This window comes from Mucilaginibacter sp. SJ (assembly GCF_028993635.1).
Classification (GTDB): domain Bacteria; phylum Bacteroidota; class Bacteroidia; order Sphingobacteriales; family Sphingobacteriaceae; genus Mucilaginibacter.
Map to the genome: position 1 here is coordinate 804,485 of NZ_CP118631.1, position 115,343 is coordinate 919,827.

General features: G+C 41.9%; 106 protein-coding genes, 1 tRNA gene and 1 riboswitch (1 of these 108 cut by a window edge). Of the genes, 51 read left to right on the forward strand and 56 right to left on the reverse strand.

Going from position 1 to position 115,343, the window contains the following annotated elements:
- Window positions 1-66 precede the first annotated feature (66 nt).
- The 7 genes from MusilaSJ_RS03130 to MusilaSJ_RS03160 all read left to right on the forward strand — a co-directional run bounded on the left by MusilaSJ_RS03130 (window position 67) and on the right by MusilaSJ_RS03160 (window position 11,990).
- Window positions 67-648, forward strand: coding sequence for an RNA polymerase sigma factor (locus MusilaSJ_RS03130; protein ID WP_274988623.1), 582 nt, complete (start codon window positions 67-69; stop codon window positions 646-648).
- A 78-nt stretch (window positions 649-726) separates the two neighbouring features.
- Window positions 727-1,878, forward strand: coding sequence for a FecR family protein (locus MusilaSJ_RS03135; RefSeq protein ID WP_274988624.1), 1,152 nt, complete (start codon window positions 727-729; stop codon window positions 1,876-1,878).
- 224 nt (window positions 1,879-2,102) lie between these two features.
- Complete coding sequence (locus MusilaSJ_RS03140; protein WP_274988625.1) at window positions 2,103-5,501, forward strand: TonB-dependent receptor; 3,399 nt, start codon at window positions 2,103-2,105, stop codon at window positions 5,499-5,501.
- A gap of 21 nt (window positions 5,502-5,522) precedes the next feature.
- Complete coding sequence (locus MusilaSJ_RS03145; protein WP_274988626.1) at window positions 5,523-7,286, forward strand: RagB/SusD family nutrient uptake outer membrane protein; 1,764 nt, start codon at window positions 5,523-5,525, stop codon at window positions 7,284-7,286.
- A 43-nt stretch (window positions 7,287-7,329) separates the two neighbouring features.
- On the forward strand, window positions 7,330-8,298 hold the full coding sequence (locus MusilaSJ_RS03150) for a BT_3987 domain-containing protein (protein ID WP_274988627.1): 969 nt from the start codon (window positions 7,330-7,332) through the stop codon (window positions 8,296-8,298).
- Between the two features lie 109 nt (window positions 8,299-8,407).
- Window positions 8,408-10,408 (forward strand): galactocerebrosidase, encoded by a 2,001-nt coding sequence (locus MusilaSJ_RS03155; RefSeq protein ID WP_274988628.1) that lies wholly within the window; start codon window positions 8,408-8,410, stop codon window positions 10,406-10,408.
- 112 nt (window positions 10,409-10,520) lie between these two features.
- Window positions 10,521-11,990, forward strand: a complete 1,470-nt coding sequence (locus MusilaSJ_RS03160; RefSeq protein WP_274988629.1) for an alpha-L-fucosidase — start codon at window positions 10,521-10,523, stop codon at window positions 11,988-11,990.
- Window positions 11,991-12,071: 81 nt separating this feature from the next.
- On the opposite strand, the gene MusilaSJ_RS03165 is transcribed toward MusilaSJ_RS03160, so the two are convergent.
- Window positions 12,072-12,144 (reverse strand) — tRNA-Lys (locus MusilaSJ_RS03165).
- Between the two features lie 267 nt (window positions 12,145-12,411).
- Between MusilaSJ_RS03165 and MusilaSJ_RS03170 the strand changes: the two genes are divergently transcribed.
- Window positions 12,412-12,591: a hypothetical protein gene (locus MusilaSJ_RS03170; RefSeq protein WP_274988630.1), complete on the forward strand. Its 180-nt coding sequence runs from the start codon at window positions 12,412-12,414 to the stop codon at window positions 12,589-12,591.
- A gap of 65 nt (window positions 12,592-12,656) precedes the next feature.
- Here the strand turns inward: MusilaSJ_RS03170 and MusilaSJ_RS03175 are convergent, their stop codons facing one another.
- The 3 genes from MusilaSJ_RS03175 to pyrE form a co-directional block, all read right to left on the reverse strand.
- The gene (locus MusilaSJ_RS03175; RefSeq protein WP_274988631.1) at window positions 12,657-14,285 is read right to left on the reverse strand and encodes an ABC-F family ATP-binding cassette domain-containing protein; all 1,629 of its coding nucleotides are present in this window, start codon (window positions 14,283-14,285) and stop codon (window positions 12,657-12,659) included.
- A gap of 391 nt (window positions 14,286-14,676) precedes the next feature.
- Window positions 14,677-15,072 carry an SRPBCC family protein gene (locus tag MusilaSJ_RS03180; RefSeq protein ID WP_188832305.1) on the reverse strand — a complete coding sequence of 132 codons (396 nt, stop codon included), beginning with the start codon at window positions 15,070-15,072 and terminating at the stop codon, window positions 14,677-14,679.
- 97 nt (window positions 15,073-15,169) lie between these two features.
- On the reverse strand, window positions 15,170-15,829 hold the full coding sequence (gene pyrE / locus MusilaSJ_RS03185; protein ID WP_091164523.1) for an orotate phosphoribosyltransferase: 660 nt from the start codon (window positions 15,827-15,829) through the stop codon (window positions 15,170-15,172).
- Between pyrE and MusilaSJ_RS03190 the strand changes: the two genes are divergently transcribed.
- Window positions 15,828-16,466 carry an NUDIX hydrolase gene (locus tag MusilaSJ_RS03190; RefSeq protein ID WP_274988632.1) on the forward strand — a complete coding sequence of 213 codons (639 nt, stop codon included), beginning with the start codon at window positions 15,828-15,830 and terminating at the stop codon, window positions 16,464-16,466. The genes pyrE and MusilaSJ_RS03190 overlap by 2 nt on opposite strands.
- Here MusilaSJ_RS03190 and coaD read toward each other — a convergent pair.
- Both coaD and nudK read right to left on the reverse strand, forming a co-directional pair.
- The gene (gene coaD, locus MusilaSJ_RS03195) at window positions 16,435-16,896 is read right to left on the reverse strand and encodes a pantetheine-phosphate adenylyltransferase (RefSeq protein WP_274988633.1); all 462 of its coding nucleotides are present in this window, start codon (window positions 16,894-16,896) and stop codon (window positions 16,435-16,437) included. The genes MusilaSJ_RS03190 and coaD overlap by 32 nt on opposite strands.
- 132 nt (window positions 16,897-17,028) lie before the next feature.
- Window positions 17,029-17,604: a GDP-mannose pyrophosphatase NudK gene (gene nudK / locus MusilaSJ_RS03200; protein ID WP_274988634.1), complete on the reverse strand. Its 576-nt coding sequence runs from the start codon at window positions 17,602-17,604 to the stop codon at window positions 17,029-17,031.
- Between the two features lie 59 nt (window positions 17,605-17,663).
- Here nudK and MusilaSJ_RS03205 point away from each other — a divergent pair, with 59 nt between their 5' ends.
- Window positions 17,664-18,416: a DeoR/GlpR family DNA-binding transcription regulator gene (locus MusilaSJ_RS03205; RefSeq protein WP_274988635.1), complete on the forward strand. Its 753-nt coding sequence runs from the start codon at window positions 17,664-17,666 to the stop codon at window positions 18,414-18,416.
- On the opposite strand, the gene rsmD is transcribed toward MusilaSJ_RS03205, so the two are convergent.
- The 3 genes from rsmD to MusilaSJ_RS03220 form a co-directional block, all read right to left on the reverse strand.
- Complete coding sequence (gene rsmD, locus MusilaSJ_RS03210) at window positions 18,413-18,949, reverse strand: 16S rRNA (guanine(966)-N(2))-methyltransferase RsmD (protein WP_274988636.1); 537 nt, start codon at window positions 18,947-18,949, stop codon at window positions 18,413-18,415. The genes MusilaSJ_RS03205 and rsmD overlap by 4 nt on opposite strands.
- The gene (locus MusilaSJ_RS03215; protein ID WP_274988637.1) at window positions 18,925-19,737 is read right to left on the reverse strand and encodes a DUF3822 family protein; all 813 of its coding nucleotides are present in this window, start codon (window positions 19,735-19,737) and stop codon (window positions 18,925-18,927) included. The genes rsmD and MusilaSJ_RS03215 overlap by 25 nt, the downstream gene beginning before the upstream one ends.
- A 68-nt stretch (window positions 19,738-19,805) precedes the next feature.
- Window positions 19,806-20,279 (reverse strand): hypothetical protein, encoded by a 474-nt coding sequence (locus MusilaSJ_RS03220; RefSeq protein WP_274988638.1) that lies wholly within the window; start codon window positions 20,277-20,279, stop codon window positions 19,806-19,808.
- Window positions 20,280-20,336: 57 nt separating this feature from the next.
- Here MusilaSJ_RS03220 and MusilaSJ_RS03225 point away from each other — a divergent pair, with 57 nt between their 5' ends.
- Together MusilaSJ_RS03225 and MusilaSJ_RS03230 are read left to right on the forward strand one after the other, a co-directional pair.
- Window positions 20,337-21,758 (forward strand): ATP-dependent DNA helicase, encoded by a 1,422-nt coding sequence (locus tag MusilaSJ_RS03225; protein ID WP_274988639.1) that lies wholly within the window; start codon window positions 20,337-20,339, stop codon window positions 21,756-21,758.
- An 89-nt stretch (window positions 21,759-21,847) separates the two neighbouring features.
- The gene (locus MusilaSJ_RS03230) at window positions 21,848-22,285 is read left to right on the forward strand and encodes a DUF5675 family protein (protein ID WP_274988640.1); all 438 of its coding nucleotides are present in this window, start codon (window positions 21,848-21,850) and stop codon (window positions 22,283-22,285) included.
- A 236-nt stretch (window positions 22,286-22,521) separates the two neighbouring features.
- Here the strand turns inward: MusilaSJ_RS03230 and MusilaSJ_RS03235 are convergent, their stop codons facing one another.
- A complete protein-coding gene (locus tag MusilaSJ_RS03235) occupies window positions 22,522-23,862 on the reverse strand; it encodes a sensor histidine kinase (RefSeq protein WP_274988641.1) in 1,341 nt (446 codons plus the stop codon).
- A 192-nt stretch (window positions 23,863-24,054) separates the two neighbouring features.
- Between MusilaSJ_RS03235 and MusilaSJ_RS03240 the strand changes: the two genes are divergently transcribed.
- Window positions 24,055-24,486, forward strand: coding sequence for a DUF4488 domain-containing protein (locus MusilaSJ_RS03240; protein ID WP_274988642.1), 432 nt, complete (start codon window positions 24,055-24,057; stop codon window positions 24,484-24,486).
- Window positions 24,487-24,852: 366 nt separating this feature from the next.
- Window positions 24,853-27,471: an ATP-dependent chaperone ClpB gene (gene clpB, locus MusilaSJ_RS03245; protein ID WP_274988643.1), complete on the forward strand. Its 2,619-nt coding sequence runs from the start codon at window positions 24,853-24,855 to the stop codon at window positions 27,469-27,471.
- 111 nt (window positions 27,472-27,582) lie between these two features.
- On the opposite strand, the gene MusilaSJ_RS03250 is transcribed toward clpB, so the two are convergent.
- The 3 genes from MusilaSJ_RS03250 to MusilaSJ_RS03260 all read right to left on the reverse strand — a co-directional run bounded on the left by MusilaSJ_RS03250 (window position 27,583) and on the right by MusilaSJ_RS03260 (window position 29,234).
- A complete protein-coding gene (locus tag MusilaSJ_RS03250; protein WP_274990434.1) occupies window positions 27,583-28,422 on the reverse strand; it encodes an IS3 family transposase in 840 nt (279 codons plus the stop codon).
- Window positions 28,423-28,424: 2 nt separating this feature from the next.
- Window positions 28,425-28,931: a helix-turn-helix domain-containing protein gene (locus tag MusilaSJ_RS03255; protein WP_274988644.1), complete on the reverse strand. Its 507-nt coding sequence runs from the start codon at window positions 28,929-28,931 to the stop codon at window positions 28,425-28,427.
- A gap of 63 nt (window positions 28,932-28,994) precedes the next feature.
- A complete protein-coding gene (locus MusilaSJ_RS03260; protein WP_274988645.1) occupies window positions 28,995-29,234 on the reverse strand; it encodes a hypothetical protein in 240 nt (79 codons plus the stop codon).
- 164 nt (window positions 29,235-29,398) lie between these two features.
- Between MusilaSJ_RS03260 and MusilaSJ_RS03265 the strand changes: the two genes are divergently transcribed.
- Together MusilaSJ_RS03265 and MusilaSJ_RS03270 are read left to right on the forward strand one after the other, a co-directional pair.
- Window positions 29,399-30,334 (forward strand): MBL fold metallo-hydrolase, encoded by a 936-nt coding sequence (locus tag MusilaSJ_RS03265; RefSeq protein WP_274988646.1) that lies wholly within the window; start codon window positions 29,399-29,401, stop codon window positions 30,332-30,334.
- 37 nt (window positions 30,335-30,371) lie between these two features.
- Entirely contained in the window at window positions 30,372-30,635 is a 264-nt protein-coding gene (locus tag MusilaSJ_RS03270) for a DUF3820 family protein (protein ID WP_274988647.1), read from the forward strand.
- Between the two features lie 94 nt (window positions 30,636-30,729).
- Here the strand turns inward: MusilaSJ_RS03270 and corA are convergent, their stop codons facing one another.
- The gene (corA, locus tag MusilaSJ_RS03275) at window positions 30,730-31,854 is read right to left on the reverse strand and encodes a magnesium/cobalt transporter CorA (RefSeq protein WP_274988648.1); all 1,125 of its coding nucleotides are present in this window, start codon (window positions 31,852-31,854) and stop codon (window positions 30,730-30,732) included.
- Complete coding sequence (locus MusilaSJ_RS03280) at window positions 31,855-32,466, reverse strand: WbqC family protein (RefSeq protein WP_274988649.1); 612 nt, start codon at window positions 32,464-32,466, stop codon at window positions 31,855-31,857.
- Window positions 32,467-32,501: 35 nt separating this feature from the next.
- On the opposite strand from MusilaSJ_RS03280, the gene MusilaSJ_RS03285 reads away from it, so the two are divergent.
- Window positions 32,502-33,386 carry a lysophospholipid acyltransferase family protein gene (locus MusilaSJ_RS03285; protein ID WP_274988650.1) on the forward strand — a complete coding sequence of 295 codons (885 nt, stop codon included), beginning with the start codon at window positions 32,502-32,504 and terminating at the stop codon, window positions 33,384-33,386.
- Complete coding sequence (locus MusilaSJ_RS03290; protein WP_274988651.1) at window positions 33,383-34,420, forward strand: glycosyltransferase family 2 protein; 1,038 nt, start codon at window positions 33,383-33,385, stop codon at window positions 34,418-34,420. Before MusilaSJ_RS03285 ends, MusilaSJ_RS03290 begins: the two co-directional genes overlap by 4 nt.
- On the opposite strand, the gene MusilaSJ_RS03295 is transcribed toward MusilaSJ_RS03290, so the two are convergent.
- Complete coding sequence (locus tag MusilaSJ_RS03295) at window positions 34,392-36,935, reverse strand: mechanosensitive ion channel family protein (protein WP_274988652.1); 2,544 nt, start codon at window positions 36,933-36,935, stop codon at window positions 34,392-34,394. The two genes, MusilaSJ_RS03290 and MusilaSJ_RS03295, sit on opposite strands and share 29 nt — an antisense overlap.
- A gap of 245 nt (window positions 36,936-37,180) precedes the next feature.
- Entirely contained in the window at window positions 37,181-37,600 is a 420-nt protein-coding gene (gene aroQ, locus MusilaSJ_RS03300) for a type II 3-dehydroquinate dehydratase (RefSeq protein ID WP_274988653.1), read from the reverse strand.
- A 40-nt stretch (window positions 37,601-37,640) separates the two neighbouring features.
- Between aroQ and xerD the strand changes: the two genes are divergently transcribed.
- The gene (gene xerD / locus MusilaSJ_RS03305) at window positions 37,641-38,540 is read left to right on the forward strand and encodes a site-specific tyrosine recombinase XerD (protein WP_274988654.1); all 900 of its coding nucleotides are present in this window, start codon (window positions 37,641-37,643) and stop codon (window positions 38,538-38,540) included.
- 14 nt (window positions 38,541-38,554) lie between these two features.
- Here the strand turns inward: xerD and MusilaSJ_RS03310 are convergent, their stop codons facing one another.
- From MusilaSJ_RS03310 to MusilaSJ_RS03330, 5 genes are all read right to left on the reverse strand, one after another.
- On the reverse strand, window positions 38,555-38,977 hold the full coding sequence (locus MusilaSJ_RS03310) for an acyl-CoA thioesterase (protein WP_274988655.1): 423 nt from the start codon (window positions 38,975-38,977) through the stop codon (window positions 38,555-38,557).
- Window positions 38,978-38,995: 18 nt separating this feature from the next.
- Window positions 38,996-40,153 (reverse strand): serine hydrolase domain-containing protein, encoded by a 1,158-nt coding sequence (locus tag MusilaSJ_RS03315; protein ID WP_274988656.1) that lies wholly within the window; start codon window positions 40,151-40,153, stop codon window positions 38,996-38,998.
- Window positions 40,154-40,325: 172 nt separating this feature from the next.
- Window positions 40,326-41,102, reverse strand: coding sequence for an HAD-IIA family hydrolase (locus tag MusilaSJ_RS03320; protein ID WP_090525692.1), 777 nt, complete (start codon window positions 41,100-41,102; stop codon window positions 40,326-40,328).
- Between the two features lie 58 nt (window positions 41,103-41,160).
- Entirely contained in the window at window positions 41,161-41,544 is a 384-nt protein-coding gene (locus MusilaSJ_RS03325; RefSeq protein WP_274988657.1) for an SRPBCC domain-containing protein, read from the reverse strand.
- Between the two features lie 23 nt (window positions 41,545-41,567).
- Complete coding sequence (locus tag MusilaSJ_RS03330; protein WP_274988658.1) at window positions 41,568-42,158, reverse strand: acetate uptake transporter; 591 nt, start codon at window positions 42,156-42,158, stop codon at window positions 41,568-41,570.
- 199 nt (window positions 42,159-42,357) lie between these two features.
- Here MusilaSJ_RS03330 and gpmA point away from each other — a divergent pair, with 199 nt between their 5' ends.
- From gpmA to MusilaSJ_RS03350, 4 genes are all read left to right on the forward strand, one after another.
- On the forward strand, window positions 42,358-43,047 hold the full coding sequence (gpmA, locus tag MusilaSJ_RS03335; protein WP_274988659.1) for a 2,3-diphosphoglycerate-dependent phosphoglycerate mutase: 690 nt from the start codon (window positions 42,358-42,360) through the stop codon (window positions 43,045-43,047).
- A gap of 89 nt (window positions 43,048-43,136) precedes the next feature.
- The gene (locus MusilaSJ_RS03340) at window positions 43,137-43,622 is read left to right on the forward strand and encodes a hypothetical protein (RefSeq protein WP_274988660.1); all 486 of its coding nucleotides are present in this window, start codon (window positions 43,137-43,139) and stop codon (window positions 43,620-43,622) included.
- Between the two features lie 593 nt (window positions 43,623-44,215).
- On the forward strand, window positions 44,216-45,826 hold the full coding sequence (locus MusilaSJ_RS03345) for a hypothetical protein (protein ID WP_274988661.1): 1,611 nt from the start codon (window positions 44,216-44,218) through the stop codon (window positions 45,824-45,826).
- Between the two features lie 181 nt (window positions 45,827-46,007).
- Complete coding sequence (locus MusilaSJ_RS03350) at window positions 46,008-46,352, forward strand: phosphoribosylpyrophosphate synthetase (protein ID WP_090525677.1); 345 nt, start codon at window positions 46,008-46,010, stop codon at window positions 46,350-46,352.
- A 124-nt stretch (window positions 46,353-46,476) separates the two neighbouring features.
- Here MusilaSJ_RS03350 and MusilaSJ_RS03355 read toward each other — a convergent pair whose 3' ends face one another.
- Complete coding sequence (locus MusilaSJ_RS03355; protein ID WP_274988662.1) at window positions 46,477-47,040, reverse strand: HEAT-like fold family protein; 564 nt, start codon at window positions 47,038-47,040, stop codon at window positions 46,477-46,479.
- 122 nt (window positions 47,041-47,162) lie between these two features.
- On the opposite strand from MusilaSJ_RS03355, the gene MusilaSJ_RS03360 reads away from it, so the two are divergent.
- The 5 genes from MusilaSJ_RS03360 to MusilaSJ_RS03380 all read left to right on the forward strand — a co-directional run bounded on the left by MusilaSJ_RS03360 (window position 47,163) and on the right by MusilaSJ_RS03380 (window position 54,071).
- Window positions 47,163-48,401, forward strand: coding sequence for a M16 family metallopeptidase (locus MusilaSJ_RS03360; RefSeq protein ID WP_274988663.1), 1,239 nt, complete (start codon window positions 47,163-47,165; stop codon window positions 48,399-48,401).
- A gap of 107 nt (window positions 48,402-48,508) precedes the next feature.
- Window positions 48,509-49,786 carry a M16 family metallopeptidase gene (locus MusilaSJ_RS03365; protein ID WP_274988664.1) on the forward strand — a complete coding sequence of 426 codons (1,278 nt, stop codon included), beginning with the start codon at window positions 48,509-48,511 and terminating at the stop codon, window positions 49,784-49,786.
- Between the two features lie 304 nt (window positions 49,787-50,090).
- Window positions 50,091-51,563 (forward strand): IMP dehydrogenase, encoded by a 1,473-nt coding sequence (gene guaB, locus MusilaSJ_RS03370; RefSeq protein WP_112652312.1) that lies wholly within the window; start codon window positions 50,091-50,093, stop codon window positions 51,561-51,563.
- Between the two features lie 107 nt (window positions 51,564-51,670).
- The gene (locus MusilaSJ_RS03375; RefSeq protein ID WP_274988665.1) at window positions 51,671-52,255 is read left to right on the forward strand and encodes an LOG family protein; all 585 of its coding nucleotides are present in this window, start codon (window positions 51,671-51,673) and stop codon (window positions 52,253-52,255) included.
- 187 nt (window positions 52,256-52,442) lie between these two features.
- Window positions 52,443-54,071, forward strand: a complete 1,629-nt coding sequence (locus MusilaSJ_RS03380) for an acyl-CoA carboxylase subunit beta (protein ID WP_274988666.1) — start codon at window positions 52,443-52,445, stop codon at window positions 54,069-54,071.
- 142 nt (window positions 54,072-54,213) lie between these two features.
- Here MusilaSJ_RS03380 and MusilaSJ_RS03385 read toward each other — a convergent pair whose 3' ends face one another.
- The 5 genes from MusilaSJ_RS03385 to MusilaSJ_RS03405 form a co-directional block, all read right to left on the reverse strand.
- On the reverse strand, window positions 54,214-54,957 hold the full coding sequence (locus MusilaSJ_RS03385; RefSeq protein ID WP_274988667.1) for a hypothetical protein: 744 nt from the start codon (window positions 54,955-54,957) through the stop codon (window positions 54,214-54,216).
- A 20-nt stretch (window positions 54,958-54,977) separates the two neighbouring features.
- Entirely contained in the window at window positions 54,978-57,281 is a 2,304-nt protein-coding gene (locus MusilaSJ_RS03390; RefSeq protein WP_274988668.1) for a family 20 glycosylhydrolase, read from the reverse strand.
- Window positions 57,282-57,624: 343 nt separating this feature from the next.
- A complete protein-coding gene (gene trxB, locus MusilaSJ_RS03395) occupies window positions 57,625-58,581 on the reverse strand; it encodes a thioredoxin-disulfide reductase (protein ID WP_090526227.1) in 957 nt (318 codons plus the stop codon).
- A gap of 73 nt (window positions 58,582-58,654) precedes the next feature.
- Entirely contained in the window at window positions 58,655-59,830 is a 1,176-nt protein-coding gene (locus MusilaSJ_RS03400; RefSeq protein WP_274988669.1) for a dipeptidase, read from the reverse strand.
- A 26-nt stretch (window positions 59,831-59,856) separates the two neighbouring features.
- Window positions 59,857-60,852, reverse strand: a complete 996-nt coding sequence (locus MusilaSJ_RS03405) for an aldo/keto reductase (RefSeq protein WP_274988670.1) — start codon at window positions 60,850-60,852, stop codon at window positions 59,857-59,859.
- 176 nt (window positions 60,853-61,028) lie between these two features.
- Between MusilaSJ_RS03405 and MusilaSJ_RS03410 the strand changes: the two genes are divergently transcribed.
- The 5 genes from MusilaSJ_RS03410 to MusilaSJ_RS03430 all read left to right on the forward strand — a co-directional run bounded on the left by MusilaSJ_RS03410 (window position 61,029) and on the right by MusilaSJ_RS03430 (window position 66,683).
- Window positions 61,029-63,077 carry a vWA domain-containing protein gene (locus MusilaSJ_RS03410; RefSeq protein ID WP_274988671.1) on the forward strand — a complete coding sequence of 683 codons (2,049 nt, stop codon included), beginning with the start codon at window positions 61,029-61,031 and terminating at the stop codon, window positions 63,075-63,077.
- 32 nt (window positions 63,078-63,109) lie between these two features.
- Complete coding sequence (locus MusilaSJ_RS03415; RefSeq protein ID WP_274988672.1) at window positions 63,110-64,360, forward strand: dihydroorotase; 1,251 nt, start codon at window positions 63,110-63,112, stop codon at window positions 64,358-64,360.
- A gap of 7 nt (window positions 64,361-64,367) precedes the next feature.
- Window positions 64,368-65,036, forward strand: coding sequence for a hypothetical protein (locus MusilaSJ_RS03420; RefSeq protein ID WP_274988673.1), 669 nt, complete (start codon window positions 64,368-64,370; stop codon window positions 65,034-65,036).
- Between the two features lie 37 nt (window positions 65,037-65,073).
- Window positions 65,074-65,655 carry a DUF4199 domain-containing protein gene (locus MusilaSJ_RS03425; protein ID WP_274988674.1) on the forward strand — a complete coding sequence of 194 codons (582 nt, stop codon included), beginning with the start codon at window positions 65,074-65,076 and terminating at the stop codon, window positions 65,653-65,655.
- A 461-nt stretch (window positions 65,656-66,116) separates the two neighbouring features.
- The gene (locus MusilaSJ_RS03430; RefSeq protein WP_274988675.1) at window positions 66,117-66,683 is read left to right on the forward strand and encodes a DUF4199 domain-containing protein; all 567 of its coding nucleotides are present in this window, start codon (window positions 66,117-66,119) and stop codon (window positions 66,681-66,683) included.
- 174 nt (window positions 66,684-66,857) lie between these two features.
- Here MusilaSJ_RS03430 and rseP read toward each other — a convergent pair whose 3' ends face one another.
- From rseP to MusilaSJ_RS03460, 6 genes are all read right to left on the reverse strand, one after another.
- On the reverse strand, window positions 66,858-68,192 hold the full coding sequence (gene rseP / locus MusilaSJ_RS03435) for an RIP metalloprotease RseP (protein ID WP_274988676.1): 1,335 nt from the start codon (window positions 68,190-68,192) through the stop codon (window positions 66,858-66,860).
- Window positions 68,193-68,211: 19 nt separating this feature from the next.
- Window positions 68,212-69,399 carry a 1-deoxy-D-xylulose-5-phosphate reductoisomerase gene (locus tag MusilaSJ_RS03440; protein WP_274988677.1) on the reverse strand — a complete coding sequence of 396 codons (1,188 nt, stop codon included), beginning with the start codon at window positions 69,397-69,399 and terminating at the stop codon, window positions 68,212-68,214.
- Window positions 69,400-69,405: 6 nt separating this feature from the next.
- Window positions 69,406-70,905 carry a GH3 auxin-responsive promoter family protein gene (locus tag MusilaSJ_RS03445; RefSeq protein ID WP_274988678.1) on the reverse strand — a complete coding sequence of 500 codons (1,500 nt, stop codon included), beginning with the start codon at window positions 70,903-70,905 and terminating at the stop codon, window positions 69,406-69,408.
- Window positions 70,906-70,907: 2 nt separating this feature from the next.
- A complete protein-coding gene (locus MusilaSJ_RS03450) occupies window positions 70,908-71,609 on the reverse strand; it encodes a hypothetical protein (RefSeq protein ID WP_274988679.1) in 702 nt (233 codons plus the stop codon).
- Window positions 71,610-71,614: 5 nt separating this feature from the next.
- Window positions 71,615-72,583 carry a glycosyltransferase family 2 protein gene (locus MusilaSJ_RS03455; RefSeq protein ID WP_274988680.1) on the reverse strand — a complete coding sequence of 323 codons (969 nt, stop codon included), beginning with the start codon at window positions 72,581-72,583 and terminating at the stop codon, window positions 71,615-71,617.
- 96 nt (window positions 72,584-72,679) lie between these two features.
- Window positions 72,680-73,630 carry a glycosyltransferase family 2 protein gene (locus tag MusilaSJ_RS03460; RefSeq protein WP_274988681.1) on the reverse strand — a complete coding sequence of 317 codons (951 nt, stop codon included), beginning with the start codon at window positions 73,628-73,630 and terminating at the stop codon, window positions 72,680-72,682.
- Window positions 73,631-73,901: 271 nt separating this feature from the next.
- On the opposite strand from MusilaSJ_RS03460, the gene MusilaSJ_RS03465 reads away from it, so the two are divergent.
- The 6 genes from MusilaSJ_RS03465 to MusilaSJ_RS28055 all read left to right on the forward strand — a co-directional run bounded on the left by MusilaSJ_RS03465 (window position 73,902) and on the right by MusilaSJ_RS28055 (window position 81,102).
- Window positions 73,902-76,505 carry a M1 family metallopeptidase gene (locus MusilaSJ_RS03465; protein WP_274988682.1) on the forward strand — a complete coding sequence of 868 codons (2,604 nt, stop codon included), beginning with the start codon at window positions 73,902-73,904 and terminating at the stop codon, window positions 76,503-76,505.
- Window positions 76,506-76,746: 241 nt separating this feature from the next.
- A complete protein-coding gene (thrS, locus tag MusilaSJ_RS03470; protein WP_274988683.1) occupies window positions 76,747-78,672 on the forward strand; it encodes a threonine--tRNA ligase in 1,926 nt (641 codons plus the stop codon).
- A gap of 1 nt (window position 78,673) precedes the next feature.
- A complete protein-coding gene (infC, locus tag MusilaSJ_RS03475; protein ID WP_091207084.1) occupies window positions 78,674-79,240 on the forward strand; it encodes a translation initiation factor IF-3 in 567 nt (188 codons plus the stop codon).
- A gap of 81 nt (window positions 79,241-79,321) precedes the next feature.
- Window positions 79,322-79,522 carry a 50S ribosomal protein L35 gene (gene rpmI, locus MusilaSJ_RS03480; protein ID WP_090525627.1) on the forward strand — a complete coding sequence of 67 codons (201 nt, stop codon included), beginning with the start codon at window positions 79,322-79,324 and terminating at the stop codon, window positions 79,520-79,522.
- Between the two features lie 81 nt (window positions 79,523-79,603).
- Window positions 79,604-79,948, forward strand: coding sequence for a 50S ribosomal protein L20 (gene rplT / locus MusilaSJ_RS03485; RefSeq protein ID WP_022829871.1), 345 nt, complete (start codon window positions 79,604-79,606; stop codon window positions 79,946-79,948).
- 80 nt (window positions 79,949-80,028) lie between these two features.
- On the forward strand, window positions 80,029-81,102 hold the full coding sequence (locus MusilaSJ_RS28055) for an acyltransferase family protein (RefSeq protein ID WP_446725128.1): 1,074 nt from the start codon (window positions 80,029-80,031) through the stop codon (window positions 81,100-81,102).
- Between the two features lie 67 nt (window positions 81,103-81,169).
- Here MusilaSJ_RS28055 and MusilaSJ_RS03490 read toward each other — a convergent pair whose 3' ends face one another.
- Window positions 81,170-81,904, reverse strand: coding sequence for an SRPBCC family protein (locus MusilaSJ_RS03490; RefSeq protein WP_090525622.1), 735 nt, complete (start codon window positions 81,902-81,904; stop codon window positions 81,170-81,172).
- Window positions 81,905-81,969: 65 nt separating this feature from the next.
- Window positions 81,970-83,226 carry a serine hydrolase gene (locus MusilaSJ_RS03495; RefSeq protein WP_274988684.1) on the reverse strand — a complete coding sequence of 419 codons (1,257 nt, stop codon included), beginning with the start codon at window positions 83,224-83,226 and terminating at the stop codon, window positions 81,970-81,972.
- A gap of 46 nt (window positions 83,227-83,272) precedes the next feature.
- Window positions 83,273-83,467: riboswitch (cobalamin riboswitch) on the forward strand.
- Window positions 83,468-83,587: 120 nt separating this feature from the next.
- On the opposite strand from MusilaSJ_RS03495, the gene MusilaSJ_RS03500 reads away from it, so the two are divergent.
- From MusilaSJ_RS03500 to MusilaSJ_RS03515, 4 genes are all read left to right on the forward strand, one after another.
- Window positions 83,588-85,537, forward strand: coding sequence for a TonB-dependent receptor plug domain-containing protein (locus tag MusilaSJ_RS03500; RefSeq protein WP_274988685.1), 1,950 nt, complete (start codon window positions 83,588-83,590; stop codon window positions 85,535-85,537).
- A gap of 51 nt (window positions 85,538-85,588) precedes the next feature.
- A complete protein-coding gene (locus tag MusilaSJ_RS03505) occupies window positions 85,589-86,161 on the forward strand; it encodes a DUF6580 family putative transport protein (RefSeq protein WP_274988686.1) in 573 nt (190 codons plus the stop codon).
- Window positions 86,162-86,245: 84 nt separating this feature from the next.
- Window positions 86,246-86,932 (forward strand): SIR2 family NAD-dependent protein deacylase, encoded by a 687-nt coding sequence (locus MusilaSJ_RS03510; protein ID WP_274988687.1) that lies wholly within the window; start codon window positions 86,246-86,248, stop codon window positions 86,930-86,932.
- Between the two features lie 38 nt (window positions 86,933-86,970).
- On the forward strand, window positions 86,971-87,684 hold the full coding sequence (locus MusilaSJ_RS03515) for a Dph6-related ATP pyrophosphatase (protein WP_274988688.1): 714 nt from the start codon (window positions 86,971-86,973) through the stop codon (window positions 87,682-87,684).
- A 227-nt stretch (window positions 87,685-87,911) separates the two neighbouring features.
- On the opposite strand, the gene MusilaSJ_RS03520 is transcribed toward MusilaSJ_RS03515, so the two are convergent.
- Together MusilaSJ_RS03520 and MusilaSJ_RS03525 are read right to left on the reverse strand one after the other, a co-directional pair.
- Window positions 87,912-88,160, reverse strand: a complete 249-nt coding sequence (locus tag MusilaSJ_RS03520) for a hypothetical protein (RefSeq protein ID WP_274988689.1) — start codon at window positions 88,158-88,160, stop codon at window positions 87,912-87,914.
- Entirely contained in the window at window positions 88,157-88,870 is a 714-nt protein-coding gene (locus MusilaSJ_RS03525; protein ID WP_274988690.1) for a DUF3291 domain-containing protein, read from the reverse strand. Before MusilaSJ_RS03525 ends, MusilaSJ_RS03520 begins: the two co-directional genes overlap by 4 nt.
- A 74-nt stretch (window positions 88,871-88,944) precedes the next feature.
- On the opposite strand from MusilaSJ_RS03525, the gene MusilaSJ_RS03530 reads away from it, so the two are divergent.
- The 6 genes from MusilaSJ_RS03530 to MusilaSJ_RS03555 are packed head-to-tail and all read left to right on the forward strand — an operon-like array spanning window position 88,945 to window position 93,757.
- Window positions 88,945-89,421 (forward strand): free L-methionine (R)-S-oxide reductase MsrC, encoded by a 477-nt coding sequence (locus MusilaSJ_RS03530; RefSeq protein ID WP_274988691.1) that lies wholly within the window; start codon window positions 88,945-88,947, stop codon window positions 89,419-89,421.
- Complete coding sequence (locus MusilaSJ_RS03535; protein ID WP_274988692.1) at window positions 89,421-90,071, forward strand: alpha/beta hydrolase; 651 nt, start codon at window positions 89,421-89,423, stop codon at window positions 90,069-90,071. The genes MusilaSJ_RS03530 and MusilaSJ_RS03535 overlap by 1 nt, the downstream gene beginning before the upstream one ends.
- A complete protein-coding gene (locus MusilaSJ_RS03540; RefSeq protein WP_274988693.1) occupies window positions 90,068-90,670 on the forward strand; it encodes a DNA-3-methyladenine glycosylase in 603 nt (200 codons plus the stop codon). The genes MusilaSJ_RS03535 and MusilaSJ_RS03540 overlap by 4 nt, the downstream gene beginning before the upstream one ends.
- Before the next feature lie 25 nt (window positions 90,671-90,695).
- Window positions 90,696-91,979 carry a kynureninase gene (gene kynU / locus MusilaSJ_RS03545; RefSeq protein WP_274988694.1) on the forward strand — a complete coding sequence of 428 codons (1,284 nt, stop codon included), beginning with the start codon at window positions 90,696-90,698 and terminating at the stop codon, window positions 91,977-91,979.
- A gap of 15 nt (window positions 91,980-91,994) precedes the next feature.
- Window positions 91,995-92,849 carry a bestrophin family protein gene (locus tag MusilaSJ_RS03550; protein WP_274988695.1) on the forward strand — a complete coding sequence of 285 codons (855 nt, stop codon included), beginning with the start codon at window positions 91,995-91,997 and terminating at the stop codon, window positions 92,847-92,849.
- Between the two features lie 5 nt (window positions 92,850-92,854).
- Complete coding sequence (locus MusilaSJ_RS03555) at window positions 92,855-93,757, forward strand: histone deacetylase family protein (protein ID WP_274988696.1); 903 nt, start codon at window positions 92,855-92,857, stop codon at window positions 93,755-93,757.
- Here the strand turns inward: MusilaSJ_RS03555 and MusilaSJ_RS03560 are convergent.
- The 4 genes from MusilaSJ_RS03560 to MusilaSJ_RS03575 are packed head-to-tail and all read right to left on the reverse strand — an operon-like array spanning window position 93,754 to window position 96,779.
- The gene (locus tag MusilaSJ_RS03560; protein WP_274988697.1) at window positions 93,754-95,136 is read right to left on the reverse strand and encodes an MATE family efflux transporter; all 1,383 of its coding nucleotides are present in this window, start codon (window positions 95,134-95,136) and stop codon (window positions 93,754-93,756) included. The two genes, MusilaSJ_RS03555 and MusilaSJ_RS03560, sit on opposite strands and share 4 nt — an antisense overlap.
- Before the next feature lie 52 nt (window positions 95,137-95,188).
- Window positions 95,189-95,821 (reverse strand): AlbA family DNA-binding domain-containing protein, encoded by a 633-nt coding sequence (locus tag MusilaSJ_RS03565; RefSeq protein WP_274988698.1) that lies wholly within the window; start codon window positions 95,819-95,821, stop codon window positions 95,189-95,191.
- A 13-nt stretch (window positions 95,822-95,834) separates the two neighbouring features.
- Complete coding sequence (locus MusilaSJ_RS03570; protein WP_274988699.1) at window positions 95,835-96,293, reverse strand: GNAT family N-acetyltransferase; 459 nt, start codon at window positions 96,291-96,293, stop codon at window positions 95,835-95,837.
- Between the two features lie 9 nt (window positions 96,294-96,302).
- Window positions 96,303-96,779: a DUF4442 domain-containing protein gene (locus tag MusilaSJ_RS03575; protein ID WP_274988700.1), complete on the reverse strand. Its 477-nt coding sequence runs from the start codon at window positions 96,777-96,779 to the stop codon at window positions 96,303-96,305.
- Window positions 96,780-96,952: 173 nt separating this feature from the next.
- On the opposite strand from MusilaSJ_RS03575, the gene MusilaSJ_RS03580 reads away from it, so the two are divergent.
- Complete coding sequence (locus MusilaSJ_RS03580; protein ID WP_274988701.1) at window positions 96,953-97,147, forward strand: hypothetical protein; 195 nt, start codon at window positions 96,953-96,955, stop codon at window positions 97,145-97,147.
- A gap of 75 nt (window positions 97,148-97,222) precedes the next feature.
- Here MusilaSJ_RS03580 and MusilaSJ_RS03585 read toward each other — a convergent pair whose 3' ends face one another.
- From MusilaSJ_RS03585 to MusilaSJ_RS03640, 12 genes are all read right to left on the reverse strand, one after another.
- Entirely contained in the window at window positions 97,223-98,017 is a 795-nt protein-coding gene (locus tag MusilaSJ_RS03585) for an SDR family NAD(P)-dependent oxidoreductase (protein WP_274988702.1), read from the reverse strand.
- 108 nt (window positions 98,018-98,125) lie between these two features.
- Window positions 98,126-98,929, reverse strand: a complete 804-nt coding sequence (locus tag MusilaSJ_RS03590) for a phytanoyl-CoA dioxygenase family protein (RefSeq protein WP_274988703.1) — start codon at window positions 98,927-98,929, stop codon at window positions 98,126-98,128.
- Between the two features lie 8 nt (window positions 98,930-98,937).
- Complete coding sequence (locus tag MusilaSJ_RS03595; protein WP_274988704.1) at window positions 98,938-100,026, reverse strand: GNAT family N-acetyltransferase; 1,089 nt, start codon at window positions 100,024-100,026, stop codon at window positions 98,938-98,940.
- Window positions 100,027-100,197: 171 nt separating this feature from the next.
- A complete protein-coding gene (locus MusilaSJ_RS03600; RefSeq protein WP_274988705.1) occupies window positions 100,198-101,058 on the reverse strand; it encodes a glycosyltransferase family 2 protein in 861 nt (286 codons plus the stop codon).
- 492 nt (window positions 101,059-101,550) lie between these two features.
- Window positions 101,551-102,813, reverse strand: a complete 1,263-nt coding sequence (locus MusilaSJ_RS03605; RefSeq protein ID WP_274988706.1) for a tetratricopeptide repeat protein — start codon at window positions 102,811-102,813, stop codon at window positions 101,551-101,553.
- Window positions 102,814-102,818: 5 nt separating this feature from the next.
- Window positions 102,819-103,937 carry a tetratricopeptide repeat protein gene (locus tag MusilaSJ_RS03610; protein WP_274988707.1) on the reverse strand — a complete coding sequence of 373 codons (1,119 nt, stop codon included), beginning with the start codon at window positions 103,935-103,937 and terminating at the stop codon, window positions 102,819-102,821.
- 5 nt (window positions 103,938-103,942) lie between these two features.
- A complete protein-coding gene (gyrA, locus tag MusilaSJ_RS03615; protein ID WP_274988708.1) occupies window positions 103,943-106,534 on the reverse strand; it encodes a DNA gyrase subunit A in 2,592 nt (863 codons plus the stop codon).
- Between the two features lie 162 nt (window positions 106,535-106,696).
- Window positions 106,697-107,095, reverse strand: a complete 399-nt coding sequence (locus MusilaSJ_RS03620; protein WP_274988709.1) for a hypothetical protein — start codon at window positions 107,093-107,095, stop codon at window positions 106,697-106,699.
- A 91-nt stretch (window positions 107,096-107,186) separates the two neighbouring features.
- Complete coding sequence (hemF, locus tag MusilaSJ_RS03625; protein ID WP_274988710.1) at window positions 107,187-108,101, reverse strand: oxygen-dependent coproporphyrinogen oxidase; 915 nt, start codon at window positions 108,099-108,101, stop codon at window positions 107,187-107,189.
- Between the two features lie 284 nt (window positions 108,102-108,385).
- Window positions 108,386-109,618 carry an MFS transporter gene (locus MusilaSJ_RS03630; RefSeq protein ID WP_274988711.1) on the reverse strand — a complete coding sequence of 411 codons (1,233 nt, stop codon included), beginning with the start codon at window positions 109,616-109,618 and terminating at the stop codon, window positions 108,386-108,388.
- A gap of 126 nt (window positions 109,619-109,744) precedes the next feature.
- Window positions 109,745-109,942, reverse strand: a complete 198-nt coding sequence (locus MusilaSJ_RS03635) for a cold-shock protein (RefSeq protein WP_090525558.1) — start codon at window positions 109,940-109,942, stop codon at window positions 109,745-109,747.
- 138 nt (window positions 109,943-110,080) lie between these two features.
- Entirely contained in the window at window positions 110,081-110,716 is a 636-nt protein-coding gene (locus MusilaSJ_RS03640; protein WP_091207009.1) for a peroxiredoxin, read from the reverse strand.
- A 145-nt stretch (window positions 110,717-110,861) separates the two neighbouring features.
- Between MusilaSJ_RS03640 and MusilaSJ_RS03645 the strand changes: the two genes are divergently transcribed.
- Window positions 110,862-112,646, forward strand: a complete 1,785-nt coding sequence (locus MusilaSJ_RS03645) for a glycoside hydrolase family 15 protein (RefSeq protein ID WP_274988712.1) — start codon at window positions 110,862-110,864, stop codon at window positions 112,644-112,646.
- Between the two features lie 99 nt (window positions 112,647-112,745).
- Here MusilaSJ_RS03645 and MusilaSJ_RS03650 read toward each other — a convergent pair whose 3' ends face one another.
- The gene (locus MusilaSJ_RS03650; protein WP_274988713.1) at window positions 112,746-113,594 is read right to left on the reverse strand and encodes an N-acyl homoserine lactonase family protein; all 849 of its coding nucleotides are present in this window, start codon (window positions 113,592-113,594) and stop codon (window positions 112,746-112,748) included.
- Window positions 113,595-113,682: 88 nt separating this feature from the next.
- Window positions 113,683-115,343 carry the 3' portion of a bifunctional alpha,alpha-trehalose-phosphate synthase (UDP-forming)/trehalose-phosphatase gene (locus MusilaSJ_RS03655; protein ID WP_274988714.1) on the reverse strand. Its footprint extends 547 nt past the window's final position, so only the last 1,661 of its 2,208 coding nucleotides appear in the window; its start codon lies beyond the right edge, outside the window — the gene reads right to left on this strand; its stop codon occupies window positions 113,683-113,685.

The window sequence follows — 115,343 nt, forward strand, 5'->3', positions numbered from 1 at the left end:
TCTACCGAAGTAACATATTTTGCAGTTTTTGTTAAATTTACGTTACATTCGTTATTTAAACCAATTATGTCCTCCACACGGATGCTTATTGACCTGGAGTTAATCGCGTTGTTAAAAAACGATGACAGGGACGCTTTTGCCGAAATTTATAAACGGTACTGGACAGTAATGTACATGCATGCGCTAAAAATGATCAGAGATGAAGATGATGCCAGAGATATTGTTCAGGAGGTGTTTACTGCATTATGGATCAAAAGACAATCAATAAGCCCTGATACCAATTTAGCCGGTTTTCTTTTCATCTCAACAAAAAATAAGGTATTAGACCTGATAGCCCGAAATCGGGTAAAATTTGAATACCTCGATTCGCTGGCTGCGTTTGCCGGAGCCCACAACAATCAAACATTGGGACGTATAGAGGAAAAGGAAATCATGGCGGCTCTGGATAGAGAAATAGTATTACTGCCCCCCAAAATGAAGCAGGTATTTGAAATGCGGATCTATCAGCATTGTACTTATAAAGAAATAGCTGATGAGTTGAACTTATCCGACAAAACCGTGAAAAAACAGATCAGTAACGCAATTAAGATAATTCGGCCCAGGCTCCAGCATCTTTCAGCAATCGTATTGATTTTATCGGGTCTATAAAATTTCTTCATTTTTTTTCATTTCTTCTACTACTTCGCTCCAGGCTGGCCGTTTCATTAGATAACAGCTCCAATAGCCATGACCAGGGAACAAGCACAGGAATTATTAAACAAATATCAACTCGGCAACTGCACACCAGAAGAACAACAACTTCTTGATCATTGGTATTTAACCGAAGCAGCTAAGCAACCTGTAGCGGATGAGCCTTCCGATCCGCTGGCAGATGAGAAACTAATATGGGACAGGATTGCTAAAGAAATTCCTGAAGCAACGCAAATGAGGCGCTTTAAAAAATGGTATTCAATTGCCGCGGCGGCAGCTATCCTTATTTTTATCTCGTTTGGAGCCTGGTTTTTTACAAAATCGCATCAAACTGCTAAGCAGCTGGCCCAACAATCTCCTATTCAAAATGATGTTTTACCGGGCGGCAACAAAGCTGTTCTTACGCTTGCTAATGGCAGGCAAATTATATTAACCGGCGCCCGTAACGGTGCCCTTGCTGTGCAGGGCACTGTGGCGATAAACAAAACAGCCGATGGCCGGATTGTTTACAATTCGTCGAAGAGTTCGGCATCAGACAACGCCGAAAAGCCTGTTTATAACACAATGACCACTCCCCGTGGCGGTCAGTACTGGGTTGTTTTGCCTGATGGTAGCAAAGCGCTGCTAAATGCAGCTTCTTCATTAACCTATCCAACAAACTTCAGTGGTACAGAGCGTAAGGTAGAGCTTACAGGCGAGGCTTATTTTGAGGTGGCGCATAATCCTGACAAACCATTCAGGGTTTACAGCAAGTCGCAGGTAGTAGAGGTGTTGGGCACACACTTTAATATTAATACTTATGATGATGAACCTGACATTAGAACAACCCTGCTTGAAGGGAAGGTAAAAGTAACGTCAGTTGTCAAAAATCAGGTCAGAGTTTTAAAACCAGGTCAGCAGGCTGTTCTAAATACTTATTCATTTAATGTAAATGATGTTGATGTGGAGGATGCAACAGCCTGGAAAAACGGCACTTTTACATTTGAAAACAATGATATACAACAGATCATGCGCATGGTTTCAAGGTGGTATGATGTGGATGTAGTATATAAAGGCACCCTGCCTGCCGATAAATTTACCGGTTTTGTATCCAGGTTCAGCAACGTTTCTGAGGTGTTACGCATGCTGCAGCTTACCCATAAAGTAAAGTTTAAAATCGACGGAAAACAAATAACAGTATCAGAATAAACTTACCCGGTCAAACTAACCAGAATAATTACCTAAAAACCAAAAAAGTATGAGCAGAACATTACAAACTTAACCCTCACAGTTGGGTGCTCAAAAAAAACGTGAAAGTGTACCACCACTTTCACGTCAAGAGTTTGAGTTAACCCATTAATCTGTCCGCCGGTTTGGCGCATAGAAAAAATACTGGTCAATAAATCTTGTTTTAACCCAAACTATTCAAAAGTATGAAAATATCTGCTTTTAACATAGGTATGCCCAAACTACGCATACCCCAAAAGTTATTATTGGTTGTGAAAATAACTACACTTGTCCTTTTAGTTGCGATAATGCAGGTCAGCGCTTCGTCATATGCGCAAAGGATAAATCTTTCTGAAAATAATGTGTCATTAAAAAAGCTTTTTAAAGAGATTAGAAAGCAAAGCGGATACAATTTTATTTTTACCGAAGGTATGATTAAGGATACCAGACCTGTTGACATACATGTTAACAATGCCTCCATCGGCGACGTTCTTGATAAGGTATTTCATGATCAGCCTCTTTCATATACGATAAGTAATAATACCATAGTAATTAAAGAAAAGGAAGAGCCCTTTATTCCGATAACCATTACTGGTACTGTTAAAGACGAAAAAGGGCAGCCTTTGCCCGGTGTTACTGTAACTGTAGACGGATCAGTTAACGCTACCTCTACCGATAATAATGGTAAATACAATATTAAGGCTGATGGTAAGCAAACACTGGTATTCTCTTTTATTGGTTATAAAACGGTAAAACGAATTATCAATAATGAACAGCTGATTGATATCTCGTTAGAGCCTCTCTCAAAAGATTTGACAGAGGTGGTTGTAGTAGGATACGGTACTCAAAAAAGGGAAAATATTACGGCTGCCATTTCAACCCTCAAAGGGCAGGATATTGCACAAAAACCGGTGGCCAGCTTAAGCAACAGTTTAACAGGCCGGGTTGCCGGTGTTATTATTACCCAGGGTAATGGCGAGCCCGGACAGGATGCTGCAAGTATTCATATAAGAGGCATCGGTACTACGGGTAACAATGCGCCATTAATTGTGGTTGATGGCGTTTACCGCAGCTTTGAATCGCTTGATCCGAATAGTATCGAGTCGTTTACTGTTTTGAAAGATGCCGCGGCTGTTGCTCCCTATGGTTTGGCCGGAGCTAATGGAGTAATACTTATTACAACTAAAAAAGGCAAATCGGGAAAGCCGACATTGTCCTATAACAGTTATCTGGGCTTCCAAAATCCCACCCGGATTACCTCCATGGTAAACTCTTACCAATACGCGCTAATGCAAAACGAGGCTGCACAGAATGAAAACAGTGCTAACATACCTTATTCACAGGCCGATTTAGCAGGTTATTTAAAAACGGTGAACAAAGAGAACGGTGCCGACATTGATAAATATCCGAGCAGTAATGGTTTAAAAGATCTTATTTTAAAAAACAGGATTCTAACATCACACAACATTCAACTTTCGGGCGGTACCGATAAAGTGCATTATTATGCAGGTTTCGGTTATATTTATCAGCAGGGACAATGGTCGTCAACAGCCATGAACAGGTACAATCTAATAGCTAAAATGGATGCCCAGGCTACTAATACTACCAACGTTTCGCTAAGTATCAACAGCTATGTAAAAGACTTAAATTATCCGGGGACTTCGGCAGGGAACATCATGTACCAGGCATTCCGTAATCCGCCAACCTTTGCCGTTAAATATTCAAACGGGTTATATGGTGGTTATCAGAACCGGAGCTTGCTTGGAGAAGTTTATGATACCGGTTATGACAGAGAAGAGTCGACCCAGTCATATACCACTTTAACTATTGATCAGAAATTACCTTTAAAAGGCTTAAGTATTAAAGGATCAGTAAGCTACGATCCCTATTCCGATTATGAAAAAAACTGGCAAAAGCCGGCTACTTATTACTCGGTAAATACAGGCACAACACCATATACATTCTCTAAGGCGCAGGACGGACAATCAAACCCCTTGTTAACTATTTATAATAATTTTAGTTCCTCTTTAACCTACCAGGGGTATCTTAATTATCACAATAAGTTTGGGAAAAATGATGTAGCCTTTCAGGGCGTAGCAGAATACAGGACTGTTAATAGTCGCACACAACGAGACGAGAGGGATAACTATAACCTGGACATTGATGAACTTGATGCGGGTAGCGCAATCAGCACAGATGCTAAAAACAGCGGATCGTCAAGTGAGCAAAAACAGGTAGGGTACGTTTACCACGCAACTTATAATTATGATGGAAAATATGTTGCAGAAGCCATCGGCCGCTATGACGGGCATTATTATTTTGCCCCTGGGCACCGCTATGGCTTTTTCCCAACTTTTGGCCTGTCATGGAACCTTTCCGAAGAAAATTTTATCAAGAACCGCTACAACTGGGTTGATTTCCTGAAACTGCGCGCGTCCTACGGCCAGTCGGGTAACCTGGCAGGAGGCCCCTTTCAATATTTAAGTGCTTATCAGTTAGGCCAGGGGGCTGTTTTTACTTCATCAGGCACACCAAAGGCAACGCAGGGAGTTTATGAAAGCGGACAGCCTAATCCTAACATTACCTGGGAGCGGCAAAAGCAGCTGGATATCGGTATTGAAGGAGCGCTATGGCAGGGTAAGCTAACTTTTGATATTGATTATTTTCATCAGAAGCGAAATAATATGCTGGTAACAAGGCAGATAACCGCCCCTTCAGAGTACGGTATCAGCTTATCACAGGAAAATTACGGCATTATGAGCAATCAGGGGATCGATTTAACCCTGGGCTCGTCGCAAACGCTTTCAAACGGGATGCGTATCGGCGTTAAAGCTATATTGAGTTATGCGAAAAATAAACTGCTGCGTGTTGACGAATTGGCAACATCTTATAATAACTTAAATACCCGCCAGACAGGCAGGGCATTAGGTACGCCATTTGGTTATGTTGCGCTCGGTTATTTTACCGCTGATGATTTTAATGCCAACGGAACGCTGAAAGCTGGTATCCCGACACAGCCCTGGGGCGTAGTACATCCCGGAGACATCAGGTATGCCGATTTAAATAACGATGGTAAGATAACCACAGATAACAGCGACCAAAAGGTCATCGGTAACCCCTCAACACCCGAAGTGCAGTTTAGCCTGGCGCCGAATTTTTCATGGAAAGGATTTGATATCGACCTGTTGTTTCAGGGAGCTACCAAAAGCAGTATCCAAATAGGTGGCACCATAGCTTATCCTTTTGATATCGCTTCTTCGGCAACAACACTACAGTTTAACGATCACTGGACACCGGCTAATACCAACGCGCTTTATCCCCGTTTAACCAGTGCCCCTGTGCCTAATAATCAACAGTATTCATCGTGGTTTATGCGCAATGATACCTATGTGAGGCTTAAAAGCGCGGAGATAGGGTATACTATTCCTGTGAAAATACTACAAAAAATTAAGATCCAGTCTGTAAGGTTTTATGTAGCAGGACAGAATTTGTGGACCTGGACACCTTATATGAAGGAAGTGATGGACCCTGAAGCCCAATCAACCAACGGACAGTATTATTTCCAGCAACAGGTGATATCGTTTGGAACCAACATAACCTTTTAATTAACCACTAATCGTAAAGAAATGAATCATATAAAGAAATTTTATGGCTTAGCTTTAATAGCTTTGCTCCTGAGCGCTTTGGCGGGATGTAAAAAGGATCTGCTTAGCGTTACGCCAAAAAATCAGTTGTCGGACGCGACGGTTTTTGGTACCGAAAGTAACGCCGATATATTTTTAAATAATGTTTATACCGATCTGCCGCATCTGAACAATGAAACTGAATTGCTCGATCAGTTCAGCGATAATTCATATGTAGGCGCAGAGTGGTTTGATGCCCGGCAAATGATTTATACAGGTGCAATAGCACCTAATAATATGCCCGTAGGCCCATGGGGTATGTGGCGATGGGCAAGGGGGACAAACTCCAATAATGATGGTGCCGGCAATTATGAATTTATAAGAGCCTGCAACCTGTTTATTCAAAAAGTCACCGCGTCAAATTTTTCAGCTGATTTTAAAAGGCAGAAATTGGCCGAGGCACGTTTTTTAAGAGCATTCTTTTATCAGTACTTATATATAGCCTACGGAGGGGTACCTATTATTACCGATGTGCTTAATAACACCACTCAGGGCAACGAAATTTACCGGCCCCGTAATACATCTGCCGAAACCGTTAAATTTATTACCGATGAATTAACCGCCGCAGCGGCAGACCTGCCGCTTACCACCAGCGAGTATGGCAGGGCCACAAAGGGAGCCGCGCTTACATTGAAGGCATGGGTACAACTTTATGATGCCAGCCCTTTGCACAATTCGGGTACCGCCGATGCCGTTGGTGATGCCGGCAAATGGGCACAGGCTGCAGCCACTTATAAGCAGGTGATAGATTTAGGCGTTTACAGTTTACTTAACGATTTTGGCGCGGTTTGGCTACCCGCCAGCAATAATAGCCCTGAATCAATTTTCGCTATGCAGATGACCGGGGCACAAAATGGAGGCGGAAGGCGCGAAGGCCTTTACGGGCCCGTGGTTGTGCACGGCGCAGTTGAAACCTGGGGTAACTTTGAGCCTACCCAGGAATTGGTTGACGAGTTTTCGATGGATAATGGTAAAGCCATAAATGAACCTGGTTCGGGCTATAACCCCCAAAATCCATATGTGAAACGCGAAAAACGCTTTTATCAAAGTATCGTTTATGATGGCGCACCCTGGCAGGGCGATACCATTTATACCAGGGCAGGTATCGGCAGTCCGAACGAGATAGACCTCAACTCAACCCGCGGAGATATCAGCAATACCGGCTATTATGCCCGTAAAACACTTGATGAAAGTATAAAAGGTAACGATAACCTGAACTGCAGCTGCGGGTTAGAAAACTATATGTTTTTCCGTTATGCTGAAGTGCTGCTTGGCTATGCTGAAGCACAAAATGAGGCTGTAGGTCCAGATGCATCAGTATTGGATGCTGTTAACAAAGTACGTACCCGTGGTGGCAACCTCCCAACAGTACAGGCCACATATGGCAATGTAAGCCAACAGCAAATGAGGCAGATCATCCATCGCGAGCGCAGGGTTGAATTTGCTTTTGAAGATAAACGCTGGTGGGATGTCTTGCGCTGGAAAATAGCATCAAAAGTTTTAAACGGGCCTACACATGGTATGCTGATTACTAAGAAAAATGGCGTCTGGAACTATGATCCTACCGCAGTTGTGGTTACAAAACAGTGGAACGATAAGATGTACTTTATGCCGGTACCACAGGTTGCTATTGATAAAAATCCCAAAATGAAAGCTCAGAATGGAGGCCCGGATAACTGGGTCAACGGGCAAAATCCGGGTTATTAAACAATGATTTGTCGAAAATTTTAAAAATCTTAAGACGTAGATTATGAAAAGATTAATCAAATACCATATTTACTTTGGGCTGGTTTTAATAATATTTGTTTCCGCCTGTAAAAAAGAAAAAGCATTGTCCACAACGGTTTACATGCCTGCCGGTAAGGCAATAGTCAGTCAAACATTTGATATAACCGATACGATTCCGTATTCGGCAAGTTTGGTAGGGGCTGATTACCCAACACTAACAACATCTGCCGCTAATAATATCAATGTGACCTTTAAGGCCGATCTTTCATTGATAGCTGCTTTTAATGCAGCTAACCATACTAATTACAGCGCTTTGCCGGCCGACAATTTTAGCTTTGACGCTACAGCAACTATTGCCAAGGGCCAGTCCGCAACCGGCCCCTTAAAGCTTATCATTAAAAATGGTGATAAGTTGGGTGCTTTTTCAAGTTTTCTTTTACCTATCCGTATCGATCAGGCAAATGGCGGCAGTATAAGTAATGTACAAAAGGTAACTTACTTTGTGGTTACCCGCTCGCCATCACTGGCAAACCTGGTACCATTTGACAGATCAAAATGGAGTATTGCCGGCTTCTCAACCCAGGAACCCGCTGAAGGCAGTGGAAATGGGCTTGGTATAGATGCGATTGACGGCGATTTGGGTTCTTACTGGCAATCCAAATGGTCGGGTGGCGAGCCAGGACCACCGCATTATATCTCCGTAGATATGGGGGAGATGAAAAATGTACACGCCATTTCTATGGTCGACAGGGATTTCAGCGGCGATTGGGCCGTTAATGGTCATGGCCAGCCCAAGGCAATGACCGTGTCTGTAAGTACTGATGGTACCAACTGGACAGATAACGGAACTTTCCAGGTACCCATTGTTGAGCCACAGGCTGAGATCCGTTTTTTCCTGCCGCAATTTCTTCAGGCACGATATTTCAGGATAACAGTTACCGATGTTTGGGGGAGTAACAGCACCAACATAGCCGAAATATATGCCTTGTAATAATTAATGCTGTCAAATGTACTTGTCCGTTATCACAAACGGACAAGTACTGCCTGTTGCACAGTTAACATCCAGATAGTTGTACTGGCTGGATTACAAAAAAATAAATATGATCACTAATAACATGAAAAAGCTGGCATACGCCAGACTATGGATAGCTATTGTTCTGTGTTTTACCTTGAGCACAAGGCTGGTAGCCCAGACAGCCGAAACAATAATTAATATTAACGGAAATGATAAAGGCCGCGTCTTTGACGGTATAGGCGGAGTTAGCGGCGGAGGCGGAACATCACGTCTGTTAATAGACTATCCCTTACAGCAGCAAAATCAGATCCTCGATTTTCTATTCAAACCTAATTTTGGAGCATCCTTACATATTTTAAAAGTTGAGATAGGCGGCGATGTAAATACAACTAATGGTGCCGAGGCCAGCCATATGCGTACGCCCGGTGACCAGAATTATAACAGGGGATATGAATGGTGGTTGATGAAACAGGCAAAACTGCGTAACCCTCAAATAAAACTGTATGCCCTTGAATGGGGGGCACCGGGTTGGTTTAAAGGAGGGTTTTGGTCTGATGATAACATAAGCTATATTATTAATTGGCTTAAACATGCCAAAATTGATCACGGACTTACCATCGACTATTTAGGTGGATGGAATGAACGTGGCTATAATAAAGAATGGTACCGGAAGCTAAAAGCGGCGCTGGATAAAAACGGATTGCAAACAATGATAGTGGCCGACGACGGTGGCGGCTGGAGCGTTGCAAAGGATTTGGCAACTGATTCTGCATTCAGTTCTGCAGTATCCATTGTCGGTCAGCATTATCCCTGTAGTGATAATGGAAAAGGTACAGGGTGTGCCAGTAGCACCGAAGCCCAAAACCTGAATAAACCACTCTGGGCCAGCGAACACGGGACAAATAATTATAATGAAGGCGCTACCGCCATTACCAGGAGCTACAACCGGGGATATATAGAAGGTAAAATGACCGCTTATATTAACTGGGCTGTTATTGCTGCATGGTATTCGACCTTACCTCATGCCGGTGAAGGATTGATGCTGGCCGACGAGCCCTGGAGCGGCCGTTTTACAATTGGTAAAAGCATCTGGGCTGTAGCCCATACAGCACAGTTTGCTAAGCCCGGATGGCAGTATATTGATAACGCCTGCGGCTATTTAAAAGACAACGGTACCTATGTAACGCTGAAAAACGGGGCTGATTACAGCATTATCGCCGAAACGATGGATGCTAATTACAGTCAGACCATTACCTTTAAACCTGTTGGTGGCCTGTTTAACGGAACAATACATGTATGGCATACCCACTTTAATTCAACAGATGAAAAGGACTATTTCGTTAAACAACAGGACATAAACCCGTTGAACGGGGTATTTACGATAACGCTTGAACCCGGTAACATTTATACATTTACTACTACTACAGGGCAGCATAAGGGCGTCGTTATGCAACGGCCGGAGGCCGTGTTTAAGCTCCCTTATGCTGATAATTTTAATGAGTATGCCAATGACGCTATACCCAAATACTTTTCAACACTTAACGGTGCCTTTGAAATAGCTGATGCTGGCGGTGGTCGAAAAGGGAAATGTTTGCAGCAACAGGCTATACAAGCACCAATCCCCTGGCTTAATAAACCTATGGAACCCTTTACTGTTATGGGGGACCCGAAGTGGGAAAATTACAAAGTATCTATTGATGTATTGATAGGAAAATCCGGTTCGGTCGAATTATTAGGTCGTATCAATCAACAACCGATGAATTGGCAGTATATTAGTGCACGGGGCTATCACCTCAAAGTTCAGAGCTCTGGCACGTGGGTGTTTTATTATCAAAAATCTGATCCCAAGGATTCGGCAGTTAATATGCCACCGGTTAATAAAATACTGGCATCCGGCTCCCTGAACTTCAGGGGTAATAAATGGCACAACCTGGCATTAAGCTTCAGGGATAATCATATTGAAGTGTTTGTTGATAAAAAACGACTGGCATCGCTAAATGACAATCAATCAAGCGGGGGCCAGATCGGCCTTTATGTAAGCTCATGGCGCAAGGCGCAGTTTGATAACTTATTAATTAAACCATAAACATTCCATGCAATTTATACAGTTGCAAAATCAGCTTTCAAAGCTCATTGATAAAGCAGGAAATATCATTTGTCGACATATAATAAACACAAGCTTATTTAACCTCATTTGTATGGATTTTAAACAATTAGTTACTCAAATAAGAAGGCCTTTTAGCTTAATTGCTATGGCCTTTGTTTTAATCCCCCCGGCGGTTAATGCACAAACAGCCCCGCTTCCCATAGGCCCTGTACCCAATGCCCGGCAAATTGAATGGTACCATCGCGAAATAATAGCTTTTTTTCATTTTGGCATGAATACGTTTGCCAATGTTAATGAAGGCGATGGTACCGCAAATCCTCAGCTATTTAATCCTACGGCATTAAACTGTAACCAATGGACAAGCGTGCTTAAAGGAGCCGGGATTACAACAGCTATTTTTGTTGCCAAGCATGCCGATGGCTTTTGCAACTGGCCAACCGCGCATACCAATTATTCAGTAAAAAACAGCCCGTGGAAAGATGGTAAAGGAGATGTTGTAAGAGAATTTACCGATGCCTGTAAAGCTGCGGAGATAAAAGCGGCAATCTATCTGGGGCCACATGACAGGCACGATTCAAGATACGGAACACCTGATTACAGCGATTATTATGCGAATCAGTTATCGGAGCTTTTAAGAAACTACGGCCCCATCTGGGAAATATGGTGGGATGGAGCAGGTGCCGATCAAATTACGTCAGTTTTTTATGATCGCTGGGCTGATACCGTGCGCAAATTGCAGCCCAATTGCGTGGTTTTTGGCACCAAAAATTCATATCGCTATGCGGACTGCCGCTGGATAGGCAATGAATCGGGATTATCGGGTGATCCGTGTTGGTCAACTATCAACCCGGTTTCTATTCGGGATGAAGCAGCGTATATTACGCAGTTAAACCATGGGGAAGTTGACGGCACGGCGTATATACCAGCCGAAGCAGATGTCTCTATTCGTCCAAGCTGGTTTTACCACAAGGAGGAAGATGCTCACGTTAAAAGCGTTGCCGCTTTGTGGGATCTTTATTTCAATTCCGTTGGTCATAACAGTGTGCTGTTATTAAATTTTCCACCTGATAAGCGGGGGCTGATCCCTGCAATTGATTCGGTAAGGGCGGATAGCTTGCACCGTTTAATCAATGGCACATTTAAAAACAACCTTGCAGCAGGCGCTACTATCAAATCGTTACATCCGCGCGGCGGTAACTATAAAGCAGCCAGTATGGGCGATAATAGCGAAAGTACTTATTATGCAACGACTGATAATGCATTTACGGATACCATAACTTTTAACCTTGGTAAAAAGAAAACATTTGACGTATTGATGTTACAGGAGGTTATTGAACTGGGGCAGCGTACAACAGGTTGGTCTGTAGATTACTCATCTGACGGAAAAAACTGGACACCTATTCCGGAAGCAACCGAAAAACAAGCCATAGGCTATAAATGGCTTGTCAAATTTAAGCCGGTAACAGCGTCAAAAGTACGATTGAGGATAACATCCGGAAAAGCCTGTGTGGCAATTCATGCTTTTGGAATTTATAAGGAGCAAATGGCGACACCTGACTAAAAGCTGATCAGCGATAATGGTGAAAAATCGACGAATTAAAAAAAGCACAGTAATATGAAGTATTACTGTGCTTTCGTTTTGTGACCCCGGAGAGATTCGAACTCTCGACCCAATGATTAAGAGTCATTTGCTCTACCAGCTGAGCTACGGAGTCATATGTGCCAGCTTTTGCCGGGTTGCAAATATGCAAATTATTTTCTTTTTCAGCAGGCGGAATTACTCATAGTTATTAATTATTTTAATCTGCTTATTGTAAAATTAAAGGTTGGAGTAATAACCCCCTTTCATCTTCCTGGTGTTCATTTTATCCACGGCTCGGCCAAAAAAAGTTAATTATAGCAACTTCATAACAAAATGTTAATTTTTTTGTTGGAATTTTAACAAAAGCTGCTTAAATTGTAAAACTTAATACCTGTCTCTTATGAAAAAAAGAAAATTACTCAAAATTAACAAACTGCAGTATGAAAGCGTTGTTAAAGATTTTATCTCCCAAAATGGTTTAAATGTCCAATATTCTTATACCAAAGATCATTTTTACCTTTATAGCGACGAATCGACAATCAATCAGCTCGAAAAACAGGCTATTGGCGCAAACTTATAAATAAGTGAAAAATAGAAAAGTCCGGTAGTGTGATACTATCGGACCTTTTCAATATTTACTTTTTATTAAACAGCAGCGTACAAATCTTCCTGCTGTTTTTGTACAACAGGGCTATTGATGTATTCGTCATAAGTCATCAACTTGTCTATGTAGCCGCCCGGTGTTAATTCAATAATACGATTAGCTACTGTTTCAACCAATTCATGATCCCGTGAGGTGAACAGGATTGTGCCGCGGAAATCTTTCATGCCATTATTAAGCGCTGTGATCGATTCCAGGTCGAGGTGGTTGGTTGGTTCATCAAACATTAGCAGGTTGGCTTGCTGCAGCATCATACGGCTAAACATGCAGCGCATTTTTTCGCCACCAGATAGGACACTGCATTTTTTCATAACTTCCTCACCTGAGAACAGCATCCGGCCTAAAAATCCGCGGATAAACTGATCGTCTTTTTCGCCCGGTGAATATTCACGCAGCCAATCAATCAGGTTGTCGTTTTTGCCGTCGAAGTATTCACTGCTGTCGTTAGGGATATCAGCCGCGTTAATGGTTACACCCCATTTAAAGGTGCCTGTAAAATCTTTATCACGGCCTGTTAAAATATTATAGAAGGCAGTAGTTGCCAAACTGTTTTGCGACAGGATAGAAATTTTATCGCCTTTGTTTACAGTGAAGGTGATATTGTTAAACAGCACTTCGCCATTAAGGGTTTTGCCCAGGTTTTCAACAGTCAGGATCTGATCGCCGGCTTCACGGCCCAGGTTGTTGAATATAATACCCGGATATTTACGGTTTGATGGCTGAATTTCATCCAGGTTGATTTTATCCAATGCTTTTTTACGGCTGGTTGCCTGTTTTGATTTAGACGCGTTAGCACTAAACCTGCGGATAAACTCCTGGAGCTCTTTAACTTTATCTTCGGCTTTCTTGTTTTGTTCGGCACGTTGTTTAAGGGCCAACTGGCTCGATTCATACCAAAAGGTGTAGTTACCGGTATAAATGGTCATTTTACCAAAATCAATATCTACTACGTGGGTACATACAGTATCCAGGAAGTGCCTGTCGTGCGATACTACCAGTACGATAGCTTCATATGACGCAAGGAAATCTTCCAGCCAGCTAATGGTGTGGATGTCCAAATCGTTGGTAGGCTCATCCAGCAGCAGGATATCTGGTTTGCCAAAAAGTGCCTGGGCTAATAAAACACGTACTTTTTGGGTGTTATCAAGGTCTTTAACCAGTTGATAGTGAAATTCTTCTTTAATGCCAAGGTTGCTTAGCAGGGTAGCGGCATTGCTTTCGGCATTCCAGCCGTCCATTTCGGCAAAAAGGTTTTCCAGTTCACCGGCACGTTCGCCGTCGGCATCGCTAAAATCTTCTTTAAGATAAATGGCATCTTTCTCCTTCATTACGGAGTACATTTCCTTATGGCCCATCATCACTGTTTCGATAACTGTGAATTCGTCAAAAGCATAATGGTTTTGGCTCAAAACAGCCATACGTTCGCCGGGAGTAAAGCTCACCGAGCCGCTGGTTGGGTCAATATCGCCCGAAAGAATTTTCAGGAATGTGGACTTACCCGCGCCATTGGCGCCAATAATACCATAACAGTTGCCCTGTGTAAATTTCAGGTTTACGTCTTCAAACAAAGTACGCTTACCGTAACGTAAAGAAAGATTGGATACCGTGATCATGCTGCACCTCTAATTTGGCGCAAAAGTACGGTAAAATCTTCATTTTAACGATATATGGTGCTGATATTATGGATGGGGATTTTTTGAGCAGCAATTTTTCCCCACAAACTAAATTTCATGGGTATACAATTACACAGAAATGATAATGGAATGTAAACTAAAAGTATATTTAATACGTTTAATCGCTATATCTAACCAGTTATAATATAATGGTACAGCCTTTGACTAACATACAGTATAACAATTTATTTAAATTATTTAACAATGGTCATGGGAGCATTAATTATAGGTTTAATTATCATCAATGTGGTAATAGCCATCAACAATACACAAAAACGCAAAGTATATTAAAAATATATTAATATATAAACTTTAAAGCAACGCTTTAAGCTTAGTTTAAAATATTAAATAAGCTTTGTGTTTCATGGTCGGCCAATTTTTGAAGCGGACCTGATGCCAGCATTTTCATCATCATGCTAAGCTCTGCGCCAATGGTGAATAAAATATCAGTATGGTCGTTATTGAAAGATAACGACCATTTTAGTTCCAGGTTAAACGGTGGTTTCTCGGCAGGTATGATCCTTATCAGCTGACCGGGCACACGCTCCTCAATTTTCAAAGCAAGTTTGGCCATATTCTGGATACTGAAACGGGCTTCATCCCGGGTGGATGTCCATTCCTGGATATTATCGGGCATCAGTTGCCGGTGATTGTTGAAATCGGCCAGGAAGTCGTAAACCTCTGTTAGAGGCTTGTTAATGCTTATCGTACTGGTGAATGTATTCATGGATAGATTTGATATTAGATTTGAGATTTGAAACAAATTACGCTAACGAACAATCTAAAAATCAGTGCAATCATCGAAATCAAAAAAATCAACGGTCTTAACTTGCAGCCATTTCGCCCCAGGTTGATGGGTTTTCGCGCCACTGCCTGAGCAGGTTTACATCTTTTTCGTTAATGAACTGATGTTCTTCCGCGTATTTAATGAGCGCGTTGTAATTTGACAGGGTTACGTATGGGCAGTTGGCCTGTTTAAAGTTTTCGTCGGCAATATCAAAGCCATAAGTAAATATCGCCGCCAGGCCCGCAACGTCATAACCTGCGGCACGCAGTGCTTCAACGGCCTGCAAGCTGCTTTTACCGGTGGAGAGCAAATCTTCAATAACTACAACCCGCTTGCCTGATGTAGTAGCGGCATCGCCCTCAATCATGCTGCCTGTACCATGCTCTTTAGGTTTTGAACGTACATAGATAAATGGAAGGCCTAATTCCTGGGCTACTAATGCACCTTGCGGTATACCTGCAGTTGCCACACCTGCAATGCAGCCAACCGACCCGAATTTATCCTGTATGGCTGCCACTAATTGCTGCCTGATGTAAGTGCGGATAGTTGGATGAGAAAGTGTAACGCGGTTATCGCAGTAAATTGGAGATTTCCAGCCCGATGCCCATGTAAAAGGATTATTGGGTTGTAATTTAATTGCTTTAATTTGCAGCAGGAATTCGGCTACTTGTTGTTCGATCTCATTATTAGTAAACATGGCTCAAAAATACAGAATTTATATTAACGAAAAGGTTATCCTGCTCACAGAATCTGAACCAAAGCATGCAGATAATTTTGAAAGGCTTGATGCAGAGACCTTTGACCTTAAAATTATATATACCTGGATCCTCGCTAATCCTAACAAACTGTTCTATATAAAAACAGCCAACGCTAAGGTGTATCTTAAAGCTGTTAAAAAGAATATTACACTTATTGAAGCGGCAGGGGGCCTGGTTATGAACACTAAGGGGCAATATTTATTCATTTATCGTAATGATAAATGGGACCTGCCCAAAGGCAAAATAGAAAAAGACGAAAAGGTAAAAGAAGCGGCGGTGCGCGAAGTAGAGGAGGAGTGCGGTATAAAAGTAAGCGAACTGGGAGAAAAAATTTGTAAAACATACCATGTATATGTTAACCGCGGCGAGGTAGTGCTTAAGAAAACGCATTGGTTTGCCATGACAAGTAGGGGTAAAGAAAAGCTAAAACCTCAAAAAGAAGAGGGTATTACCGATGTGCGCTGGTTTGAGCACCATCATATTGAACCGATAATTGAAAATACATTTCCATCCATAATGGATGTGTTGCACAAAGAAAAGCTGGTTACAAATAAGGTAATGCCTCTTTCGGAATAAACTGGCTCACATCGCCTTTATAGCGGATGATTTCGCGCACAATGGTTGAACTGATGGATGAATAGCCTGGCTTGCTTACAATAAATATGCTTTCGATGTCGGGTGCCAGCGAATGGTTCATCTGGGCAATCGCTTTTTCATACTCAAAGTCTGATACGGTACGGATCCCCCTGATCATGTAAGCGGCGCCTATGCTTTTGCAAAAATCGACAGTAAGGCCTTCATAGGCTATCACGTGGATCCGTTCATCATGCTCAAAAACCGCCCTGATCATTTGTTCGCGCTGCTCAACACTCAACAGCCCCTTTTTGCTGCTGTTTACGCCGATGCCTATGTAAAGCCTGTCAAAAAGCTCGACAGATCGTTTCACAATATCAACATGAGCTTTAGTAAGCGGATCAAATGAACCTGGAAAAAGGGCTATCTTCATGGAGTAAAATTAGCGATTAGTTGATTGGATTGCTTAAGTAAAAGGCTATTTTTTTGCCTTTTATCAGCATTATTTAATGGGCGACAGTAAATCTGACAAGATAAGCCATTTACCTGACCAACAAAACCTACATTAAACCAGCGAAGCCAACTGAGCATACTGTAAAAGCATAATTGTTTTGCCATCTTTTATTTCGCCGGTTTTTACCATTTGAAGGGCTTCGCTGAATGGCAGCTCTAAAACTTCAATATTTTCATTTTCGTAGGCGAGCCCCCCGCCGTCGCTAACTTTCATTTCTTTGGCATATTCAGCAACAAAAAAGTAAAGGATTTCGGTAACAGAGCCCGGCGACATATAAGCTTCAAAAACCTTTTTAACATCCGTTATTTTATAACCAGTCTCTTCCTCAGTTTCCTTACGGATGCAATCTTCCGGATTATCCTTATCAAGCAAGCCTGCACAACATTCAATTAGCATTCCATCGGGGTTGCCGTTGATATAGGTTGGCAGCCTGAATTGCCTGGTTAATATTACAGATGACTGTGTTTTATTATAAAGCAAAATGGTTGCGCCGTTGCCACGGTCGTAAGCTTCACGGCTTTGCACAGCGGTATTACCATCTTTTTCCGTAACCTCGTAAGTCACTTTTTTAAGGACGTACCAGTTATCTGATAAAATATCGGTATTAAGAATTTTGATCTTATTCATTTTATTTGATCGTTTATGATTAATATTGATTATTTTTGAACGAAAATAAGGTTAATAAAATGAACTTTCCAAAAAGAAAACAAAAAATAATTGAGCAGCTTAGTCAAAGCGGAGAGGTTGATATAAAGCAATTGGCTGCAGAACTGAATATTTCAGAAATTACAGCACGGCGCGACCTGAACCAATTAGCAGCCGATGGATTGCTTTACCGTACTCATGGAGGAGCAACAAAAGTTAATCCCCACGAAAAGCCACATAGCTTTGTGAATAAAAGCGCTCAAAACGCAGCTGTTAAAGATGCCATTTGCCGCAGGGCCGCATCGCAGATCACTGACGGGGATGTTATTTTTATGGATTGCGGGAGTACTGTTTTTAGGTTATGCCAGTTCATTAAAAACAAGAAGATAAAGGTAATAACAAATTCATTACCTGTAGTATATGAGTTGCAGGATTGTGCCGTGAGTGTTAACATAATAGGAGGGGAGCTGGATAAGGAGCGACAGGCTGTACATGGAACTACAGCTATTGAGCATATTCAAAAGTACAGGGCAACCAAAGCTTTTTTGGGCGTTGACGGTATCTCGGAAGCAGGATTGTTTGCCAATAGTGAACATGAAGCATCCATTACAACAGCTTTCGCCGCAAACAGTGCGTTTGCCTATATTCTGTGTGATGCCAGCAAAATAAGCAAGGAAACCTACCTTAATTTTGCAGGCTTAGATATCATCAACGCGATCATTACCGATGCAGATCCTGAGCGGTTAAAGGGCTTTAAAGAAAGCGGGATAGTTATTTTAGAGACGGATATCTAAACCGGTCTGAAAAACGAAAATGACGAATGCCCGTATTTTCTTTGTTCAACAAAAGCGGGATGATTACTCAAATTTTGCAGGGACTGGTGTTCAACAATCAACAGGCCATCAGGTTTAAGCAGGTTCTTTTCAAAAATAACTTTTGGCAAATCGGGAATCCTGTTCAGGTCATATGGCGGGTCGGCAAATATCAGGTCGTATTGTTCCGTTTCAATATTCAGGTATTTGAATACATCTTCGCGGTAAGTTTTTATTTGTGTAAGGTTATGCTGCCGCGAGGTTTCTTTAAGATAATTAACGCAATGAATACTTCTGTCGACAGATATAACTTCCGAAGCTCCGCGTGAAGCAAATTCAAGCGAGATGTTGCCGGTGCCACTAAACAGGTCAAGTACTTTAATGCCTTCAAATTCTATTTGGTTAAGCAGGATATTAAATAAAGCTTCTTTTGCCAAATCGGTTGTAGGACGAACAGGAAGATTTTTTGGCGGATTAAGCCTTAAGCCTTTTAAACTGCCTCCGATAATGCGCATAATGAAAGAGCCGCTATTGATAACACCCTGTGAGGTACAACCTCCGCGGGTAATTGTAATACCTGTAAATTATTGACTTCGGCCGCTTTGAAAAATTCGGCCAGGCGGCTTAGTCCTTTACTGTCGGCATCAATGTTACCGCTTACATATAAGCTGGTATATTTAGCTTCGAGGTTAAGTTCATTGGCAACCAGCACAGTAAAGTAAACCATTTCATCATCGCCGTTAAAATCAAATGAGTTATAGAAACGCAGTTTGCCGGATGCAAAATGAGCTATCTCCACCTTTTCTTTTTCAATATTGAGGTAAAGGCAATCGGTGCCGGGATTGTTTTGGGCAATGGCGGTTAACCAGCCTTTTGATGTAAAAACGGTATTACGGATGCCAAATTCTTCTGCGGTACTCACAATAGCTTCGCTGGTATTGTATACGATGATATTTTCCTTATCTAATACCTGGGCTATAACTTTGCTGTCGGCTTTCACATCCAGGAAACGGGCCAGGTTTGGCAGGCGCTCACCGCTAAACAATTCTGCAGGCACCAGTGTAAAGCTATGAGCAGGTAAACCGATAATCATTTGCCCGTATTTGGCCGACAGCAGGTCAAGCAATTCCTGCGGATCGCTTAGCTCATCAAATGGGTAATTTTCGGCCCAGGCTATTAGCTTGCCATTATTACTTATGGCGTACGAAAACGATTTGTCTTCAACCTGTATTAATAAAGTATAGTCCTCAGTTTTATCTAAACTGAAGTTATCATCGTGGTAAGTATAATTGTGTTCGTTCATACCGGTTTTAACAAAAGTAATATTTTTTGGCAGATACAGTAATTACCGCGGTACAAATTGGTATGCTGTTATAAAATACGGGTTAATATCATCAGGACGATAAATATCAAAATCGGCAACCCTACAGGCTTAGGATAATAATCGTTATCCGGAAAATATCTCCTGAAAAAAAACTGGCTTAGAATCAAAGCACCAATCAGCCCAAAACCTATGTTAAGGCCTGCTACCGAAAGCATTGCTGTAACCTGCGCTGGTGTTGGCTGGCCGCCTTTGGCCGTTACATTCATAGCATCAACAACCTGTTGCAGATTGACGCCCGAATGCATGATAACAAAGTAGGAGAGATAGGAAAAAAATAATACAAAGGCCAGCACCGCCGGAACTGCCTTTCTGTAACCTGCATTGTATAAATTGATAACCAGCAGCACCCCGCCAAATATCAGGTTAAAAAACGAAAACCAAAATATCGCCCTTTTGGAGTAAATATCTACATAATCGTCTTCGCTGTATTTTTCGTCCTCTTTGTTTTCGTCAAATTCCATGGCTCAAATGTAAAACTAATCTTACTGAATTAAATTACTTATCATCATTTTTGCAGGGTGTCAAGTCCCGATCATATCCGCCAGTCATTTCCGCATGAGCCAACAGGCCAGCAAACAGAGCTTTTTAGCAAACTGCATGCTTTTTTAAAAAGTACCGAAGGCGACGAATGCTTTATTCTGAAAGGCTATGCCGGCACCGGGAAAACAACTATAGTAGGCGCACTGGTAAAGGCACTGAGGCATTATAACTATAAAGCCGTGCTGCTGGCCCCAACCGGACGTGCCGCTAAAGTCATTACCAATTACTCCGGTCGCAAAGCTTTTACAATTCATAAGCGCATCTACCGTAAAAAATCGGCTTTAACAATCGATGATGGTTTTGCCCTTGCCGATAACCTGGCCAATGATACCCTTTTTATTGTTGATGAAGCCTCCATGATTTCGGATGAAGCAATGGGCAGCAATCACGTTTCTTTATTATTTGACTTACTTAGATACGTTTATAACGATAAAAACTGCAAGCTGATATTGGTAGGTGATACGGCACAGCTGCCTCCAGTTGGTGCTGACGATAGCCCTGCGCTTGACGTGCAGCTTATGGGCGATAAATTTGGCCTGTCGATATTCAGCTATGAGCTTACAGAAGTTTTGCGCCAGCAAAAGAATTCGGGTATTTTATTTAATGCCACCAATATCCGCGATCTGATCCGCGAGGAGATCATCGAGATTCCTAAAATTGTAACCAAGGGGTTTAAAGATGTTTTCAGGATGACCGGCGAACGATTGCCCGAAGGTTTGGAATATGCCTATCGCAAATACGGCTATGACCGTACGCTCATCATTTGCCGCTCAAACAAAAATGCCAATTTGTACAACGGGCAAATTCGAAACCGCATTTTATACCGGGAGGAGGAACTTACCGGCGGCGACCAGATCATGATAGTAAAGAACAATTACTTTTGGCTGCAGGATAAAGATGAAAATAGTACCGCGTTTATTGCCAACGGCGATATTGCCCGTATAGTAAAAGTACGCCGCACCGAAGAGATGTATGGTTTTCGTTTTGCCGATGTGCAGCTGGAATTTATTGACTATGCCGAAGATCCAACCCTCGATTGTAAGGTTTTGCTTGATACGCTCTATGCCGATTCGCCCGCGTTAAGCCAGGATGTTCAGAAACGGTTTTACCAGGAAGTAATGAAGGATTATGAACATTTACCTAATAAAAGGGCCATGCACAATGAGCTGAAGCTTAATCCTTATTACAATGCCTTGCAAATAAAATTTGCCTATGCAATTACCTGCCATAAAGCACAGGGTGGCCAATGGGATGCAGTTTTTGTTGATCAGGGGTATGTAACCGATGAGATGATCAATATGGATTTTTTGCGATGGTTTTATACCGCGCTCACCCGAGCTACCACCGAATTATTTTTGGTTAATTTCGATAACAGGTTTTATAAATTAAAGGAAGAATAACCTTCAAAGATAAATTTACTTTTATCAATATAATCTATTGATAATTAGATTTTTAATTACTAATATTAGCAATTAAAAATCTAATTATCATGAACCTAAACTTAAAACTCGAAAGAAAAATCAAAACCAAACAATCAACCATTGGCGAACTATCAATAAATGGTGTATTTGAATGTTTTATCCTGGAGGATGTTGACAGAGGGCTGAATAGCAAAATGACACTTGCTCAAATTGCATCAATAAAAATTAAAACGCAAACAGCCATTCCTACAGGAACTTATAATGTAGTCAAATTTTTCAGCCCCAAACACAACGAAAACCTGCCATTATTAGAGAATGTACCCGGTTTTGCAGGGATTGAAATTCATGTCGGCAATTTTGCAAAAGATACCGACGGCTGCCTTCTCCCTGGTGAAGATAAAGGCGCTGATGCTGTTCTGCATAGTACAATGGCTACAGCTAAACTCAACACAAAGATTTTTGAGGCCCTTAAGGCAGGAGGTACTGTGACCATTGAGGTTGTTTAATATAGCAAATTATAAATGCTTGAAGGTGAAATGACGCGTCTACGCCGTCATGCTGAGTGATTAAAATCCATGGACTATGAAGGTTAGATGACAAAGAGGGACTGTCAGTCTGAGCCTGTCGAAGACTCGTGTGCAGAGCCCAGCCCGCCATACTTCGACGGGCTCGTTATGACACCCATTTTTTAAGTGGTCATTTGAGAAGATTACCTTGGATAAACAAAGATTTATTTAATATCCTAAAACGAATTAACCACCGGCAAGGTGATCCTGAACGTTGAACCCTGTCCCTCGGTGCTGGTAACGCTGATAGTGCCTTTATGCTTTTCAATGATCTGGCGTACAATACTCAATCCAAGCCCGGTCGACTTTTCGCCGCGTAAACCGGCTCGGCCGGCTTTTGAAAATTGGTTAAAGATCTCCGGCAGCATACCGGCAGGGATGCCCATGCCGTAATCCTGAACTTCAATAACTACGGTATCATTTTGCTTAAGCAGGCGTACGTCTACATTATCCCGGTCTTTTGAAAATTTCACCGCATTGCTGATCAGGTTATCAATAACCCGGTGAAATTTTTCGTTATTTATGAGCGCATGGACAACACTTACCGAGCTACTGAACAGTACATTAACTTTATTGCCCAGCTGTAATTTCCATTCGCCCACTATGTTGTTAAGCCATTGGTTAAGCTCGATATCTTGAGTTTCAATAACCGCTATGTTCTCGTTTCGGGCTGCCTCCAGTAAATCATCAATAATACTCCGCGCTTTTACGCAGGATGCCTTCATCATATTGATGTTGTCTTGTGTCTCCTCATCTACCTCATCAAGTTCCATCATCATGGCAATTGATTCAACAGCAGCTATCGGGTTACGCAGGTCATGGGCAACCATACCCAACACCTGGTTTTTAAACTCGCTTGCTTTTTCAATTTCCGAGTTTTTTTCGCGGATCTCAATCACCTGAAAATAATAGTTGGCCTTGTAGGAAAAAAAGTACCTTGAGATAAAATAAAAGCCGGAAAGTAAGATAGCTGAGATCAACTGGTTATACAACATATCCGTAGCCGGCGTTTCACTGTAAAATAGCAGGGAAGTAAAAAAAAGCTCGATGGCAATAAGCAGCAATACGGTTTCATAGTATTCAAAAACAATTATCACGCTGATTAAGCTTAATGCAACAAGATATAAGGTGAGGGCATTACTCGGATTGGATGTGGCTATGAAGCTGGAATACATGCCGCAAACAATAATATAAAGCGCAAACAAAAATATAAGCAATGACATGCCTGTTGTAGCTTTTTTAAGGCTTTTGAAACTAACGATAAAAAGGTTACTGGCTATCAGGAAAACGGGAGTTATAATAATGAAAACCCAGTTGCTGAAATTAAACTCGGGAAAGTTTTGAGCTTTGGTTAAGCTAATGGGGAATATAAGATAAAGGATCCTGATAATTACATTAAGCAATAAAAATACTATACTGGCACCCCTTATGGCCACCAGGTTTTGGTAAGTATAATGCAAACGGTATTGCGACCGGTATTTTACCGGGAGACTGTTAAAAAAGAAATGGGTGTTCAATTAAATTTTATGGATTAAACAAAATTATAAAAATATTTTCAAATAATGTAACAGAAATGTGACAAGGTATAATTAACCCTTTTACTAAATATTCGGTCAATGAAAATATAAGCCTATTTTGATGAACCTTGATTGTTTTTTAAAAAAGGGACAAGTATAATTTACACATCATAAAACCAAAATCACATGTTAATGAAATCTCTTAAATCTATCGCAATTCTCATTACTGTATTAACAACTTTTTCCTGCAGAACTGTTGAAAGGGCTAATCAGAAAGAAATTAAACCGTTTGTTGGCTTCTGGAAGGATACAACCAATCCGGGATCTCAAGTCGTATTCAGGTCGGACGGCAGCTTTTATAACATTGCAAAAGAAAATAATGTGCAGATCATTACACACAGCGGTACTTTTAAAGTCTTGTCCGACAGTATTTATGTATTAACGATTACAGACGCGAGGCCCAACGCGACATATGATCTCAAAGGAAGGCAGTATGCCAATTATTACACGTTAAGCAGCGATAGAAAAACGATGAAGACAAGTGGCGTGGTTGACGGAAGAAATGGCGGAAAAGGGCTTGCCTGGACCTGCAATTTAGTTAGAGTTGATAAATTGGAGAATTAAACCCGCCGCCAGCTGGCTGACTAAACCTCATCACATTATAGCCCTCCATTTATAGACAACAAGAATTGCAAACTCGCAATTGTTTTATCCGTTACACAGTATTTCACTAACAGACAAGCCCACGCCTGTCTGTTAGTGAGGTGTTTGTTAAGCTCATCTGATCTATTTAGCGTCCTTAAACATCGCCATTTGACGCATACTTTTGTTATTGTTTTAACGTATTAAACGACAAATTGCCTCGTACTATTGTTAATAGTAATGCCTAAATTGCTAATAATTATGGCAAAGTGTCATTGTGGTTTAATTTTAAATGACAATTTTTCACTATGGATACTATGGCCGATAAATTGATCAACAATGAGTACTATGAATTTTAACAACTTTACCATAAAAGCTCAGGAAGCCGTGCAGAAGGCTTCTGAAATTGCTGTTGGTAACCAACAGCAGGCAATTGAGACCGCACATCTGCTTAAAGGCTTGTTGCTGGTTGATGAAAACGTAATTACCTACTTACTAAAAAAACTAAATGTTAACCTGAACAGGTTAAACGATACGTTAGATGCGCAGATTGCATCGTTCCCCAAGGTAAGCGGCAGCAACGTATACCTTTCGTCCGAAGCAAATTCTGCTTTGCAAAAAGCGTCGGGATATTTAAAGGAATTTAAAGACGAATTTGTATCTGTTGAGCATGTGCTGTTAGGCATTTTAGCCGCCGGTGGTGCGGTAAGCAGCATCCTGAAAGATTCGGGTGTTAATGAAAAAGACCTAAAAAAAGCCATTGTTGAACTCCGCGGCGATAGCAAAGTAACTGATCAAAACGCCGAAGCTACCTATAACGCCCTTAACAAATATGCCCGCAATTTGAACGAATATGCAGGTTCGGGCAAGCTGGATCCGGTTATCGGCCGCGACGATGAAATTCGCCGGGTTATCCAGATTCTGTCACGCCGTACCAAAAACAACCCGATTTTGGTTGGCGAGCCCGGCGTTGGTAAAACTGCCATTGCCGAAGGAATAGCTTTCAGGATCATCAAAGGTGATGTACCTGAGAGCCTGAAAACCAAAGTGGTATACTCGTTGGATATGGGTGCACTCATTGCAGGCGCCAAATATAAGGGAGAGTTTGAAGAACGGTTAAAAGCAGTTGTAAAAGAGGTTACCCAAAGCGACGGGGAGATCATCCTTTTTATTGATGAGATCCATACGCTGGTAGGTGCAGGCGGGGGAGAAGGCGCTATGGATGCGGCAAATATCCTGAAACCGGCCCTGGCCCGTGGCGAGCTTCGTTCAATTGGTGCTACTACCCTTAATGAATATCAGAAGTACCTTGAAAAAGATAAAGCTTTGGAACGCCGTTTCCAGAAAGTAATGGTAGAAGAACCTGATGCTGCTGATGCCATATCTATTTTACGTGGACTGAAAGAACGCTATGAAACCCACCACAAAGTGAGGATCAAAGACGAAGCGATCATCGCCTCTGTAGAAATGTCACAACGCTATATTTCCGACAGGTTTTTACCGGATAAAGCTATCGACCTGATGGACGAGGCTGCATCAAAACTTCGCCTGGAAATGGATTCGGTACCGGAAGTGGTTGATGAACTGGAACGCCGCATTATGCAGCTTGAAATTGAGCGGGAAGCCATCAAACGTGAAAAAGACGACCGCAAGGTTGCCGAACTAAGTGAGGAAATAGCCAATCTGTCACAACAGCGTGATTCATTACGTGCCAAATGGAAAGGCGAAAAAGACCTTGTTGACGGCATTAATACTAAGGTTGAGCTGATTGAAAACTATAAACTGGAAGCCGAACAGGCCGAACGAGCGGGCGATTATGGTAAGGTAGCCGAATTACGCTACGGTACTATAGTTGAAGCCCAGGCCGAAGTTGAAAAGCTGAAAGCTGCTCTGCTTGAAAACCAAAGCGACAGCCGCATGCTGAAGGAGGAGGTTACCGCCGATGATATTGCCGGTGTAGTAAGCCGCTGGACAGGCATCCCGGTAAGCAAGATGATCCAGAGCGAGCGCGAGAAATTGCTCAACCTTGAAGATGAATTGCACAAACGTGTGGCAGGACAAGAAGAAGCTATTGAAGCAATAAGTGACGCTATCCGCCGCAGCCGTGCAGGTTTGCAGGATAAGCGCAGGCCAATAGGGTCGTTCATATTTTTAGGTACAACCGGTGTAGGTAAAACCGAGCTGGCTAAGGCCCTGGCCGAATACCTGTTTAATGATGAAGGCGCGCTTGTGAGGATAGATATGAGTGAGTACCAGGAACGCCACGCTGTTTCAAGGCTGATAGGAGCGCCTCCGGGCTATGTCGGGTATGATGAAGGCGGACAGTTAACTGAGGCCGTTCGTCGCAAGCCTTACAGCGTGGTACTGTTGGATGAAATTGAAAAAGCTCATCCTGATGTATTTAACATCCTGTTACAGGTATTGGATGACGGCCGATTGACCGATAATAAAGGCCGTGTGGTGAATTTTAAGAATACTATCATCATCATGACCTCCAACATTGGTTCAAACATCATCCAGGAAAACTTCCAGAACCTGGAGGACGAAAACCGCGATGAACTGGTGGCAAAAACCAAAAACGAGTTGTTTAACCTGCTAAGGGTTACCATTCGTCCGGAGTTTTTGAACAGGATAGATGAGATCATCATGTTTACCCCGCTTAACCGCGATGAAATTCATGATATAGTTAAGCTACAGTTTAAACAGGTACAGCAAACCCTTGCCGAAATGGGTGTAACTATTGAGGCATCCGACGAGGCTTTGGATTGGCTGGCGCAATTAGGTTATGATCCGCAATTTGGTGCACGTCCGTTAAAACGTGTTATCCAGAAAAAGATCCTGAACGAGTTGAGTAAACAGATCCTGGCGGGTACAGTTGATAAAGACAGCGTTATTAAAATAGATATGTTTGATAACCAGTTCGTGTTCCTGAACTCGGCCAAAGAAGCTACGGAACCGGCTAAATGAGCTGTAAGACTTATGAAAGCTAAAAGCAAAACGCATAAGGCTTAAAGCTAAGTATTGGTATAATAGAAAAAGGCGGGATAATTTGAAGTGCCCCCGAAAAGTTAGACGAATTTAATTATTATTAATATGATGAGCTCGATATTTTATCGGGCTCATCCCTTTTAGATTCAGTTTGATTCTGTCGTTGTTGTAGTAGGTGATATACTCCTCTATCTCTTGTTTAAGTTCATCGATGTTATTGTATTTTTTCAGATAAAACAGTTCTGACTTAATGATGCCAAAGAAGTTTTCTATAATAGCGTTATCAAGGCAATTCCCCTTTCTTGACATGCTTTGTTTAATTCCATGCTGCTTAAGTCTAAACTGATATTTTTTCATTTGATATTGCCACCCCTGATCTGAATGCAGGATAAGTTGAGAGCCGGCGCCCACTTTCTTAAAAGCTTCATCCAGCATATTTGATACTTGTTTGAAGTCAGGTGACTCAGATAAGCTATAACTGATGATCTCTCCATTAAACAATTTAATAACGGGCGACAAGTAAAGCTTTTTGTCCTTAACTTTGAATTCAGTAATGTCGGTAGCCCACTTGAGGCAAGGGCGATCTGATGTAAAATTCCTTTGCAAAAGATTAGGCACTATAGTACCTGTCTCACCTTTGTATGAGCGGTACTTCTTACATCGGATCAGTGACTTAAGTCCAACTGAGGCCATGATCTTCAAAACAGTTTTATGATTAACGACTACTCCCTGGTTCCTCATTTGTATGGTTATCCTACGATATCCGTATCTCCCTTTATGCTGGTGATAGATCTTTTTGATCTGCTCGCGAGCATCATCATGCTTATTTAATACCGACTTGGTCTTAAGATGATAATAGTAACTACTTCTGGCCATCTTCAAGATATCCAATAATATATCTAATGGATATTTGTGCCTTAACTCCTCAATGGCTAACGCTTTTTCTTTTGCGTTTCTTTTGCTTGAGCTAAGGCTTCGAGCTTTTTTAGCAACTCATTCTCGGCTTTTAGATACAGGTTTTCTTTCTCAAGTTCTTCCAGCCTGGTAAGCGGTGGTGTTTTCTTAGATAGGTTATCTTTCTTCATTAGCTTCGGTCGTCCTCGTTGTTCCCTTAGGCCATGTACTCCCAACAGTTCGTACTTCTTTACCCAAGACAGTACAATACTCTCGGTAGCGATACCATACACGGAACAGCAATCTCTCAAAGATAAGCCTCCTGACTGATAACTTTCAACTACTTTTAGCTTAAACTCAGCAGGTTGGTATAACCTTGCTTTAGGCAGCAATCCCTCTTCTCCGTAGGTTTGGTACCGGTCTACCCATCTTGTCAATAAGGATCTCGACAAACCCCATCTCAAAGCTACTGCTGTAAGTGAACATCCACTTAAATGTTCTTTAACTACTTTGTCTTTAAAAATCGAATCGTACCTCTTATTCATAAAAATGTCCCCAAAATAGTGTCTAACTTTTTGGGGGCAGTGTAAGATGATTAGCCTTTTTTGTTATAAAGAGTGGCTTACCGCCTGGTCGGCCAGCTCATCAATCCAGCTCGAAAGGTAGGGCTCCGTACCATCAATCCTGATCCATTCACCGTCCCCATCTTTGGCAATCACTAAATGTAACGTGCCATCTATTGATGTAAACTCATAAGCGTTTATGTGTCCCGGGTGGATTACCTGTTGCGCTGTGCCTTCAATCATGCTATCGGTGCCCGTAAGTATGGCATCAAATTGTTGTTTCATGGTGTTATAGTTTATTAACCTAACATAGTTTGGGCAATTTCTGTTTGCGCCGGTGTTAAGCCGGCGGCCATGTTATTTGTTTTTAGACTGATAAAATTGTGTTTAAATTTAAGGCAGTTAAAACTTTTAATACACGAGTTACGTTTTGTTAACAATTATAAACCATGAATAGAAGGCTCAGTACAAAATATTTCCAGGTATCGCAAAGGGTATGGGGAACTAAACTATTATTTGTTAACGTTTACATGATCGCTAACCGTCCCGGTGCTGCCAAAGGCTGGGTTTTGGTGGATACGGGGTTAAAAGGTTCGGCCAAAAAAATCATTGCTATGGCCGAGGAACTTTTTGGCCCGGGAACCAGACCTGCGGCTATTGTGCTTACACACGGGCATGCCGACCACGCAGGAGGCCTGGCGGAGCTTTTGGAAACCTGGAATGTACCAGTTTATGCCCATGCACTTGAATTGCCTTACCTAACAGGCCTGTCATCATACCCGCCGGCCGATCCATCACTAACCGATGGGCTGATGAGCCTTTTGTCGGTATTTTTCCCTACATCCCCCATAAACCTCGGTACTAAAGTAAAAACCATCGATATGGAGGAAGGGATCCCCGAACTGCCCGAATGGAAGATCATTCACACCCCGGGACATACGCCGGGGCATATTTCACTGTTTTTGCCAATAAATTCGACCCTAATAGCCGGGGATGCGTTTTCAACTACAAAGGCCGAATCAGCTTTATATTCTTTTAGCTCACTTAAAAAGTTAACCGGACCGCCGAGGTATTTCACTACCGACTGGGAAGCCGCCGCTCAATCGGTACGCCGGCTTGCCGCGCTTGAACCACGCACGGTGGCAGCGGGCCATGGCCCTATAATGCGCGGCCGTGAGCTGCATGATCAACTACATGAACTGGCCGATAACTTTGAGCAGGTTGCAATACCTGCAAAAGGCCGTTATGTAGGGCACCCGGCTGTTGCCGATGAAATGGGCGTAACATATATCCCACCTTATGTAAGCAGCGGCATTTTAAAAGCAACTGTTGGCATCGCAGCTGCACTCGCTACATTTTTTATTATAAAAGGATTGCAAGAATAGAAGCAGAATCCCATCGGTTTGTGCTTACTTTTACCGCATGGAAAATTTAAAACCGGATCCTAAAATTCTCATCGATATTGTACAGACCAAAATGCCTTACGGTAAATATAAAGGCACTATTATAGCTGATATCCCGGTATCATACCTGGAATGGATGGCGGGTAAGGGTTTTAGTAAAGATAAAATGGGCATGTTGCTTTCAACCACATTTGAGATCAAAACAAATGGGCTGGGCGAGATCTTGTATATGGTGAAGAAACAAGTTCAAGCCCCCCGGCCCCCTAAAGGGGGAGGATTCTGATCAAGTTTCTCACACGTCTCCATTAAAAAAAAGAAGCATTACTCGTAACGTTTCTTTTTTATGCCGATAACTCCCCCTTTAGGGGGTCGGGAGGCTACAACCGGTTAAACCAACCCTTCTTCCAAAATACAAACACCTGTATTATGGCTATCAAAAACATAAATACGATAGCGTAAATGTATCCATGATGCCAATACAGCTCGGGCATGTTATCCGGTAAAAGGTGGCCTTTATCGTCCTGGCGGGAAAAATTCATCCCATATATACCGGCTATAAAAGTAAGCGGTATAAAGATCACGGAAATGATAGTGAGCACTTTCATGATCTCGTTCATGCGGTTACTTACCATGGATAAGTATAGATCAATAATACTTGATGTTACTTCCTTATAGTTTTCAATAAGGTCCATGGCCTGGATGCAATGGTCGTAAGCGTCGCGTAAAAACAATTTAACTTCAGACGTTATTAACGGACTTTCAGACCTGATCATGTCATTGATCTTATCCCGCTCGGGCCAGCTGGCACGGCGTACAACAATGAGCGTACGTTTTAGCTGCTGAGCATTAAACATGATGGTTTTATCGGCGCTGAGGTAAAGCTTATCTTCAAGGGCATCCAAATGATCGCCAATCTCGGCAAGCAGCACAAAGTAGGTATCAATTATAGTGTCAGTAAGTGCATAACACATATAACCGGGCCCGGCGGTACGGATGGCGCCCTTCCCGGCTTTTAATCGGGCTTTTACAGCATCAAAACGTTCGGTATGATCTTCTTCAAAGCTAATGATGATATTATCTTTTATAATAGCCGAAAACTGGCAGTTAATGATCTCGTTATCCTTATTGAATTGAACGATGCGGCTGGTACAAAAGGCATAATCCTCGTATTCATCAAATTTGGGGCGCTGGTGGGTATTGGCAATATCTTCCAATACCAGCGAATTGATATTGCAATGCTCCCCAATTTGCTCAATCAGCGAAGCATCGCCCAAACCATTAATCTTGATCCAATGCGTATGATTATCACATTTATTTAGCTGTTTTAAGGCTGTTTTTATATCCTTGCCCTCGCAGGTTACTAACTCATCCTTATTGTATGAGTAAACTGATATAATGGGTTTCAGTGCATCCTCGGCTACCCTGATAGTACCCGGTCTGTCACCTACATTTCCTGCGTGTTTGTGTTTTTTAAGACGCAGGCGTTTAAAGTTGCCATTCATCTACAAATAGTTTATGGTTTGCGGGCCCTGGTTAAACAGCAGATCAATGATACTCAGGTTTTTCATAAAGCCCCTGCGGTCTTCAAATACCTGGAAATAGGGTTTCTGCTGCATTTCGCTTTCTTTTTTAGGATGGATAGAAAACCGAAAATCGTGCAGGTTAGGATATTCGGGCTGGTATTCATCCGTGTAATTTAATTCTGTTTTTATTTTGGTGAGTTTAAGCAGCAGGTTCAAAAGCTCCTGATTATAATCAAACAAGTAGGTGATTTGTTTTTCATAAAAAGGCGCAAAATCATCTTCATAAAACTCAAAATAAGCCGAACGGCGATAGCAGGCCTGCAGGCTTTGCCAGTGCAGGCGCTGCCACATAAAATCATAACTTATTTTTACGTCTTTAACTTTAGTGTGATTTTTTGAACCTTTAATTACCGGCACCACCAACGCCAGCACACCATCGGGCGAGTAGATATTAGCCCGGTTGCGATAAGTTTGTTTGGGGAAATGTTCTTCTCTTTCTATCAGTATATCAGGTTTGTACGTATTTAACTGTACAAAATAATCTACCGGCGGAAGATAAAACATGGGTAACACAGCGCCTTTTTCAATCATATATTTTATGTTTGTGCTCAAAATTGGCTAAAATAATGATAAAAAAGGGTTTTACTAAGTTAGGGATATTAATTTTATACCTTATATCGCTGCTTCCCTTTTGGTTTTTATACATTTTATCCGATATCGCTTTCATTATTATTTACTACATTATTCACTATCGCCGTGATGTAGTGCAGCAAAATCTGCGCAATGCCTTTCCCGAAAAAACAGACCGGGAGCGCTATGATATTGAACGAAAATACTATCGCTACCTGGCCGATCTGATTGTGGAGACTATTAAAATGATCACCGTATCAGAAAAACAGATCCAGAAAAGGGTAGTGGCTACCAACTCCGACCTGGTGTTTGAATACTTTGCTAAAGGTAAGAGTATTATTGCAGTTGCCGGCCATTATTGCAACTGGGAAATGGCGGCCCTCAATTTTAACTTTGTTACCGATAAAAGGTTCATGATCATTTACAAAAACCTGTCTAACAAAACGTTTGATAATTTTTTCATTAAGATCCGTTCAAGGTTTGGTGGACAGCCGGTTGCCATGAAGCAAACATTGCGTAAAATGATTGAATACCGTAAGGAACTTACCGTTAGTGTGCTTGTTGGCGATCAAACCCCTGTGATGCATGAGGTAAACTATTTTACCAATTTTTTAAATCAGCCAACCGCAGTATTTTTGGGTATTGAAAAGATTGCCAAAACAATTGACGCCGCTGTTGTTTTTTACGACATGAAACGGATAAAACGTGGATATTATGAATATACCCTAATCCCGCTTACCGAAACACCAAAAGAAACTGCCGAACACGAAATAACAGATATGCACGTGAAATACCTTGAGGGGATGATCAGGAGAGAACCGCAATACTGGTTATGGTCGCACCGGAGATGGAAGTTTAAGCCGGAGGATTTACATAGATGACCCATACCCCTAAAGTTGCTGTAGTTATTTTAAACTGGAACGGCATAAAGTACCTTAAACAATTTCTTCCTTCGGTATTATCCTCAACGTGGCCCAACTTGGAGATCGTAATGGGTGATAACGCCTCTTCTGATGATTCGGTGGAATTTATGCTTGAGCATTATCCATCGGTAAAGATCATCCAAAATGATAAAAACTACGGTTTTACAGGAGGTTACAACCGGGTGCTGGCCCAGGTTGATGCTGATTATTATATCCTGCTTAATTCGGATGTGGAGGTAATCCCCGGCTGGATTGAACCCGTTATCGAATTAATGGAAAGCGATAGCTTAATTGCTGCTGCTGCTCCAAAGATCCGGTCGTATGCTCAAAAAGATTCTTTTGAGCATGCCGGTGCTGCCGGTGGCTTTATTGATAAGCACGGCTATCCTTTTTGCCGCGGCAGGATCTTTTACGAGCTGGAAGAGGATAACTGCCAATATGAGCAATCGGGTGAAGTGTTTTGGGCATCGGGGGCATCGTTGTTCATCAAAAAAAGCATCTGGGATGAAGCCGGTGGCTTTGATGAAAGCTTTTTTGCCCACATGGAAGAGATTGACCTTTGCTGGCGCTTAAAAAACATGGGCTATAAAGTAATGTACTGCGCGCAATCAACCATATATCACGTTGGCGGCGGTACATTAAATGCCGAAAATCCGTTTAAGACCTATCTCAATTTCAGGAACAACCTATTGCTTATAAAAAAGAACCTTCCATTTTGGCGGGCGTTTTGGGTGATCAGCATCCGCTTTATAATGGATCTCCTGGCTTTGTTCAGGTTTTTGATGGAAGGTAAACGCAAAGATGCCTGGGCAGTAAGCAGGGCCCATCAAAGCTTTGTGTTAAGCCTGTTTAAGAAGGTTAAAGGCGAAAGGCGAAAGGCGAAAGGTAACGCGGTACAAAACACAAAAGGCATATACAGGGGCAGTATTGTTTGGGATTTCTTTGTGAAAAAGAAAACCCATTTTACTGATCTTGATCCTTCGGAGTTTTAACATCATCTGTACCCCGTTTCGGTTCTGCCGCGTCGCCTATTCCCGGCGCTTCTACTTTAATAGGAGGCAAGCCTTTTGGCCATATTACACGCACATCCTGCTGGCGGAATGGTATGTCGATACCGGCTTTATTGAAGGCATCATAGATATCGGCTAATACACGGCTTTTAAGCCCAAGCCAGGTATTGATATCAGCCGCCCAGAAAAACACCCTGAAATCAACCGAGCTTTCATTTAAGTTATGCAGAAATACTGAAGGCGAAGGCTCTGTCATGATGTCTTCATGATCACGGAGCAAGCTGATCAGAACCTCTTTTACCTGTTCAATATTTGATCCATATGCTACCCCAATAATCAGTTCAACCCGGCGGTTATTATTGCTTAATGTCCAGTTAATTACGTGGTGGGATATTAAATCGCCGTTAGGGATAATTACCTCCGCGCCATCGGCAGTAGCAATCTTGCTGGCGCGAATGCCGATATCCATAATGGTGCCCGAACGGCTGTCTACCTCAATAATATCCCCAACCTGGATAGGTTTCTCGAAAGCCAGTATCAAACCCGATACGAGATTGTTAACGATATTCTGTAAGCCAAAACCAATACCAATACCAAAGGCACTGATTATGATGGTAATCTTATCAATAGGCACACCTGAAGCAGCAACGGCCAGGAAAAAGCCTAAAGCTATCACCCCGATGCGGATAAGCAGGGTAGAGGTGCGGTTCTTTTTCTTGGCAACGTCAATATCATTGGCATGCTTGGCCGCAATGTCATAAAGATAGCTGATGATCTTTGACGCGATAGATGACAGCCAGATCACGGCCACAAATATGATCACACTTTGAAACGTAAATTGGGTATTGGTACCACCGATGCTACGGTTTTTGGTCAGAAAATCGCCCAGGTAATCAAATACGGTATCTTCAACGTTCAGGTTTTGGGTAAGCATTACCAGCCACAACAAAGTAGCCAATATGCTCAGCACACTCCTGAACTTATTTTGCATTAATTTATAATCTATAAAAGAGGTAAGATTATTGCTCTTTTTACCGGCTTCCAATTGCAGGAACAAGGCCTCCATAATGATATGCACTATATAATACATAGCCAGGGCAAGCCACAGGTTATATACCACGCTAACACCGATGATCTTGGCTAAACTCACCCTGCCAAAAACATTGCATAAAAAAGATGAGGCCTGCAGAAATATGAAAACCTTCAATATAAAGCCGGTATAAGGCAGGTAATCAGCCCTGGCTTTGCGCACTTCTGATAAAAACCTGAAACTTATTACCGATGCAGCCAGGCCTAAAATCAAAATAACTACCCTGTCGATATTGGTTATCTGGATATAAAGATTGCTCAGGCTGTAAATAATAGTGATGCCAAATAGCTGCAGCATGTAACGGAACATGGTTGCAGGGCATGCCTTTTTTACGAGGTAAAGCAGGGCGATCATCAGCACCAATAAAAACATCTCCAATACAATTACCGGTGGGTGATCATAAACGTTAGGCAGCAACGTAAAAGTTAAAACAATTGAGGATACAAACGGATAATTCACAACGTAATTGGCTTGGCTAAACACACTTTCGGGCGTATCGTTATCACGTATGATCCTGCGGCGACTGGCACGAACCCAGGCGAAAAATACTAATAACACCACTAAACCCGCGAGGTGGATCAGAATACCCCTGCCAATGAAAAAGTTAAAAAGCTTGGCGTTCATATTGGCAGTAGCTTTTGTGGCCATACCAAAATCGTTGCCTTCATCGGCGTCCATGCTCCAGATGTTGTTATATTCCTGCGACATGGCCCTGATACTGAAATCCCTGATCTTGGTATCAATCTGATCTTTAAGGTCGAGTATCGTAATGTAAACAGCCGAGGTGCGGTTTTGCAGCAGGCCTACCTTCACCATTACCTTTTTGTTGGTAGTGTCCAGGCGGTGATATTTGCTGTCGATAGCTATTTTTTGGATAAGGTAGGTTGTAGCCAAAGAACTATCGGCAGGCAGGATCTTTAAAACACTGTCGCGCGATATGGCATCCAGATCGTTTTGATTTTGAACAAGTTTACTGTTGATATCGGCAAGCTGCTCCTGCCAAAGGTCAAGCTGGTCATCACTGCGGGTAAGCACATCCCTGATAGTATACAGGTACCTTAACGTACTTGATTTATCATTATCAATAAGCGATTTGATGAGCGTAATCCGCCTTTCGAATGATGGCAGCTTAGTGCTGATCTCTGCCGTATCTAACTTTTTTGACAGGTTGCTTTTGATCTGATTAAAGGCAGAGGTATAATATTCAACCTTTTGCAGCAGGTTATTGACCGATGTATCCGAGCGTTTGAGCGCCCGCATCATCGAATCGCGCGAAAGGATGGAGGCGCGAAGCGAGTCTCTTACCGATCTTGGCTTCTTCTTTTTGGTTTGGGCAAAAGTATTAACACTGCTTAACAGTGTAACAAAAAGCAAACTTAGCGCGGCAACTCTGAATATTTTAAGCATCTGGAACAATAAGCTGAAAGCAATGTTTAAACGCTTTTACACCAAAAGCGTTTTATTTTTTTTAAGATTATGCTGATTACGTATGGTTTCACCGATTTAGTTAGTTAAAGCTTTAAATCACCATTTAAAATCGCTGAGGATTTCGGTGAACCTGCGTCAGTCAGCACTAAATCGATAAAATCCTTTCATCTGCGAAATCGCAAAAAATCGGTGGAATCTGATATAATCATTTAAATCTCAAAAGTTTATTTAAGCAACAGGTTTTCAATGGCCAGGCGATAGCTATCCATCCCGAAACCCGCAATTACACCACGGCAACTGGCCGCTATCATTGATTTATGCCTGAACTCCTCGCGCTTGTGAACGTTGGAGATATGCACTTCAATAACCGGCGTGTTAATTGCAGCGATAGCATCGGCAATGGCAATGGAAGTATGGGTGTACGCTCCGGCATTCATCACAATACCATCATAACTAAACCCAATTTCATGCAGTTTATTTATAATTTCGCCCTCAATGTTGCTTTGATAATAATCAATAGTGATGTTTGCATAGCGTTGGCGCAAAGTTTCAAGGTAGGTTTGAAAACTGGCATCGCCATAAATTGATTTTTCGCGAACGCCTAACAGGTTCAAATTGGGGCCGTTTATAATTTGTATCTTCATCAGTTCAAACTTAGCTATAAATCATCAAAACTAAAATCAATTGGATTGGCGTTCGGCAATAAAAGGCTTCCAGGCTTATTTAAAATTAGAGAAGTCGCTGTCCGATAACTCTATCGAAGCTTACAGCAGGGATATAGAAAAGCTATATCAATATTCGGATTCACAGGTAGTTAAGTTAAAGCCAGAATTAATTACTTTAATTGATCTACGCGGGTTCATCAACTGGATAAACGAGTTGGGGATGATCCCTTCATCCCAGGCCAGGATCCTTTCGGGGATCAAAGCGTTTTATAAATACCTGTTGATGGAGGATATTATTAGATCCGATCCGTCAGAACTGCTCGAATCGCCCAAGATCAGGCGTAAACTGCCGGATACATTGAGCTATGAAGAGATCAACAAAATTATAGCTGCCTTAGACTTATCCAAACCCGAAGGCATGCGTAACAAAGCCATCCTGGAAACCCTGTACGGATCAGGCCTGCGTGTATCCGAGCTTACTGAACTGAGGCTCTCCAACCTGTACCTTGATATTGAATTTATAAAAGTTACAGGTAAGGGCAACAAAGAGCGATTGGTGCCGATAGGCAGCGAAGCTATAAAAGCGCTGAAGGTCTGGATAGAAAATGTAAGGGTGCATAACCCCATAAAAAGAGGTGAGGAGGACTATGTTTTCCTAAACCGGCGCGGTACGAGGTTAAGCCGGCAGATCATTTTTTTAACCATCAAGGGCCTCGCGGAAACCATTGGGCTTAAGAAAAAGATAAGCCCGCATACTTTTCGGCATTCCTTTGCCACACACCTGGTTGAAGGGGGAGCCGATTTGCGGGCAGTGCAGGAAATGCTGGGCCATGAAAGCATTACCACAACGGAAATTTATACTCATTTAGACAGGGAATACTTGAAAAGTACTATAAGCCAGTTCCATCCGCGCAGTTAAGCCGGAACAGGCTATCAGATCAGGTATTGATCAATTACATCCTGCGGGATCTTTGCCCCACGGCCGGTGGCCATATCTATCATTACATAATCAAACCAACCATCACAACTTATCTTTTTGGTGGCTTTATTGGTGATCGTGAATTTTACGCGGCAGCCCTTGTCGTCGATGCTTTCTATACCGGTTTTCACAATAAAATAATCGCCCATGGTTAAGGCACGTTTATAGTCCACATGAGCGGTACGCACCACCCAGCCAAAGCCGCGTTCCATAAATTTTTCCATAGCCATCCCATAACAGCGCTCCATCTGGTCGTAACGTGCGGCCAGTACATAATCAAAATATTTGCTGTTATGTACGTGCTGAAACATATCTATATCATCCGGGCGTACGCGAAACTCAGTTTCAAAAGTAGAGAGTTGGAATGGTGTATCCATACAGCAAATATAGCAATCCTATTTAAGTGCCAGGAAAGCCATCAGCTTCTCATTAAAAGTGTTTCCATGATCGCAGTTGGTAAAAAATACATAGCCGGATTGTCGGGTTTTGTCCATCAGGAAGCCGGATTGAAAATTACCATTATTGCCCGAATGAAGGTAAAACGTACCCACCGGGCTTTGGGCAATTGCTATGCCCAGCCCCCAGGTGGAATAACCGGCCTTACGAAAATCTTCGGCAAGGGGGGCAGTCAACTGCGGGCGGAACATTTCCTGAATGCTTTTCCGGCTCAGCCCCTTGTCTTTCATCAGGGCAATGATGAAAGCTGCATAATCCAAAGCATTGGTATGCAGGGTTGCTGCCGGGTTAAAAGTATTTGAATCTATCTGCAAAGATGGCAATACCGGCCAGTTTGGTCCATTAACCGGATCTACATGTCCCTCCTGGTGACCTGAGACCTTATGCTTCAGGATATAGGGGTTAGCGGTGAATGAACTGTGGGCCATGTGCAGCGGAACGGTCACTTCTTTTTCAAATACCGGCTCTATATTTTGTAATGACCGGTTAAGCAGATGAGCAATCACCTGGCTCAGGTAAAGAAAACCCTCGCCCGAATAAAAAAACGAGGTGCCTGGCTTAAATTTCAAATAAAGCTCATCCTGTTTAACGTGCAAAGCAGAATCAGCAGGAAAGAAGCGCCAGTTCGGTAACCCGGATTGATGAGAAAGCACCATCCGGGCCGTGATTAGCTTATATCTCTCATCCTGCGCAATATCGGGATAAGGGAGATACTTATACAAAGGGGTGTCGAGGCTCAATAGTCCGCGATCTGTCATTTTCAAAACCCAATAGGCAAATATCGGTTTGGAAAGTGAGGCTGCTTCAAAAATCGACTGCTCGTTTACAGGCTCTTTTGTTTTAATATCTTTTATACCTAAAGCGCGGTGATAAACTACTTTACCCTTATTTATAAATGCAATGGATAGGCCCGGGAGCTGCAGCGAATCCATCTGTTTCTTCAAAAAAGCATCCATGGTGGCGTTACTGATAAGTTTCCCGGCAGGGCTTATGATCTGGGCCTGTAAGTTGCAGATGAGCCCGGACAAAACTAAACAGGTAAGTATAAGTAACCGGGTATACTTATTGTGTATGTGAGAAGAGCGCATGTTTTGCATAGGGTAAGTTTTTAAATGGGACGCGAATATTAAAGATTTCGTTACAGGTTATTTTACATTTTAAGCGCCACACCTTATCGCCGGATTTCTGCCTTTCTGTTAAAACATCTAAAAACAAAAAGCGGGCGATCTTGTGGATCGTCCGCTTTTCGATGAAGATACAGAATCTATTTTATGACCACCACTTAAGCGGAAAAACTATCTTATCAACCGAGCTTGCTACCATATCAGGCTTAAACGCGTAATGGCTCAGCTGGTCTTTACTGGAGATACCGGATAGTACCAGGATGGTTTTATATCCCATTTGTACGCCGCCCTGGATATCAGTTTCCATCGTATCGCCAATTACAGTTGTTTCGGCAGTTTCAAGGCCCAGAAATTTCCTTGCCGAGCGCATCATCACAGGGCTTGGTTTGCCGGTTACAAAAGCCTTACGGCCGGTAGCTTCCTCTATCATGGCTGTTGTAGCTGCTATGCCTAAATTGTTCCAGCCTGGTTTTTTAGGAGATGGGTCCCTGTTGGTGGTTATAAACTTGGCGCCTGCCAGGATCATGTCGACCGCGCGCTGTACCATTTCCAGTGTAAAGTTGCGGCCTTCGCCCAAAACAACAAACTCCGGGTCGGAGTCAACAAGTGTGATCCCATTTTCGTGCAAACTGCTCAACAAGCCGCCCTCACCCAGCACAAAAGCGGTACCATTGGGACTTTGATCGCCCAGGAATTTCCCGGTAGCCATGGCGCTTGTATAAATATGTTTTGTTTCTACAGTTATTCCCAATCTTTTAAGTTTCCGTACAACCTCCAGGCTGGTGCGCTGGCTGTTGTTGGTCATAAAGGCAAAGGGTATATCATTATCAATAAGGTGTTTGATGAATTTATCAGCGCCCTGTATCAGTTCTTCGCCGCTGTAAATTACACCATCCATATCAATTAAAAGACCTTGTTTCATGCGTATAAATTATAAATGTTTTGTTTTATTAAAGGGGTGATGTCGAATAACCGGCGTTTTAAGCTCCCTCAAAAAAATCGATCAGGCCGCCAAAGTAACTCTCGTTCCACCCGTCAACAATATCATTATAATCATCATCGGGAATGTTGGTATGCCTTAACTCGGCCGAAGTGCCCTGCTTATCAGCATGCAATTTGATGGTAACGATAGAATTATCGCTTTGTCCTTCAAAATACCATTGCTGAACCACTTTTTTATTGGGTTCAAATTCGATGTTTTTACCTACGATACTGCCATCCCACATAGAAAATTCGGTACCGGGCTCTGTCGACATTTCGGCGACTTCACCAGTCCACAATTCAATGGTAACCGGGTTGGTGATGGCCATGTAGATCTCTTCGGGAGTGGCCGGTATGTTGTAATATTTTTTATAATCTTTCACCCGCGCAATTTAGCTCAAATAATTTAAACCTTCACCGCGCCAATCGGCAAAACAGTTTTTCCGTAAATCTCATTCAAAACATTAGCAATACCGGTGTAGATGGCCGATGCCCCGCAAATAATACCTTCATAACCGGCCAGGTGCTTAATCCCGGCATTGCCGGTAGCATCGCCGGCCACTAACAGGAAAAATAATATAGTTAACGATGCAAAAACAAATTGCAGCGCACGATTAAGCCGTAACGTACCAAAAAACAACAGCAGGGTAAATACACCCCAGATGCTCAGGTAAGCGATCATGGACCCTTCAGATGGCGCAGCCCCCCAGCCAAATTTAGGCATTACCAATAAGCCCACTAATGACAGCCAGAAAAATCCGTAAGAAGTGAACGCTGTCAGCCCGAAGGTGTTGTTCTTTTTAGCTTCGATAACACCGGCAATAACTTGCGCCAAACCGCCGTAAAATATGCCCATGGCTAATATCATGGTGTTCATTTCAAAAAAACCGGCGTTGTGAATGTTTAATAAAACGGTGGTCATTCCGAAAGCGCAAAGGCCAAGTGGTGCGGGGTTGGCAATGCCATCCTTCACTGGTACTGGTGTGGTAGGGATCATAATAGGTTTTAGTTTATTTGGTTTGTACCGCAAGCTAACTGATTTATAAATATTAAGCAAGTTTTTCACACCCTTAACCTACATTTGTGTGGCCCCACCCAAAGATAAAGTCTACCCTTCCGGGGGAGATTTAGAGGGGGCTTTTAAATAACAAAAAAGAAAATTCTCCCCCGCCGGGAGAAATTAGAGGCGCCTACCTATGCAGAAATTAGTATTAATACGCCACGGCGAGAGTACCTGGAACCAGGAAAACAGATTTACGGGCTGGGAAGACGTCGACCTGTCAGAAAAAGGTTACGAACAGGCCCATCATGCCGGAAAGATCCTTAATAAGAATGGCTATAACTTTGATATCGGCTTTACATCCTATTTAAAGCGATCAATCAAAACATTGCATTACATACTGGAGGAGCTCGACCATCTATGGATCCCCGTTGAAAAATCATGGCGATTGAACGAACGGTTTTATGGTGCCTTGCAGGGGTTAAATAAAGACGAAACCATTGCCCGATACGGCGAAGAACAGGTGTTAAAATGGCGGCGCGATCCCAATGAACACCCGCCCGCTATAACCAGGGATGATGCGCGCTATCCGGGGCATGATCTCAGGTACAAAGATCTGACCGAGCGTGAGCTCCCGCTGACCGAAAACCTGAGCGAAACTATGGACAGGGTATTGCCATTTTGGAACGAAAGAATTATCAGGGCCTTGCGCCGCAATCAAAAGGTTATTGTAGTGGCACATGGTAACAGCCTGCGTTCGCTTATAAAATATATTGATAATTTAAATGATGAGGATGTAACCGCGCTGGAAATCCCTACCGCTACCCCCTGGGTTTATGAACTTGATGGAGATCTGAACAGGATAAGGCATTATTACCTGGAATAATTTGCCCTCCGGATCTTCATTTCTCTTTTTTATGTAGCACAATTGTTTATCTTGTAAGCCATAAACCAATTAATCCCTAATTAAGACGAATGAAAAAATCCGACATCTATGAGGTCGCCATTAAAATACTGGGTATATACCTGCTGGTGGCCGATATCTCTAAACTTCCCGGCCTGATCACTTTTATCGGTAACCACGCAAGTTCCTCTGCCGAACAGCAGCCTGCCGATCAGGGAAACCTTTTGCTGGTAAACGGGTTAAACTTTATTTTCCTGATCATATTAGCGGTGCTGTTAATTGCCGGTACAAAAAGAATCACCCGCTGGATCACTAATGAAAGCGATTACCAGGAAAACGCGAAACTTTTTGCCGAGCGAAAAGTCATCTACGAAATATCCCTGGTAATAATAGGAGGGTTATTGTTGGTTGGCACTATCCCTGATTTTTTATATCACCTGTATACGCTTGCTAACGTTAATGAACAAAGCAGTGTAATATCGGCAGGGGCAAAAATATTTATCGGCATAATTACCGTGGCATTTGCCAAACGGATAGGGGCTTATTTTGCGAAATAAATTTGAATGATTTTTTAATAGTGAAAGCAGGCTGTATCAAATAATGATCAGCCTTTTTTTTTGACTTATTCAGCTCCTTAAGCAAAATATAGTTTAGGGTTGGATTGCCCCTATTAACAAGGGGGGGGTAACAGGGTTAACACAATTCATGGTTAATATTTTACTTATATATTTAATAATCAGCTAATTGTGAGCTTTTTATGTGGAAAATGTGTTAACCCCCTTTTTGTATAAATATTATCGGCTAAATTTCAATTCACAGGCTACGCAACACCAAGGGAGGGCGATTTGATTTATAATACAGCCTCTCATTTGCTGATAGCTGCCTCAGTGAGGGTTTTTAATTAAATTACTGATAGTCAATGTAATTTGAGTTTTTTAATAATTGATAATCAGTGTTTGACAAAATTGTGCAGTGTTCCATAATATTCCTCTCTTGAATTGGTGCACTTAACCTGAAATGTAAAATCCGGATTACAAGGTTTACTTAACAATAAGTTAATGAAATAGCAATGATTAGGAATTAACTTTTGTACAGTTTTACCGTATAATTTAACATTATTAACTTATACATTAAAACCTAAAAAATCATTATGCTAAAACTTACTAATCTACGTATGTGGGTATTGGCCGCTGCCGCAACCGGCATGCTGGCAAGTTGTCAGAAAAATGGCCAGATGCCTGCATTGAAAGATGCTGATCAAACTGCAACCAGTACAAAAACAATTAAAACCTTAGCTGTATCCTTAACACAGGGTTTCGAAGTTGGCGCAACCAGCCCAAAAACTGCTTATGATGTATCGCCAACCGGTTCATCAAGCGGCGACAATGTTACCCTGTCCGGCAATTCATGGAATATGTACGATGCCCTGATCGGCAATCTCTCTGCCGACCAAAAAGCGGGCTCATGGAGTGCCCGTATCCGCAACACCGGTAAAATTACTATGCTGTTTGATGTTACTACCGGCATCAGCACGGTTACCATCAAAAGTGCTACCTATGGCAGCGACAGCCCAAGCACCTGGGGACTATTTTATTCTGTTAACGGAGGATCGTCCTGGACGCAATCCGGTTCGACAATTACCACTACATCAACATTAACAGTATCTACATTTACACTTACACAAACCGGTACTGTACGTTTAGAGATCCGTAAATTATCCGGCGGCACCAACCGTATCAATATTGATGATATCACCATTAATGATAACGGCGGCGGCGGTACAGGCGGGGGGACTGTACTTACAGGCAAAAAATTCCTGTTTGATGCAAGTCACCTTGAAAATGCAGGCAGCGCCGACTGGCAAATAGATGCAGACGGCACTGAGCAGGTTGCAATTTATACCGGCGGTACAACTACCGAAACTAAAGCTCAACGTATTCCTACTCCTTCATACACAGGTATTACTTCATCTACTACAGAAACTTATTGGAAAGGCGCTCTTTCAGCATGGGCTGTAGAACTGGTAAAACGCGGAGAACTTGTTGAATCACTGCCTGTAGGCACAGCTATTACCTATGGCGGCGGCGGTGCACAGGATTTGAGCAACTACGATGTATTTGTGGTTTGCGAACCTAACCGCTTGTTTACGGCTGCCGAGAAAACTGCTTTGATGAACTTCGTGGCTAACGGTGGTGGTTTATTCATGATAGCTGATCATACGGCGGCAACAACCGCAGGTACCGATGCTAATGGTTACAATCCGTCAGACCGTGATGGCGATGGCTATGATTCGCCAAGGGTTTGGAATGACTTGATGACCAACAACGGTATCAATAACAACAACCCATTCGGCTTTAGCGTAAATTATGTTGATATCAGCGAAAGCCCGTCAACCAATGTATATACCGGCTCTAATGCTGATGCGCAAAAAGTGCTGAACGGTGCGGCAGGTACTGCTTCAAAAATGGCTTTCTACGATGGTTCGACAGCAACCTTGTTCCCGGCCAACAACTCAAGCGTACAGGGGTTATTCTGGCGTAACAGCGCTACCAATGGTGGCAATGCCAATGCTATGGCATTATTGGCAACCTATGGAAGCGGTCGTGTTGTTTGGATCGGTGACAGCTCGGACGCTGATGACGGTACAGGTGATACCGGCGATAACCTGTTTAATGGCTGGTCGGGCGATGCACCATCAGGATATACTTCGCATTCGTCATTTCATTTAAATGCTTCATTCTGGCTGGCCAAAGCCCAGTAAGCATAGAATAACCTTTCCCCGAACGGGAGAATTTTCATTTGTTAGTTTAAGTCCGGTTGCCTGTGGCAACCGGACTTTTTTATTCTCCTGCTTCAAACAAGTTAGTTGCTTTTACAGTTATATATTATACGAAGGTGATCAATGAACTCATCTTCTGGTTTACCTATACAAAAACATCACCATGAAAAATTATGAAACCTTAGTGGATGCCACTAATGACCTCATGAAGAGGGGATATACGGCCAACCTTAGCCTTGATGGCGATACTATTGATGATAAAGAAAAAGATATCAGGATGACAGCCGATGACTTTGAGATCGATGAGTTTTATCGCTTTGAAGGTCCAAGTAACCCATCGGATATGTCGATAGTATACGCTGTATCATCATCAAAATATAACTTAAAAGGAGTGCTGGTAAATGCTTATGGTACTTATGCCGATGATAGCTCATCAGCGTTAGCTGCCAAATTACATCACGGGCAGGTAAGCCATAACCTGCACGGCGACGACAGGCCAACGGCGTAAATAAGTCGAAAGTCTTAAGTTAAAAGTCGGTGACAAATATTTCTGTAGGGACAGCGGGATATTTGTTGGCGGCTTTTGGCTTTTAATATAATAGCCTACTTTTAAAAGTTTGCCCTTGGGGGGATTAGAGAGGCTTAGGTCTCAATTCCTTCATCATTTTTTTTCCTGCCGACTGAATAGCCGCGGTACCATTACGCATTAAAAATTCAAGCTGGGCCGGTAGCTCATCGGCCACCCAGGTGTAACGGTGCCGCAAATTAAACAATGCCCAACCAGCAAATACTTTCACCGCTATTTTAACTTTTGGATCTATCATCCAGTCAAAAAGCTGCTCAACAGCGGGTTCAAGATCAAGGCTGTTGAGTTTTTGCTTTACCGGGGAGTGTTCCTTTTCTTCGGTGGCGTGCATCAGTATTTTAGCATAATGCCTCTGGCAGCCGGGATTGGTAACCTGTGGCAATCGTTCAATAAAATATTGCAGGTTGCCGGTAAAAACATTAGCATCCTTCAAAAACATATTTTCAAGCAGCCAGGCCGCACGGAAGGCGAGAGGCTTATCGGGGTGAAAGGTAATGTCAATCAGATCATGCAAATTAAATTGCTGCCCGGTTAAAATACGGCTCAATTCAAGTACCTTAAGCTTGCCAATGGTGTTCGCTATTTTTTTTGTGAGTTCGTCGCGGGTCATTATAGCTTAAAAGTAAATAAATGCCGATACGTAACCTAAAACACCTGTTCATTTCTGGCATTCACTTTCAATGTCACCAAAAGTTATACATTTGCTATCCGTATTAACAATTTAATAGATACATGGTTAAATTCAACCGATTTACACTTGACAATGGCCTTAGGGTTATTGTACATGAAGACAACACAACGCCAATGGCCGTGCTTAACATTTTATATGATGTTGGAGCACGCGATGAAGATCCGGAACAAACCGGGTTTGCCCATTTGTTTGAGCACCTCATGTTTGGCGGCTCTGTCAATATACCTGTTTATGACGAACCACTGCAAAGGGTAGGAGGCGAAAATAATGCCTTTACCAGCAACGATATCACCAACTATTATATTACCTTACCATCTGCCAACCTGGAAACCGCATTTTGGCTGGAGAGTGACCGGATGCTGAGCCTTGCTTTTAGCGAAAAAAGCCTTGAGGTGCAGCGTAACGTAGTTATAGAGGAGTTTAAACAGCGGTACTTAAATCAGCCTTACGGCGATGTTTGGCTAAAGCTTCGTCCGCTGGTTTACAAAAAACACCCTTATCGCTGGGCAACCATTGGTAAAACAATCAAACATATCGAAGATGCGCAAATTGAAGACGTAAAAGCTTTCTTCAAAAAACATTACAATCCTCAAAACGCTATTGTGGTGGTAGGCGGTAATGTGACTACCGAGCAAGTAAAAGAGCTTTCCGAAAAATGGTTTGCCCCGATCCCGGCCGGCGAAAAATATCACCGCAACCTTCCCCGGGAACCTGAACAACAGGAGGCCCGGCGCGAAACTGTTGTTGCCAAAGTACCGCTTAATGATGTGTACATAGCTTTCCAGATGGGTACACGTACAGATGAAGATTACTATGCGGTTGAACTGCTCTCGGATATTCTTTCCCGGGGCAATTCATCACGGCTATATAAATCGCTGATCAAGGAAAAGCAGATTTTTAGTGAGGTACATGCTTACATCACCGGCAGTTTGGATAAAGGCATGTTTGTATTAGAAGGCAAGCCGCTTGAAGGCATCAGCATTGAACAAGCGGAGGCTGCATTATGGGAGGAACTGGAGAAAATAAAAGCTGAGGAAATCCCGGCAGATGAACTTACTAAAGTTCAGAACAAAACCGAATCAACCATGATCTTTTCAGAAATGTCACTATTGGATAAGGCCATGAACCTGGCCTCATTTGAATTGCTGGGCGATGCTGACCTGATTAACCATGAAACAGCAAAATATCTTGCTGTAAGCGCTGCTCAAGTAAAAGCACAAGCCAATAAACTGTTCAGAAAAGATAATTCATCAACACTTATTTATTTGGCGGAGAAATAAATCGTCTTGAATCTGAATTTACAGAATTTAAGAATTTGCTGAATTTGAAATTACATTCTGAAAATTAAAAAATTCTGCAAATTCTGATTCAGACTAACAATATACATATGATCAACAGAAAATTAGCCCCCGAATTCAGGGCTATCGATAATATTAATCTGATTAGGCCGGAGCACAGGAAACTCAGCAATGGCTGCAACATTTTTTGCTTTAACTCCGGCGACCAGGAGCTGGTGCGTATTGAGTGGATCTTCGGTAACCTAAGCTTTGATCCGGCGAAGCCATTGCTTAATATGGCCGTAAACTCCATGCTTACCGATGGCACTACAACTTTAACAGCTGCGCAAATTGCTGACAAAATTGACTTTTACGGCGCCTTTTTACAGGTTGACTATGGATACGAAAACTCGCAGGTAACACTGTATAGCTTAAACAAGCACCTGCACCATACTTTACCGGTTATTGCCGATATCCTGAATAATTCCATTTTTCCGGAAAAGGAACTGGAAACTTTTAAGCGCAACCAACAACAAAAATTGCAGGTTAGCCTGCAAAAAAATGATGTGGTGGCCCGCAGGGCATTTAACAGGGCTGTTTATGGAACTACCATTTTTGGATATGCTGCCGAGATGACCGACTATCAAACCCTCCAGCGTGATGATATGCTGGTACATTACAAAAAAATGTATCAGCCTTCCAATTGCACTATCGTTATAGCGGGTAAGGTTGAGCCGGAAACGCTAACATTGCTTACTGATACATTTGATAAAAACTGGGAAAACAGCCCAACCGCGGCTGTTACAACCCAACCCGAGATAAAAGCAGCTACCGAGTTATTTTATTTTACAGAGAAACCGGAAGCTTTGCAATCGGCTATCCGGATAGGTACGCCTATCATCAACCGTTCGCATGAGGACTTCCAGGCGTTACAGGTTTTAAATACGGTATTCGGTGGTTATTTTGGATCACGTCTAATGGCTAATATCCGCGAGGATAAAGGGTATACGTATGGTATAGGCTCGGGGCTGGCCTCATTTAAGCAGGGCGGATCATTTTTTATAGCGACAGAGGTTGGTGCAGATGTTTGCAAGCCGGCGGTTGGCGAAATTGAAAAAGAAATGAACCTGTTGAGAACCGAACTGGTACCGGAAGAAGAACTTTCCCTGGTACGCAATTATATGTTAGGCTCATTATTAGGTAGTTTGGAAAATGTGTTTTCACATGCCGACAAGTTCAAAACCATCTATTTTGCAGGTTTGGATTACGATTATTATGACAGGTACACAGTAACTGTAAAAAACATAACTTCAGATAAGCTGATCCAACTGGCCAATACTTATTTCAACTTCGATCAGTTTTATAAAGTGATTGTAGGGAAATATTAATTTTTGATTTCGGAATTTGGATGTTCGATTTCGGATTATTTTGATTTCGAATTTCGGATGTTCGATTTCGGATTTGTTTTTATTTTAGATTTGGAATGTTCGGACCGCCCGCTTTGGAGGCCGAATATCCCAAATCTAAATTATTGAATGCCAATTATAAAATCCAAAATCGAACATCAGAAATCTCAAATCCGGAATTATCATCCCAAGGCAATTTTAAATAAATCCGAAATCGAAATTCCGAAGTCCGAAATATTTTATTACCTTTGCCCGGCAAATAATAACTCCAAAATAATTATTTGCTATGCAGTTAGACCCATCAAAATTTGTTGCCGAAGGATTAACTTACGACGACGTTTTACTACTCCCGGCTTATTCAGAAGTGTTACCGCGCGAAGTGAATACCGGTACTTACTTAACTAAAAGCATCCGGTTAAACATTCCTATCATTTCGGCGGCCATGGATACCGTTACCGAGGCTGATCTGGCTATTGCCATTGCACAGGCAGGTGGTATAGGTATGTTACACAAAAACATGACCATACAGGCACAGGCCGACGAGGTGCGTAAGGTTAAACGCTCAGAAAGCGGTATGATCCAGGACCCGGTAACTTTACTGGAAGATGCCTTGCTTGCAGACGCTTTCCAGATCATGAGGGAATTCAGCATTGGCGGTATCCCGGTTATTGATGCCGATCATAACCTGAAAGGCATTATCACCAATCGTGATCTTCGTTTCCAAAAAGATATGAGCGTTCCTGTGAGCGAAGTAATGACCAAAACCAACCTGATCACCGCACCTGCAGGTACCACCCTTGTTGACGCTGCCAACATACTGCAAAGCAATAAAATTGAGAAACTACCAGTTGTGAATAAAGATGGGAAACTGGTAGGCCTCATCACTTATAAAGATATTCAGAAAGTTAAAAACTTCCCTAACGCTTGTAAAGACGAATACGGTCGTTTACGTGTTGGTGCAGCCGTTGGTGTAGCCGCCGATAACATTGACCGGGTAACCGCCCTGGTTAATGCCGGTGTTGACGTAATTACGGTAGATACAGCGCACGGCCATTCAAAAGGAGTTATTGATATGGTTAAGGCAGTTAAAAAACTCTATCCTAACCTACAGGTAATTGCCGGCAACATTGCAACGGGCGATGCTGCCATCGCACTTGCCGATGCCGGTGCTGATGCGGTTAAAGTAGGTATAGGCCCGGGATCTATTTGTACCACACGTATCATTGCCGGTGTAGGTGTACCACAATTATATGCGGTATATGAGTGCGCCAAGGCACTCGAAGGCCGGGGCGTTCCGGTAATAGCCGATGGTGGTATTAAACAAACCGGCGATATTGTTAAAGCTATAGCTGCCGGTGCAAGCTCTATTATGGCAGGCTCATTGTTTGCAGGTGTTGAAGAATCGCCCGGCGAAACTATTATATACGAAGGCCGCAAATTTAAATCGTACCGTGGCATGGGTTCGGTTGAAGCGATGGCTAAAGGTTCAAAAGACCGTTATTTCCAGGACGAAACCGACGTGGTAACCAAACTGGTACCTGAAGGTATTGTTGGTCGTGTACCGTTTAAAGGCAGTATGGCCGAAGTGATATTTCAATATATAGGTGGTTTACGTGCTGGTATGCACTATTGTGGTGCCGCTAATATCGAAGATCTGCAACGTGCTAAATTTGTACGCATCACTGCTGCCGGTATGCGCGAAAGCCATCCGCACGATATTACTATTACTAAAGAAGCGCCTAACTATACCAGCAGGTAGTTTTTAGCGGTTAGAGATTGGAGGTTGGTTTGAAATGCTAATCTCCAATCTTTAACACTTCTTATCTGCGATCTTTCTGATCTCCAACCTCTGATCACTAATCCAAAATGAAATCTATCTGCGTATTCTGCGGCGCCAATTTTAACGGCGATCCTTTATTGAAACAAGCTATTGAACAACTGGCTGAGGTAATGGTAAGCCGTGATATCACCCTTGTCTTCGGTGGCGGCAAAGTTGGCGTTATGGGTTTGATAGCCGATGCTGTTTTAAGTCGGGGAGGTAAAGCCATAGGCATTATTCCTCAATTTTTAATGGATAAGGAAGTTGGGCATACCGGTTTAACCGAGCTGCATATTGTTGAAAATATACACCAGCGCAAGCAAATGATGAATGACCTTTGTGAGGGTATCATCACACTTCCCGGAGGTTTGGGTACCCTTGAAGAATTTTTTGAGGTATTAACCTGGCTGCAATTAGGTTTGCATAATCATCCTATCGGTTTGCTCAACGTCAATGGCTTTTACGACCTGTTACTTAAACAAATGGATGTAATGGTTGAACAACGTTTTCTGAAGCAAACCAATCGCGAACTGATTCTTACTTCGGGTGATCCGATAGAGCTGGTAAACCTGATGGATAATTTCAACGCCAAACCAGATGATGTATGGTTTAAGGATAGAAACCTTACTTAGCCTTAAGTTCGAAGATTTAAATCAAAAGTCTTAGTTTGTAGCATAGTTTTATCAGCTGATTAAACTGTCTGCTGCCAACTTTATACTGCAAACTGATACAGGTTTTATCTCTTTAAAACAAAACCGTTTGCAATTCCCTTTTTAGATAGGAAATTTTCTAAATTACCTGTCCTATCTAAAACCAATTATGAATATCGAATTCAATAAAAATGAAGATATTAATAAGCAGCTTGTTTATGAGCTAAACACCCGGCTTAACAAAGTATACCAGGGCGGTGGTGAAAAAGCCGCAGCCAAACAAAAAGAAAAAGGAAAAATGCTGGCCCGCGAACGGGTGGCTTCCCTTATTGATAAAGATAAACCATGGCTGGAGATCGGCGCTTTTGTAGCCGATGGGATGTATGCCGAACATGGCGGCTGCGCATCCGGAGGTGTTGTCTGTGGTATCGGGTATATATCGGGCAGACAATGTGTTGTTGTGGCTAATGACGCCACCGTAAAAGCAGGGGCCTGGTTCCCGATAACAGCAAAAAAGAACCTCCGTGCCCAGGAGATAGCCATTGAAAACAAGTTACCTATCATCTATCTTGTCGACTCGGCTGGTGTTTATCTGCCTTTGCAGGACGAGATCTTTCCAGATAAAGAACACTTTGGCCGCATTTTTCGCAATAATGCTATCATGAGCAGTATGGGAATTATCCAGATAGCTGCTATTATGGGTTCATGCGTAGCAGGAGGGGCATACCTGCCAATCATGAGCGATGAGGCCATGATAGTGGAAGGTACAGGCTCGGTTTTCCTGGCTGGGTCATATCTCGTAAAATCGGCCATTGGCGAGGATGTGGATAATGAAACACTTGGCGGTGCCGCCACCCATTGCGAAATTTCAGGTGTCACCGATTATAAGCAGCCTAATGATCAAGCCGCTCTTGATTCCATCCGCAATATCATGAGCATGACGGGCAATTATACTAAAGCCGGTTTCGATAGAATCCCGTCATCTGCTCCAAAACTTAGCGAAAAAGAAATTTATGGCATACTGCCCGATAACCGGGAAAAGGCCTATGATATGAAGGAAATCATACTCCGTTTGTTGGATAAATCAGAATTTGAACCTTATAAAGATGGCTACGGGCAATCTATCATTTGCGGTTTAGGCCGTATTGACGGATGGGCCGTAGGGATTGTAGCTAATCAGCGTAAGGTGATCAAATCAAGAAAAGGTGAGATGCAGTTTGGCGGAGTGATCTATTCTGATTCGGCAGATAAAGCCACACGTTTCATTATGAACTGTAATCAAAAGAAGATCCCATTAGTCTTTTTGCAGGATGTTACCGGTTTTATGGTAGGCAGCCGATCGGAGCAAGGCGGTATTATCAAAGACGGTGCAAAAATGGTGAACGCAGTAGCAAATTCCGTTGTGCCTAAATTTACCATTGTTATAGGCAATAGTTACGGGGCAGGCAATTACGCCATGTGTGGCAAAGCCTATGATCCACGATTGATCTATGCCTGGCCGTCGGCCAAAATTGCGGTAATGGGCGGCGGACAAGCAGCGAAAACTCTATTACAAATTCAGGAAGCAAGCCTCAAAGCCAAAGGCGAAGAGGTAGATGCAGCAAAAGAAGCCGAATTGCTGAAGCAAATTACCGACAGATATAACGCTCAAACAACCCCATATTATGCCGCTGCCCGGCTTTGGGTTGATGGGATCATTGACCCGCTCGAAACCCGTAAAGTAATATCCATGGGTATCGAGGCCGCTAATCACGCGCCTATTGAAAAGGTATTTAATGTAGGAGTGATACAGACATGACCTTAGTGATTAGAGGTTGGAGATTAGAAAAAACGCGCCATGATGTGTAGCTCATCATAGCGCGTTTACTATTCCCCTTTTTGACTTGCGCTCGTTTGTAACGAGTGCTTAACCTGGGTTTGCGTTTGTAACGCAAACTAAATTATCCTCTATGTCTTTTATGCTTTTTCTTAGATGATTTTGACGACGAAGATGAACTTTGTTTATCCGATGATTTTTTTTCTTCAGTTTTGGAGGGTTGATTGTCCGGTTGCTTTACATCGGTCGAATCTTTACTCAGCTGTTTTACGGTAAACTCATTTCCGCGTAAACCATACTCCAACTGGCGTTTAGCTCCTGAAGGCTTTGCCTCTTTGCCAGTGCCACTAAATATCGGGAATTCCCGCATCAACTTACCATCCCTGATATAGAAATTATCGTTACCACGGTAGCCTTTACGCTGTGAACTGGTTAATCTTGGAAAATCGAGCTTATTAGGCTTGCTGTTATTGTCGTTAAATTCAAAAGCGTAGATGGATGTATAATTAGTTGTATCTTTTGATTTTGCCTGGATCAGGATTTCCGGGTTACCATCCACATCCATATCTGAATTGTAAACGTCAATAATAGCACCATCTAAATCACCGGTTGTTGTGGTATATTTTATGGCCGATGAATCTGAATGTAATATCATGAACGCTCCGGCTTCTTCAGAACCACGACCCCAGCTCAAAACATCATAGCTTTGCCCTGGCGATACCTCTATCAGTTTGTGAAACCTGAAAGGTGCCATCAATTCCGGCTTTTTAGGTGCCGGGGAAGCGGCAGGCTTTTTGTTATCCGCACCGCCGCATCCTGCCATTAATGCGCTTATCGCAAGCACAAAAAGGTAAAACCTGTTAGTCATATTTTTTTATGATTCAACTTTTAGTTATACAATGTATCTGGTGTTAACTCGGCTTTTGTTTTGCCCGGTGCGGTAATAAATACCTTTAACGCCACAGACCCGGTTCCCTGGTCAAAATATTTTACAGTTACTTTATGGTAGCCTTTTAATAACGACACGGCACCCATCTCTTCAGTCATGGTATGTTTTCCGTCATTGTCAACTACGGGCTGGTCATCAATCAATAATACCGAACCACCTGCCGATGATGTTGCAAAGCTATAAACGCCATCGGTATCAATATTAATAAATCCTGAATAAATAACACCGTATTTACCTTTATTTTTTCTCAGATCGGCCGTATTGAAGGTTTTGCTTACACCGCTATCGGCCGGCATAATACCAAGCTGGTTAGTGCTGGTGTAAAGTCCCGGATAAACCTGGTATTTAACACCGGTTGCCGTGCCTGTATAATTAACGGCAGCCATTGGCGCTTTATTATAAACCAATGTGCGGGTTACATTGCTTCGCTTGCCCGAGGGGGTTATTACAATGGTTTGCAACTCCCGGTATTGGTCAAGGGGTACATCCAAATTTAAAGGAATAGTATAAATCAGGTCTGTTTCGCGTGGCGTATAACCATCAATAGTATAATGAACTTTAGCTCCTTCAACTGAGGGTTTCAATACGGCGGTCAACTTATTGCCTATTATCACAGTATCTTTTGCGCCGATAGCTGTTGGTACATGGTAATCAAAACCATTTTTATCCAGCCATGCCAGATGGCCTGGTAAACGTGTATCGGCAAAATCAGTATAATTTTTGTTAGCCAACGGCGACCATGCTACTTCCGATAAAGCCAGGAGTCTCGGCAGTAGCATAAACTCAACTTTAGCATCTGTCGCCACATACTCCGTCCATAAATTGGCCTGCACACCTTTGATATATTTTTGTTCCTCGGGCGATAATACAGCTGGGGTTGGGTTGTAGCTATAAATTTTCGTAAGTGGTTCGTTGCCGCCAATGCTTAATGGTTCCTGGCTTGGTTTGCCCTGACCGTGGTCGATATATAAACCGTTGCTTCCGGGTGTCATGATCACATCATGTTTTTGTTGCGCGGCAGCAATACCACCGTCTTCACCGCGCCAGCTCATTACTGTGGCGTTAGGAGCAAGGCCGCCCTCTAAAATCTCATCCCAGCCTATGATACTGCGGCCTTTGGAATTTACAAACTTTTCAATCCGTTGTATAAAATAGCTTTGCAACGCATGCTCGTCTTTTAGTTTTAACTTTTTGATCAATTGCTGGCAAAAAGCCGATTTTTTCCAGGCGTCCTTGGGTGCTTCGTCACCGCCAATATGAATATACTTGCTCGGAAACAACTCCATCACCTCGGTTAAAACATCCTGTAAAAAAGCAAAGGTTTTTTCGTTAGGACAATAAATGTCCTGGAAAACACCCCAGGTTTCGGCAGGCTTATAAGTTTTGCCGGGATCACAACTCAATTCCGGATAAGCAGCAAGCGCCGCTTGCGAGTGGCCAGGCATTTCAATTTCGGGTACTATATTAACAAACCTGTCCGCGGCATATTTTACTACCTCGCGGATCTGGTCTTGTGTATAAAAGCCGCCATAAGGGGTATTGTCAAACTGCTGCGGGGTACGGTCGCGGTAACCACCGATCAGTGTTTGCGCGCGCATACTGCTGATTTGGGTGAGTTTTGGATATTTCTTTATCTCAATACGCCAGCCCTGATCTTCAGTAAGGTGCCAGTGAAAGGTATTGAGTTTATAGGCAGCTAACAGGTCAATGTATTTTTTAACCATCTCCACTCCAAAAAAATGGCGGCCAACATCAAGCATGGCCCCCCTGTAGCCAAAACGCGGATAATCCTCAACCTGAACACATGGCAGCTTAATGGTAGCAACATGTTCGGCAGGCATTAACTGAAGCAGGGTTTGTACGCCATAAAATAACCCGGCACCCTTGCCTGCTACAATAACCTGTTGCGGTGTAATTGTTAAACGGTAACCTTCGGCAGGTAAACCATCGGTGCCGGCAGTTGTAAGGGTTATAATGTTTGTCGCTTTGCCGCTTTTAGCAACAACGGGGTTATTATAAGCCTGGTTATTGGCAAGGTAATCTTTAAAAAATACTACGGCTTTGTTAGAAGGAGTATCCGCCTGAATAGTAGTTTCCTGGCTCAAAATAAATTGGCCAGGAACTTTTTTTAACGAAACAGGAGCGGGGATAATACCCAGGTTTGGGTTGGTATCCTGCGCGTTCACAGTTGTGGTGCACACTGCAAGCATGGCAAGCAGTATTAAAGAAGCCTTTTTATACATAATTTATCAAACAGGTTAGTGTGAGCCGTAAGATAGAACTTTTTAAAAAAATATAAAAAGTTTTGGAATGTAAAATATTAGTTCACTTGTAGGACGGTTGATTAAGTGCTTGATGAACTTACTATCGGAATCCACTAAGATTCCAATAATCCGTCAATCTAACCTTAGGAAAGTCCCACGACAACATCCATGCATTACTTTGAAGCGCATTAGTTGCCGTGAGGACACGGCAACGGGGTAAAATGATTAAAAGCAAAAAAGCGATAGGTCGTTATATACCTATCGCTTTTTATGAGCGTAAGAAACCAACTAATCTCTGATCTCCAATCTCTAATCACTTAACTTAAGCCGTCACTACGTGTTCTTTGGCAGCCAGGTAACGCTCGGCGTCGATGGCGGCCATGCAGCCAGTGCCTGCTGCTGTTACAGCCTGGCGGTAAATGTGATCCTGTGCATCGCCGGCACAGAATACGCCTTCAACGTTGGTTTCGGTTGAACCGGGACGAGTGATGATATAGCCGGTTTCATCCATATGTAACCATCCTTTAAAAATATCAGTGTTTGGGTGGTGGCCGATTGCCACGAAGAACCCGGTAACGTCAAGATCGGTTTCGGCATTGGTTTGGTTGTTGATTACCTTAACGCCGGTAACACTTTGGCCATCGCCTAAAATTTCTTTAGTTTCGGTGTTATATAAAATTTCAATGTTCGGCGTATTCAATACGCGGTGAACCATTGCTTTTGAAGCGCGGAACTCATCCCTGCGAACGATCATGTATACCTTACGGGCCAGTTTAGCTAAATAAGTAGCTTCTTCGGCAGCAGTATCACCGGCACCAACAATAGCCACATCCTGGCCTTTAAAAAAGAAGCCATCGCAAACAGCACAGGCCGAAACACCAAAGCCGCTGTATTTTTGTTCAGACTCCAGACCAAGCCATTTAGCCGAAGCACCGGTTGAGATAATAACAGTATCAGCAGTAATGGTTTTTACATCATCAACTACTACTTTATGTGGTAAACTTGAAAAATCAACAGAACTAACATATCCGAAGCGAATTTCAGTACCCAGGCGCTCGGCCTGCTTGCGGAAATCTTCCATCAGTTCGGGGCCCATAATGCCTTGCGGATAGCCCGGAAAGTTTTCAACTTCGGTAGTTTGTGTAAGCTGACCGCCGGCTAATAAGCCGGTATACATAACTGGTTTAAGATCAGCACGGGAAGCATATATAGCCGCAGTATAACCTGCAGGGCCAGATCCAATGATCAGGCATTTTACGTGTTCAGTTTCTTGAGACATTTTATTATAAATGAGTTGCGAATTTACGATTTTAGGCGCATAAGGCAAAGCGCATTTCGTCAACAAAGTGACATCATTTGCCCGTATTGGCAGCAAGTACCCGCATCACATTTCCCCCCAATACTTTATCAATATCTCTTTGTTTATATCCCAGTTTTAGCAGTTCCTCAGTTATTTTAGGGTAATCCGCAACACTATCCAAACCCAGCGGATAAGATTCAGCACCATCAAAATCAGAGCCTATACCTACATAGTCAACACCTATCAGTTTTACTATATAGTCGATATGTTTGGTCAGCAGTTCGAGCGGCGGCCTGAGCTTATCCGATTCAGTTTTGTACATCGCATTTATCCTGATATTCGCTAAATCTACATCATGATAAACCCTGATAAGTGAATCAAGTTCAACTTTATGCTGGATCTGGAACTTAAGCACTTTGGACGCATAAGCACTGTCAACAAAAGCACTGTAAAAATTTAGGCATACAACACCGCCATTTTTGGCCAGCGCTTTCAGTTGCTCATCCTTTAAATTACGGCGGTTAGGATCAATATTGTAAGCACAGCTATGCGAAGCGATAACCGGTTTTGTGGTGGTAGCAAGCACATCATAAAAAGTACGTTCACCCACGTGCGATACATCAACCATAACGCCAAGATCGTTCAGATGCTTTACTATTTGTTTACCGTAGTCCGTAAGTCCTAAATGTTTCAAACTATCCTTTTTAGTAACCTCGTCACGTGCCGAAGTTGCCCATGAAGTGCTGTTATTCCAGGTGAGGGTAAGATAGCGCATCCCTCGTTTAGCCAGACTGTCAATGTAATCCATCCTGTCTTCGATCATATGCCCGCCTTCAACACCAATCAACGCTGCCAGCTTTTTACCGGCCACAGCTTTTTTAAGTTCTTTGGTATTGCGCACTAAAGCTATTTTATCAGGATTACGCTTGATGAGCGCGTACAACGAATCAATTTCCCGGTTAGCAAAGGCGAAGGCAGTTCCCTTACCATAACTTTCGCCGCACCAGATAGAAAAGATCTGCGCATCAAGTCCGCCTTCTTTAGCACGAACAAGGTCGAAATTACCTTCGCTTTGATGTTTGCCTAAATCAACTTTGGTTATCAGCTCGTTTGAAATAACATCGTTATGCGTATCTATTAAAATAGCTTTTTGATGGATTGGCTGGGCGTTTTGTGCAGATAATCTTAACGTCAGTATTAAAGGGAAGAATAGCAACGATTTTTTCATAATGGAAGATAGGGAAGTCCTTGATTTTAATCTACAATCACTAAATCACTTAACTGGTTATTGATAAACTCCATTTCCTCGCCATTAATATGGATGTTGATAGCCTTTGCATTTTGAATAGACTGCTCTGCATTACGGGCGCCAACCAATGCAACGGTTATACCCGGATGATTGATCGTCCATCTGATAACTAATTGCCCCAGAGTTGCACCTTTTTCATCGGCCAATGGTTTTATTTTGGCAAGGAAGGCGTCGGTACGCTCAATATTTTGATCCTTAAAGTACTTAACACCCGCACGGTGATCGCCTTCACCAAAATTTTGGCCGGGTTTCATTTTACCGGTTAATAAACCACGCTCAAGGGGACTATAAGCTAATATTGCTTTCCTGTTTTCGATGCAATAAGGAATTAGCTCATCTTCAATAGCGCGGTTTACCATGCTAAACGGGACCTGGTTTGCAGCGAGTTTAATAGTTTTGGCAGCTATTTGCATTTGACTTACATCATAATTACAAACGCCTGCCTCGCGGATTTTCCCCTGTTCCTGTAAGCGCAGGATGGCCTCCATAGTTTCGTCAATGGGCGTTGTTTTGTCCGACCAATGGATCTGGTATAAATCGATATAATCGGTACCAAGACGCTTGAGACTGCTTTCGCACTCGGCAATAATGCTGTCTTTACCGGCATGTCGATAAACATCAATATCATTCCCGTTGTTATCCTTGCTTTTAAAATAGAATTCGCCTTTAGCCAAGTCCCAGCGCAAACCATATTTGGTCAGGATCTGCACTTTATCACGCGGCAGGTCCTTAATTGCCCGGCCAACCAGTTCTTCGCTCTTGCCCTGGCCATAAACCGGAGCGGTATCAATTGATGTTATCCCAAGATCATAAGCCGCGCGCATGGCATCAATAGCTTCCTGGTCGTCATTGCCGCCCCACATCCAGCCGCCCGCAGCCCATGCCCCAAAGGTTATTGCCGATACGCTTAGTTTACTTTCGCCTAATCTTCTGTATTCCATTTTTTAAAAGTAGATTGATGTATGCACCAAATATATTTATTTAAACATGATTTGAAAGGGGAGACATCCATAGATGTAAGAATAAACCTGGCTAAAACCTGCACATCTGAAATTTGCACATCTGCATATTTAAAAAATCACCACATTTGTAAATAGCACAACCACCTATATAAAATATGTATTTTTTATATCCTGCTTTTTTATTCGCGTTGCTAAGCCTGGCTATCCCGATTGTGATCCATCTGTTCAATTTTCGCAGATACAAGAAGGTTTATTTTAGCAATGTCCAGTTTTTAAAAGAAGTGCAGGAGCAGCAGGCATCGCGTCGTAATTTAAAAGAACGATTGATATTGGCTTCGCGCCTGCTTACTTTGTTATTTCTGATAGTGGCATTTGCCCGCCCGTTTATTCCAGGCGCTCAAAATGCTAATGCGGGTAAACGGCAGGTGGTCAGTGTTTTTGTGGATAATTCCTACTCCATGGAAACCCTTAACCGCGAGGGCTCATTACTTGATGAAGCTAAACGCCGCGCTAAGGAAATTGCTTCGGCTTATAATATAAACGACCGTTTTCAACTACTCACACAGGATTTTGAGGGTAAACATCAACGATTGCTTAGTCGCGATGAGTTTAATGACGCTATAGACGCAGTTAAGATAAGTCCGCAAAGCAGGAACCTGCAGCAGGTGATCAACAGGCAGGAAAACTTGCTGGGAAATCAAGCAGGGACCATTAAGTCGGTATTCATTATTTCAGATTTTCAAAAAAATAAAAATGATAAACCGATTAAGGCTGATAGCAATATTTCCATTAACCTTGTTCAGCTCAAGGCCGGAAACCTGCCCAATGTGGCGGTTGATTCGGTTTGGCTGCTTAGCGCTGTGCACCGCCCGGGCGAAAGTGAAAAACTGGTTGTACGCCTGCACAATTATGCAGCAGAAAAGGCTGAGAAAATTCCGCTCAAAGTCCTGATCAATGGCGAACAAAAGGCGCTTGCCAGTGTCAGCATCAATGCCCGTGAAATCCAAAGCGATACCTTATCATTTTCGGGTTTAAAAGCCGGATGGCAGCGAGGCGAGGTTCAGCTACAGGATAACCCGGTTACATTTGATAACCAGTTTTACTTCAGCTTTAATGTAAAACAGCAAATGCCCGTTTTACTAATTGACGGAGGTACGCCTAATCTTTACTTAAAAGCTGTTTTTGCGTCTGATGCTTTTTTTGGCGCAACCCGGGTAGCCGATGGCAATGTTGATTACGCAGCACTTAATACCTATCCCATAATTATTATCAGTGATGTTAAAACTATAGCTACCGGCCTGGCACAACAGCTGAAAACTTATGTGGCAAAAGGAGGGACACTGGTTGTATTCCCGTCGGCCGAGGCTGATTTAACAAATTATAAAACCTTTTTATCGTCCTTAAACACAGGTTATCCCGAAAAACTGATAACCCAGGACGTAAAAGTAGCTTCGATCAACAGGCAGAGTCAGGTATTTAAGAATGTATTTGAAAACTTTCCGCAAAACCCCGATCTGCCCTTGGTGAAAAAACATTACCAACTAAGCAAGAGCGGTGCTAAACAGGAAAGTCTCATGAGCCTTGCTACCGGCGAACCTTTTTGGGAAGGTTATAACAGCGGAAAGGGAAATGTATATATATGTGCTGTACCACTCAATGAAGAATTTAGCAATTTGTCCAGGCATGCACTGTTTGTGCCGGTACTTTTTAGAATGGCCTTGTTAAGCGGACATGACCAACTGTTGTTTTATACCCTTGGTGCTGACGAAAGCTTTGAAATGCAACCGGTGCAAACTACCGAAAAGCAGCTGCTTAAACTTAGCAAAGGCGATCAAAATATCATCCCCGATGTAAAACAGCAGGAGGGGACTACGTTGTTATATGTTTCCGATCAGTTACGTGAACCCGGAATTTATTCGTTGAAGAAACAGGACAGCACATTAGCTGCGCTTGCTTTTAATGATAACCGGGCCGAATCAGACATGAGTTATTTTACAGCAACCGATCTTGAAAAATTATTGCCAAATGCAAAACCCTTATTAACAGCAGGAAACAGTTCATTAAAAAGCGTTGTTGCCGAATCAAATTTTGGCACACAATTATGGAAACTTTGTATAATTTTGGCGTTGATCTTCCTGCTTGCAGAAATATTGTTAATCAGATTTTATAAACCTGATCAACAGGCCGTTATTCAGGCGGGATAGATCGACACAAATCCACACATAAAGCAGTGCTAATGAATTTGCTTATCAAATCAGCCACTATTCTTGATCCCGGATCATCCTTTCATCAACAAGTTGCCGATATTTTAATTGAAAATGGCGTTATTACCCGCATAGCCGACGATATTGATGCCGATGCCGAACTGTTTGATGCAGAAGGTAAATATGTTTCGCCCGGCTTTTTCGATCTTAACTGCAACATAGGCGAATTGGGTATGGAAACTAAAGAAGACCTTCGGTCTGGTACCATCGCTGCCGCCGCCGGTGGTTTTACCGGCATAGCGCTGATGCCTAACAGCCAGCCGCCTGTACACTCCAAATCAGAGGTGGAGTACTTGCTTAACCGGTCGAAAAGTAACTTGGTTGATGTTTATCCTTTAGGTACCATATCGCAAAAACGCGAAGGAAAAGACCTTGCCGAAATGTACGATATGTATCAAAGCGGCGCTAAAGCTTTTACAGACGGCAACCGGCCCGTACAGGATGCCGGTTTAATGGAAAGGGCCTTACTGTATGCACAGGGCTTTGATGCTTTGGTTTTCTCTTACCCGGAAGATACAGCAATAGCTGGTAAAGCAAAAGTTAATGAGGGCGAGATCAGTACGCTACTGGGTATGAAGGGAATTCCATCTCTCGCCGAAGAACTGATGGTTGCGCGCGATCTTTATCTTGCGGAGTACACTGTATCACGCATCCATTTTACAACCATATCAACGGCCCGTTCGGTCGAGCTGATCCGTGAAGCTAAACGCAAAGGTATTGAAGTTACCTGCGATGTTGCCGCACACCATTTGGTGCTAACCGATGAAGCCCTTTTAGGCTTCGACAGCTTATATAAAGTTAAACCACCACTGCGCACAGCCGACGATGTTGCCGCGTTGGTAAAAGGTTTAAAAGATGGCACGATCGATGCCATAGTATCACAGCATACCCCGCACGAAATTGAATTTAAAGATGTGGAGTTTGAGGTTGCCGAATATGGCATGGTGGGCTTGCAAACGGCCTTTGCGCTGGCTTTAAAGGCGGGCTTACCGGTTGAACTGATAATTGAAAAACTGGCCATCAATCCACGTGAAATATTAGGCGTGGAATTGCCGGTTATTGCTGAGGGAGAAAATGCTAACCTCGTAATTTTCGATACAGATACTGAATGGGAATATACCGCAGCTAATAATAAATCTAAATCTGCAAACTCGCCTTATATCGGGCAGCGTTTAAAAGGTAAAGTACTGTTAACTTACAACAATCAACAAATCTTTAAATAACATACCTATGATCGATCCAAAAATAGAAACCGCCTTTATAGCAGCGCTTGAGGCCTTCTCCAAATACAATAGTTTTGATGCAACCGAGTTAACCGACGAGTTTGCTGATGTATTTGCATCCGACGAAGATTTTTTATCTAAAGTAGATGAACTTGACGCGGTTTTTGATGAGAACCCGGAAGTTGAAGAACTTCGTGAAATCTTCTTCGACCTATTGATGATCAACTTCTTTAGTGCCGATGTTAAAAAGCTGGAAGAAGATTATCTTGATACACCGGAGTGGGAAAGTATCGAAGAAGAAACCCTTGACCGTGGTACCGAGCTCCTAAATCTTTTACTTTACCTTAACGAGTGCGAAGACGAAGATATTGAACCAGAGCTTGAAGACTACCTAAAGGAGTTTTTACTGGTTGATGAGGATGAGTTTCAGGACGAGTATCGCATTTACGAGCCTGTTATAGCCAATCAAATACTGATTGAAAGCCCGGTGTCCGAAATCAACAAGGTGGCAACGACGCTCCCCGAAGATTCAGAGCTTAAAGAGCTGTTTTACCCGATGATGTGCTTTTTCCAGAACATCGATCCATCTAATGAAGAGAAAAAAGAGATTGCCGATAATGCCATCAACAAAGAATTTGATATGGCAGTTTTAGAAATCCTGGTAAATTTTCAATAACCCAAATTGCATTTAGTAAGTAAACAAAAGTCGCCAAATGAGTGAAGAGACAGATAAAAAGATAAAGAAACAAGGATTGATCAAAGGAGTATTCTTAGGGCTGGTAATTTCAGCTATAAGCATTATTTACTTTTACTTTATGATTTCGTTAGCTAAATCGGCAGTGGTAATTACTTTTGGCTCAATAGTGTTTTCATACCTGCTCCCTTTGAGTGCCGCAGCTTTATTTTCACTGAGCCTGCGAACCAAAATAGGAGGCTTATGGACCATGCGGCAGGCTGGCACCGGGATTTTTATTATGTTCTTTATATCGTATCTAATGGTTTTTGTTATTAAAGATCAGCTGTTTGCGAAAGTGATTGAGCCCAACATGGTTCAAAAAACGGAGGCGGCCATGGTTAACGCGCTTAACAAACTGAAGGAAGAAACCACAAAGCCGGAGGAAAAGAAAGAAGCTGACGCAAAAATAGTGGAAATGAAAAAAGCTTTTGATGCCGAAGGGACGGTTACCATCGGTCAGCAAATTCAGTCGTTAGGGATAAGCATTATATTTTTGTTTGTTTTATCGATAATTTTTGCAGCTTTCTTTAAGCGGGAACCAGCGGGAGCTGTTTCCTGAATAGAAGATTAACCGCATAAAAAAACAGGTCTTTCAAATTTTGGAGGCCTGTTTTTTTATAGCAAGTATGCAGAGTAACAACCAGGTTAAACGCATCTAAACAGGGTTAACATGGGTTAACACATTTTAAATATATAGATTTAAGTGTCTTATAATCAGCATGCTGTGTTTTTACCGGGTTAACACTACTGATATTTTTCAGCAATTAAGCACATCCGAATGTTTGCACCTGTTATTTGCAAATACAGGGGCAGGGGTGTTTAACCTTTATCAGATCGATCCATAGAACAACTATCATTTGGTGCTAATAGCTCACCTACATTATAACCTTTTTCCGTAGTTATATTAATAAAAGGTATCGACGCTGATATTCAAAATGCGTTTGCCTGTGTAAAAAAATAAACATATACATGATATAAGATAATTAGTTAATTTTAACCAAACACTAAATAACCTATATCATGGAAGTAAAAAAAGCGAGCCCGTCGCAACCAGCCCTGAAATGGGCGTTAATAAACCTGGTAACTTCAATAGTTATAACTTACGCATTTCAGTTTCTGGATCTTGACCCCAACTCATCCCTTAAATACCTGAGCTTTTTGCCCTTTATCGCTTTTTTGCTGTTAACGCAAAAAGAATACAAAGATCAACTGGGCGGATATATTACTTATGGGGAAGGCTTTTTATCCGGTTTTTTATATGCGATTTTTACAGGAGTTTTCGTTGCGGTATTCACTTATGTGTATTATGCGATATTAAGTCCGGAAATGGTTAATAAAGCCCTAACTGCCTCTCGAGCGCAAATGGAAGCAAAAGGAAACCTGTCGCAAGACCAAATAGACAACGCCTTAAGTATGGTGAGTAAATATTTTGCGGTTATCGCCACAGTAAGTGTAATGTTTATATACGCTATTTTCGGCGCTATAGTGAGCCTGATCTCGGCAGCGGTATTCAAAAATGAAAGATCACCCTTTGACACCGCTTCCGATAATTACGAAGGCCCGAAACCAACTGATCCGGCGGTATAAAAACAAGCTGAAAGCTGAATGCTCAAAGCTTAAAGCTAATTCTAATTTGTACAGCTATTCAATTGATTGATAAATTCATATAATACAAGAAAGCCTTTCAGTGGTTGAAAGGCCTTCTTATTTCATATGCTTGGGAGGCAACTAATCTCTAACCTCCCATCACTAATCTCTAAATCACTTCTTCATTACCAGCTTCACGATATCGTTACCAAAAACAAATACCATCAGGGTAACTAAAATTACAAAGCCTACAATCTGGGCGCGTTCAAGGAACTTATCGCTCAATGGTTTGCCTTTAATCATTTCAATGATCAGGAATACCGCGTGGCCGCCGTCAAGCGCCGGGATAGGCAACAGGTTCATCAACGCCAATACCATTGAAAGGAAGCCTACCAATGTCCAAAAGTGAACCCAATCAACAGTACCGCCAAACAGGTTCGCTATGGCAACCGGTCCGCTTACCGCTTTGCCCGGGTTAACATCGCCCCTGAATATTTTACCAATACCTTTTGCGTTGTCCCTGAAAGTTCCCCAGGCTCTTTGCGCTCCAATCGGGAAGGCTTCAAAAAAGCCATACTTTATTGTTTTGATATCCGGGAAATCAGTTTTTGCACGGTAAAAGCCCAGTTTGCCCTCGGGTGTAACCTGGACCTTCAAAGTAACCAGTTCATGATTACGTCTTATACCAAGTTCAACCTGTTTACCTTTATTGGCTGACAGCTGGGCCTGTAATTCGTCCCAAAATACAATCGGATGGTTGTTGGCCATTACAATGCTGTCGCCCTTTTTTAAACCTGCTTTCACAGCATTGCTTCCCGGGTCCAATGAATCTACCATAAATTTGGCACGTGGCAGGCGGCTGATAAAACCTTCTATATCGTGGTCGTTCAGATCGTTCAGGATAGTGCGGGGGATGCTGATCTGCAAAGTTTGAGTGCCGCGTAATACGGTGAATACAGTGTTATCCAATAGCACCTGCGGGCTTGTAAGGTCATCAAAGCGCTCAAAGGGCTTACCATTGATGGCAACTACCTTATCGCCAATTTGAAGCCCTATCTTTTTACCAACTTCGCCTGGTACAATACCATATTTGGCAGCCGAATTAGGGATATAGCTATCACCAAAACGCATCGTTAACACCCAGAATATTAAAATACCCAATATGATATTCACTGTAACCCCACCAAGCATCACAATAAGACGTTGCCAGGCTGGTTTTGAACGAAATTCCCATGGTTGCGGCGGACCAGCCATTTGCTCGGTATCCATCGACTCATCAATCATACCGGCTATTTTAACGTAGCCACCAAGCGGTAACCAGCCAATGCCATATTCAACACCTTTATATGTAAATTTAAACAGGCTCACGTTCCAGGCATCAAAAAACAGGTAGAATTTTTCTACCTTAATGCCAAAGGCGCGCGCTGCCAGGAAATGCCCCAGTTCATGCAGAATTATTAAAATTGAAAGGCCCAGTATAAGCTGGCCCACCATGATCACTATACTCATTATCTATATTTATGTAATATTAAAATTGTAATGCCTTTGAGGGCAATTGCTGTATATAATTTTGCGCAAAGATGCGTGTTTCTTTGTCAGTATTCAAATAGTCGGTTAGGGTAGGATTTGCAATGAAATTTATTTTCTGCATGCACTCCTCAATGATGTTGCTCATGGTTAAAAAGCCAATTTTTCGATCGAGGAACCCTGCAACTGCTATTTCATTTGCCGCGTTAATAATGCAGGGCATATTACCTCCCTGTTTTAAAGCACCGTACGCCAGGTTTAGATTACGGAAAGTTTTCAGGTCCGGTTTTTCAAAAGTGAGGTTAGCGTAGTCGGTAAAGCTGAAGCGCTTGAAATCGGTTTGTACCCGTTCAGGATAGGTAAGGGCATACTGTATCGGCAGTTTCATATCCGGCAAGCCTAATTGCGCCTTAATTGATCCATCTCTGAACTGCACCAGCGAATGGATAATAGATTGAGGGTGAACTACCACTTCAATCTGATCTGCCTCAACATCAAACAGCCATTTGGCTTCAATAACCTCAAGCCCCTTGTTCATTAATGATGCCGAGTCGATCGTGATTTTGGCACCCATTACCCAGTTGGGATGTTTGAGCGCGTCTTCGCGTGTAACGTTGGCTAAAAAGTCGAGGCTACGGCCGCGAAACGGTCCGCCTGAAGCGGTAATGATCAGTTTTTCAACAGCGTTGTTATCTTCCCCAACCAGGCATTGAAAAATAGCCGAATGTTCGGAATCAACAGGTAATATTTTAATGTCGTGCTGTTTAGCCAGTGCCGTTACAATGTCTCCCGCAACAACCAGTGTTTCTTTGTTGGCCAGGGCAATGTCTTTATCTGCTTTAATAGCCGCTATGGTAGGTTCTAAGCCGGCAAAGCCCACCATGGCGGTCAGTACAACCTCAATTTCGGGATGAGTTACTGTGTCAATGATGGCCTGGTGACCGGCAAGTACCTGTATAGGCAGATGCGCTAAGGCGTTCTTGACTTCCTGGTATTTGCCTTGATCGCATATAATAACATATTCAGGAACAAACTCGATAGCCTGGCTAATGAGCAATTCGGCATTAGAGTGTGCGGTGAGCAAAAATGCCCTGAATAAATTGCTGTTCCACCTTATAACATCAAGTGTTTGTGTGCCGATGCTGCCTGTTGAGCCAAGGATGGCAATATTTTTTATTTGGTTACTCAAGTATCTTTATTTTATAAAACTCTTTAATCCTTCGGCAATCTTCCTGTCGTTTGATAGCCGTGGTACTTTGTTTTGGCCGCCAAGTTTACCTTCGGCTCTCATGTAATTGATAAAGGCATCTTTTTGCAGGCTTTGGATTACCAAAGGTTGCAAAATGTTACCTTCAATCAGGTCAAAATAGTAAATATTTTTATTCTGCAGTGCCTTATCTACTTTTATGGCGAAAGCCTGAAGATTGGCCGGCTCTGTGCCGAACTCAACAAACCACTCATGATAAGGCAATTGTCCTGCCGGAGGGTTTACCTGAGGAGCAACTGTAAACTCAACTACGTCAATGCCTTCTTCTTTAGCCACGCTCATCAAGGCATGCTCCACTTCTTCACCTATAACATGTTCGCCGAAAGCAGATATGTAATGTTTGATACGGCCGGTTACGACAATACGATACGGATCTTTTGAAACAAATTTAACAGTATCGCCTATGCTATAGCCCCATAAACCAGCGCTGGTATTCATGATGAGCGCGTAGTTTTTATTCAGCTCTACATCTTTAATATTGATGCGGGTTGGGTTTTCATTAAAATACTCGTCGGAAGGAATAAATTCGTAGAAGATCCCCGAATCGACCAATAATAAGAGACCTTTTTCTTTTTGTGAATCCTGGAACGCAATGAAGCCTTCGGATGCGGGGTAGGTTTCTATCGAATCGATCTTGAAACCGATACTTTCTTCTATCCGGGCGCGGTAAGGTTCGTAGTTAACCCCGCCGTAAACATAAAGCTTAAAGTTTGGGAAAATCTCTTTTATCTTTTTACCGGCTGCTTTGGCCGAAAGCCTGTCGAAATACATTTGGCACCAAGGAGGGATCCCGCTGATGAGGCGCATATCTTCGTTAAAAGTTTCGTCTACAATGGCATCAACCTTTTGTTCCCAGTCCTCTACGCAGTTGGTTTCGTAGCTGGGCAGGCGATTTTTTTGCAGGTAAGCCGGAACATGATGTGCAACTATACCCGAAAGCCTGCCCGTTGAAATGCCATGCTTTTCGGCTAAAATGGGGCTGCCCTGCAGGAAAATCAATTTCCCATCTACAAAATCGGCATTACCGGTTTCGTGGATATAGCTCAACAAAGCATTTCGCGCAGCCTTGATATGCTCAGGCATGCTTTCTTTGGAGATAGGGATATATTTTACGCCAGATGTAGTACCTGATGTTTTGGCAAGATAAGCAGGCTTGCCTGGCCATAGTACATCTTCCTCACCATTTACTACCCGGTCAATATAGGGGCGGAGGTCTTCATAATCATGTACAGGCACTAATCGTTTAAAGTCCTCGTAGTTGCTGATCTTTTCAAACTGATGATCTTTGCCGAAACTGGTGTTTTTAGCAGCATGTACCAGGTCAGTAAACGCCTTTTGTTGAAATGAAACCGCGTTTTTACGAACCTTATTTAATTCCCGATTAACAAAGGCAGCAAATACTTTACTTAATGCAGATTTAAATCCCATTTTTAATTGGTTTCAGATAGGTCATCATCCACATCAAGGTGGCTATAAACCAGTTTGCGATAGGCTGCCATCAAAATTATGTTAGCAAATGGAATAGCTATTATTAACCCTACAACGGTGATTGCTGCAACCAGCATCAATATTTCGATTATAATGAAGATCAAGAAATATTTTAAAAAATTCCCCTTTATCAAATAAAAGCTTTGTTGTACTGATTCTATCGGCCCCGACGCGTCATCAACAATGAAACAGGTGCAAATAGGAAAATAGAACAGAAAAAAGAACTGAACGACAAGTCCGATAATAAATTTGAAAAAATCCTGGGCAAAACCTTCTTTTAAACCTTCAACCAGGTGGGTTGCAAAAACAGCTAATGTACTCACCAGTACCAATAACGTAAGATAGCTTACCAGCATCCTGATTTTAGGAATGATCTCGCTAAAATCAAAATCATAGTATTCCTTATCCATTAACCTGAATACCAGTTTTATAAATGCAAGAAATATGAAAGTTATTTCAACCAGTAATACAACAAAGCCAATAGAACTCACCATTGCATTATCATCAAAATAAAATACGGCAAAGCCTGATATGAATACAAGTATCATGGCAACTACCGAATAGACCGAGATAATGGCAAAATTCTTCTTTAAAATATTCCATGCGGTTTTAATGGTCTCCGCTACAGAAAATGGGTGGTACATATTGCTTATGATCTACTTAAAACTTTCCGCTTCCAAAAATCCTGTATAAATCCTAACCCGTAGGCAATAAGTTGTGTGAAGGCAGCTATAATGCTCAAAAATGCGATTTTTAACGATTTATTTTTCCACCAGGCATGGAAAAATATTAACAAAGTGAAAATCAAGAGTATAAAATTACCTACAGGTGCTAATACAGAGCCAAATAGGTTTAGAATAATAGTAAGGATAACACCTACTGTAAAAGCAGCCGGAAAAAAATGAACCAGCTTTAATTCCTGCGGAAAAAACTTAGATATATTGATACGAGCCCTGCCAAAAAAGTGCAGTTGCTTATAAAACTGGTAAAAATTAGTACGCCGTTTATGGTAAACAATAGCGTCGGGAATCAACCCAATTTTAAAGCCCAGCGAATGGATCCTGATGCTGTATTCAATGTCTTCGCCAAGACGGGTAATGATAAAACCACCTGCTTTTTCCCAGGCTTGCCTCGAAACTCCCATATTAAAGCTACGCGGATGAAACTGGCCAATACCCTTTTTATTACCACGAATGCCTCCGGTAGTAAAAGGAGAGGTCATGGAATAACTGATGGCTATTTGCGTAGGTGTAAAAGATTCATGTGCATCATCGGGGCCACCGTAGGCATCAAGGTAATTTGTCACTAACGAATCATTAACAATTTGCAGGTAAGCGGGAGGGATCAGGCAGTCCGAATCAAAAATTACAAAATAATCGCCTTTAGCACGCTCAAAACCAAAATTACGGGTAAAGCCCTGACCTTCATTCTGTTTTTTGAAATAGCGCAAGTTAAGTCTATCGGTAAATGTATTTACTATGGCTTCGGCATCATTTACAGAACCATCTTCAATAACCAAAACCTCAAAATTGCTGTAGGTTTGCAATGTGAGACTTTCCAGCAGTTCTTTAATCTCCTGCGGGCGGTTATATAAAGGAATGATGATGGAAAAAAACATGTTTTTAGAATAGATGTGAGATTTGAGATATGAGATGTGAGACAGAGGCAAGCATTCAAAAAGTCTCAAATCTCAGATCTAACATCTCAAATCTAATTATATTGTTTCTTCAATTTGGTAATGGTTGCGCTCGGTTGCGCTACGTGATACTAATTCGGCAACGAAGCCGGTTAAAAACAATTGTGATCCTAATATAATAGCAACTAAGGCTATATAAAACAACGGATTATCGGTAGGCTGCCGTACAGTCAGGCCATGCGCCAGGTTGTACAGTTTTTCGCCAATGATCCAAACGGTTATAAAAAAGCCGGCAAAAAAGCTCAATGTGCCCATCGTACCGAAAAAGTGCATAGGGCGCTTACCAAACTTGCCTACAAAAAATATCGAAAGCAGATCGAGAAAGCCATTGATGAACCTGCTTAATCCAAACTTGGTTTTGCCATATTTACGGGGGCGGTGCTCAACAACCTGTTCGCCAATTTTGGTAAAACCTGCCCACTTGGCCAGCACCGGGATATAACGGTGCATTTCGCCATAAATTTCAATATTTTTAACTACCACGTCGCGGTAAGCCTTTAAGCCGCAATTAAAATCATGCAGATTATTGATTCCACTCATTTTGCGGGTGGCAGCGTTGAATAGTTTGGTAGGTATAGTTTTGCTCAGCGGGTCGTGCCTTTTTGCTTTCCAACCCGAAACAAGGTCATATTTCTCTTCAATTATCCGGCGGTAAAGTTCCGGGATCTCATCCGGACTATCCTGCAAATCGGCATCCATGGTAATCACCACATTGCCTTTGGCAGCAATAAAACCGGTGTTAAGGGCTGCGGATTTACCATAATTACGCCTGAATTTAATGCCTTTGATAAAAGGATTACCGGTTTGCAGCTTCCTGATCATTTCCCATGATCCGTCCTTGCTGCCATCGTCAACCAAAATTATCTCGTAAGTAAAACGGTTTTCATCCATCACCCGGCTAATCCATGAGGTTAATTCGGGTAATGATTCTACTTCATCGTAAAGAGGTACTACAACTGATATATTCATTTATAGGGCTGTGATAAACGGCTGTATATGCCGCAAATCATCCGCAAAAATATAAAAAATAGGGAATGGTTTGCAACAATGAGGCAAATCAAAATTGCCGCCGGCCCCACCCAAACCTCCCCCGGAAGGGAGGGTCTTAACAAGTCTCCTCTTCCGGGGGAGATTTAGAGGGGGCTATTATTAAAAGCACGTTTGATACTACGTAACCAAGCAATTACGTTTCAAGTCAAATATATTTTAATATCTTTCCCTCACAATTAAAACACAATTAATGAAATTCTACAAAGCCGCGTTGTTATTGGTTTTAGGCATTTATGCCGGTGAAGTAAAAGCGCAAAATGCAGATCAGGCAGCACCTAAGTATGATCAGCACAAAGTATTTAACCCTATATTTTACCCCGAAAGGGGCGGTGAGTTCAGGTCGGCCAGTGGGGCACCCGGCTCCAAATACTGGCAAAACCGGGCCGACTACAAGCTTGATATTACGCTCGATACCGCTAAACACCGGATAGAAGGCAGCACTTTAATTACTTACACCAATAACAGCCCGGATGCGCTGGGCTTTTTGTGGCTCCAGGTAGATCAGAATATTTACAAGGATGATTCGCGTGCCGAAGCCACCAGCAATGTTTCGGGAGGAAGGTTCGCAAATAAATCATATACAAAAGGTGCCGAAATAAAATCGGTTTATATCGTCAACAAAGGCAAAACGCTGAAAGCGGATTACCTGATCACTGATACCCGCATGCAGATCAAGCTTAAAGATTCATTACGCGCAGCCGGGAGCAAATTGCAGATCAAGATTGAATACGGTTTCGATATACCCGAATATGGTACCGACAGAATGGGCCGCCAGCACACCAAAAATGGCTGGATCTATGAAATTGCGCAGTGGTACCCACGCATGGAAGTTTATGATGACGTAACCGGATGGAACACCATACCATATCTTGGTGCGAGCGAGTTTTACCTGGAGTACGGTAACTTTGATTATACCATTACCGCGCCTGCAAATTTGGTTGTAGCAGGATCTGGCGAACTTATTAATCCTACAGAAGTGCTATCTGCAACCACAATCACCCGGTTAGTCGAAGCCCGTAAAAGCGATAAAACAGTTACCATTAAAGATTCGACTGATATTTTACGCAATAACGATTATCCTAAAAAGCCAACGCTTACCTGGCATTTTGTGTGTAAAAATGCGCGCGACGTAGCCTGGGCAGCTTCAAAAGCATTTATCTGGGATGCCGCGCGCATCAATTTGCCAAGCGGTAAAAAAGCGCTTGCACAATCCGTTTACCCGGTGGAAGCTAAAGGAAATAACTCATATGGGCGCTCAACCGAATATGTTAAAGCTGCAATTGAGCTATACAGCGATAAATGGTTTGAATATACCTATCCTGTAGCTACCAATGTGGCCGGCATAGTAGGAGGGATGGAGTACCCGGGTATAGTATTTTGTGGCTCAAATAATCAAAACGGAGGTTTGTGGGAAGTTACCAATCATGAGTTTGGCCACAATTGGTTCCCGATGATTGTTGGCTCAAATGAGCGTAAATATGCCTGGATGGACGAGGGTTTTAACACCTTTTTAAATAATGTTGATACCAAGGTATTTAACAAGGGTGAATACTATGAAAAACCCGATCAGCAAAAAAGTGCCGGCTTTTTATTCAGCCCCGGTGCCGAGGCCATTATGAATGTGCCTGATGTAATACAGGAAGATTTTTTAGCAGTTGCCGCTTATGAAAAACCGGCATTAGGCCTGACTATTTTACGTGAGCAGATTTTAGGCGAAGAACGTTTTGATTTTGCCTTTAAAACCTATATCAAACGCTGGGCTTTTAAACACCCAACCCCGTGGGATTTTTTCCATACGATGGATAATGCGGCAGGTGAGGACCTGAGCTGGTTTTGGAACGAATGGTTTTTCACCACCTGGAAAGTTGATCAGGGTATAAAGGATATTTCATATCCTGATAATGATGCCACCAAAGGTGCTATGATCACCATTGTAAACCTGGAAGAAATGGCATTGCCGGTTACCATATCAATTAAAGAAGAGAACGGAAAAACCGGCATTGTAAAACTTCCGGCAGAGATCTGGCAGCGCGGCGATACCTGGACCTTCCCGTACAAATCGACCTCAAAAATTGCTTATGCAACCATCGATCCTGATCATAATTTACCTGATGTTAACCCCGAAAATAACTCATATAGCGGGCTGCCGATTCCACAAGGCACAACTGCAAGTACTGTGATCAAGGCTTATTTAGATGCCATTGGCGGTGCTGACAAACTCAAAAATATTCGCGATCTGCAAACATCGGCAGTTGGTAATATACAAGGTGCCGATGTTCAATTGGTAACCCGGTATAAAATGCCTGATAAGTACTACCAGGAAGCAATAGTACCCTCATATAACAACCTCGTTGTGTCGCATATAACACTTAATGGCGATAGCATAAAAGCAAGGCAGGTTAACAGGGACGTACAGCTTGATGATGCAGCAAAGAAAATGATCAAACTTAAAAGCCGCCCGTTTCCTGAACTTGATTATGAACGGATAAACCAAAATATAACACTGCAGCCTATTTTAAGAGTGGTAAATAACGAACTTGCCTACGAGGTTGATATTAACATAGGCACTGAAATTCATATTCATAATTATTACAGCCAAAAAACAGGATTGAAGCTTAAACAAACCATTGAAGGGGCAAATGACCTGACTGTTGAGTTTGGCAACTACGAAGGAATAAACGGAGGTATTAAAATTCCGTTCTCTGTAAAGGCCATCCTGGTTGGGCAACCAATTGAATTTAAGGTTAAAGAGACATCTGTTAATTCCAATCCGTCGAACGAGGCTTTTAAATAGGTTCAACAAAATAGGTTCAGCACCTTAAACCAATGGGGCATCTTAATTTTCAATTTATATGAAAATTAAGATGCCCCATTTTTCTATGCTACGAGCCTGCCCCTCCCCATCAAACAAAAAATTGAAACTGCTTTGATGTTAAATGCTATTTAAAATTCTATTTTTGTACCCACAAAATGAGGGTCACTTTGTAGGTGACCGTTTATACGTAATTTTATAAAACTTTAAATCATAGTTGTAGATGATTAACATTACACTTCCCGATGGATCCGTTCGTCAGTATGACAAAGGGATCTCTTCCATGCAAATCGCCCAGTCGATTTCTGAAGGCTTAGCACGTAACGTATTAGCAGCCGAAGTTGACGGCCAGGTTTGGGACGCAAGCCGCCCTATTGAGCAGGATGCACACGTTAAATTATTAACCTGGAACGATGCTGATGGCAAGTCGACTTTCTGGCATTCATCGGCCCACTTAATGGCCGAGGCTTTAGAAGCGCTTTATCCGGGCACCAAATTTGGTATCGGTCCGGCTATTGAAACCGGTTTTTATTATGATGTTGATTTTGGCGACAAGGTTTTATCTTCTGACGAGTTTAAGCAGATAGAGGATAAAATGATTGAGCTTGCCAAAACCAAAGAGGAATACATCCGCAAACCGGTAAGTAAGGCTGACGCTATTGAGTATTTTACTGAAAAAGGCGATGAGTATAAGCTCGATCTCATTAAAGATTTGCCCGATGGAGCTATTACTTTTTATTCACAAGGTAATTTTACAGATTTGTGCCGTGGGCCTCACATCCCTAACACAGGCTTTATAAAAGCGGTTAAGTTGATGAGCCTTGCCGGTGCATACTGGCGTGGTGACGAAACCCGTAAGCAGTTAACCCGTATTTATGGTGTTACTTTCCCTAAAGCCAGCGAGCTTACCGAATATCTGCACATGATCGAAGAAGCCAAAAAGCGCGATCACCGCAAATTGGGTAAGGAGCTCGAGCTGTTTGCCTTTTCAGAAAAAGTAGGGATGGGATTGCCATTGTGGTTACCTAAAGGAACTGCACTACGTGAACGCCTGGTAAACTTTTTGCAAAAAGCGCAGGTAAAAGCAGGTTACGAGCAGGTAATCACGCCGCATATTGGTCATAAAAACCTTTATGTAACATCAGGACACTACGAAAAATATGGTGCTGACTCGTTTCAGCCAATAAAGACCCCGCAAGAAGGAGAGGAGTTTTTCCTTAAACCGATGAACTGCCCGCATCATTGCGAGATCTATAAAACAAAACCGCGTTCATACAAAGACCTGCCGGTTCGTTTTGCTGAGTTTGGTACTGTGTACCGTTACGAGCAGAGCGGCGAGTTGCACGGTTTAACCCGTGTTCGTGGTTTTACTCAGGATGATGCCCACTTATTTTGCCGTCCGGACCAGGTAAAGGATGAGTTTAAAAAAGTAATTGACCTTGTATTGTATGTGTTTAAAGCTTTGGGCTTTGATAACTACATTGCACAGGTATCATTGCGCGATCCTGAAAACCGTGCTAAATATATCGGTAGTGACGAAAACTGGGCATTAGCCGAGAATGCTATCATTGAGGCAGCAGCCGAAAAAGGCTTGCCTACCGTTGTTGAATACGGCGAGGCTGCGTTTTATGGCCCTAAGCTTGATTTTATGGTGAAAGACGCGCTTGGCCGTAAATGGCAATTGGGTACTATCCAGGTTGACTATAACCTGCCTGAGCGTTTTGAACTGGAATACACCGGAAGCGACAACCAAAAGCACCGCCCGGTAATGATTCACAGGGCTCCGTTTGGCTCGATGGAACGCTTTATAGCGGTATTAATTGAGCATTGCGCCGGTAATTTCCCGCTGTGGTTATCGCCAGAGCAGTTCATTATACTCCCCATATCAGAAAAATATGAAGAATATGCAAAAAAAGTTTCTGATATATTAAAAGATTCCGATATTTGCGGGCTAATCGACTTCAGGGACGAGAAAATAGGCAGAAAGATACGAGATGCTGAAGTCAAAAAAATCCCTTACATGCTGGTTGTGGGCGAAAAAGAAGCTGCCGAAGGCTTGGTTTCTGTACGTAAACACGGTACCGGTGATTTGGGAAGTATGAGCATAGAAGATTTTAAAGAACAAATAACTAAAGAAATAACAGTATAACTTGGCATTAAACAAACCTTTCAATAGAGGACCAAGGCTTCCTTTTAAGAAAAAAGAAGCCGAACATAACATAAACCAATTCATTAGGGCTCAGGAAGTTCGCCTTGTAGGTGACAACGTTGAGCAGGGAGTTTACTCATTAAGAGATGCCCTTGCAATAGCGCAGGAGCAGGAACTGGATTTGGTTGAAATATCTCCTAACGCCGTACCGCCGGTTTGTAAAGTAACGGACTATAACAAGTTCATTTACGAACAAAAGAAAAAGCTTAAAGAGATAAAAAGCAATGCCAAGCAAACGGTTATTAAGGAGATCCGTTTCGGACCGAATACTGATGACCATGACTTTGAGTTTAAATTAAAGCATGCCATTAAGTTTTTGGAATCTGGCGAAAAGGTAAGGGCTTACGTACACTTTAAAGGTCGTGCCATTGTTTACAAAGAACAAGGCGAGATCTTACTACTTCGTTTTGCCCAGGCATTGGAAGAAGTAGGCAAAGTGGAGCAGTTGCCAAAGCTTGAAGGAAAAAGGATGTTTTTAACCCTTGCACCTAAGGCAGCTAAAAAGTAATTAAATAACCTCGGTCTCAGGATCGGGGTTTGAAAATAAAACGTTGAGAAACGTTAATATCTAACACAAATAAATAGAGTTATGCCAAAAATGAAAACCAATTCCAGTGCTAAAAAGCGCTTCAAGCTTACTGGAACAGGTAAAATCGCAAGAAAAAACGCATACAAAAGCCACATCTTAACCAAGATGTCGACAAAACGTAAGCGTGCCCTTGGTCAAACCAGCTTAGTATCTGATGCCGACATGGGTAACGTAAAACGTATGCTTTGTATCGGAAAGTAATTCACAAATTTTAAAACCAGGTATTAGAGTTTTAAGTTCGGCACACGAGATGCAGGCACTCACTACCAAAAAACACACAAGATGCCACGTTCAGTTAACGCAGTAGCGTCGAGAAGACGCAGGAAAAGGATCATGAACCTCGCCAAAGGTTATTGGGGTTCACGTAGCAAGGTATACACTATTGCAAAAAACACAGTTGAAAAAGGTTTACAATATGCCTACCGCGACCGTAAAACCAAAAAGAGAGAATTCAGGGCTTTATGGATCCAACGTATCAACGCTGGTGCCCGTCAGCACGGAATTTCTTACTCTCAGTTAATGGGTAAATTAGCCGCTAAAGAAATCGGTTTAAACCGTAAAGTATTAGCTGACTTAGCTATGAACAACCCAGATGCTTTCAAAGCAGTTGTTGATGCAGTAAAATAATATCGCATTATAAATGCATGAAAAAGGCCGCAATTTGCGGCCTTTTTTGTTTTATTTGTTTGAGTGGCTATTTTTATGGTATGACTTCAAACAAGGAGGGGCAGCCTGCCTTATCTAATTTATTGCGCAGCAATTATTATAACTCCTTAAACGGATTTCGAGGCATTTCAATTATCATTGTTATATTTTATCACCTTCAATTATCTGATAATTATTTTTATATCACCATATTTAACGGAGGGTTAGGCGTAAACATTTTCTTTGTCATCAGTGGCTTTTTAATCACAAGCCTATGCCTAAAAGAAAAGGAAGCCACCGGTGGCCTATCGTTAAAAAGGTTTTATATAAGGCGCTTTTTAAGGATATTTCCCCTGGCCTATTTATATATCGGGGTGGTGTTTTTATTAAACCATTTCTACAGTTTAAACATTTCCTGGATTCAATTTTTTGCATCTGCATTATATCTAATGAATTTTAGCTATTTCCGCAGCCATGATTTCACTTATTACTTCAGTCATTATTGGTCTTTATCGGTTGAAGAACAATTTTATCTCCTTTTTCCTTTTATTTTAAAAATCAACAGAACTGCATTTTATTATATCATTATCAGCATTGTATTCGCATTGCCGCTATTGTGTACAGTGCAACAGTTTGTTCCGGTTTTGAATCGTGGCATTATTTACGGTTTTACTCACTATTTTATAAAGTTTCAATCAATTGGTGTCGGCTGTTTTTTTGCGTTGATGGCGTCCAAAGAAACTTTGAATGTAATTTGGCTCAAACAAACAAAGGCAGCCGGCAATATTTTGGCTATAATATTGATGTTTGGATTGCGCTTTGACGAATTTTATACCTTAAAATCACTGTACGTAAACCTGGCGATTTCAGTAATTACCGGCTATTTAATTTTAAGCAATATCATACCCGCAAACGATTGGATTTTTAAGGTGTTAAACAATAAATTTCTATCATTTATTGGTATTCTATCTTATGGTATATACATATGGCAACAGTTATTTACCGGCCGGGATAGTAAAATGCTATTAAGCATATTTCCTAACAATGTATTGGGTTTGATTACTGTCCCTTTATTATCGTATTATCTTTATGAACGGCGTTTTCTAAAACTCAAATCAAAATTCACCCATAAATGATGCTATTGTTGTAAGATATAAAGGCGCTCGCATTACCTGAGCGCCCTTGGATAAAGGTGTTATTTTTTTATTTGACGACAATTACTTCAACAAACTCATCCGGATCGTTATTGATATCCATATATTGTTTAAAGTTCTGAATATCCTTATCAACCATATTTTTGAATACCGGGTTTAGTATTTTGGCTATGCCTGCGCCTACACCGCCTGCCGGGGGCTGATAACTGATCACCACATCAACAATGGTACCCTGCCCGTCAACCGTATCCTGAAAACGAATTTTACCGGCATTGTTGATCATTGAATCAGACAGGGAGCTCCAGCCGATCACTTCATTAGGTTCGTCATGGACAATTTCGGCATGCCAGCTGATTGTAGCTACATTTTTGGGAAGCTTCAAAACCCAGTGTGAATATTTAGAGTCGATGACCTCCACACTTTCCAGGTGTTTCATAAAAAGGGGCAGGTTATCAAGCTTGCGCCAAAATTCATAAACCTTTTGCCGGGGTTTATTTACAATAAACGACGAACGAATATTTACATTTATGGGATTGGTGGATAGTTTACCAATACGTTTGTAAAGCTCACAATGCCCTGTGATGCCCCTGTTTAACAAATAGCCACCGGCACCTATTTTTACGATACTTGCAAACGGGTTTTTAAAAATATTTTTAAAACCTGAGAAACCGAGCTTCATACCACCTGCGATGGACGTAAAGCGTTCGGGCCAATTCAGGTTTATGCGGTCATCTCCATAAAGCACAGGGAAGTTGTCGGTATATTTTACTATTGTAGTTGCCATAGGTTTTTAAATAGTTATCGTTTTTAAAACACCTTTAGGGCTACTAAGTTTTCCAGAAGTGAATTTTATTGCTTTTTGCTATAAGTAAATTTAAATTTAGTTAAATGGGGCAGGTGTTTTTTAGGGCGCTTGAGTTCATATTGGTATATCACCTGGCCAAGGTTTTTCAGGAAAGGCAGGCATACCGTTGTGTACTCGTATTTATTATCGTTCAGTATCCCATCTTCATTTGATTGCACGACGGCACTGAGCATGAACTCAACATTGTTTTTAAAATCTACGATATATGCATTATCAATATCATAACCATAACTATCACCAACTTTATTAAAGATCCTGATGTCAGGGTTAATAACTGCTGTACTGTCTCCGCCATAGAACAAAAACTTGCAATAAGCCGGGAAATATTCGGGGCGGCGATAGGTGGGTTTGGTGTTTTCGGTGGGGAAGGTACTCATATAACGGTAAATGAAGCGATAGTCATCTATCGTTAAATTAAAGCGTTGCTTTTTAGGGAAAGTTTCAGGAAACAACAACCTTTTAAGCACCATTTGCTGATCGGCGAGAGAGTAAACATTCTTTTCAGAAAAGTCAAGAGGCTTGTTAACCAACCGTTCGCTGCTATCTAAATAAGCTTTACCCTGCAGCATGTTTTCCAGGTGCATGGGATAATTTGACGCATCATATAGCGCCGGTTTCTGATAAATTAGCTTATTATCATTGTAAAAATCAATAGGGTTGGTGTGCTTTGTGCTTTCGCCTGCATCACCTATGGCTAACCTGCCCACAATACGGGTATTGTTAAGATGATACTTCTTTAGCTTTTGATTGATCTCTGCACGGCCGACAAATTCATAGAGCCGGTTATATGCATCATTATCGCTTACCAGCAAGATCTTTTTAATATAATTTTCGATGCTCGCCAAACCCGTTGAGGATGATGTATCTATTTTAACTTTAGTCTGGCCGGCAAATGCACTGTCGGTAATCATGACCGATTTGCTGCTTAAGCCTTTTATTTTTAACTCGTTAAGTTTCTCAAGCGCAAAAATGGCCGTCGGAAGCTTTACAGTGCTCGCCGGGTAAAAATAATGATGCGCATTAAGATGATAGCTGTATGAAGTAAAGTGCGGAACATTGTCTTTATCCCTGTCGATCCGGGTATATAGGATCTGTATTTCGTTTTGTGCAGGATGGTTCAAAATGCCTGAAAATAGTTCGGGATGGCTATATAGTAAACCTTTCAGAAAAACGGTATCGGGTTGCTGGGCAAAACTGCCAAACGAGCTCATGATCAGCAATAAAATACAGAAACATTTCATCGTGATAAATATAGCTAATGTAATTTGAGGTTAACGGATACTTATTGTATTTTTGCGGCGCTTTAGGTTTCATTATTTGTTTAATGAATTAAAAGGGAATACGGTGTAAATCCGTAACTGTCCCGCAGCTGTAAGCTCCGTAACCGTTGCCAAATCTATATAGCCACTTTCTGTAAACAGGAGGGAAGGCCAGGCAAAATGGGGAGCAAGTCAGAAGACCTGCCAAGGCGTTATATGTTATTCATAGCTTTCGGGGATTGAAGCTTGGATGTGAATGCTCTTCGTTTGGCGTGTTTTCATTTTATTCATTTCCGTGTATGCTATTAAGGCTGCATTATTATTTTATACATATCAATCATACATGGAAAAAAAGTACACTAAAATTACTTTGGGATTCGGTTTGTTAGCTATTGGTTTATCTACCTCAGCAGCATATGCACAGGATACCACACGCACACTTAATACGGTAGTAGTAACTGCAAGCCGTTCGCCTAAAAAACTGTCAGACATCGGCCGCGTTGTTACCATCATTTCTGCCGATGAGATCAATAAATCGCAGGGTAAATCATTACCTCAATTATTAAATACGGTTGCCGGGATAACTTTTTCAGGTGCAAATAATGCCCCCGGTATCAGCACATCGGTTTTCCTGCGCGGAGCTTCATCTGGCAATACCCTTATCCTGGTTGATGGTTTTCCGGTAAACAATGCATCGGGCATTGATGGCAGCTATGACCTTAATGCTTTTTCGCTGGATCTGATAGATCATATCGAGATTTTGAAAGGAAGTGGTTCAACGCTTTATGGTTCTGATGCTGTAGCAGGCGTTATTAATATCATCACAAAAAATGCTAAACAACAGGGATTGACCGGTGGTTTGCAGTTAACAGGCGGCAGCTATAATACGTTTAAAGAGTCGGCCTCATTAATTGGACAGGTGAAAAATACAGGCATAGCCATTAACCTGTCAAATACCGATTCAAAAGGTTTTGCAGCAGCTACAGATACTACGGGCAAAGGCGGTTTTAAGAAAGATGGTTTTCACCAACGTTCTGCCAGTGTGAACCTGAGCCAAAATGTCTCATCTAAATTTATTCTTAATGGAAACCTGCAGGTAAGCCGCAATACTGGTGATCTGCCTTACGGTGCTTTTATAAACGACAATGATTACACTTATAAAAACACATTTTTATTTGGTGGCGTAGGTGCAAAATTGATTTTGCCAAAAGGTAACCTCAACGTGAACCTGTCGCAAAATACGGTTCAAAATGATTTCACCAACCTTCCCTCTGACAATGGCGGAACCCACCAGGTTACAAAAAATACAGGGCGTATAACCAATGCCGAAGCTGTGTTTAATTATGAACTGAATAAGTATTTGGACATTACCAGCGGTGCAGGTTTTAAATACAGCAATACAAGCCAGTATAGTCTGTATGAGTCAACAGCTTACCAGGCACCAGCAAGTATTATCAAAGCCGGTGATGCTGCTAATAACATATTCAGCGCATATACATCGTTATTCTTTAAGTACGATATCTTCCACATGGAACTGGGTGGCAGGTATAATAATCACAGCAAATACGGTGACAAGTTTACCTACACCATCAACCCATCATTATTCCTTGCCGATCAGTTTAAGATCTTTGGTACCATAGCTTCGGCCTTCAAATCACCTTCGCTATATCAGTTGTTTTCGCAATATGGTAATCCCAAATTAAACCCCGAAATCACCACATCATATGAAGCTGGTTTTGACTGGGAGATTGTTAAGAATACCCTTTCATTTAATACCCAGTTTTTCAAGCGCAATACCAAAGATGTTATCTATTTTAAAAACCTGTCTGGCCCTCCTTATAGTCAATATGCAAACGGGCAACAGCAAAAAGATAAAGGCTTTGAAACCGAATTAAAATATCACGATAATAAAATTCATGCATCTGCATATTACGCTTATGTAACAGGTAAACTAACCGACGAAGCCGGTACACAAACCGGCAACCTTTACCGCAGGCCTAAAAGTACCTTAGGTGCCAACATCAGTTATGATATTTTAAACGATTTTCAGGTTGGCGTTAACTACAAATATACAGGCAACCGTACAGATCTGGCTTTTATAAACTTTCAATCAACTCCAATTACATTGAAGCATTACAATCTGGTTGATTTGCATTTGGAATATAAAGCAACCAAAAGTTTAAATGTTTTTGGCGACCTAAACAACGTTTTGGATACTAAGTACGTAGATTGGTTAGGATATAACACCCGCGGTATCAACTTCATGCTTGGTGCCAGGTATCAATTTAAATAGCGTTTGCTTATTGTTCGGATTATTAAGTAATTTTACGCCATATATAAAATCATGACCGCAAAAGATAATACCAACCGCAACCTGTTTTTGATCCTGATGATCCTGGTTGCTGCCGCATTCAGGCTTTTAGCTTTTAAGTATAAAGAATTAAGTAATTTCAACCCGGTAGGTGCTATTGCATTATTTGGAGGTGCTTATTTTACATCAAAATGGAAGGGGTATGCTACGGTATTGCTTACACTGTTCACAACAGATATCGTGATTAATTATCTGTATACTTCAAAGTTAACTTTATGGTATAGCGGAGCAGAGTGGGTTTATTTATGCTTTGCCTTAATGGTACTTGTTGGCAATTTGCTTGAGAGGGTAAATGTTGTCAATGTGCTTTTAGGCTCAATCGCTACGGTTTTGATCCACTGGTTAATTACCGATCTGCCATGGTTATATGGTACAGCTTATCCGCATACGTTGGCTGGATATGGCGAATCATTGGTTAAGGCTATTCCGTTTGAGAAAAATATGGCATTGGGTACCCTGGTATTTAGTGCAATACTTTTTGGTGGTTTTGAGTTAGCTAAGAATAAGTACACTTTTTTGCAGGATAAAAAGCAATTGGCTTTATAAGATAAATGAACTTAAATTTAAAGCGGATTGTTGAAAGGCAGTCCGCTTTTTTTATGGCCTAATCAATTATCTACATAAAACAATATGAAAAATATAGTAATACTAACCGGCGCCGGGATCAGTGCCGAAAGCGGCTTAAAAACATTCAGGGACAGCGATGGGCTTTGGGAGGGGTACAATATTGAAGATGTAGCTACTCCGCAAGCCTGGGAATGGAACCCCGTTATGGTTCAACAATTTTATAACGAGCGCCGCAAATCTGTATTGGAGGCGACTCCTAATGCTGCCCATTATGCGCTTGCCGCGCTCGAAGAAAAATATAAAGTAACCATCATTACTCAAAATATTGACGACCTGCATGAACGGGCAGGTTCAACCAATGTGGTGCATTTACATGGCATTATCACCCGTTCACAATCAAGTATAAAGCCCGAGCTTACTTATCCGATTGAGGGCTGGGAGATTAAAATGGGCGAGCTCTGCGAATTAGGCTCACAATTGCGTGCTCATGTAGTGTGGTTTGGCGAGCCTGTGCCAATGATAGAACACGCAGCCGCGATATGCGTAGGGGCAGATATATTTATGCTTATAGGTTCATCTCTTGCTGTTTACCCGGCCGCAGGGCTTATCGGTTATGTTGACCGCGAGGTGCCAAAGTATATTATCGATCCTAATATTCCTTCGGTAAATGTTAAAGGGCCTGTAATTAAAGTCCAGGAAAAAGCTACAGTTGGCGTACCTACATTGGTGAATCAATTATTGAAAGATTAAATCACTAATTCGCCAACTCACTAAATCACTAATTAAATATGAAGTGCATCTTCAACTGGAGCGGCGGTAAAGACAGCGCGCTCGCCTTATACTATTGCCTGCAAAATCCGGATCTTGAAATTGTTTATCTCGTAACCACTATTAATGATGCGGCCGATAGGATCTCAATGCATGGCGTAAGGACTGAACTACTGATCAAACAGGCCGAAGCCATCGGCATTCCATTATATCAGATCCGCCTGCCCGAAATGTCTGGCATGAAGGAGTATGATGATATGATGCGCTACCATTTAACCCGCCTCAAAAACGAAGGCATAACCCATTCCATTTTTGGCGATATTTTTTTGGAGGATTTAAAAGATTATCGTGATGCACGGCTAAGTGAGATTGGTCTTAAAGGTATTTACCCCTTATGGAAAAGGGATACGACTGAACTCATCAATGAGTTTTTACATCTCGGTTTCGGAACAGTGATAGCCTGTACCCAGCAACGTTTGGAGCGGATTGTTGGTAAAGAGATCAGCAGAGAAGTGATTGACGCTTTACCTGATGATGTTGATGTATGCGGCGAGAACGGAGAGTTCCACACTTTCACTTTTAAAGGGCCGATTTTTGCTCACGAAATAAAATATAAAACCGGTGTGAAAATTTTCAAGGAATATGCAGCACCTAAAAATGCTGATGATTCATGTGTCTCCGCCGCAGACTCAACACCTTCCGGCTTTTGGTATTGCGACTTGTTACCACTTTAACCTTCTTTTTGTTTGGCTAAATGCTATTCCAAATTAAATTTTGCTTCTATATGCATAATCCTATATATCAATAAATTAACATAAAAATATATTAAGTTTTCATTTAGCTTAATGATAAGCTAAGAAGCATTACTACTCAAAAGGTGCCTAACTTGCCAAATTAAATTTTGTTTCGAATAGAGTAAATTCATAAACACCTAATTATCAGTATAATTATATAGATTAACTCAATAATTATACCTAAAATAGGCGTCTTTATAGTCAGTACGCATATCATTAAACCGGATTGCTACTTTCTTTAAAAACTCTTCGTCGAGTAACTCAAAAACGCTGTTAACGCCATCGGTTAAATCCATCTCGGGGATCTTATAACTTTGCTCAAGGGAGCCCTGCTCTATCTTTACAATAAATTTATTGTTCATATTGAGGATAGAGATTTTAAAATCCGGGTGCGGGAGTTCTGCAATAATTCTCATGTCTTTTTTATTTTATTAAACAAACCGTTAAGCGGGTCTTTACCATTAATGGTACCAAAGCTTGCAACTGGTTTAAACCGGGCGAAAAGCTCTTCGCTATACCAGCCTTCGCTTCTTGTCTTTTTTATTACTTCGGCATGTTCGGGGCTTTTATATGCAAAAGCTTTCACGTGTTCCAGGCTTTCCCAAACAGAAAATGTTGCCTGTCTGTATACAGGCGCTTCGCCGATGCCAAACGAATTGATATATCCCGGAGCGGATTTCATCATATCTGCCACCGCGTCGACATTAGCCCAAAAATTTTTTAACCTGCTAAGTTTGATGGTTGCACGCGTGAGTACAGCAACCGGGCCATTAACATCATTTACCTCCGGTTTGCCAAAAGGCTCTTTACTATCCCAGCTTCCATGGCTTTGTATTGGAGTACACAGTATTGTCCAGTTTTCAGCGCCTAATGTTTTCCACCACGAACTTACAAGCGATTTACCATAAAACTCATCGAAATCTTCCCGACTATCCCAGCAAGCCAATAAGCCCCATTGTTGCCAGTCGGGTTCAAGGTCAAAAGTTCCGTTTTTGCCAGAACCAAGAAGTTTATAAAAAGTGCATCCTTTTTGCATCAACAAGGGCAGGCGATGAATAGCCATAGCCAGCAGGGCAAAAGGAATAAACAGTTTGCGGTAGCGGATTATAGTGAGGCTAACAATCATGCAAATGCTAAATAAAAGATTAAATATGATATTTGCCTTATTTACTTTCAATACCACATCCTTACTTTTGTACCATGGCAGAGGATTTAACAATTACCGCATCAACCGATAAAATCGAACAGTATACCACGCTTATCCCGCAAATCGAGGCGTTACTTTATGGTGAGTCCGATTTAGTCGCCAATATGGCAAACGTCGCGGCGGCTTTAAAAGAGCAATTTAAGTGGTTTTGGGTAGGCTTTTACGTGGTTAAAGAAAATGAGCTGGTTTTAGGCCCGTTTCAGGGACCTGTCGCTTGTACCCGTATTGGTTTGGGCAAAGGCGTTTGCGGGGCGGCATGGCAGCAGGCTAAAACTTTGGTGGTGCCTGATGTTGATGCATTTCCCGGCCATATAGCCTGTAGCTCGCTTTCCCGGTCGGAGATTGTAGTTCCTGTATTTAAAGATAACGAAGTAGTAGCCGTGCTTGATGTAGACAGCGAGTTACTTGATCAGTTCAATGAAACAGATGCGCAATACCTTGACCAAATAGTAAAGCTTATTAATTTTTAATGAGCAGGATCTATTTGATTGCAGGCCTTGGTGCCGACACCCGTGTGTATAACAATATCAACCTCAATGACGAGCACGAGGTAATTACCGTAGATTGGATCGAGCCAGATTTAATCGATACTTTAATTATCTATGCCCAAAGTCTTATTTATCAATATGATATCAAGCCAAATTCGGTATTGATTGGCAATTCTTTAGGTGGGATAATTGTAGTTGAAATGTCTAAACTTATCCCCGTCGAAAAAGTCATCCTGATCTCCAGTATTAAAACCAGTGATGAGGCGCCACGGTATTTTAGCCTTTTTCGCGCCTTGCCTGTTTACAAGCTTATTCCGGGTAAGGTTTTTAATTCGATGGGTTTTATGATTAAACCTTTATTTGGACATATGAACCAGGAGGACGCATGGTTATTTAGCGATATGCTCAAAAAATCGTCGCCGGTATTTATGAAATGGGCCATGTATGCTATCCTGCACTGGAAAAACGATATTATTCCACCGAACCTCTACCATATTACCGGCGATAAAGACCTTGTGTTTAATTACAAAAGAATAAAAGATGCTACCATTGTTAAGGGCGGTACGCATATCATGATCTTTGACAAGGCAAAAGAGATCAATAAATTATTGAAGGGGATCCTGAAAAAATGAAAATACCTGAAAGTTATTACCTGGACAATGATGTTGTAAGTATCAGTAAAGATTTGTTGGGCAAGTATTTATTTACTTGTATTGATGGCGTAACTACAGGTGGGTATATTGTTGAAACAGAAGCTTATAATGGTGTTATAGATAAAGCTTCGCACGCTTTTGGCAATCGACTGACACCACGGACTAAAACCATGTTCATGCGGGGCGGCATTGCTTATGTTTACCTATGTTATGGCATTCATGAAATGTTCAATATCGTTACTTCTGTTGAAGGGCATCCACAGGCTATACTTATCAGGGCCATCCAACCTACTGAAGGGATTGAGGCTATGCAGGTGCGCCGCAATATGCCGGTGCTTAAGCCTAATATCACGGCAGGACCCGGTTCGGTAGCTAAGGCTTTAGGGATTTCGCGCAGGATCAATGCATTTAGTTTGCAGGGCGATGCTATTTGGCTCGAAGATCGTGGCTTAATCTTTCCGGATGAACAAATAAAAGCCGGCCCGCGAATAGGGGTGGCTTATGCTGCCGAAGATGCGTTGCTGCCCTATCGTTTCTATGTAAAAGGCAATATTTACGTAAGCAAGTCTAATAAATAAGCTTCCTATTTTGTAATATTGGCGAATGAACTATCAAAATGATCTGGCGTTTGCCCGGCAGCAGGATGAGCAGGATACATTAAAAAATTTCCGAAGTCGTTTTTTAATTCCTCAACACAACGGTGAAGATGCGGTTTATCTTTGCGGTAATTCGCTCGGCTTGCAGCCTGTATCGGCGCAGCAATATCTTGCAGATCAATTAGACACCTGGAAAAGCCTTGCTGTTGAAGGCTGGTTTCACGGAGATAACCCCTGGCTTGATTATCACAAATCAATTACCGGTTCAATTGCCGGCATTGTAGGCGCGCAAGAAAATGAAGTTGCCATAATGAATTCACTTACAGTAAATCTTCACTTATTGATGGTAAGTTTTTATAATCCAGATAATAAACGATTTAAAATTATTATGGAAGGAGGAGCTTTTCCTTCCGATCAATATGCAGTAGAAAGTCAGGTAAAGTTCCATCGGCTTGATCCTAAAGAGGCAATAATTGAGATTTTCCCCCGGAAAGGCGAGGTTACTTTACGAACTGAAGATATTATCCAAGTCATCGATCAAAACAAAAATGAACTTGCCTTAGTGCTGTTCGGCGGAATCAATTACTATACCGGACAGTTTTTTGATCTGAAAGCAATTACGGATGCGGCTCATGCAGCAGGTGCTTATGCAGGCTTTGATCTGGCTCATGCTGCGGGAAATGTCCCCTTGCAGTTGCACAATTGGGGAGCCGATTTCGCTTGCTGGTGTTCGTATAAATACATGAACTCCGGGCCGGGCGGCATAAGCGGCATTTTTGTACACGAAAAATACTTCACTGATAAGGAACTGAACAGGTTTGCCGGCTGGTGGGGCTATCGCTGCGACAAGCAGTTTCTGATGGCGCCGGGCTTCGATCCTGAGATGGGCGCAGCCGGCTGGCAGGTGAGCACAAGTCCAATATTGCTTCTCGCTTTGTTTAAAGCCTCTATGGTTATCTTTGATGACGCGGGCGAGTTAGATATCCTTCGAGAAAAAAGCATTCATTTAACGGGATATTTAGAGTTTTTGATTCAGGACATTAATAAACAGCAGGGCGAAGAGGTGTACAGGATTATTACGCCAGCTGATCCGGCTGCCCGCGGCTGCCAGCTTTCAATAGTTTGCAAACGAAATGCCAGGGCTATTTTCAACTATCTTGCACAAAACGGTGTTATAGGCGATTGGCGCGAACCTGATGTGATCCGCCTGAGCCCTGTGCCACTTTACAATACATTTGAGGATGTTTACAAAACATCCAGATTGATGGCTGATGCGCTAAAAGCTGTTTAAATTTTTCAGAGATATATGGTTTATTACAATCCCAAAGAATGGTTTTCATTCATCTTTAAAATAAATAAAGCCGAAACACTTCGCGAGCTGTTTCCGCTGATGCTTGCAGTAGGTGCATATGCCGGCGTGGTTACTTATTTTCTTATCGATTTTTGGCAGCTGCCCGATACAAGCATACTCAGGAAAGTAATTTTTATTCATCAAACTATCGGTTTTGTATTTTCATTACTGTTGGCCTTTCGTATCAATTCGGCTTATGACCGCTGGTGGGAGGGGCGTAAGATATGGGGAAGCCTGGTTAACAATAGCCGCAATCTTGCTATTAAACTAAAACACCTGATTAACGAAGATGAATTGGCTTTTTTTAACTATGCTATTCCCCGTTACGCGAGGGCTCTGAGAGATCATTTGCGGGATGAATATGTCCCGGAAGAGCAACCGTTTATCAGTGTTGATGCGCAAAAACATGTACCCAACCAGGTAGCTTCAGACATGATTAAAAACATTTACAGGTTAAATAAAGAAGGTGCTATCAACCCGGAGCAATTGTTTAGCATAACAGCTGAAATTACTTCTTTTACAGATATTTGCGGTGCATGTGAACGAATTAAGAAAACACCTATTCCGTTTTCGTACAATGTATTTATTAAGAAATTTATCTTTACCTACATCATGACCCTGCCGTTTACCTGGGCCTTTGATCTCAAATATTTTATTATCCCGATAATCTGCTTTGTACTTTTTGTTTTTGCGAGTATTGAGTTATTAGCCGAAGAAATCGAGGATCCGTTTGGTCGTGATGCCAATGATTTACCATTGGATAGCATTTGCGAAAACATCCAAAAACATGTAGGGGAGTTGATAGGATAGAAGGTATGCTCAAAATAGCTTACGATCCGATATATGCCCATCCGTTGCCCGAAGGGCACCGCTTTCCGATGCTGAAGTATGAACTGATCCCGGCCCAGTTATTACATGAAGGTGTGATAAGCAAGGATAACCTTTTTTCGCCGGCGCTGTTGGAAGAAGATATCATTATCCGTACCCACGATGAAAATTACTGGCGCCAACTTCGCGATCTCACGCTTCCACCGAAGGAACAACGCCGCACAGGATTCCCTTTATCGGCGCGATTGGTTGAACGGGAGATCAGGATAGCAAAAGGCACAATTGATGGCTGCCAGTACGCTTTTGACGATGGTGTTGCGTTCAATGTTGCAGGTGGTACCCACCATGCGGGTAGTAACTGGGGCGAAGGATTTTGCTTATTAAACGACCAGGCAATTGCAGCTAATTATTTATTAAATAATAAATTAGCTGAATCTATCTTAATAATTGATTTAGATGTACATCAGGGTGACGGCACAGCCGAGATCTTTGAAAATGAACCCAGGGTATTTACTTTCTCAATGCATGGGGCCAACAATTTCCCATACAGAAAAGAGCAATCTGATCTGGATATCCCTTTACCTGATGGCGTAAGTGATGATGAGTTTCTCGAAATACTTAAAACAACGCTGCCGCGATTGATTGAACAACATAAGCCCGACTTTGTCTTTTACCTTTCGGGTGTTGATATTTTGGCTACTGATAAACTGGGTAAACTTGCATTAAGTAAAGAAGCATGTAAAGCCCGGGACCGATTTGTTTTTGAACAATGCATCAAACATAATGTTCCGGTGCAGGTAAGCATGGGAGGAGGCTATTCACCACAAATTAAAGATATTGTAGAGGCGCACTGTAATACTTTTAAAGCTGCCTTTGACCTCTATTTTTAATCTTTTGCCATTATTGGTATTACCGGTTTTAGCTTGTGACTTTTGCTGAGCAGGTTAAACCGTACAAATAAAAGTACCGATGCGGTTCCCAGGCCCAGCACAAGGCCATACCAAACCCCATAAACCCCAAGATTAAATGTAATGCCAAGCAGATAACCAACAGGCAAACCAATTACCCAGTAAGCCAGAAAAGTAATGGCAGTTGGGATATTTACATCGCCCATACCTCTTAATACTCCAAGCCCGACAACTTGTGCGCCATCAAATAACTGAAAAAATGCTGCAATGATAAGTAGTTGTGATGCAATAGTTATTACCTCTTTATCCGAAGTAATTATCCATGGTAAAAGATGCCTGCCTAAAGCAAATACTACTGCAGTAAAGGTCATGAACACCAATACAATGTGATAGTTGGAGATAGCCGCAAGCCTTAAATTACGATGATCACTTACACCAAAATAGTTACCCGATTTAATTGCTGCAGCCGCACCGATGCCGCTGGCCATCATATAGGTCATGGATGCCATGGTTATGGTTACCTGGTGTGCGGCCTGCGCAACCACGCCGATGGTGCCAACCAATAATGCGGCGCCGCCAAATGCGCTGATCTCAAATGTATATTGCATTGCCACAGGCGCCCCGATTTTCATGATCTGGAGACCCCGAAACCTATCGATATTCTTAAGGGCAAAACCTGTTAAATAAGTTTTAAAGTTTTTTGACCGGAAAACATAGATACCCATAACAGTGGCCATTAAGCAACGATCAATCAGTGTACTGTAGCCAACACCTCTAATACCCATTGGTTGGATGCCAAACAGGCCCTTAACAAAAATTATCCCAAACAAAATATTAATAAGGTTACCCCATATCGATATCATCATGGCTTGTTTAGTAAAACCCAAACCTTCGGCAAATTGCTTAAACGTATTAAAAATGAGCAGGGGGATCAGGGACAAGCTGAGCAAAAATAAATATGGCTTAGCTTCCTTTACAACCTCGGGCGACTGGTCAAGGTGGCCTATAAGTAGCATGGTACCAAAGTAAATTCCGCAAAACAGGATGATCCCGCTCAGGATATTCAGGAATAAACTATTGGATAATAACAGGCCGCATTCTTTGTGATTTTTGCGGCCATTATTTTGGGCGATAAGTGGCGTTAAACCATAAGAAATCCCCATACCAATCACCAGGGGAACCATGAACAGACTGTTTACGGTTGATACAGCAGCCAAAGAAACAGTACCGGCAAAATGACCAACAATGATCGTATCAGACATTTGAACGAGCGTATGTCCTACGTTTGATATAATTACGGGGATAGCCAATTTAAGGCTTTCAAGATAATAAGGTTTGTATGTTTGGTAAACGGCTCTCATAATTACTCAGGCGACAGGAGCGCAAAAGTAACAATTCGGGCAAACAGAAAAGTCAGCAGGCTGTATAATATTCTTCCTTTTCGGTTGTGTTGATCTTGATCAGGCCTGATAATATCAGGTCAACAAGTACGTTTTGCGCTCGTCTGCGCCCAACTTTAAGCAGTTCGCTGCACTCTTTTATGGTAATGCGGCCTGCCTTTTCCAAATGGCCAAGCAGGGTGCTTTCATTTTCAGAATACTCAATTAAAACACCCTGATCATTTGATGAGCGTTTTAAAACCTCCAGCACAATTTTACTGGCCAGTACACTTTTATCTTTTACACGTACATAAGCCCACCATTTACCATCTTCGGCGAGAGCATAATGAGGTTTTAGCTCGCTTGAGACGATTTCTACAACGAGTACCAATTTATCATCAAAATACACCTCTTCAAAAATAGGTTCAAGTGCTGGCCTCGAAAACAAATGAGCTGCCTTTGTTATCATGTACCTTTCTTCGTCGTCAGATTTTACACCTTTTATCGTTCCGTCATCAGTAACCCCAATAAGTAATTTGCCGCCTTTGTTGTTAGCAAATGATACCATCGTCCGGGCTATTTTTTCGCAGCTGGTTATCGTTTTTTTAAAATCGACAGTAACGCCTTCACCTTCAAAAATCAGCTTCTTAACGTTTGTTTTGTTCATAGCCTTTTGATTATTATTGGGGCTTAATATATGGTGTAAAAATTTCCATCCAGTTTTCGGGACGGGAGAGTGGCGAAAAACCAAATTGATTATACAAGTTATGCGCATCCAATGTAGCTAACGACCATCTTCTTAAACCTTTCAAATCCGGATGCTTAACAATTGTTTGTATCAACCATTTAGAAAGGCCTTTACCACGATAAACAGGCAGGACAAATACATCGCAGATATAGGCAAACGTAGCATTATCAGAAACCACGCGCGCAAAGCCAACCTGTTCATGGTTTAGATAAATACCAAAACACATGGAGTTTTCGATGGCTTTTGCCATTTTTTGCCGGGGAATGCCTTTTGCCCAGTATGATTCATTATTCAGGTAATCATAAATAACATCAACGTTAAGCAGGTTTTTATCGGTTGAGATTTTAAAGCCTTTTTTTTCAAAAGCTTCGTCATTCATAATTACAGTCATCAGCATAAATTATTTAGTAGCGTCAATAAAGTTTAAGTTTCGTACATAAACCTCTATCATGAGGGATACGCATATTTCGCCATCTTTATTGTAAATGTCAATAGGGAAGAAGCGAATAAATTTACCAGTGGTATTTAAAATATGTTCGGCATTAGCTATGTCGCTATCAGTCAGCTTAATATGAAAAAATAAATTTGATGCTGCCGGCTTTGCATATTTTACCGTTGCTGATTTTGACCAAACCATTAGTTTATAGCCTTTGTGACTAAATATTTGATAAAAGAGTATAGGATAAAAAGGATCGGCAGCCGAAAAAAGTGTACCGCCGAAAATCGAGTTATTATAGTTTTTATTAAGGAAACTTTTCCTGATCCTTACTTCAACGCCGCGGTACCCTTTGTTGAATTTAACTACCCAAACGCGCTGGAAAAGGAGGGGAGGGTAGAAACGCATTACCCACTTTAATAATCCTTCGGATACTACCATAGCGCTTAAATATCGGAAAAAATTAAACAATGGACAGTAAATGTGGATCAAATGAGGCCATGTTAAAAAATAAAAAGATGATACAATTCCCGCTAACCGGTAAACAATAAACCCAAAGTTTGGTTTATAGTATGGTTCAACATACATTGATCATTTAATCAAAAGCAATAACTATGAAAAAGCAATTTTTAAGTTTCGCCCTTGTCGCGGCAATGATCGGCGCCATTGCTACCAGCTGCAGCTCTGAAAAAAAAGCAAGCGATGGATCTGATAGTACAAAGATGGATTCGACAAGTGCACCGGCGCCGGCAGCTGCAGACACGGCTAAAACCGATACGGCCAAAAAAGATACTACCAAGAACTTGTAATTTAGTAAAGCATAAAAAATCCCGGTTTGGGTATTTCACCAAACCGGGATTTTTTATGCTTTTTTCTTTTAAATTTTAGAATGCCGTTTTTATGACACCGCCATCGGCCCGTAAAGTTGCGCCGTTGGTTGCTGCCGACAACGGACTCGCAATATAAGTAACCATACTTGCAATTTCATCTGTTGTAATAAAACGCTTTATTAACGATGTGCCGCGCATATTGGTAAAAAATTCTTTTTCTACCTCTGTATTAGTTAAGCCCTGCTCTTTGGCCAAAGCCCCTATAAAGTCGCCAACACCTTCAGATAAAGTTGGCCCCGGTAAAACAGTATTAACCGTAACACCGGTACTTTTAGTAAGTTCGGCCAGGCCGCGTGCTACTGCAATTTGAGCCGTTTTAGTCGTGCCATAATGGATCATTTCTTCGGGGATCTGATATGCCGATTCGCTGGATATAAAAATGATACGTCCCCAATTTTTACTGATCATTTTGTCAAAATAGGCCCTCGACAAACGTACCCCGCTTAACACATTAACTTCAAAAAAATTCAGCCAGTCGGCATCAGTAATTTCAGCAAATGGCCTGGGCTCAAAAATACCAACATTGTTTACCAGGATATCAACTTCAGGCAGTTGGGTTATGAGCGCTTCAATTTGCCGGACATTTGAAAAGTCAGCAGCAAGGCCGTAAATTTTATTATTGCCGGTTTCTGCGGTCAATTTTTTTACAACCTCATCAACTTTGGCTTGGTTACGGCCGTTTAGGTATACCGTAGTGCCCTCGTTGGCTAATGCTTTTGCAATAGCATGGCCAATGCCGGCTGTTGATCCGGTTACAAGCGCTGTTTTATCATTAAGTTTAAGGTCCATGATTTTAATTTTTGCTTTAATAACACAAGTGTAATACTGTTGTTAGCTTAAAGCAGATTTTAAAATCAAAGATTAAACAGCATTGACAATAGATGCCAAATTTCGAATTTAACCCTGGCCTGGCTGGTACATTCTTTTTTCAACGGGTTGATAATATTCGTTTAAGTTTTCCGGTACCCGGGATTTATAACCCAAAACTTGCCTTAGGTCATCACTTAGCCCTTCGCCAAATTCATATCCCAAAAATCTTGGATAATCGAGCTGTTGTTTAAAAAAGGGCTTAGTAAATGCCATGGTTAATGTCCGCCTTGTTGCATCAGTGTAATTTTTACCAGCCGCATGCCACAAATTGGAGTCAAATAAGATAATGCTGCCTCTTTTTGTATTGGCGCGATCTGCATTTTTGTAAAAAAAATCACTCTCTGGTTTTTCCTCACTTTTATGCGAACCTGACAAAAAATAAGTTGAGCCGTTTTCAAGAGTAAAATCATCCAATGTTATCATCATCTGGATCATTACTTTAAAATCGCCGGTAAAACTTCTTATATCGCGATGGATATTTTGAACATAGGGCTTTTCATCTTTTAAGTTGATGACCGCGCCCAGGGAGTTTATAATATAATTTCCTTTTAAAAAATGCGTTATCTGATCTGTACAATATTTTCGTTCAAGAAACTTCAGTGAAAATCTTTCCCGTTCAACAAGATGGTGCAGCGTTCCATTCATGTTATCGCCTATGCCATTTGCAATTTGAATTTTACGCCTGACATCGTACGCGGGTAACAATGAATCTGTTATTTCGTTAATGAAGGCATCATCCAGAGCATTTTCGTATATAATCCATCCATATTCATCCATTACCCGGTCAAATATGGCAAGGTCAGCATCAGGATAGTTAAACTTGTTGTTCATTTTTGTAATTAATTAAGGTTTTCAATTGTGGTGGTTTCTGGTTCAGAGGTAGCTGCCTGGTTTTTTTTGTTGGGATGACGATATAAAGGGAAGAATTTAATTTCAGGGTTAGGATCCATACCTGATTTTAAAACAAGCTCGTTATATGCAGATTCATCATTGATATAGCACCAGATCCGGTCTTTTATCTGTAAGTTGGAGAAAAGCTTTTTGAAATTGAAAAGCGAGTCTTCCTTTCCGCCAACGCCGCCTCCAAGGTGAAAGATCTTTTTTCCTAATCTTCTGCCTATCATGCTTATTTCATCCGTTAATAATTTACTCGGAGAGATGTTCAGGTAATCTGGTGATGTAGCCGAAAGATGATTCCGGACAATGTTATCAGACAATAAAATGAGCGCTCCACACATGAGGTTGGGCCCATCGTATATTAAAATGAGTTTGTTTTTCATGTACTCTTCATTAAGAAGATTGAGGAAATACTGGACATCAAAATAGTAATTGGATGAAGCTTTCAACCGATCCATATTTTTATAATACATTTCGGCAAAATCTTCAATTTCCTGAACCGTACCTGCCTCCCTGATAACGAAGCCCATTTTCCGAAGGCTTCTTATTTGGCGACCAAGCCTTTTATCATACCCGTTTTGCTGGTCTTCCACAGATATAGAGAGGTCAACGTATAATGTTGTTCCATTATCCTTTATACCGCCAATGTTCTCTAACAAATGATGCTGATTAAGAAATGGGTGCAATCTTGAAAAAATGCAAATGGCCGACTCTTCCTTCATGAAATTTATAAATGCATTTTTAAACTGCATGATGGTTGAGACCGACAAATTGGTAAGGTAAATGTTGGATATGGGCCCTGAATAACCATATACACAAGTCATATCGAAGCATTCGGAGTTTTCGATTTTTCTTTTAATTACCGGTAACGCAATGAAGAGTTCCTTTTCTTCATAAACAAACAAAAGTGGTTCTCCCTCGGTATTTAAAGAATGATAATACCAGGTGTGAAACCCCTCGTGCGCATATGACCGGCTTATATATTCGTCCCAATCTTTTCTGTTACGTATGGTGACACTTCGATAATTCATAAGTGAATCTCTTTATTATATACAATGATTATTGACTACATGCCGGGGAGGGCAGGAGATAGAGAGCAATCAACAGCAGTTATTGGCCAGTTGACACGTTAAAAAAACATTCAAATGCTGTGATAAAAAGCACAAATTAAAGTATTGGGAAGAAGAACCTATAAATTTAGTTTAAAGCAGGTATTTTATTGTATCAAAAGCTTTACGTAACCGAAAACGTCCTAATTCAAATAGTATATATCTTTTAAGATACAACAGCAGCAGCATTTTCTTTTGCATGCCGCGATAATGAAAACGCCTGATGATCAGGTTAAAATCACTGATAACCATTTCCATACGAGCTTCATTCCTTATCATGCTCCAAATGCCTCCAACATGATTGCGATAACAACTCATTACCTCGGGAATTACATATATTTTACGCCCTGTATTAAAGGTTGCGAAGATCTTAAAAAATTTATCAGCTGCATAACAGCTCATATACCATTGTTTTTCAAATAATTCGTGTACCTCAGGAATATTATGATAAACAACAGTAGCCGTTTTGGTTTCTACCTGCTTGCCAATCAACAAATCGTGATAAGTATACTCAAGCGGTACCGGGTTGGGATCGATATTCAGTGTATTGTTATGGATGTCAATTACCCGCGTGTAGTGACAGCAAATAATATATTCCGGGTTATTTTCCAAAAAATCCACTTGCTTTTGCAGCTTTTTTGGGCTCGTCCAGTAGTCGTCTCCATCACAAAGCGCAATGTATTTTCCTTCACATGCTTTGATAGTATTAATTGCGTTTAAATGAGCACCACGATTTTTTTCCGGGTAAATTATCTTAATCTTATCCGGGTATTTTTCCTTGTATGATCTCAATATTTCAGTTGTGCCGTCGGTTGAGCAATCATCACCAATAACAATTTCATATCGAAAGTTAGTTTCCTGCATCAGAAAGCTTTCAATAGTTTGACTGATAAAATCTTTATGGTTATAAGTAGTACAGCAAACGCTAACCATCAAGTTCTGATCTGTTATCATATAAAAAGTAAATTTATTTATAGGCTTATTAAGTGGTTTCCCGATGAAATGGCATTTGATAAATGCCGAACCATGCATACGTTTGGAGATTGTGCAATGCTTCGCCATATGACTCACATTATTTATTTAATCGAAAAAGTCTATTGTGTCAAATAGGTTTTTTCAGTTGAGTTTCGATCAAAAAATTAAATAATTCCGAGTCGGCTAATACAGCATTTTGCTATGTCAAATATATTTATTCCACATCCAATAGCAGTCAACAGCACTTTATTGACTCCCAAATTGTAAACTACTTTTTTATTTAGTTTACACTCATGTGAATGGCTGTAAATATCAGGTGTGCATCCGTGCAATCCGGCATAGGCTCGGGTACTTCAGTGCGTCAAAATTGCCTCAAAAATAATTCCTATAATTAACATTATGTTAAATAATGTTTTAAAAAGAAAGGCCTTTTCAAGACCTTCCCTTTTTATATTATTTTATCTTATCTAATTATTGATTGGCTGGTAATGCATCAATCTGGGCTTTTAATTTTGAAGCATTCGCATCATCTTTAACACCTAAATAATAGGTTCTTAAATTTTGCAATGCGTCAATTGATTTTGGCTGAAGTTCAACAGCTTTTACCAAATATGGTTTCGCTTGTTCAAACTGAGCTTTAGCTTTGGCAATAGCAGCATCGTATTCTTTTTGTTTGTTAGCAGGCAATTTATTAGCAGCATTATAAGCGTCAATGGCTGGGTTAAGTATTACATAGCCATAGTTTAAATTAGCTTCAAAATAATTAGGATCAATTTCTAATGCTTTCTTATACATTTCACCAGCTTTAACATAAGCCTCTGCTTTTGAGGCTTGCAGTTTCGCTTTTGCAGCAGCATCTTTAGTTGCACCCGCTTCTTTTGCGTAATTATCGGCTGTTTGTGAATAAGTTAGACCTGCATAGTAATACAAAGTTTTGTTTTTAGGATCATTGGCTAAAGCTGCCTGGATCTTATCGGTAACTTCTTTCTCTTTCCCTGTTTGCAGACTAATTTCAATTTCACGTTTACGCAGCTCGCTGTTTGCAGGATATTTAGTTACACCCTCAGATACTGCCTTAAGTGCGCCTGCCGTATCTTTACTGGCAAGGTACAAGGATGAAAGATCAAGGTAAACCCCGGCATTTTTTGAATATTTTGTAGTTACCAGTTTGCTGTAGTTTGAAATTGCAGCCGGATAATTTTTTCCGTTTGCAGCTGCAAGACCGGTGTAATAAATGGCATTGGTATCTTCTGGTAATACGGTGCGGTAAAAGTCAAATGATTTGTAAGCAAGATCATATTTACCGGACGAATATTCTTTTACACCTTTAGTTAATTGATATTGAGCCAGATTTAAGTATGCCTCATCAATCATTTTTTTATTTTCACCTTTAGTGTCAGCTTCTTTAGCTTTTTTCAAGGCTTCTTCGGCTGTGGTAAACAAAGGCAATGAAGTAGCGGGTACAGTATCCTGAACAGCTAACGCTGAATAAATTGAACCTTTTACAGCGTAAGTAAGCGGTAAAGTAGCGGTTTTTTCATTGGCTGAAGCTTTGTCAATTGATTCTTTTGCAGTAGTGAGGCTTTTGCTTGCCATTGCTGCCATTGCCGGCTGGCCCCTTAAGCCCGAATATTTTTCATATTCTTCTTTTGCGGTATTTAACTCGCCTTTCTGTGCAAAAGCTGTTGCTGAAACCAAGCCTAACAGGCCCGCCATCAAAAGTTTGATTTTCATGATTATTATTGATTGGTTAACTGTTTTAGTTTATTGTTTATTTTGTCTAACTGATCCTGGTTATTGGTTTTTGCGTATGCCAACTGCAAAGCCTGCAGGCTGTTTACATTATTCGGTGATATTTCATTGGCCTTTTCAAGCCATTGAATAGCCCGCCCCAGGTCCTGAATGCTCCTCTCCCCTTTCGAAGTTGTGCTTTGCTTTAAATACAATAACCCCAAATTAAATACCGGATCAAAATATGTTCCGCTTAGTTCAATGGCGTGTAAGTAAAGAGATTCTGCCTGATCAAATTTATCTAAATGATCGTAGCAATTAGCTGCAACAAATGCAATATCGGCGTTATTTGCATTAATATCAAGCAGGGGGCCAATTAGGGGCTCTAAGGCTTTGTAATTTTTTTTATTATTATAGATATTGGCTTCATCAAGCAATAAAAATCTGTCATTAGGCAAGATTTTTCTCCCTTTTTGAAGAATCTGTAAAGCCTTGGCCGTATCCCCCAATGATTTATAGATATTTGATGCTGTTTCAATATATTCAGTACGTGCACTGTCAACCTTGAGCATATTGCTATAATACACAGCGGCATCCTGCAAATTACCGGCTTTATTGTTTGCGAAAGCGATATAGGTATTGATCTGATTCATCGCCGGTGCATACTTTTTCGCGTTTTCAAACGAAGTTTTGGCGTTGGCGAAATCTGAATTATTTACCGCATCAAACCCCTTTCGGATATAAACGTTTGCCAGGCAGCGCCTGGTATAATCAAGTTCTGACTGGTACTTGAAAATTTTGTTCATACCCGATAGCCGATCAACCAGTTTGGTTGTTTTGTCGAGCATATCTGCAGGCATCCCGAGCTTGTTTAACGAATCAATATACAGGATGCTTGAATTTACAATAGCCCGGTAAAGGTTTTTTTCGATATCAGCCGTGTCCGACTTCGTAATGATCAAACTATCTGCAGATTTTTTGGCCGCGGCCAAGTATTTCAGGTCGTTTTTCTGTTTATAAAAAGCCAGGTTATTTACTACAACTTTCAGCGCTTCTTTTTGTGCGAAGGCAAAAGTTGTAGTAAAGCTTGTAATTAAAACCGATAAAATGATCTTGCGGTAGTGCATATTTATTATTCTGTTGTATCGTCAGTTGATGGTTCTGCACCATTTTCAGCTGTATCATCACCGCCTGTATTTTCGGCTGTGGTATCAGAGCCTTCTGCATTTTCATCACCTTCTTTTACTTCCTCATCCTCATCATGCTCAATTTTGGCTACTGAAGCTATCTCATCGTTGTTTTTAAGCGTTATCAGCCTTACACCCTGTGTTGCACGGCCCATCACTCTTAATTCGCTTACAGCTATACGGATAATAATACCTGACTTGTTAATGATCATCAGGTCTTCCTTATCTGTAACACCTTTTATGGCAACAAGGTTTCCGGTTTTTTCAGTAATATTTAATGTTTTTACACCTTTACCACCACGGTTTGTAACACGATAGTCTTCAATGTCGGTACGTTTACCGTATCCCTTTTCTGATACCACCAATACGGTTGTTTCAGCGTCATCAATTGCTATCATGCCAACTACCTCATCGTTCTCGTCATCAAGCGTAATACCACGAACACCGGTAGCGGTACGTCCCATAGGCCTTACTGTCGACTCGTTGAAACGGATAGCACGGCCAGATTTAAGTGCCATCACAATTTCGCTGCTACCACTTGTTAAGCTTGCTTCAAGTAATGAGTCGCCCTCGTTGATGTTAATAGCATTGATACCGTTTGAGCGCGGACGTGAATAAGCTTCAAGCGAAGTTTTTTTGATGGTACCTTTCTTGGTACACATGATAATGAAGTTATTTTCAAGGTAGTTCTGATCTTTAAGCGAAATCAGTTTAATGTAGGCCTTGATATTCTCTTCTTTCGGAATATTGATAATATTTTGGATGGCGCGACCTTTTGAGGTACGGGTACCTTCCGGTATTTCAAATACCCGGAGCCAGAAACATTGTCCCGACTCGGTAAAGAACAACATGTAATTGTGATTTGAGGCAATAAGTAAGTGCTCTATGAAATCCTCATCACGGCTGTTGCTACCAATAGCGCCTTTACCTCCCCTGCTTTGCCTGCGGTATTCGGTCAGCGGGGTACGTTTAATGTAACCTTCGCGCGAGATGGTGATTACCACATCCTCATCCTCAATAAAGTCTTCGGTTTGCATTTCTGCAGATGAGTGAACCATTTCGGTACGGCGCTCATCACCATATTTCTCCTTAACTTCCAATAACTCATCCTTAATGATCTGCATCCTTAAGCCTTCGTCGCTCAGGATATTTTTTAAGTGTTCGATGAGTTTCATTAAAGCGGCATATTCGTCTTTGATCTTATCACGTTCAAGTCCTGTTAGCCTCCTTAAGGTCATGTCAAGAATAGCACGTGCCTGGATATCGGTTAAACCGAAACTGCTCATCAAGCCTTCCCTTGCCTCGTCGGGCGTTTGCGAAGCACGGATCAGACGGATTACTTCATCAAGGTGATCTAAAGCGATCAGTAAACCTTCAAGGATATGCGCACGCTTTTCGGCTTCATTAAGTTCAAATTTAGTACGGCGCACAACAACCTCATGACGGTGCTCAACAAAGTGGTGGATCAGGTCTTTTAGGTTAAGCAGCATTGGCCGGCCATTAACCAGCGCAATGTTGTTTACACTGAACGATGTTTGGAGAGCCGTATATTTAAACAGGTTGTTTAATACAATAGCCGCATTGGCGTCACGTTTGATCTCATAAACGATGCGGATCCCTTCACGGCTTGATTCGTCACGAATAGCTGAAATGCCTTCCAGTTTCTTTTCGTTAACCAGTTCGGCAGTACGCTCAATCATTAAAGCTTTATTTACCTGGTAAGGTATTTCGCTAACAACAATACGTTCGCGTTCGCCATTATAGGTTTCAATCTCCGCACGTGCGCGGATCACAACCCGGCCGCGGCCTGTTTCAAGCGCTTCGCGAGGGCCATCGTAGCCGTAAATAATACCGCCGGTAGGGAAATCAGGGCCTTTTACATATTTCATTAACTCGGCAACCTCTATCTGGCGGTTATCAATTAATGCCATAGTAGCATCAATAACTTCCGAAAGATTGTGCGGTGCCATATTGGTAGCCATACCTACAGCAATGCCCGAAGCTCCGTTAACCAACAGGTTAGGGAATTTAGATGGCAATACTGTTGGCTCCTGTAGCGAGTCGTCAAAGTTTAATTGAAAATCAATGGTATCTTTGTTGATATCGGCCAGCATCTCTTCAGCAAGCTTTTGTAAGCGTGCTTCTGTATAACGCATTGCCGCGGGTTCGTCACCATCAACAGAACCGTAGTTACCCTGGCCTTCAACCAGCAGGTAGCGTAAGCTCCACTCCTGGGCCATACGTACCATCGTATCATATACCGATTTATCACCGTGAGGGTGATATTTACCCATTACCTCACCCACAATACGGGCAGACTTTTTATAGGGTTTGTTGTTGGTTAAACCCAGGTCAAGCATACCGTAAAGTACGCGCCTGTGTACCGGTTTCAGTCCATCGCGGACATCGGGCAGCGCCCTGGAAACAATCACCGACATTGAATAATCAATGTACGCCGATCGCATTTCCTCATCAATATTTATCGAAATTATCCTGTCTTCTGCGTGTGAATTATCGTTTTCTGTTCCTTCAGCCATTTTTAATTATTTGTAGAACCTTCTCTTATAATTGCGTGTTAAAATTGATTTTTCAACGACCTGCGAAGTTAAAAAAATACTTGGGATTGCGCCAACTTAGTAACAATAAACCGGGGGAACATATTGCCCCGGATTTAACAATTTTGTTACTTTAATACGGGGTTATTTCACCTTTACCCAGTAATCTTCAACCTTGTTGCCGTTAGGCAAAACCGAAAGCAGTTTAAGTGTATCGTTACTGATTATGTAGTTGTATTTTATGGTTTTGTTAAGCAGTTTTGACTCCTGCATACAATAGGTTTGCGTTTCAAAACAGGTATCCTCTTTTAACTGGTAATCGCCTTTTTCATATACCTGGGTTTTTTCCCCCTCTTCTATTACCCTCGCTTTGTAGTGCTCGTTGTCATAATCCCGTTGTAGTTTATAAGCTGTGGGGGCAGCATCAAGTTTGCCGTTAATTATTCCGCCGCGATACTCCCAGATGCCTTTCAGCGGACTATCATCAAAACGGAAAGCACATAACAGTAAAATACCGATAACCGGCACAATAGATCTTTTCATTGGTGATGTTATTAGCTAAAAGCCTAAAGCTTAACGCTGAAAGCTTTTTCTTCAGGCTTTTAGCTTTCGGCGTTATGCTTTCAGCTTTTCCCTATGCCCAGTTAATGCCTTTTTTTAGTAAAGATAGTGTTTTTTCCTCTTCACTGCCAGTTACCGGATGATAGTCATAAACCCATTTGGCCGTAGGCGGCAGGCTCATTAATATTGATTCAATCCGGCCATTGGTTTCGAGCCCGAATTTGGTGCCGGCATCATAAACCAGGTTAAATTCTGCATAGCGGCTGCGGCGCTGGTATTGGAAAAGCTGTTGCGCTTCGGTAAATGATTTATCGCGATTTCGGTTAACCAACTCAGTATATAAGGGTGCAAAAGAGCGGCCAACAGATTTTGAAAACTCAAAGATATCTTCCCAGCTTAACTCATCATTAGCGGTAAGCCTGTCGTAAAATATGCCGCCTATTCCACGGGTTTCATTACGGTGTTTGATGAAGAAGTAATCATCAGCCCATTTTTTAAACCGCGGGTAAAAATCGGCATAGTATTGATCACACACAGCTTTTAGGCCGGCATGAAAAAAACGGGCGTCATCTTCTGTTACATAATGAGGCGTTAGATCTATGCCCCCGCCAAACCAGCGAACCGGTTTCTGGCTGTCGCCCATGGTTGATGGCATTTCAAAGTAGCGGATATTCATGTGGATGATAGGTACCAGCGGGTGATTGGGGTGGATCACAATTGATACACCGGTGGCAAAAAAATCATCCTGCTCAACCTGCAGGGCACGCTTCATGGTATCGGGCAAATGACCGTGAACCGCCGAAAAGTTAACCCCGCCCTTTTCAAGGATGTTGCCGTTCTGGATAACCCGGGTACGCCCCCCGCCTCCGCCCTCGCGCTCCCAGATCTCCTCCTCAAATTTTGCGGCGCCATCTAATTGCTCAAGTGCGGTGCAGATCTCATTCTGTATTTGTTTATAATCTTCGGCTATTTGTTCTTTGCTGATCATAGGCTGTAAAAGTAATGAATTTTGGGAATTGCAGCGGAAGGCCTTTTTTCAACGCGGAAACCCATAGCTACCCGCATTTACAGCCGATAGTGGAAAGTGTTCAACTTTTTTAGGTGTGAACACCCCGTAAAAACAAATCAATTGATAATCAATGATTTAGATGTTCATTATTTTAACACCAAAAACATAAACAACTGATAATCAATGCTTGTGTTTTTAACATTGGGTTAAACGGAACATTTTTGAACACCTGTTTTTTTTAAAAATTGAACACCTCGGAGATTTTAACTTATCTCTACGTAATTCAAATCTTTGCTGAAGGTTTCTTTTAACTGACTTAAAGAGAATAGTGCGATCACTGTAAGTATGCCCATCATAATATACCCCCCTGATATCATTCCATGTTTTTTCGCAAAGAAATCAAATGCAGTATTTATAGGGATAAGTGCCCCACGTACAAAGTTAGGAACGGTAGTGGTTACCGTAGACCGAAGGTTTGTGCCAAATTGCTCGGCCGCTATAGTAACAAAGGTAGCCCAATAGCCAACTGTGCATCCCATAAAAAAGCTTAGCCATATAAACTGCTCTGAGGTTATTCCTTTTGTGCTCAAATAAGCACTTACGCTAACTATTGAAAGCAATAAGAATACAAGCATGGTAATCTTTCTTGATTTGGTAACCTGTGCAAGCAAACCTGCAAAAATATCACCAATGGCTATCCCAATATACGAGTACATGATGCCGGCACCCGCTTTTAATTCCTGCGGGGCACCGAGTGCAGTTCCAAATTCCTTTGCCTGAGTAATAAGCACACCTACCACATACCATAACGGCGCACCGATCAAAATGCAGTATAAGTATTTCAAAAAGCGTTTACGATCATTAAATAACATCAACACATTACCTTTGGAAACATTGCTTTCGGCCACATTTTTATACATTCCTGATTCAAATGTGCCTAACCTTAACAGCAACAGAACTATGCCAAGGCCGCCCCCAACAAAGTAAGCATTTCGCCAACCTAAATGAGCCACCTGGGCTGCGGCCACCGCGCCAAATAAACCAATTACGGCAACAATCATAGTGCCATAACCGCGTTTCTCTTTGCTTAACGTTTCACTCACAAGTGTAATTCCTGCACCTAATTCACCCGCAAGACCAATGCCGGCTATAAAACGAACAATGGCGTACGTGTTGATGTCATGTACCAGTCCGTTTACAAAGTTTGCTATTGAGTATAAAAGTATCGAACCAAATAAAACCCTGATCCTGCCAAATTTATCGCCTATAATTCCCCATATAAGGCCTCCTAACAGCAACCCAAACATCTGTATGTTAATAACATATACGCCTTGCGGCTTAAGAGCTATTTCTGGAATACCTATTGCCCGGAGACTGTCAACACGTACAATCGAAAATATAACGAGATCATATATATCAACAAAATAGCCCAGGGAAGCAACAAGTACTAAGAAAACAGCGTTCCTTGTGGCTTTGGCGTTGGTAGCATCGGTCATAGCTTGTAAAAATTGGTTGGCTAATGTAGGGGATTTATGATGATAAAAACAAAAAAAACGGCACAAAAAAACCCCTGTCATGACAGAGGTTTTGTAAGTAAATCTTGCTCAATAATTTTATATATTTTATGCTTTTTTAACGTTTACTGCCTGTAATCCTTTTCTTCCCTCTTCTACATCATACGTGACGCTGTCATTATCCTTAATAGCATTTACACCGCCTTGCACGTCTTTAAAGTGTACAAAAAGATCCTTACCTTCTTCGGTAATAATAAAGCCGTAGCCTTTTTGTGTGTTAAACCATTTTACTTTTCCAGTTTTCATAATTATAATAATCGTAATAAAAAATTCGTGTTAAGATCAACTAAAACCAAACTGAAAACAAAATAGGCTATTGGTTCAGAAGGAATAGATACCCTGCTTCCCTCAAATATATAAAATTATTAAATAAACCAAATAAAATTATTTATTTGGTTGTGGTGTCAGGCGCAAATAGGGCTTAACTGCTGTAAAACCCTTTGGAAATTTGGCAGGGATATCTTCAGTTTTAATTGCCGGCACTACTACCACGTCCTCCCCTTCTTTCCAGTCGGCTGGTGTTGCCACGCTGTAATTGGCGGTTAACTGCAATGAGTCAATAACCCTTAAAATTTCCTGGAAGTTACGGCCGGTTGATGCAGGGTAAGTGATGATCAGCTTAACTGCTTTATCCGGGCCAATAATAAACAATGAGCGCACTGTGGCATTTACCGAAGCATTTGGGTGGATCATATCATAAGCTTCAGAAATTTTGCGGTCTTCATCGGCAATGATCGGAAAGTTAACTTCAACACCCTGTGTTTCGTTAATGTCCTGGATCCAGCCGTGGTGCGATTCAACCGAGTCAACACTAAGTGCCAATACTTTAACATTGCGTTTAGTGAATTCATCTTTTAAAGCGGCAGTTTTGCCAAGTTCAGTGGTACATACAGGTGTATAATCGCCAGGGTGCGAGAATAGCACGCCCCAGCTATCCCCTAAATATTCGTAAAAGTCAATTTCGCCTTCTGATGTTTTTGCTTTGAAGTTTGGCGCTTTATCGCCCAGTCTTAAACTCATGATGATAGATTTTTTATGGTAATTTAATACGACTAAGTTACTATACATTCATAAACAAATGCAAACAAACTTTAAATAATCATATTATTTACGCCAACATTACAAAGGCTGTGTTGTTGAAGTTTGAAATTAATAACAGCTATCTATGAGTAAACACACCTATGATACCGGTATAATTGGCAATTGCGCCTTTTTAGCCCATATTAATAAAAACACCAATGTCGACTGGCTGTGCTGGCCCCGGTTCGACAGCACCTTTATTTTTGGCGGCTTGCTTGATAAAGATAAGGGCGGCGAATTCTCGATCCGTCCGGAAGGGGAATACACCACCAACCAACATTACCTGGAAAATACCAATATTTTAATTACTGAAATATGCCCTGCAAGCGGCGGCAAATACCGCATAACCGATTTTGCACCAAGATTTTACCAGCATCAGCGTTATTATAAACCATTAATGCTGATCAGGAAAATTGAGGTTATTGAGGGCTCACCGCGCATCATTGTTAAATGCGCGCCGGTATCTGAATATGGTGCTGTTAAATTGAGTGTAAACCGTGGCAGCAATCATATCCAATATCTGGGCGGCGAAGAAAGTATTCGCCTTACCACCAATATCCCTATAAGTTATGTTTTTGATGGGCAGGCTTTTGTACTCAATGAAACCAAGTATCTGGCCATGACCTACGGCGAACCGCTTGAAGCGCCGCTCATCAGCACAGCTGATCGGTTTTTGGCCGAAACTGTGCAGTACTGGCGTACATGGATCAAACACTCATCCATTGCCACTTATTTTCAGCCTTTTGTAATCCGCTCTGCTTTGGCCCTTAAAATACACCAGTATGAAGACACCGGCGCCATTATCGCCGCGAGCACCACAAGCCTGCCCGAATCGCCGGGAAGCGGCCGCAACTGGGATTATCGTTATTGCTGGCTGCGCGATACTTATTACGTAATAACCGCGCTAAACCACATTGGCCATTTTGAGGAGATGGAAAAGTATTTCGGTTATGTTACCGATATCACTTTCTCTGAAATGGAACGCTACCAGCCGCTTTATGGCATTACCGGTAAAAAGGACCTTGTGGAGAATATTTTAACGGATTTAGCGGGCTACATGGGCAACCAGCCGGTGCGGATTGGCAACCAGGCATCCGAACACATTCAGAATGACATCTACGGCCAGGTATTGATCTCCCTCCTCCCATTATACACCGATCATCGTTTTGTTTTTTCGGAACGAAAAGATTCGGTTCACTGGATAGCGTTCCTGTTGAGTAAGATAGAGCATACCATTGATGAAAAAGATGCCGGCATTTGGGAGTTCAGGAATATGGCCAACATTCATTGTTACAGCAACCTGTTTCAATGGGCAGGCGCATCCGCTGCCGAAAAAATGGCGCGTACCATCCAAAACCAGGAGATGATTGATAAGGCCATTTCTCTTAAAGAACGTGCGGCCGCGCATATCGAGAGCTGCTATGACCCGGTGCGCAAAGTTTACACCAACTCGGCCGGGAGCAGTAACCTTGACGCCAGCACTTTGCAATTGATTATGATGAACTATCTTGACCCAAATTCGCAGAAAGCGAAGGATCATTTAGTTGCATTAGAAAAAGAGCTAAAGACACCTAACGGATTATTTTACAGGTATTTATATACAGACGATTTTGGTAAGCCTAAAACTACTTTCCTGATCTGTGCATTTTGGTATGTAGAAGCGCTGGCTGCTGTTGGCCGTTTGGATGATGCCCAGCGCGAGTTTGGCAACCTATTGCAGTACTCCAATCACCTGTTGCTCTTTAGCGAAGATGTTGATGAGCGCGACGGAAGCCAATGGGGCAATTTCCCCCAGGCTTACAGTCATGTGGGGTTGATGAACGCGGCGTACCGGATTGCCATGAAATTGGACAGGCCGATATTTTTGTAGGATTAATATTCTCTTGCATAAATTGTTGGCAGATAAGACTTACGAAGTTTCTAAAACTTCGTAAGTCTGGATTAAGTAATTCGCTATTCACCTAAATAATTACCTGATCTCCACTACTCCATCCGCTACCTTTGGAAAGATCTCAAGCTGCCTGCCATCATGCCCGGGAATGATAAATTTAACGTCGCTTGCAAGTGTTTTCATCCGTTTCATTGCCTTAACATAGCCTGGCGGATCAAGCGTGCCACCTTGCGAAGGTGGTACTAAATGTTCAAGGCTGTAATAGATCCAGATATTATCAGATGCTATTACCACCCTGTTTTTCCCGGTTTGTACCAGCACATATTGCGAATTGTAGGTATGCTTTGAACCGGTATAAACTTTTATACCTTTAATGACCTCTTTATCGTCGCCGTCTATCAGCTTGAGCCTGCCTGCCAAGTTTAAATTTACCATGTTAATAACATCACGCCTGGCATAACCACCTGCCTCTCCCGCTTTTTGCCATGCTGCGCCTGTAAAAAACTCATAATCCAGCTTTTGCATCCAAACCTTAGCTTTCGGGAAAAGGCTTAAACCATCTATATGATCCCAATGGGGGTGGCTTAAAATAATATCGGTTATATCCTGGGGCTTTACACCAAGCTTTAAAAGCGCCGAGTCAGGGCGTTGATAGGTTTTAAGTTTAAATTCTTTAGCATCTTCAATATCGTGCAAAAAGCCGGCATCAACCAAAATATTTTTGCCGTTGCTACCTTTGATAAGCCATGCCATAAAATCAATTTTAACAGGCTCATTTTTGGGACCATTCAACGCCCAATCGCCCACTTTAAATGGATATCCCGATTCGGCGAATTTTACGGCATAAATTTTATAGACCGGGGTTTGCGCATAAATGATATGGCAACTAAGCATTAATGCAAAAACAAGCAGGCTGATTTTTTTCATAAAAGGTTACATTATCGCGAACCGAATATAAAAAATGCCCGCGGCTAAACCGCAGGCATAAATAATTTTTAAACTAAACTATTCAACCCTACTTGTCTGCCGGTTCCTCAACCGGCGTATACTTAGCAAAACTGGTAAGTAATTTCCTAACCTCCGATGGGTTTCGCAGGTAAAATTTAGCTGCCGAAAGATTACTGCCAACTTTAATGGTAATAGCACTTTCGGGCAGGGCTTTAAAGATATCTTCGTCGGTATAATCATCGCCGAAAGCTATAATGAAATCATAATCACGGCCTTCGGTAAGTGTTAAAGCGGCTTTACCCTTATTAATATCCATATTCTTCACTTCCAGCACCTTATCCCCTGCCAGTAGCTGTAACCCTTTATCGCTTGCAAGATATTTAAGATTGTTCATCAACTCGTTGGCCCTCAGCTCGCCCAGGCCGGCCTGGGCTTTGCGGTAATGCCAAACCAGCGAGTATGTTTTCTCTTCAATGAACGAGCCCGGTGTACGGTCGACATAGGTTTCCAATATCGGATAAATATCATGTTTCCATTGGTCGGTTAGCCCACTTATTTTATGCCATAAAGTGCCGGGTTGCTTAAACCATGAACCATGTTCGGCAATAAGATAGATGTCGTTCTCCTTAAACCAATCATCGAGGTTTTCATGCTTTCGCCCGCTAATTAAAACCAATTGATTTGCAGGATCTTCCGCGAGTTTATTGATGACATTGTACAACTCCTTATCGGGAGTGGCCTGATCGATATTTGATTTGAAATTCACCAGTGTGCCGTCATAATCCAAAAATATAATCCGCTTTTTAGTTTTGATATAACGGTTAATAATGCTTTGTTCGGTAGTGTTGCTTACATGCCTGGCCTGCATGGAGCGCTGCATGAGTTTTACTTCTTTCAGCCTGTCCATAAAAATTTTAACCCAATGCGATGTATTGAACTTTGCTACAAGCTGCCGCATCGGGATCATGCGCCGGCGCTGTTCTTCAAGCGGCATATTGATAGCCTGTAAAATGGCCCGGCAAACTTCCCCGGTATTATTAGGGTTAACAATTATAGCGTCTATAAGTTCTTTAGATGATCCTGCCATTTCACTCATAATCAACACACCGTCATTATTTATCCGACTGGCGACATACTCTTTACTTACCAGGTTCATGCCGTCGCGCATGGGAGTAACCAAACAAACATCGGCCGAGTAGTAGAGTGCCGACAGGGTTTCGATGGGGAATGAGCGATAGTAATAGTGCACCGGGCTCCAGTCCATAGTGCGATACAAGGCATTGATCTTCCCTACTTTTTTATCTATTTCATCCCGAAGGTGAGCGTATTGCGGTACCGTATCCCGGGATGGAACCACGATCATGTAAAGCGTAATGTGCTCAATACATTCCGGGCATTGTTCAAGCAGCAGCTCAAAAGCTTCCAGCCTTTGCAGGATCCCCTTGCTGTAATCAAGCCTGTCTATAGAAAGGATTAGCTTTTTGTTCTGGAAATTCTCTTTAATAAGCTCAATCTGCTGTTTCACATCGTCCTGCAGCGGTAATGATGAATACCTTTTTTCATCGATACCCATCGGGAACGACTCGATAACAACCGAGCGCTCGCCATTGCTGATGATATTGGCACTGGATGTTACCGGCAGCAGCCGTGTAGCCGCACCTAAAAAGTGGCGCACATCATCAAATGTATGTAAACCGATCAGATCGGCGCCAAGCATTCCATCCAACA

Coding starts and splice junctions, on each gene's coding strand:
- MusilaSJ_RS03445 (WP_274988678.1), bottom strand. CDS start 70,905: ATGGGATTTAAATCTGCATTAAGTAAAGTATTTGCTGCCTTTGTTAAT.
- MusilaSJ_RS03400 (WP_274988669.1), bottom strand. CDS start 59,830: ATGAAAAAATCGTTGCTATTCTTCCCTTTAATACTGACGTTAAGATTA.
- MusilaSJ_RS03145 (WP_274988626.1), top strand. CDS start 5,523: ATGAATCATATAAAGAAATTTTATGGCTTAGCTTTAATAGCTTTGCTC.
- MusilaSJ_RS03600 (WP_274988705.1), bottom strand. CDS start 101,058: ATGATAACAGATCAGAACTTGATGGTTAGCGTTTGCTGTACTACTTAT.
- MusilaSJ_RS03575 (WP_274988700.1), bottom strand. CDS start 96,779: ATGGTAGTATCCGAAGGATTATTAAAGTGGGTAATGCGTTTCTACCCT.
- MusilaSJ_RS03330 (WP_274988658.1), bottom strand. CDS start 42,158: ATGATCCCTACCACACCAGTACCAGTGAAGGATGGCATTGCCAACCCC.
- MusilaSJ_RS03495 (WP_274988684.1), bottom strand. CDS start 83,226: ATGAAATGTTTCTGTATTTTATTGCTGATCATGAGCTCGTTTGGCAGT.
- MusilaSJ_RS03175 (WP_274988631.1), bottom strand. CDS start 14,285: ATGATCACGGTATCCAATCTTTCTTTACGTTACGGTAAGCGTACTTTG.
- rseP (WP_274988676.1), bottom strand. CDS start 68,192: ATGAGTATAGTGATCATGGTGGGCCAGCTTATACTGGGCCTTTCAATT.
- MusilaSJ_RS03360 (WP_274988663.1), top strand. CDS start 47,163: ATGGTTAAATTCAACCGATTTACACTTGACAATGGCCTTAGGGTTATT.
- gyrA (WP_274988708.1), bottom strand. CDS start 106,534: ATGGCTGAAGGAACAGAAAACGATAATTCACACGCAGAAGACAGGATA.
- MusilaSJ_RS03365 (WP_274988664.1), top strand. CDS start 48,509: ATGATCAACAGAAAATTAGCCCCCGAATTCAGGGCTATCGATAATATT.
- MusilaSJ_RS03270 (WP_274988647.1), top strand. CDS start 30,372: ATGGAAAATTTAAAACCGGATCCTAAAATTCTCATCGATATTGTACAG.
- MusilaSJ_RS03620 (WP_274988709.1), bottom strand. CDS start 107,095: ATGAAAAGATCTATTGTGCCGGTTATCGGTATTTTACTGTTATGTGCT.
- MusilaSJ_RS03500 (WP_274988685.1), top strand. CDS start 83,588: ATGGAAAAAAAGTACACTAAAATTACTTTGGGATTCGGTTTGTTAGCT.
- aroQ (WP_274988653.1), bottom strand. CDS start 37,600: ATGAAGATACAAATTATAAACGGCCCCAATTTGAACCTGTTAGGCGTT.
- MusilaSJ_RS03405 (WP_274988670.1), bottom strand. CDS start 60,852: ATGGAATACAGAAGATTAGGCGAAAGTAAACTAAGCGTATCGGCAATA.
- MusilaSJ_RS03640 (WP_091207009.1), bottom strand. CDS start 110,716: ATGAGTTTAAGACTGGGCGATAAAGCGCCAAACTTCAAAGCAAAAACA.
- MusilaSJ_RS03560 (WP_274988697.1), bottom strand. CDS start 95,136: ATGAGAGCCGTTTACCAAACATACAAACCTTATTATCTTGAAAGCCTT.
- MusilaSJ_RS03285 (WP_274988650.1), top strand. CDS start 32,502: ATGATAAAAAAGGGTTTTACTAAGTTAGGGATATTAATTTTATACCTT.
- MusilaSJ_RS03580 (WP_274988701.1), top strand. CDS start 96,953: ATGAAAAAGCAATTTTTAAGTTTCGCCCTTGTCGCGGCAATGATCGGC.
- MusilaSJ_RS03590 (WP_274988703.1), bottom strand. CDS start 98,929: ATGAACAACAAGTTTAACTATCCTGATGCTGACCTTGCCATATTTGAC.
- MusilaSJ_RS03310 (WP_274988655.1), bottom strand. CDS start 38,977: ATGGATACACCATTCCAACTCTCTACTTTTGAAACTGAGTTTCGCGTA.
- MusilaSJ_RS03420 (WP_274988673.1), top strand. CDS start 64,368: ATGATCGATCCAAAAATAGAAACCGCCTTTATAGCAGCGCTTGAGGCC.
- kynU (WP_274988694.1), top strand. CDS start 90,696: ATGAACTATCAAAATGATCTGGCGTTTGCCCGGCAGCAGGATGAGCAG.
- MusilaSJ_RS03510 (WP_274988687.1), top strand. CDS start 86,246: ATGAAAAATATAGTAATACTAACCGGCGCCGGGATCAGTGCCGAAAGC.
- guaB (WP_112652312.1), top strand. CDS start 50,091: ATGCAGTTAGACCCATCAAAATTTGTTGCCGAAGGATTAACTTACGAC.
- MusilaSJ_RS03550 (WP_274988695.1), top strand. CDS start 91,995: ATGGTTTATTACAATCCCAAAGAATGGTTTTCATTCATCTTTAAAATA.
- MusilaSJ_RS03490 (WP_090525622.1), bottom strand. CDS start 81,904: ATGGCAACTACAATAGTAAAATATACCGACAACTTCCCTGTGCTTTAT.
- MusilaSJ_RS03520 (WP_274988689.1), bottom strand. CDS start 88,160: ATGAGAATTATTGCAGAACTCCCGCACCCGGATTTTAAAATCTCTATC.
- MusilaSJ_RS03220 (WP_274988638.1), bottom strand. CDS start 20,279: ATGGAATTTGACGAAAACAAAGAGGACGAAAAATACAGCGAAGACGAT.
- MusilaSJ_RS28055 (WP_446725128.1), top strand. CDS start 80,029: ATGACTTCAAACAAGGAGGGGCAGCCTGCCTTATCTAATTTATTGCGC.
- MusilaSJ_RS03410 (WP_274988671.1), top strand. CDS start 61,029: ATGTATTTTTTATATCCTGCTTTTTTATTCGCGTTGCTAAGCCTGGCT.
- MusilaSJ_RS03565 (WP_274988698.1), bottom strand. CDS start 95,821: ATGAACAAAACAAACGTTAAGAAGCTGATTTTTGAAGGTGAAGGCGTT.
- MusilaSJ_RS03425 (WP_274988674.1), top strand. CDS start 65,074: ATGAGTGAAGAGACAGATAAAAAGATAAAGAAACAAGGATTGATCAAA.
- MusilaSJ_RS03390 (WP_274988668.1), bottom strand. CDS start 57,281: ATGTATAAAAAGGCTTCTTTAATACTGCTTGCCATGCTTGCAGTGTGC.
- hemF (WP_274988710.1), bottom strand. CDS start 108,101: ATGATCAGCAAAGAACAAATAGCCGAAGATTATAAACAAATACAGAAT.
- MusilaSJ_RS03645 (WP_274988712.1), top strand. CDS start 110,862: ATGAGTAAACACACCTATGATACCGGTATAATTGGCAATTGCGCCTTT.
- MusilaSJ_RS03525 (WP_274988690.1), bottom strand. CDS start 88,870: ATGATTGTTAGCCTCACTATAATCCGCTACCGCAAACTGTTTATTCCT.
- MusilaSJ_RS03155 (WP_274988628.1), top strand. CDS start 8,408: ATGATCACTAATAACATGAAAAAGCTGGCATACGCCAGACTATGGATA.
- MusilaSJ_RS03595 (WP_274988704.1), bottom strand. CDS start 100,026: ATGAATTATCGAAGTGTCACCATACGTAACAGAAAAGATTGGGACGAA.
- MusilaSJ_RS03610 (WP_274988707.1), bottom strand. CDS start 103,937: ATGCACTACCGCAAGATCATTTTATCGGTTTTAATTACAAGCTTTACT.
- pyrE (WP_091164523.1), bottom strand. CDS start 15,829: ATGTTTACTAATAATGAGATCGAACAACAAGTAGCCGAATTCCTGCTG.
- MusilaSJ_RS03240 (WP_274988642.1), top strand. CDS start 24,055: ATGAAATCTCTTAAATCTATCGCAATTCTCATTACTGTATTAACAACT.
- MusilaSJ_RS03415 (WP_274988672.1), top strand. CDS start 63,110: ATGAATTTGCTTATCAAATCAGCCACTATTCTTGATCCCGGATCATCC.
- MusilaSJ_RS03635 (WP_090525558.1), bottom strand. CDS start 109,942: ATGAAAACTGGAAAAGTAAAATGGTTTAACACACAAAAAGGCTACGGC.
- MusilaSJ_RS03555 (WP_274988696.1), top strand. CDS start 92,855: ATGCTCAAAATAGCTTACGATCCGATATATGCCCATCCGTTGCCCGAA.
- MusilaSJ_RS03650 (WP_274988713.1), bottom strand. CDS start 113,594: ATGAAAAAAATCAGCCTGCTTGTTTTTGCATTAATGCTTAGTTGCCAT.
- MusilaSJ_RS03150 (WP_274988627.1), top strand. CDS start 7,330: ATGAAAAGATTAATCAAATACCATATTTACTTTGGGCTGGTTTTAATA.
- MusilaSJ_RS03180 (WP_188832305.1), bottom strand. CDS start 15,072: ATGAATACATTCACCAGTACGATAAGCATTAACAAGCCTCTAACAGAG.
- MusilaSJ_RS03130 (WP_274988623.1), top strand. CDS start 67: ATGTCCTCCACACGGATGCTTATTGACCTGGAGTTAATCGCGTTGTTA.
- MusilaSJ_RS03320 (WP_090525692.1), bottom strand. CDS start 41,102: ATGAAACAAGGTCTTTTAATTGATATGGATGGTGTAATTTACAGCGGC.
- MusilaSJ_RS03505 (WP_274988686.1), top strand. CDS start 85,589: ATGACCGCAAAAGATAATACCAACCGCAACCTGTTTTTGATCCTGATG.
- MusilaSJ_RS03135 (WP_274988624.1), top strand. CDS start 727: ATGACCAGGGAACAAGCACAGGAATTATTAAACAAATATCAACTCGGC.
- MusilaSJ_RS03460 (WP_274988681.1), bottom strand. CDS start 73,630: ATGAATATATCAGTTGTAGTACCTCTTTACGATGAAGTAGAATCATTA.
- MusilaSJ_RS03255 (WP_274988644.1), bottom strand. CDS start 28,931: ATGAATAAGAGGTACGATTCGATTTTTAAAGACAAAGTAGTTAAAGAA.
- MusilaSJ_RS03355 (WP_274988662.1), bottom strand. CDS start 47,040: ATGACCCGCGACGAACTCACAAAAAAAATAGCGAACACCATTGGCAAG.
- MusilaSJ_RS03345 (WP_274988661.1), top strand. CDS start 44,216: ATGCTAAAACTTACTAATCTACGTATGTGGGTATTGGCCGCTGCCGCA.
- MusilaSJ_RS03515 (WP_274988688.1), top strand. CDS start 86,971: ATGAAGTGCATCTTCAACTGGAGCGGCGGTAAAGACAGCGCGCTCGCC.
- MusilaSJ_RS03190 (WP_274988632.1), top strand. CDS start 15,828: ATGGCTCAAAAATACAGAATTTATATTAACGAAAAGGTTATCCTGCTC.
- MusilaSJ_RS03290 (WP_274988651.1), top strand. CDS start 33,383: ATGACCCATACCCCTAAAGTTGCTGTAGTTATTTTAAACTGGAACGGC.
- MusilaSJ_RS03385 (WP_274988667.1), bottom strand. CDS start 54,957: ATGACTAACAGGTTTTACCTTTTTGTGCTTGCGATAAGCGCATTAATG.
- trxB (WP_090526227.1), bottom strand. CDS start 58,581: ATGTCTCAAGAAACTGAACACGTAAAATGCCTGATCATTGGATCTGGC.
- MusilaSJ_RS03630 (WP_274988711.1), bottom strand. CDS start 109,618: ATGACCGATGCTACCAACGCCAAAGCCACAAGGAACGCTGTTTTCTTA.
- MusilaSJ_RS03315 (WP_274988656.1), bottom strand. CDS start 40,153: ATGCAAAACATGCGCTCTTCTCACATACACAATAAGTATACCCGGTTA.
- coaD (WP_274988633.1), bottom strand. CDS start 16,896: ATGAAGATAGCCCTTTTTCCAGGTTCATTTGATCCGCTTACTAAAGCT.
- MusilaSJ_RS03430 (WP_274988675.1), top strand. CDS start 66,117: ATGGAAGTAAAAAAAGCGAGCCCGTCGCAACCAGCCCTGAAATGGGCG.
- MusilaSJ_RS03230 (WP_274988640.1), top strand. CDS start 21,848: ATGAACCTAAACTTAAAACTCGAAAGAAAAATCAAAACCAAACAATCA.
- MusilaSJ_RS03375 (WP_274988665.1), top strand. CDS start 51,671: ATGAAATCTATCTGCGTATTCTGCGGCGCCAATTTTAACGGCGATCCT.
- MusilaSJ_RS03260 (WP_274988645.1), bottom strand. CDS start 29,234: ATGAAACAACAATTTGATGCCATACTTACGGGCACCGATAGCATGATT.
- MusilaSJ_RS03380 (WP_274988666.1), top strand. CDS start 52,443: ATGAATATCGAATTCAATAAAAATGAAGATATTAATAAGCAGCTTGTT.
- MusilaSJ_RS03140 (WP_274988625.1), top strand. CDS start 2,103: ATGAAAATATCTGCTTTTAACATAGGTATGCCCAAACTACGCATACCC.
- MusilaSJ_RS03585 (WP_274988702.1), bottom strand. CDS start 98,017: ATGGACCTTAAACTTAATGATAAAACAGCGCTTGTAACCGGATCAACA.
- MusilaSJ_RS03465 (WP_274988682.1), top strand. CDS start 73,902: ATGAAATTCTACAAAGCCGCGTTGTTATTGGTTTTAGGCATTTATGCC.
- MusilaSJ_RS03605 (WP_274988706.1), bottom strand. CDS start 102,813: ATGAAAATCAAACTTTTGATGGCGGGCCTGTTAGGCTTGGTTTCAGCA.
- rsmD (WP_274988636.1), bottom strand. CDS start 18,949: ATGCGCATTATCGGAGGCAGTTTAAAAGGCTTAAGGCTTAATCCGCCA.
- rplT (WP_022829871.1), top strand. CDS start 79,604: ATGCCACGTTCAGTTAACGCAGTAGCGTCGAGAAGACGCAGGAAAAGG.
- MusilaSJ_RS03455 (WP_274988680.1), bottom strand. CDS start 72,583: ATGTTTTTTTCCATCATCATTCCTTTATATAACCGCCCGCAGGAGATT.
- MusilaSJ_RS03265 (WP_274988646.1), top strand. CDS start 29,399: ATGAATAGAAGGCTCAGTACAAAATATTTCCAGGTATCGCAAAGGGTA.
- MusilaSJ_RS03205 (WP_274988635.1), top strand. CDS start 17,664: ATGAACTTTCCAAAAAGAAAACAAAAAATAATTGAGCAGCTTAGTCAA.
- nudK (WP_274988634.1), bottom strand. CDS start 17,604: ATGAATAAGATCAAAATTCTTAATACCGATATTTTATCAGATAACTGG.
- corA (WP_274988648.1), bottom strand. CDS start 31,854: ATGAATGGCAACTTTAAACGCCTGCGTCTTAAAAAACACAAACACGCA.
- MusilaSJ_RS03450 (WP_274988679.1), bottom strand. CDS start 71,609: ATGTACCACCCATTTTCTGTAGCGGAGACCATTAAAACCGCATGGAAT.
- MusilaSJ_RS03530 (WP_274988691.1), top strand. CDS start 88,945: ATGGCAGAGGATTTAACAATTACCGCATCAACCGATAAAATCGAACAG.
- MusilaSJ_RS03295 (WP_274988652.1), bottom strand. CDS start 36,935: ATGCTTAAAATATTCAGAGTTGCCGCGCTAAGTTTGCTTTTTGTTACA.
- MusilaSJ_RS03340 (WP_274988660.1), top strand. CDS start 43,137: ATGAAAAAATCCGACATCTATGAGGTCGCCATTAAAATACTGGGTATA.
- MusilaSJ_RS03160 (WP_274988629.1), top strand. CDS start 10,521: ATGGATTTTAAACAATTAGTTACTCAAATAAGAAGGCCTTTTAGCTTA.
- MusilaSJ_RS03535 (WP_274988692.1), top strand. CDS start 89,421: ATGAGCAGGATCTATTTGATTGCAGGCCTTGGTGCCGACACCCGTGTG.
- thrS (WP_274988683.1), top strand. CDS start 76,747: ATGATTAACATTACACTTCCCGATGGATCCGTTCGTCAGTATGACAAA.
- MusilaSJ_RS03280 (WP_274988649.1), bottom strand. CDS start 32,466: ATGATTGAAAAAGGCGCTGTGTTACCCATGTTTTATCTTCCGCCGGTA.
- MusilaSJ_RS03570 (WP_274988699.1), bottom strand. CDS start 96,293: ATGACTGTAATTATGAATGACGAAGCTTTTGAAAAAAAAGGCTTTAAA.
- MusilaSJ_RS03350 (WP_090525677.1), top strand. CDS start 46,008: ATGAAAAATTATGAAACCTTAGTGGATGCCACTAATGACCTCATGAAG.
- MusilaSJ_RS03170 (WP_274988630.1), top strand. CDS start 12,412: ATGAAAAAAAGAAAATTACTCAAAATTAACAAACTGCAGTATGAAAGC.
- clpB (WP_274988643.1), top strand. CDS start 24,853: ATGAATTTTAACAACTTTACCATAAAAGCTCAGGAAGCCGTGCAGAAG.
- MusilaSJ_RS03215 (WP_274988637.1), bottom strand. CDS start 19,737: ATGAACGAACACAATTATACTTACCACGATGATAACTTCAGTTTAGAT.
- MusilaSJ_RS03540 (WP_274988693.1), top strand. CDS start 90,068: ATGAAAATACCTGAAAGTTATTACCTGGACAATGATGTTGTAAGTATC.
- rpmI (WP_090525627.1), top strand. CDS start 79,322: ATGCCAAAAATGAAAACCAATTCCAGTGCTAAAAAGCGCTTCAAGCTT.
- gpmA (WP_274988659.1), top strand. CDS start 42,358: ATGCAGAAATTAGTATTAATACGCCACGGCGAGAGTACCTGGAACCAG.